General features: G+C 56.1%; 96 protein-coding genes, 1 tRNA gene and 3 rRNA genes (1 of these 100 running past the window's edge). 29 read left to right on the top strand and 71 right to left on the bottom strand.

What is annotated here, in order from left to right; genetic code table 11:
* Window positions 1-1485: the 3' portion of an exopolyphosphatase gene (ppx, locus tag L466_RS14960; protein WP_032680504.1), read on the top strand. Its footprint begins 54 nt before the window's first position; 1485 of the gene's 1539 nt are visible here — the last part of the coding sequence; the start codon falls outside the window, past its left edge; its stop codon occupies window positions 1483-1485.
* A 4-nt stretch (window positions 1486-1489) separates the two neighbouring features.
* Here the strand turns inward: ppx and L466_RS14965 are convergent, their stop codons facing one another.
* Window positions 1490-3730 carry an EAL domain-containing protein gene (locus tag L466_RS14965; protein ID WP_032680503.1) on the bottom strand — a complete coding sequence of 747 codons (2241 nt, stop codon included), beginning with the start codon at window positions 3728-3730 and terminating at the stop codon, window positions 1490-1492.
* A 370-nt stretch (window positions 3731-4100) separates the two neighbouring features.
* Here L466_RS14965 and L466_RS14970 point away from each other — a divergent pair, with 370 nt between their 5' ends.
* Window positions 4101-4271: a YfgG family protein gene (locus L466_RS14970; RefSeq protein WP_020883056.1), complete on the top strand. Its 171-nt coding sequence runs from the start codon at window positions 4101-4103 to the stop codon at window positions 4269-4271.
* On the opposite strand, the gene L466_RS14975 is transcribed toward L466_RS14970, so the two are convergent.
* A complete protein-coding gene (locus tag L466_RS14975; protein ID WP_014171137.1) occupies window positions 4268-5158 on the bottom strand; it encodes a LysR family transcriptional regulator in 891 nt (296 codons plus the stop codon). The genes L466_RS14970 and L466_RS14975 overlap by 4 nt on opposite strands.
* A gap of 97 nt (window positions 5159-5255) precedes the next feature.
* On the opposite strand from L466_RS14975, the gene L466_RS14980 reads away from it, so the two are divergent.
* The 3 genes from L466_RS14980 to L466_RS14990 all read left to right on the top strand — a co-directional run bounded on the left by L466_RS14980 (window position 5256) and on the right by L466_RS14990 (window position 7783).
* Window positions 5256-6449 (top strand): MFS transporter, encoded by a 1194-nt coding sequence (locus L466_RS14980; protein WP_032680502.1) that lies wholly within the window; start codon window positions 5256-5258, stop codon window positions 6447-6449.
* 111 nt (window positions 6450-6560) lie between these two features.
* The gene (locus L466_RS14985) at window positions 6561-7028 is read left to right on the top strand and encodes a DUF6130 family protein (protein ID WP_032680501.1); all 468 of its coding nucleotides are present in this window, start codon (window positions 6561-6563) and stop codon (window positions 7026-7028) included.
* Window positions 7029-7039: 11 nt separating this feature from the next.
* Entirely contained in the window at window positions 7040-7783 is a 744-nt protein-coding gene (locus tag L466_RS14990; protein WP_032680500.1) for an alpha/beta fold hydrolase, read from the top strand.
* A gap of 45 nt (window positions 7784-7828) precedes the next feature.
* Here L466_RS14990 and L466_RS14995 read toward each other — a convergent pair whose 3' ends face one another.
* Window positions 7829-8275 carry a winged helix-turn-helix transcriptional regulator gene (locus L466_RS14995; protein ID WP_014171141.1) on the bottom strand — a complete coding sequence of 149 codons (447 nt, stop codon included), beginning with the start codon at window positions 8273-8275 and terminating at the stop codon, window positions 7829-7831.
* Window positions 8276-8388: 113 nt separating this feature from the next.
* On the opposite strand from L466_RS14995, the gene L466_RS15000 reads away from it, so the two are divergent.
* Complete coding sequence (locus tag L466_RS15000; RefSeq protein WP_032680499.1) at window positions 8389-9606, top strand: MFS transporter; 1218 nt, start codon at window positions 8389-8391, stop codon at window positions 9604-9606.
* Between the two features lie 40 nt (window positions 9607-9646).
* On the opposite strand, the gene iolB is transcribed toward L466_RS15000, so the two are convergent.
* From iolB to L466_RS15050, 10 genes are all read right to left on the bottom strand, one after another.
* Window positions 9647-10459 (bottom strand): 5-deoxy-glucuronate isomerase, encoded by an 813-nt coding sequence (iolB, locus tag L466_RS15005; protein ID WP_032680498.1) that lies wholly within the window; start codon window positions 10457-10459, stop codon window positions 9647-9649.
* A 9-nt stretch (window positions 10460-10468) separates the two neighbouring features.
* The gene (gene iolE, locus L466_RS15010; protein ID WP_032680496.1) at window positions 10469-11359 is read right to left on the bottom strand and encodes a myo-inosose-2 dehydratase; all 891 of its coding nucleotides are present in this window, start codon (window positions 11357-11359) and stop codon (window positions 10469-10471) included.
* A 14-nt stretch (window positions 11360-11373) separates the two neighbouring features.
* Window positions 11374-13278 (bottom strand): bifunctional 5-dehydro-2-deoxygluconokinase/5-dehydro-2-deoxyphosphogluconate aldolase, encoded by a 1905-nt coding sequence (gene iolC / locus L466_RS15015; RefSeq protein WP_032680495.1) that lies wholly within the window; start codon window positions 13276-13278, stop codon window positions 11374-11376.
* A gap of 12 nt (window positions 13279-13290) precedes the next feature.
* Window positions 13291-14424, bottom strand: a complete 1134-nt coding sequence (locus tag L466_RS15020; protein WP_020883047.1) for a Gfo/Idh/MocA family protein — start codon at window positions 14422-14424, stop codon at window positions 13291-13293.
* Between the two features lie 8 nt (window positions 14425-14432).
* Window positions 14433-15461, bottom strand: coding sequence for an ABC transporter permease (locus L466_RS15025; RefSeq protein ID WP_014171147.1), 1029 nt, complete (start codon window positions 15459-15461; stop codon window positions 14433-14435).
* 11 nt (window positions 15462-15472) lie between these two features.
* A complete protein-coding gene (locus L466_RS15030; RefSeq protein ID WP_014171148.1) occupies window positions 15473-17020 on the bottom strand; it encodes a sugar ABC transporter ATP-binding protein in 1548 nt (515 codons plus the stop codon).
* A gap of 54 nt (window positions 17021-17074) precedes the next feature.
* Window positions 17075-18004, bottom strand: coding sequence for a sugar ABC transporter substrate-binding protein (locus L466_RS15035; protein ID WP_020883045.1), 930 nt, complete (start codon window positions 18002-18004; stop codon window positions 17075-17077).
* 31 nt (window positions 18005-18035) lie between these two features.
* Complete coding sequence (gene iolG, locus L466_RS15040) at window positions 18036-19022, bottom strand: inositol 2-dehydrogenase (protein ID WP_025203474.1); 987 nt, start codon at window positions 19020-19022, stop codon at window positions 18036-18038.
* Window positions 19023-19312: 290 nt separating this feature from the next.
* Window positions 19313-21238, bottom strand: coding sequence for a 3D-(3,5/4)-trihydroxycyclohexane-1,2-dione acylhydrolase (decyclizing) (gene iolD, locus L466_RS15045; RefSeq protein ID WP_032680494.1), 1926 nt, complete (start codon window positions 21236-21238; stop codon window positions 19313-19315).
* 11 nt (window positions 21239-21249) lie between these two features.
* On the bottom strand, window positions 21250-22755 hold the full coding sequence (locus L466_RS15050) for a CoA-acylating methylmalonate-semialdehyde dehydrogenase (RefSeq protein WP_014171152.1): 1506 nt from the start codon (window positions 22753-22755) through the stop codon (window positions 21250-21252).
* A 278-nt stretch (window positions 22756-23033) separates the two neighbouring features.
* Here L466_RS15050 and L466_RS15055 point away from each other — a divergent pair, with 278 nt between their 5' ends.
* A complete protein-coding gene (locus L466_RS15055) occupies window positions 23034-23864 on the top strand; it encodes a MurR/RpiR family transcriptional regulator (protein WP_032680493.1) in 831 nt (276 codons plus the stop codon).
* A 57-nt stretch (window positions 23865-23921) separates the two neighbouring features.
* On the opposite strand, the gene guaA is transcribed toward L466_RS15055, so the two are convergent.
* Both guaA and guaB read right to left on the bottom strand, forming a co-directional pair.
* Entirely contained in the window at window positions 23922-25499 is a 1578-nt protein-coding gene (gene guaA / locus L466_RS15060) for a glutamine-hydrolyzing GMP synthase (protein WP_014171154.1), read from the bottom strand.
* A 67-nt stretch (window positions 25500-25566) separates the two neighbouring features.
* Window positions 25567-27033, bottom strand: coding sequence for an IMP dehydrogenase (guaB, locus tag L466_RS15065; RefSeq protein ID WP_020883040.1), 1467 nt, complete (start codon window positions 27031-27033; stop codon window positions 25567-25569).
* A 162-nt stretch (window positions 27034-27195) separates the two neighbouring features.
* Here guaB and xseA point away from each other — a divergent pair, with 162 nt between their 5' ends.
* From xseA to L466_RS15080, 3 genes are all read left to right on the top strand, one after another.
* Window positions 27196-28569 carry an exodeoxyribonuclease VII large subunit gene (gene xseA, locus L466_RS15070; RefSeq protein WP_014171156.1) on the top strand — a complete coding sequence of 458 codons (1374 nt, stop codon included), beginning with the start codon at window positions 27196-27198 and terminating at the stop codon, window positions 28567-28569.
* A gap of 72 nt (window positions 28570-28641) precedes the next feature.
* On the top strand, window positions 28642-29661 hold the full coding sequence (locus tag L466_RS15075; RefSeq protein WP_014171157.1) for a M4 family metallopeptidase: 1020 nt from the start codon (window positions 28642-28644) through the stop codon (window positions 29659-29661).
* The gene (locus L466_RS15080) at window positions 29662-30012 is read left to right on the top strand and encodes a protealysin inhibitor emfourin (RefSeq protein WP_032678683.1); all 351 of its coding nucleotides are present in this window, start codon (window positions 29662-29664) and stop codon (window positions 30010-30012) included.
* Here the strand turns inward: L466_RS15080 and L466_RS15085 are convergent.
* The 13 genes from L466_RS15085 to L466_RS15145 all read right to left on the bottom strand — a co-directional run bounded on the left by L466_RS15085 (window position 30009) and on the right by L466_RS15145 (window position 49646).
* A complete protein-coding gene (locus L466_RS15085; RefSeq protein WP_025203470.1) occupies window positions 30009-30230 on the bottom strand; it encodes a zinc ribbon domain-containing protein in 222 nt (73 codons plus the stop codon). The genes L466_RS15080 and L466_RS15085 overlap by 4 nt on opposite strands.
* Before the next feature lie 52 nt (window positions 30231-30282).
* Window positions 30283-31317 carry a Gfo/Idh/MocA family oxidoreductase gene (locus L466_RS15090; RefSeq protein WP_032680492.1) on the bottom strand — a complete coding sequence of 345 codons (1035 nt, stop codon included), beginning with the start codon at window positions 31315-31317 and terminating at the stop codon, window positions 30283-30285.
* 65 nt (window positions 31318-31382) lie between these two features.
* Window positions 31383-32924: a peptide MFS transporter gene (locus tag L466_RS15095; RefSeq protein WP_025203468.1), complete on the bottom strand. Its 1542-nt coding sequence runs from the start codon at window positions 32922-32924 to the stop codon at window positions 31383-31385.
* Window positions 32925-33224: 300 nt separating this feature from the next.
* A complete protein-coding gene (der, locus tag L466_RS15100) occupies window positions 33225-34697 on the bottom strand; it encodes a ribosome biogenesis GTPase Der (protein ID WP_020883033.1) in 1473 nt (490 codons plus the stop codon).
* A gap of 112 nt (window positions 34698-34809) precedes the next feature.
* Entirely contained in the window at window positions 34810-35988 is a 1179-nt protein-coding gene (bamB, locus tag L466_RS15105; RefSeq protein ID WP_032680491.1) for an outer membrane protein assembly factor BamB, read from the bottom strand.
* 10 nt (window positions 35989-35998) lie between these two features.
* Entirely contained in the window at window positions 35999-36619 is a 621-nt protein-coding gene (locus tag L466_RS15110) for a YfgM family protein (protein ID WP_020883032.1), read from the bottom strand.
* A 13-nt stretch (window positions 36620-36632) separates the two neighbouring features.
* Window positions 36633-37907, bottom strand: coding sequence for a histidine--tRNA ligase (gene hisS / locus L466_RS15115; RefSeq protein ID WP_020883031.1), 1275 nt, complete (start codon window positions 37905-37907; stop codon window positions 36633-36635).
* 81 nt (window positions 37908-37988) lie between these two features.
* Window positions 37989-39107 carry a flavodoxin-dependent (E)-4-hydroxy-3-methylbut-2-enyl-diphosphate synthase gene (gene ispG / locus L466_RS15120; protein ID WP_014171166.1) on the bottom strand — a complete coding sequence of 373 codons (1119 nt, stop codon included), beginning with the start codon at window positions 39105-39107 and terminating at the stop codon, window positions 37989-37991.
* A gap of 26 nt (window positions 39108-39133) precedes the next feature.
* Window positions 39134-40150 (bottom strand): cytoskeleton protein RodZ, encoded by a 1017-nt coding sequence (gene rodZ / locus L466_RS15125; RefSeq protein ID WP_014171167.1) that lies wholly within the window; start codon window positions 40148-40150, stop codon window positions 39134-39136.
* Window positions 40151-40443: 293 nt separating this feature from the next.
* Window positions 40444-41610, bottom strand: a complete 1167-nt coding sequence (locus L466_RS15130) for a dual-specificity RNA methyltransferase RlmN (protein WP_014171168.1) — start codon at window positions 41608-41610, stop codon at window positions 40444-40446.
* 169 nt (window positions 41611-41779) lie between these two features.
* A complete protein-coding gene (ndk, locus tag L466_RS15135) occupies window positions 41780-42211 on the bottom strand; it encodes a nucleoside-diphosphate kinase (RefSeq protein ID WP_003860625.1) in 432 nt (143 codons plus the stop codon).
* 156 nt (window positions 42212-42367) lie between these two features.
* A complete protein-coding gene (gene pbpC, locus L466_RS15140; RefSeq protein ID WP_032680489.1) occupies window positions 42368-44692 on the bottom strand; it encodes a peptidoglycan glycosyltransferase PbpC in 2325 nt (774 codons plus the stop codon).
* A 1-nt stretch (window position 44693) separates the two neighbouring features.
* A complete protein-coding gene (locus L466_RS15145; protein ID WP_032680488.1) occupies window positions 44694-49646 on the bottom strand; it encodes an alpha-2-macroglobulin family protein in 4953 nt (1650 codons plus the stop codon).
* A 285-nt stretch (window positions 49647-49931) separates the two neighbouring features.
* Between L466_RS15145 and L466_RS15150 the strand changes: the two genes are divergently transcribed.
* From L466_RS15150 to L466_RS15165, 4 genes are all read left to right on the top strand, one after another.
* Window positions 49932-51476 (top strand): PTS transporter subunit EIIC, encoded by a 1545-nt coding sequence (locus tag L466_RS15150; RefSeq protein WP_032680487.1) that lies wholly within the window; start codon window positions 49932-49934, stop codon window positions 51474-51476.
* A 12-nt stretch (window positions 51477-51488) separates the two neighbouring features.
* Window positions 51489-52856 (top strand): 6-phospho-alpha-glucosidase, encoded by a 1368-nt coding sequence (locus L466_RS15155; protein WP_032680486.1) that lies wholly within the window; start codon window positions 51489-51491, stop codon window positions 52854-52856.
* Between the two features lie 90 nt (window positions 52857-52946).
* Window positions 52947-53795, top strand: a complete 849-nt coding sequence (gene sseA / locus L466_RS15160; protein WP_032678689.1) for a 3-mercaptopyruvate sulfurtransferase — start codon at window positions 52947-52949, stop codon at window positions 53793-53795.
* The gene (locus L466_RS15165; protein WP_014171175.1) at window positions 53795-54565 is read left to right on the top strand and encodes a MurR/RpiR family transcriptional regulator; all 771 of its coding nucleotides are present in this window, start codon (window positions 53795-53797) and stop codon (window positions 54563-54565) included. Before sseA ends, L466_RS15165 begins: the two co-directional genes overlap by 1 nt.
* A gap of 17 nt (window positions 54566-54582) precedes the next feature.
* On the opposite strand, the gene sseB is transcribed toward L466_RS15165, so the two are convergent.
* The 11 genes from sseB to trmJ form a co-directional block, all read right to left on the bottom strand.
* Entirely contained in the window at window positions 54583-55359 is a 777-nt protein-coding gene (gene sseB, locus L466_RS15170; RefSeq protein ID WP_025203462.1) for an enhanced serine sensitivity protein SseB, read from the bottom strand.
* A 96-nt stretch (window positions 55360-55455) separates the two neighbouring features.
* A complete protein-coding gene (gene pepB, locus L466_RS15175; protein ID WP_020883024.1) occupies window positions 55456-56742 on the bottom strand; it encodes an aminopeptidase PepB in 1287 nt (428 codons plus the stop codon).
* Window positions 56743-56795: 53 nt separating this feature from the next.
* On the bottom strand, window positions 56796-56996 hold the full coding sequence (gene iscX, locus L466_RS15180) for a Fe-S cluster assembly protein IscX (protein ID WP_014171178.1): 201 nt from the start codon (window positions 56994-56996) through the stop codon (window positions 56796-56798).
* A gap of 1 nt (window position 56997) precedes the next feature.
* Window positions 56998-57333 carry an ISC system 2Fe-2S type ferredoxin gene (gene fdx / locus L466_RS15185; protein ID WP_014171179.1) on the bottom strand — a complete coding sequence of 112 codons (336 nt, stop codon included), beginning with the start codon at window positions 57331-57333 and terminating at the stop codon, window positions 56998-57000.
* Between the two features lies 1 nt (window position 57334).
* On the bottom strand, window positions 57335-59185 hold the full coding sequence (gene hscA / locus L466_RS15190; RefSeq protein ID WP_032680485.1) for a Fe-S protein assembly chaperone HscA: 1851 nt from the start codon (window positions 59183-59185) through the stop codon (window positions 57335-57337).
* 14 nt (window positions 59186-59199) lie between these two features.
* Window positions 59200-59715 carry a co-chaperone HscB gene (gene hscB, locus L466_RS15195; RefSeq protein WP_014171181.1) on the bottom strand — a complete coding sequence of 172 codons (516 nt, stop codon included), beginning with the start codon at window positions 59713-59715 and terminating at the stop codon, window positions 59200-59202.
* Between the two features lie 76 nt (window positions 59716-59791).
* Window positions 59792-60115 (bottom strand): iron-sulfur cluster assembly protein IscA, encoded by a 324-nt coding sequence (gene iscA / locus L466_RS15200; RefSeq protein WP_003860659.1) that lies wholly within the window; start codon window positions 60113-60115, stop codon window positions 59792-59794.
* Between the two features lie 13 nt (window positions 60116-60128).
* The gene (gene iscU / locus L466_RS15205) at window positions 60129-60515 is read right to left on the bottom strand and encodes a Fe-S cluster assembly scaffold IscU (RefSeq protein ID WP_003860661.1); all 387 of its coding nucleotides are present in this window, start codon (window positions 60513-60515) and stop codon (window positions 60129-60131) included.
* Window positions 60516-60538: 23 nt separating this feature from the next.
* Window positions 60539-61753: a cysteine desulfurase gene (iscS, locus tag L466_RS15210; RefSeq protein WP_020883022.1), complete on the bottom strand. Its 1215-nt coding sequence runs from the start codon at window positions 61751-61753 to the stop codon at window positions 60539-60541.
* A gap of 119 nt (window positions 61754-61872) precedes the next feature.
* Window positions 61873-62364: a Fe-S cluster assembly transcriptional regulator IscR gene (gene iscR / locus L466_RS15215; protein ID WP_020883021.1), complete on the bottom strand. Its 492-nt coding sequence runs from the start codon at window positions 62362-62364 to the stop codon at window positions 61873-61875.
* A gap of 165 nt (window positions 62365-62529) precedes the next feature.
* Window positions 62530-63258, bottom strand: a complete 729-nt coding sequence (gene trmJ / locus L466_RS15220) for a tRNA (cytosine(32)/uridine(32)-2'-O)-methyltransferase TrmJ (RefSeq protein WP_025203460.1) — start codon at window positions 63256-63258, stop codon at window positions 62530-62532.
* 130 nt (window positions 63259-63388) lie between these two features.
* Between trmJ and suhB the strand changes: the two genes are divergently transcribed.
* The gene (gene suhB, locus L466_RS15225; protein ID WP_020883019.1) at window positions 63389-64192 is read left to right on the top strand and encodes an inositol-1-monophosphatase; all 804 of its coding nucleotides are present in this window, start codon (window positions 63389-63391) and stop codon (window positions 64190-64192) included.
* Window positions 64193-64244: 52 nt separating this feature from the next.
* On the opposite strand, the gene L466_RS15230 is transcribed toward suhB, so the two are convergent.
* Window positions 64245-65225 (bottom strand): nickel/cobalt transporter, encoded by a 981-nt coding sequence (locus L466_RS15230; protein WP_020883018.1) that lies wholly within the window; start codon window positions 65223-65225, stop codon window positions 64245-64247.
* Entirely contained in the window at window positions 65216-65854 is a 639-nt protein-coding gene (locus L466_RS15235; RefSeq protein WP_020883017.1) for a DUF1007 family protein, read from the bottom strand. The genes L466_RS15230 and L466_RS15235 overlap by 10 nt, the downstream gene beginning before the upstream one ends.
* Window positions 65855-65979: 125 nt before the next feature.
* Between L466_RS15235 and csiE the strand changes: the two genes are divergently transcribed.
* A complete protein-coding gene (csiE, locus tag L466_RS15240) occupies window positions 65980-67257 on the top strand; it encodes a stationary phase inducible protein CsiE (protein ID WP_014171189.1) in 1278 nt (425 codons plus the stop codon).
* Here csiE and L466_RS15245 read toward each other — a convergent pair whose 3' ends face one another.
* On the bottom strand, window positions 67258-68397 hold the full coding sequence (locus tag L466_RS15245; RefSeq protein ID WP_020883016.1) for a 3-phenylpropionate MFS transporter: 1140 nt from the start codon (window positions 68395-68397) through the stop codon (window positions 67258-67260).
* 173 nt (window positions 68398-68570) lie between these two features.
* Here L466_RS15245 and L466_RS15250 point away from each other — a divergent pair, with 173 nt between their 5' ends.
* Window positions 68571-68993 carry a DoxX family protein gene (locus tag L466_RS15250; protein WP_020883015.1) on the top strand — a complete coding sequence of 141 codons (423 nt, stop codon included), beginning with the start codon at window positions 68571-68573 and terminating at the stop codon, window positions 68991-68993.
* A 54-nt stretch (window positions 68994-69047) separates the two neighbouring features.
* Here L466_RS15250 and glyA read toward each other — a convergent pair whose 3' ends face one another.
* The gene (gene glyA / locus L466_RS15255; RefSeq protein WP_020883014.1) at window positions 69048-70301 is read right to left on the bottom strand and encodes a serine hydroxymethyltransferase; all 1254 of its coding nucleotides are present in this window, start codon (window positions 70299-70301) and stop codon (window positions 69048-69050) included.
* Window positions 70302-70605: 304 nt separating this feature from the next.
* Here glyA and hmpA point away from each other — a divergent pair, with 304 nt between their 5' ends.
* Entirely contained in the window at window positions 70606-71796 is a 1191-nt protein-coding gene (gene hmpA, locus L466_RS15260) for an NO-inducible flavohemoprotein (RefSeq protein ID WP_032680484.1), read from the top strand.
* Window positions 71797-71890: 94 nt separating this feature from the next.
* On the opposite strand, the gene glnB is transcribed toward hmpA, so the two are convergent.
* The 5 genes from glnB to purL form a co-directional block, all read right to left on the bottom strand.
* Window positions 71891-72229, bottom strand: coding sequence for a nitrogen regulatory protein P-II (gene glnB, locus L466_RS15265; RefSeq protein ID WP_003860685.1), 339 nt, complete (start codon window positions 72227-72229; stop codon window positions 71891-71893).
* 80 nt (window positions 72230-72309) lie between these two features.
* A complete protein-coding gene (gene glrR / locus L466_RS15270; RefSeq protein ID WP_032678699.1) occupies window positions 72310-73647 on the bottom strand; it encodes a two-component system response regulator GlrR in 1338 nt (445 codons plus the stop codon).
* On the bottom strand, window positions 73644-74393 hold the full coding sequence (gene qseG / locus L466_RS15275) for a two-component system QseEF-associated lipoprotein QseG (protein WP_025203454.1): 750 nt from the start codon (window positions 74391-74393) through the stop codon (window positions 73644-73646). Before qseG ends, glrR begins: the two co-directional genes overlap by 4 nt.
* Window position 74394: 1 nt before the next feature.
* Window positions 74395-75822, bottom strand: a complete 1428-nt coding sequence (qseE, locus tag L466_RS15280; protein WP_014171198.1) for a two component system sensor histidine kinase QseE/GlrK — start codon at window positions 75820-75822, stop codon at window positions 74395-74397.
* 534 nt (window positions 75823-76356) lie between these two features.
* Complete coding sequence (purL, locus tag L466_RS15285) at window positions 76357-80244, bottom strand: phosphoribosylformylglycinamidine synthase (protein WP_032680482.1); 3888 nt, start codon at window positions 80242-80244, stop codon at window positions 76357-76359.
* Between the two features lie 267 nt (window positions 80245-80511).
* On the opposite strand from purL, the gene mltF reads away from it, so the two are divergent.
* Window positions 80512-82062 carry a membrane-bound lytic murein transglycosylase MltF gene (gene mltF, locus L466_RS15290; protein ID WP_014171200.1) on the top strand — a complete coding sequence of 517 codons (1551 nt, stop codon included), beginning with the start codon at window positions 80512-80514 and terminating at the stop codon, window positions 82060-82062.
* Here mltF and tadA read toward each other — a convergent pair.
* The 4 genes from tadA to murQ are packed head-to-tail and all read right to left on the bottom strand — an operon-like array spanning window position 81950 to window position 85419.
* Window positions 81950-82489, bottom strand: a complete 540-nt coding sequence (gene tadA, locus L466_RS15295; protein WP_020883010.1) for a tRNA adenosine(34) deaminase TadA — start codon at window positions 82487-82489, stop codon at window positions 81950-81952. The two genes, mltF and tadA, sit on opposite strands and share 113 nt — an antisense overlap.
* A 24-nt stretch (window positions 82490-82513) precedes the next feature.
* The gene (gene yfhb / locus L466_RS15300) at window positions 82514-83149 is read right to left on the bottom strand and encodes a phosphatidylglycerophosphatase C (RefSeq protein ID WP_020883009.1); all 636 of its coding nucleotides are present in this window, start codon (window positions 83147-83149) and stop codon (window positions 82514-82516) included.
* Window positions 83150-83152: 3 nt separating this feature from the next.
* Window positions 83153-84514: a PTS transporter subunit EIIC gene (locus L466_RS15305; RefSeq protein WP_014171204.1), complete on the bottom strand. Its 1362-nt coding sequence runs from the start codon at window positions 84512-84514 to the stop codon at window positions 83153-83155.
* A gap of 11 nt (window positions 84515-84525) precedes the next feature.
* A complete protein-coding gene (murQ, locus tag L466_RS15310) occupies window positions 84526-85419 on the bottom strand; it encodes an N-acetylmuramic acid 6-phosphate etherase (protein ID WP_014171205.1) in 894 nt (297 codons plus the stop codon).
* A 118-nt stretch (window positions 85420-85537) separates the two neighbouring features.
* Here murQ and L466_RS15315 point away from each other — a divergent pair, with 118 nt between their 5' ends.
* Window positions 85538-86386, top strand: coding sequence for a MurR/RpiR family transcriptional regulator (locus L466_RS15315; protein ID WP_014171207.1), 849 nt, complete (start codon window positions 85538-85540; stop codon window positions 86384-86386).
* Between the two features lie 56 nt (window positions 86387-86442).
* Window positions 86443-86703 carry a YfhL family 4Fe-4S dicluster ferredoxin gene (locus L466_RS15320; RefSeq protein WP_020883006.1) on the top strand — a complete coding sequence of 87 codons (261 nt, stop codon included), beginning with the start codon at window positions 86443-86445 and terminating at the stop codon, window positions 86701-86703.
* On the opposite strand, the gene acpS is transcribed toward L466_RS15320, so the two are convergent.
* From acpS to rpoE, 11 genes are all read right to left on the bottom strand, one after another.
* Window positions 86700-87080 carry a holo-ACP synthase gene (acpS, locus tag L466_RS15325; RefSeq protein ID WP_014171209.1) on the bottom strand — a complete coding sequence of 127 codons (381 nt, stop codon included), beginning with the start codon at window positions 87078-87080 and terminating at the stop codon, window positions 86700-86702. The genes L466_RS15320 and acpS overlap by 4 nt on opposite strands.
* Window positions 87080-87811, bottom strand: coding sequence for a pyridoxine 5'-phosphate synthase (gene pdxJ, locus L466_RS15330; RefSeq protein ID WP_014171210.1), 732 nt, complete (start codon window positions 87809-87811; stop codon window positions 87080-87082). Before pdxJ ends, acpS begins: the two co-directional genes overlap by 1 nt.
* Window positions 87812-87888: 77 nt before the next feature.
* On the bottom strand, window positions 87889-88596 hold the full coding sequence (gene recO / locus L466_RS15335; RefSeq protein ID WP_014171211.1) for a DNA repair protein RecO: 708 nt from the start codon (window positions 88594-88596) through the stop codon (window positions 87889-87891).
* An 11-nt stretch (window positions 88597-88607) separates the two neighbouring features.
* On the bottom strand, window positions 88608-89513 hold the full coding sequence (era, locus tag L466_RS15340) for a GTPase Era (RefSeq protein WP_032680480.1): 906 nt from the start codon (window positions 89511-89513) through the stop codon (window positions 88608-88610).
* Window positions 89510-90190, bottom strand: a complete 681-nt coding sequence (gene rnc / locus L466_RS15345) for a ribonuclease III (protein WP_003860711.1) — start codon at window positions 90188-90190, stop codon at window positions 89510-89512. Before rnc ends, era begins: the two co-directional genes overlap by 4 nt.
* 222 nt (window positions 90191-90412) lie before the next feature.
* The gene (gene lepB / locus L466_RS15350) at window positions 90413-91387 is read right to left on the bottom strand and encodes a signal peptidase I (protein ID WP_014171215.1); all 975 of its coding nucleotides are present in this window, start codon (window positions 91385-91387) and stop codon (window positions 90413-90415) included.
* A 15-nt stretch (window positions 91388-91402) separates the two neighbouring features.
* Window positions 91403-93202, bottom strand: coding sequence for a translation elongation factor 4 (gene lepA / locus L466_RS15355; RefSeq protein ID WP_014171216.1), 1800 nt, complete (start codon window positions 93200-93202; stop codon window positions 91403-91405).
* Between the two features lie 185 nt (window positions 93203-93387).
* Window positions 93388-93864, bottom strand: coding sequence for a SoxR-reducing system protein RseC (gene rseC / locus L466_RS15360; RefSeq protein WP_014171217.1), 477 nt, complete (start codon window positions 93862-93864; stop codon window positions 93388-93390).
* A complete protein-coding gene (gene rseB / locus L466_RS15365) occupies window positions 93861-94814 on the bottom strand; it encodes a sigma-E factor regulatory protein RseB (RefSeq protein ID WP_032680479.1) in 954 nt (317 codons plus the stop codon). The genes rseC and rseB overlap by 4 nt, the downstream gene beginning before the upstream one ends.
* The gene (gene rseA, locus L466_RS15370; protein WP_025203448.1) at window positions 94814-95464 is read right to left on the bottom strand and encodes an anti-sigma-E factor RseA; all 651 of its coding nucleotides are present in this window, start codon (window positions 95462-95464) and stop codon (window positions 94814-94816) included. The genes rseB and rseA overlap by 1 nt, the downstream gene beginning before the upstream one ends.
* 31 nt (window positions 95465-95495) lie before the next feature.
* A complete protein-coding gene (gene rpoE, locus L466_RS15375; RefSeq protein WP_006176728.1) occupies window positions 95496-96071 on the bottom strand; it encodes an RNA polymerase sigma factor RpoE in 576 nt (191 codons plus the stop codon).
* Between the two features lie 424 nt (window positions 96072-96495).
* On the opposite strand from rpoE, the gene nadB reads away from it, so the two are divergent.
* Window positions 96496-98115, top strand: a complete 1620-nt coding sequence (nadB, locus tag L466_RS15380) for an L-aspartate oxidase (RefSeq protein ID WP_020883000.1) — start codon at window positions 96496-96498, stop codon at window positions 98113-98115.
* Here nadB and L466_RS15385 read toward each other — a convergent pair.
* A complete protein-coding gene (locus L466_RS15385) occupies window positions 98100-98837 on the bottom strand; it encodes a tRNA(1)(Val) (adenine(37)-N(6))-methyltransferase TrmN (protein WP_032680478.1) in 738 nt (245 codons plus the stop codon). The two genes, nadB and L466_RS15385, sit on opposite strands and share 16 nt — an antisense overlap.
* 132 nt (window positions 98838-98969) lie before the next feature.
* Here L466_RS15385 and srmB point away from each other — a divergent pair, with 132 nt between their 5' ends.
* Complete coding sequence (gene srmB / locus L466_RS15390; protein WP_020882998.1) at window positions 98970-100298, top strand: ATP-dependent RNA helicase SrmB; 1329 nt, start codon at window positions 98970-98972, stop codon at window positions 100296-100298.
* A gap of 53 nt (window positions 100299-100351) precedes the next feature.
* Here srmB and grcA read toward each other — a convergent pair whose 3' ends face one another.
* Window positions 100352-100735 carry an autonomous glycyl radical cofactor GrcA gene (gene grcA / locus L466_RS15395; RefSeq protein ID WP_013098327.1) on the bottom strand — a complete coding sequence of 128 codons (384 nt, stop codon included), beginning with the start codon at window positions 100733-100735 and terminating at the stop codon, window positions 100352-100354.
* A gap of 314 nt (window positions 100736-101049) precedes the next feature.
* Here grcA and ung point away from each other — a divergent pair, with 314 nt between their 5' ends.
* Window positions 101050-101739, top strand: a complete 690-nt coding sequence (gene ung / locus L466_RS15400) for a uracil-DNA glycosylase (protein ID WP_025203444.1) — start codon at window positions 101050-101052, stop codon at window positions 101737-101739.
* 46 nt (window positions 101740-101785) lie between these two features.
* On the opposite strand, the gene L466_RS15405 is transcribed toward ung, so the two are convergent.
* The gene (locus tag L466_RS15405; RefSeq protein WP_025203443.1) at window positions 101786-102871 is read right to left on the bottom strand and encodes a tRNA/rRNA methyltransferase; all 1086 of its coding nucleotides are present in this window, start codon (window positions 102869-102871) and stop codon (window positions 101786-101788) included.
* 204 nt (window positions 102872-103075) lie between these two features.
* Between L466_RS15405 and trxC the strand changes: the two genes are divergently transcribed.
* The 5 genes from trxC (at window position 103076) to L466_RS15430 (ending at window position 108797) form a co-directional block, all read left to right on the top strand.
* The gene (trxC, locus tag L466_RS15410) at window positions 103076-103495 is read left to right on the top strand and encodes a thioredoxin TrxC (protein WP_014171226.1); all 420 of its coding nucleotides are present in this window, start codon (window positions 103076-103078) and stop codon (window positions 103493-103495) included.
* Between the two features lie 69 nt (window positions 103496-103564).
* A complete protein-coding gene (gene tapT / locus L466_RS15415) occupies window positions 103565-104263 on the top strand; it encodes a tRNA-uridine aminocarboxypropyltransferase (protein ID WP_032680476.1) in 699 nt (232 codons plus the stop codon).
* 35 nt (window positions 104264-104298) lie between these two features.
* Window positions 104299-106962 carry a bifunctional acetate--CoA ligase family protein/GNAT family N-acetyltransferase gene (gene pat / locus L466_RS15420; RefSeq protein WP_025203442.1) on the top strand — a complete coding sequence of 888 codons (2664 nt, stop codon included), beginning with the start codon at window positions 104299-104301 and terminating at the stop codon, window positions 106960-106962.
* A gap of 110 nt (window positions 106963-107072) precedes the next feature.
* Window positions 107073-108428 (top strand): CDP-diacylglycerol--serine O-phosphatidyltransferase, encoded by a 1356-nt coding sequence (gene pssA, locus L466_RS15425; protein WP_032680475.1) that lies wholly within the window; start codon window positions 107073-107075, stop codon window positions 108426-108428.
* A 45-nt stretch (window positions 108429-108473) separates the two neighbouring features.
* Window positions 108474-108797, top strand: a complete 324-nt coding sequence (locus L466_RS15430; protein ID WP_014171230.1) for a YfiM family lipoprotein — start codon at window positions 108474-108476, stop codon at window positions 108795-108797.
* Here the strand turns inward: L466_RS15430 and L466_RS15435 are convergent.
* From L466_RS15435 to L466_RS15455, 5 genes are all read right to left on the bottom strand, one after another.
* Window positions 108794-110089 carry an MFS transporter gene (locus tag L466_RS15435; RefSeq protein ID WP_025203439.1) on the bottom strand — a complete coding sequence of 432 codons (1296 nt, stop codon included), beginning with the start codon at window positions 110087-110089 and terminating at the stop codon, window positions 108794-108796. The genes L466_RS15430 and L466_RS15435 overlap by 4 nt on opposite strands.
* Before the next feature lie 255 nt (window positions 110090-110344).
* Window positions 110345-110460, bottom strand: a 5S ribosomal RNA gene (gene rrf, locus L466_RS15440).
* A gap of 62 nt (window positions 110461-110522) precedes the next feature.
* Window positions 110523-113428: ribosomal RNA gene (locus L466_RS15445) — 23S ribosomal RNA — on the bottom strand.
* 192 nt (window positions 113429-113620) lie between these two features.
* A tRNA-Glu gene (locus L466_RS15450) sits at window positions 113621-113696 on the bottom strand.
* A gap of 85 nt (window positions 113697-113781) precedes the next feature.
* A 16S ribosomal RNA gene (locus L466_RS15455) occupies window positions 113782-115321 on the bottom strand.
* The 16S, 23S and 5S rRNA genes sit together here with 1 tRNA gene alongside, the layout of an rRNA operon.
* Window positions 115322-115343 lie beyond the last annotated feature (22 nt).

Raw genomic sequence — 115343 nt, 5'->3', positions numbered from 1 at the left:
GGTTCTAACAGTTTCCACATGGTCATCGCCCGTGAGGTGGATGGCGCGTTGCAGATCATCGGTCGTCTGAAGCAGCGTGTACACCTGGCGGATGGTCTTGATGAGCGCAGCATGCTCAGCGAAGAGGCAATGGAGCGAGGCTTAAACTGCCTGTCGCTATTTGCTGAACGCCTGCAGGGCTTCTCGCCCTCCAGCGTATGCATTGTAGGCACCCACACGTTGCGCCAGGCGCTGAACGCGCCTGAATTCCTCAAGCGGGCCGAAAAAGTGATCCCCTACCCCATTGAGATCATCTCCGGTAACGAGGAAGCCCGTCTGATTTTCATGGGTGTTGAACACACACAGCCGGAAAAAGGACGCAAGCTGGTCATCGACATCGGCGGCGGCTCTACAGAACTGGTGATCGGCGAAGATTTTGAGCCGCGTCTGGTCGAAAGCCGTCGTATGGGCTGCGTCAGCTTTGCGCAGATGTATTTCCCGGGTGGCGCAATCAGCCGCGAAAACTTCCAGCGCGCGCGCATGGCCGCTATCCAGAAACTGGAGAACCTGGCCTGGCAGTACCGTATTCAGGGCTGGAACGTAGCGCTGGGCGCATCGGGCACCATCAAAGCGGCACATGAAGTGCTGTTGGCGATGGGTGAAAAAGATGGGTTTATCACCCCTGAGCGCCTGGCCTTGCTGACCGAAGAGGTGCTGAAACATAAAAGCTTTGACGCCTTAAGCCTGCCGGGTCTTTCCGACGAGCGCAAAGCGGTATTCGTACCGGGGCTGGCTATCCTGTGCGGCGTATTTGATGCGCTGGCAATTAAAGAGCTGCGTCTTTCCGACGGCGCGCTGCGTGAAGGTGTGCTGTATGAAATGGAAGGCCGTTTCCGCCATCAGGATATTCGTAGCCGCACCGCACAAAGCCTGGCAAACCAGTACAATATCGACCGCGAACAGGCGAAGCGCGTGCTGGAAACAACCGTTCAGATATACGACCAGTGGCAGGAGCAGAACCCTAAGCTGGCGCATCCGCAGCTTGCCGCCCTGCTGAAATGGGCAGCAATGCTGCACGAAGTGGGACTGAATATTAACCACAGCGGAATGCACCGCCACTCAGCCTATATCCTGCAAAACAGCGATCTGCCTGGCTTCAACCAGGAGCAGCAAACCATGATGGCGACCCTGGTGCGCTACCATCGTAAAGCCATCAAGCTTGACGATCTGCCGCGCTTCACGCTGTTTAAGAAGAAGCAATTCCTGCCGCTTATTCAGCTGCTGCGTCTCGGCGTGCTGCTCAATAACCAGCGTCAGGCCACCACCACCCCGCCCACGCTGAAGCTCAAAACGGATGACAACCACTGGACCCTGAGCTTCCCGCCAGACTGGTTTAGCCAGAATGCGCTGGTGCTGCTGGATCTGGAAAAAGAGCAGCAGTACTGGGAAGCGGTCACCGGCTGGCTACTCAAAATCGAAGAAGAGAGCTCAGACGTCGCGGCGTAACGGCTCAGGTCTCGACCGGCGACGCCTCTGCTTCCAGCAGTGACTCAAGCGCCACCGGTCTGCCAATCAGATAACCCTGCACATAATCGATACCTAGCGCGTGAACCGCGCTACGTATCTCTTCTGTTTCGACATACTCCGCGACCACCAGCATTTTCTTCATTCGCGCCAGATGGCAAATCGAGGCCACTATCTGATAGTCCAGACTGTTGTTGACGATATTACGGATAAAGCTTCCGTCTATCTTAAGGATATCGGCGTCCACGCTTTTCAGCCGCGCGTAGCTCGCATAGCCGGTACCGAAATCATCAATCGCAATGCGTACCCCCATTTTTTGCAACTGCCTGAGGGTATGTAACGCCTGCTCACCACTGCCGAAGGTGCTGCACTCGGTCACTTCAAATATCAGCTGCCAGGGTTCCACGGCGTATTTCGCCAGCAGACGACTCACCTCAGCCGGGAACTGCGCACGGCACACGGTGGAAGGGCCCAGATTAATGGCAAAACGCTGGCCGGGCAGATGTACCCGATGCTCTGCCAGGAAGCGTAGCGTGTTCTCCAGTACCCACAAATCAACCCGCGACGACAGGCCAAACTCCTGGGCGACGGGCAGGAATTGCAAGGGAGAGAGCAACGCCCCGTTTGCATCCGACATCCGCAGCAACACTTCGTGGTAGCAATCGCCCCGCACGCCGCAAACCGGCTGGACCAGCAGAGTAAACGCGTTACTGTCGAGCGCACTTTGCAGACGGCTCATCATCGCAACCTTGTCCTTCAGGCTACGCTGGAGATGGACAGCACCGCGCTGCTGCAGATTTTCCGGATGGTTGGTCGAAATCGACAGATCGGCAATCACCCCCAGTTCACCGAGGACCAGATAGAGGTGGGTCACCGGTGAGCGCACATAGCAGTAGCTCACGCCCACCTGAGGCTGCAGCGGCATCCCATCCCAGACAAAGCGGAACTGTTTAATATGCTCGTCCAGCGCCTCGATGCGTTGCTGGTGCGATTCCGCGTTAAGGCGAACCGCCAGGTCACAGCCGGTGAGCTGATAGACCCGCTCACTGGACTGCAAGGTGCCATTGACCCATTGCGCCAGCTGCTGTTTATACAGGATCCGCAACAACACCCCGTAATTTCGGCCCAGCACCTCCAGCTCCGGAATGCGCAGCAAACAGAGCGCCGACCACGGGTTTTTGGCAAGATCGCGCGACAAGGCCCGCAGGTTCGGCATATGGACAACCGGGTCGAGTAGCGCCAGCCTGCGGGAACGTTTATTCGCGGCGCGCTGGCAGGTAGCCAGCATCGACATGTAAATCACCACAAACGAAAAGACCAGATAGCTGGAAGAGGTAATTGCCAGCTGAATGTCATATCCGGACTGTTGAGGGATATAACGGTAAAAATAGTGGATAGACACCAGCAGCACCGGGGTCCAGATAAGCGACATCAGTTTATAGCCAAACCGCATCGCTCCCCAGAGCATCACCGGCATCAGCAACGACAGGGTGTAGTTGGTGGTGAAAATCGAGCTGTTTTCATTCATCGGGAGCAGCAGCAGGGTAAGCAGCCCGCCAAGCGCAATGGCCCACAGCAGAAATTCAATGACCGTCACCTTTTTGTCTATCTGCATTCGCACCTGCGAGACAAGACTTCTGATATACCGCGGATGGCGAATCAGACGGATCAGTAAATAGCTTAACGGCACGCCCGTCAGCCCACTGACCAGCAGCGCCTGATAGTTAATCAACGTGCGAATATTAAGCGGGGTCAACCCCTCCAGGCTCTGACGGCTCTCATACACACCCAGATAGAGGGCAAACTGGAATAGCACCAGAAACAGCGTCGCGGGGCAAAAGGCCTGCCAGAAGATACGCTGCGCCATCAGTCTGACATCCCCGTAAGCCGTCATGCTGCGTCTGGGCGCAAACACCCGATAACCCCCCCAGCTGAGCACAACAGGGACAATAAAATGAAAAATGCCGGCGATGGTTTCGAACAACCCAACCGACGGGTAGTAGCGGATGAACAGTGACAATACGATGCCGGGCAGCGCTTCCAGACCAAAAAACATCATCACTGAAAGCAGAAAGGAGAGAGGTAAATAATAGAGTGCCACCAGACCATCGCCCAATCGGGTAAAGGTATTGGCAACGCTTAATACAGGCAGTAAACCCACCGGTAAAATAAGCGGTAAAGCCCACCAGCGGTCTTTATTGTTTTTCAGGAAAGAAATAATGTTCATAGATGCCCGTTTAAACCCCTTTCGCTCCAGAGGGAAATGAAGACAGGCATCCAACCTGACGTACCTGCCGCCCGACAACGTGCGGGGCGAACAGCATGGAGGTGGGATTTTAAATACCAGGCCAGGGAAACCGTTGACTTAAATCAAACTAATTTACTCAAACGATCCTTTCTTACATTTTTTTTGAAATAGTTTTCTTCATATTATCAATATGGTAAATGCAATTATTAATTTCAATAACATTAATTAATGTAACTATTGACGGTTATTTACACATTTGCGAATTGACCCTCTCTTCCCGCTGTGCCTTAATATCCCTGTCGCCCAAAAGGGCATGCCCAGGAAAAACACAGTGAGTCAGGCCACGCGTATGCGAAAACGACATCAGTTCAACACCCGGATGACCCGCATCATACTGCTTATCAGCTTCCTGTTTTTCTTCGGCCGCTTCGTTTACTCCTCTATTGGCGCCTGGTATCACCATCAGGACAAGGCCCAGTCACAGCAATCCAGCCTGACCGTTGATTCAGCCGATCGCTAACGCGTCGAAGGATTTTGTAATATCCGAATTATCCCTGCTATTCCTTTGCTCAGGATTTTATCCTGGCGCATCACCACAGCCAGCTGTCGCTGCAGCACGGGCGTGAGCGACATCACGCATAGCCCTTCGCGGTCAGCCGCCAGGTCTACGGCCATACGCGGCACGATACTGTAGCCAAGCCCCGCACGTACCATCCGCTTGATCGCCTCGATGCTGCCCAGCTGCATCACCGGCGTGAGGATTCGCCCCTCGGCAGCAAACCAGCCGTCGATCAGCGCCCGGGTGCCGCTGCCTGATTCAAAAGCAATGAATGGCTGCGCGTGCAACGCAGCCGGCGTCAACGACTGAAAACCGTCCTGCTGGTCCAGCGACGCGATAAAAACAAACTCTTCGTCCATCACCGGCGTAACGTCGAGCGCTCTTCCGCTCACCGGTAACGTCACCAGCCCCATATCAAGTCGGTTTTCTTCAATTGCCCGGACGATGTCGAGCGTATTGCCGGTCGTCACGCCCACTCTGAGAAGCGGATAGTCACGCCCGAGCTGCTGCAACAGCGGCGGCAGAAGATGAATGCAGGCCGTTGCGCCCGTGCCAAGCGTAATGGTGCCACTCACGTCGTGGCTGAACTCACTCACGGACCGAATGGCTTCATCCACCGCCTGCTGAATACGCTCCCCGTGCACCAGCAACGCCTGCCCGGCAGCCGTGGGTTTGATACCCCGCCCGGTACGCTCTACCAGCCGGGTTTGCAGAAACTGCTCCAGCTGGCGGATTTGCAGGCTGACGGCCGGCTGGGAAATGCCCAGCAGGTCCGCCGCCGCGGAAAAACTGCCGCGCTGGATAACCAGACGGAACGTCGCGAGATAGCCCAGGTTGAGCGTTGTCATTCAAAGTTTCTCTTATCCAGCGCATAAGGTGGCTGACCTGCCAGCACAATAGCGCGCTCGCTATGCTCAGGACAACTGCATAACGGAATGAAAAACAATGAAAACACCTGCCCTTCCCCGTCACCTCGCCCTCCGGGCAGGTTGTCATCAGCTTATCAACTGGGGGATCTCGTTTTATATGCCCGGGACCTTTGCCCAGGCGATTGTGGCCGACCGGGGGTGGTCATCACCGCAGCTCTACCTCGGCCTGACGCTGGCGATGCTGGTAATGGCGATGGTCTCCCCTTTTGTCGCCCGACTGCTGGCGTACGCTGGCGGGCAGAACGTGGTGATGAGCGGAACGTTACTGATTGCCGCAAGCTGCGCGGGCATGGCATATACGCAGACGCTGTTCGGCTGGTACGGTGCCTGGCTGGTTGCCGGTATCGGGATGCGGCTGTCGCTGTATGATGCGCTGTTCGCCGCGCTGGTGAACCTGTACGGCCAGCAGGCACGCAGAACGATCTCGCGCATCACGCTCGCTGGCGGTCTGGCATCAGCGGTTTTTTGGCCGCTGGGTGATGGGCTGCTGAAAGTGATGAGCTGGCAACACGCATTGCAGATCTACGCCCTCTTTGGCCTGCTGAGCGCGGTGCTGATTCGCACGCTTCCCCACCAGCGGCTGGCGGCCCCCCCGCACGTTACCGCGCCGCCCGTGCGCGAGGAACGGCGTAACGGCTGGCGGTATGCCACGTTTATTGCCCTCATGACCTTTGTCTCTAACGGCACGTCCACCCATCTGCCAGAGTTTATTGCCAGTTTTGGCCTGCCGGTCGCCATCGGCATGCTGTGGGGCGTTGGCCAGACGGGCGCACGTGCCACGGAGGTGCTGGCGGGTGCACGCTTAACCCCGCTCAACCTGACGCTCCTGACCGCCCTCGCCATGCCGCTTTGCTTTGTTATCGGGTTAAGCAGCTCGCTGTTTGTCGGGTGTGCCGCCGGTTTTGTGCTGGGCTACGGCGCCATCAACGGGCTGATGACGATAGTAAAAGCCACCCTGCCGCTGACGCTTTTCAGCGCTGAAAGCTATGCCCGCCGCACCGGCATGCTGCTCATTCCCGCACAGCTTATGGCCGCGGCATCGCCGTTTGCCTATGCGTGGCTAAACAAAACGCTGGGGATCGCCGGCGCAATGTGGGTTTCCACCGCGCTGACGCTGGTGATTGCCGGGCTGGCGATAGCGATTGTGCGCAGTGCCGACCCCGCGCGGAATGATGAAATGTATCCCACTGTATCCGGAGCGCCACGCTGACAAGCCGGTACAAAACGCCGTTCCCCGCAAACATCCCGGATACATAAAAATGGTTTTCTGTGTCTGTCATTGTTTGAAACCGAATTTGAAACCGATTGAGGAGAGACTCAGATGATCCGTCGTTATTTACTGCTCCCTGCACTTGTTATGGCGTCAGCAACCTGCTCCTGGGCCGCACCGCTGGATAACCTCAGCGCTGCCGACGTCAACGGCCCTGCCGCGGTTGCCCCGCTGGAACGTCCACAGCCGGCCGCTAAGCTGATTGTCGATCCACCGCTTGCCGGCCCGCTGAGCAAGGGGGCGGTCTTTATTCAATACCGGGCTGAAAACCTGCGCATCGAGCCGGTATTCGGGCCCGATGCGCTGAAGGTCACGCCACGTATCGGCCATATCCATGTCGTGGTGGATGACGCCCCCTGGCACTGGGCCGATACCAGCGGAGAGCCAATCATTCTGGTTGGGTTACCCGCCGGGAAGCATAAAGTGACCATAATTCTGGCCGACCCCACGCATAAACCCATCGACCATAAAACCATTGAATTCACCGTACCGCCTCACGCAACGGTCCATCATTTTTAAGGAGCCAGACAATGAAAGCACGCTTTGTACTGACGGCGGGTCTGCTGGCGCTTTCGGCCAGCGCCTTTGCTGAGAGCAAAACCAGTGTGGTGCTGGTCCATGGCGCGTTTGCCGATGGCAGCAGCTGGAACAAGGTCATTACCCGGCTGCAAAAACAGCATACCGAGGTGATTGCCGTCCAGCTGCCGCTCACGTCGCTTAAAGATGACGTTGCCGCCACCCGGCGCGCCATTGCACGAGCGCAGGGCGATGTGGTGCTGGTAGGTCATTCCTGGGGCGGAACGGTGATCAGCGAAGCGGGCAACGATGCACGGGTAAAATCCCTGGTGTACGTAGCGGCCTTTGCGCCTGATTCCGGCCAGTCGACGGCGGACCTGGCGGGAAGTTACCCACCGCCAGCGGGGAGTGCGGATATCGCAAAAACGGCAGACGGGTATTTGTATCTCCCGCCAGAAGCCGTGATGAAAGACTTCGCACCGGATGCAGGCGCCGTTGAACAGCAGACCATTGCAGCCACTCAGGGGCCGATCAAGGCCGACGCGTTTGCGGAAAAAGTGAGCCATGCAGCCTGGCATGAAAAGCCAAGCTGGTTTGTGGTCAGCAAAAATGACCGGATGATTAACCCGGAACTTGAACGTGCGATGGCAAAAACGATCCACGCGAAAACCACGGAAGTGGCAGCAAGCCACGTGTCGATGGTGAGTCAGCCGGATGATATTGCCCGCACGATTGAGCAGGCAATCACAAACCATTAAGAATGACACAACAGCCCGCGTATCGCGGGCTTGCAGAGCGTCGGGTTACTTCACTTTCTGCACGTCAGTATCTTGCGCCTTCAGCGCCGTTCCATCCTGCGCTGCTGGCGCCATCAGGGGAACCGGCTTGCCGGTACGCCTGTCGATCAACAGCGAGTGGCGCTCCCCGCGTTCAAACAGATGCTGCTCTCCCCACTGGCGAAGCGCAACGACGATGGGAAACAGGCTTTCGCCTTTGTCCGTCAGGACATATTCCTGATACGACGTACCGTCCGACGCCCCCTGCATCGCGAGAATGCCCGCGTCGACCAGCTTGCGCAGTCGGTCAGCCAGAATGTTACGCGCAACCCCGAGATCCCGCTGAAAATCCCCGAAACGGCGCATGCCGTCAAAAGCATTACGCACAATCAGAAGCGACCAGCGATCGCCAATCAGATCGACGCTGCGGGCAACGGGACAAAATTCCTGTTCAATCGGTTTACGAGACGGCACAGCGTTACCCCGGCGGGTCAGTCAACAATAACTGGTTGCATTTTAAAACCGCATAGCCTAGCCTTCAACTGGTTTCTTTTTAAAACCACTTTACCCAGGGCGAGGATTTGAACATGTCACACGCGTCACCACTACCGTCAGATCGAAAAACCGGGCACGTCCGCTCAGGCGACATGCCGCGTAGCCTGGTGTGGCTGTTCGCCCTCGCCAGCGGCTTAAGCGTGGCCAACGTCTATTACGCACAGCCGTTGCTTGACGCGTTGTCCAGAGACGTTGGCATCAGCCATGGTGCCATTGGCGGCGTGGTCACCGCCACGCAGATTGGCTGTGCTCTGGCTCTGCTGTTCGTGGTTCCTCTGGGGGATAAAGTGGATCGCCGGCGCCTGATGGCGCTACAGCTTGTCGTACTGGTCGCCGCTCTGGTCGCGGTCGGCATGGCACAGACGTCAACGATGCTGCTGGCGGGTATGCTCGCCACCGGCTTGGCAGGAACGGCCATGACGCAAGGGCTAATCGCCTATGCGGCCAACGCCGCGTCGCCGCATGAGCAAGGCCGCGTTATTGGTGCGGCACAAGGCGGGGTATTTATGGGCCTGTTAGTGGCCCGCGTCGTCTCCGGAGGCATCAGCGATATCGCGGGCTGGCGTGGCGTGTATCTCTCTGCCGCCGGGCTGATGGTCATTATTGCGTTTCCGCTGTGGTGGAGGCTGCCTCGTTTGCCTGCGGTGCCTGAAACAATAAGTTACCCGCGCCTGATTCACTCAATGCTGACCCTGCTGCGGGAAGAAAAAGTCCTGCAGGTGCGCGGCGTACTGGCTTTACTGATGTTCGCTGCGTTCAATATTTTCTGGAGCGCTCTGGTGCTGCCGTTAAGTGCCCCACCCTATAACTTATCGCATACCGCCATTGGTGCTTTTGGCCTGGCCGGAATGGCAGGCGCGTTAGCGGCAACCCGGGCCGGAGAGTGGGCCGATCGAGGATATGCCCGGCGCACCAGCGCGGCTGCGCTGGTCTTGTTACTCCTGGCCTGGTGGCCGATTTCACTGATGGATCGTTCGCTCGGCATTTTGCTCATTGGCATCGTGCTGCTCGATTTGGGTGGGCAGGCGCTGCATGTCACCAACCAGAGCCTGATCTTTCGCGCCCGCCCCGAGGCACATAGCCGGCTGGTCGGGCTTTACATGCTGTTTTATGCCGTCGGCAGCGGTCTGGGCGCGCTGAGCACCACGATGACGTATGCCATCGCGGGCTGGCAGGGCGTCTGCCTGACTGGCGCAGCGGTGAGCCTGGTGGCGCTGGTGTTCTGGTGGGTAACGCGCAAGACAGGATAAGGGTGATAAAAAAGCCCGCGGGGTGCGGGCTTCTGCAACGTCAACGTGGATAGTCGCGGTTGATCCACGCGTGATCGTCTTCCCAGGTGAACATCCATTTTCGCACCGGACCGGCCATCACGTTGAGATAGTAGCTGTCATAACCAGCCAGCGTCGCCACCGGATGGTACCCCTTCGGCACCATCACCACGTCGCGGTTATAAACGGCCATACACTCATCCAGCGACTTGTCGTCGGTATAGACCCGCTGCATGCAGAACCCCTGCCCGGGATTGAGGCGATGATAGTAGGTCTCCTCCAGGTAGGTTTCCTGCGGTGGATTATCCGTATCGTGCTTATGGCTCGGGTATGAACTGGTGCAGCCTTCGTGGGTCCAGACCTCAACCACCAGCAGGCTGTCGGCGGGTTGATCTTCCGGCAGAATGTTGTGCACGTAGCGCTGGTTATGGCCTTTACCACGCGCCTGCGCGTCGATATCCTGCGGAGCGATAAGCCGTGTCGGGAAGGTCCCTTTGCCGGGTGCAGCGCAGACCGCCAGCTCCAGCGTCGTCAGCGCCTTAATCTGCACCGTCTCCTGCGGCGTGACGTAGACCGCCCAGGGCTTTATGCGCTCAAACGGGCTCATCCGCTCGCCGATGTCAGTAAACTGCGCGGTAGGTGTGCTGACAGAGGCCCGTCCGGCCACCAGCACCAGACAGCGCTCTTCGCTGACGGCGGGCAGCGTCAGCGTCTGCCCTTCCTGCAGTTCATACGCTTCAAAGCCAACGTATCCCCAGCCCGCGCGTTCCGGCGTGACGGACTGGGTACGGCCCTCCGCACTCGGCGGTTGCCAGCGTGATAACAGACGTGACATGTCACCTCCTCAGATAAGCCCGGCGTCGCGCGCCAGACGGCTCAGGTTGTTATACCCCAGACGGGCGTAGGTCAGCGGGTGAGCGATAGCAGGATCCTGCTCCGCCTCCACCACCAGCCAGCCGTGATAATCCTGCGCCTTCAGCAGCCGCATGATGGGCGGATAGTCCACGCAGCCGTCACCCGGTACGGTGAAGACCCCACTCAGCACCGCATCAAGGAAGCTGGTTTTGCGGTTTTTGACGTCCGCCAGCACGTCGGCGCGCACGTCTTTGCAGTGAACATGGTTAATGCGCGATGCCCAGCGCTGGGCCACCGCCAGCGGATCAGCCCCGGCAAAGGTCAGATGGCCCGTGTCCAGCAGCAGGCCCACCTCTTCACCGGTATGGGTCATCAGGTTATCGACATCTTCAGCGGACTCAATGACCGTTCCCATATGGTGATGGTAGGCAATCTGCACCCCCTGCTGCTGCGTGTAGCGGGCGAAAGCGGTCAGCTTCTCACCGTACTCTTGCCAGCGCGCGTGCGGGAAGCGCGGGCGAAGATGAACCGGCGTCTGTTGCTCGCCGTGAATACAGCCGCTCACTTCGGCGAATACCAGCACCTTTGCCCCCAGTTCGCGCAGCAGCGTCAGGTGGGACTGCACGGCGGCAATCTCCTCCTCCACGCTACGCTCCAGCAGACGCCCTGAATACCAGCCGGAGACCAGCTGCAGATCGTGGCGCTGCAAAATGGGGCCAAGCAGACGCGCCTCACGCGGGAATTTATTGCCCAGTTCGAAACCGGCAAAACCGGCCTCTTTCCCTTCGCTCAGACAGGTATCCAGCGGCGTCTCCGCGCCGAGTGAAGGCAGATCGTCGTTCGTCCATGTCAGCGGGTTAATGCCTAATTGCACACTCATTGTCGTCTCCTGAATTATGCGTGTCCGCGCTCGCGCCACCAGGCGATAAGCTGCAGGTAATTGTCCCGGATGCGTGCCACCAGCTGCGCATCGTCAATATCGTGTTTCAGCCATGCACGGGACGCATCGCCAAACAGCGTGCGTCCTACGGCAAAGCCCTTCACCAGCGCGTGTCCCGAGGCGGCTTTAAAATCAGCACGAAGCTGCTCAGCCGGGGCGTCCAGCCCGAGGATCACCACGCCACGACAGTGTGGATCCCGACGTTCAATAATCTCGCTCAGCGCCGTCCAGCCATCGGCAGAGAGCGGCGGCAGTTTCCACCAGTCGGGATAAATCCCCAGGTTGTAAAAACGCGAGATGGCGCGCAGGTAAAGCTCATCGCTGCGCGGCATGCTGGCAGGCAGGATCACCTCCAGCAGCAGTTCATGACCGGACTGGCAGCAGGCGTGGTAGACCTCTGCGATTTTCTGCTCCTGCTCCAGACGCAGGCCGTGCGCATCTTCCGGATGGAAAAAGACCAGGCATTTCACCACATGTTCCTGCGGCCAGCTGATGAGTTGCGTGCCGATGTTACCGTGCTCCATCTCCAGCGGCCGGGAGCCCGGCAGCTCAATAGGGCGGCCTATCCACCACCCTTCGCCGGTAATCGCGTTCAGGGCGTCCTGACCAAAAGTGCCGTCACACAGCAGGCCGGCTTTGCCCTCAAGCCCTGCGCTGCTGGCCGCCTCACGGCTGGCCTGCAGAATAAGCTGCTTGAGCGCCGGGATGCGCTTCAGGGATGCCCCGCACTGCAACGCCATATCTTCCAGCTGGCTGCGATGATCGAAGGCCATCACGCACAGCTCCGGCCACTCGCGGCGGCGGGTAGTGACGCGGTGCAGATGGTTCAGGCGCGCATCAAGATCGGGACGCGGCACCGACGCCGCACGCGACAGGTAGTCGTCCAGCTCAGCCTTGCTCGGCATCGCCGGGGCACAGCCGTGGCGGGAAACCACCAGCGCGCCACACGCGTTGGCATAGCGGCAGGCCTGCTCCCAGCCTTCGTCGTTAAGGTAGCCGCGCAGCAGGCCGGACATAAACGCGTCGCCCGCACCGAGCACGTTCAGCACCTCAACGCGCACGCCGGTCACCGTCAGCCCCTCATCCAGCCGGGGCGGTATAGCGTCGGTATACACCGAACAGCCAAGCGCTCCACGCTTGCAAACCAGCGTAGCGTTACTCACGGCGCGCACGCGACCCAGCGCCTGCAGGGTATCGGTACTGCCACCTGCAATGTGGAACTCTTCTTCGGTGCCGACAATGACGTCGAAAAGGTGCAGCACCTCCTGCAGTTCACGGGTCACGTTTTCCGCGGCAATAAAGCGCGTCTCCCCGTCCCCTAACGAGGTCAGCCCCCACAGCACCGGCCGGTAGTCGATATCCAGCACCGTGCGAACACCGTGACGGCGGGCATAGTTAAGCGCCGTCAGCACCGCGTCACGGGTCTGAGGGTGCGAGAGATGGGTCCCGGTGATGGCAAGGCACCGTGCGGAGGCAATGTAGCGTTCGTCCACATCGCTGGCCGTGATGGCCATATCCGCGCAGTTATCGCGATAAAAAATCAGTGGAAAGGTGTCCCGGTCTTTAATGCCGAGGAGCACCAGCGCCGTCAGGCGTTCTTTGTCGGTGATCAGATGGCTGGTATCGCAGCCCACCTGGTGTAATTCTTCTCGCAGGAAGCGTCCCATATGTTCATCACCGACGCGTGCCAGCATCGATGAGCGCAGCCCCTGACGCGCCGTCCCGTAGGCTACGTTGCCGGACGAGCCGCCGAGATATTTCGCGAAGCTCGACACATCTTCAAGACGGGCACCAATTTGCTGACTGTAGAGGTCTACCGCCACGCGGCCCATGCATATCACATCAAACTGCTTTTCCACGTTGATACCTCATCAGACAATGTCGTTCACGTTCAGCCAGCGGCCTTCCTGGTGCGAGAGTGCGATGGCGTCCAGCACCCGCGAAACCTTCCAGCCCTCTTCAAAGTCCGGCCACATCGGCACATCAGCGGCAATACCGTCGACCAGGTCGCGTACTTCCACCGTTTTTTGATCGTTAAAGCCGATACCATGGCCCGCCCCCATGCAAAACGCACCATAGTCCGGATGTGACGGACCCACGAGCAGCGTGCGGAATCCCTGGCGGTTTACCGGGTCGTCATGCAGATAGAGCTTCAGTTCCGCCATCCGCTCCTGGGTAAAACTGATGGCCCCTTTGGTGCCGGTTATCACATACGACAGTCCCATCTTGCGCCCGCAGGCGACGCGGGACGTTTCAATCACCCCTTGTGCTCCGCCGGCGAAACGGACCATCGCGTGCGCCTGATCTTCGTTTTCAACCGCAACGTTTTGCGACGAACCGGCCTGCGCCGGGCGTTCAGGCACAACAATTTTTAAATCACCGCAGACCTGCTGAATGTCCCCGACCAGATACTGCGCCATGTTGACGATATGCGCCGCCAGGTCCCCCAGTGCACCCAGCCCGGCGGTCTCTTTAAAACAGTGCCAGTGAATGGGAGAAAGCGGGTCGGCCATATAATCTTCGTTGTGGGTACCGTAGAAGTGGATCACCTCGCCAATCTCGCCGCGGGCGATGATCTCTTTCGCCAGCTGTGCCGTCGGGTTTTTCATGTAGTTAAAACCCACCAGCGTTTTCACCCCTGCCCGCTTCGCGGCGTCCACCATTTCACGTGCGTCATGGGCATTCAGCGCCAGCGGCTTTTCCGAGTAGACATGCTTACCGTGGCGAATGGCCTCCAGCGCCATCTCTTTATGCAGATGGTTGGGCGAGCATATATCCACGACATCAATCGCCGGGTCAGCCACCAGTGCCCGCCAGTCGCCGGTTGAGCGGTTGAAGCCAAAGGCCTGCGCCCGCTCTGCCGCCAGCGCGGGCGTCACTTCCGCCACCATCTCGCGCACCAGTTTGCCGCGCAGGGTAAATACCGTCGGCGCCTGGGCATAGGCGATGGCATGTGCCTTGCCGATATACCCGGTGCCAATCAATCCAATACGAACCTCTTTCATCCTGATCCTCACAATGCGCCGCGACGGCTCTTGGCATAGGTGTCGAATGCCACCGCCAGAACGATAATTAATCCGGTGATTATTTGCTGGTAATAGGCCGAGACGTTCATCAGCACCAGACCGTTAATCAGGATCCCCATAATGATGGAACCAATGATGGTGCCGCCGATGCGTCCATAGCCGCCCATCAGCGAAGTGCCGCCGATGACCACCGAGGCGATAACGCGCAGTTCAAAGGAGATCCCGGCGACCGCTTCCGCACTGCCAAGACGTGCGCTGAGAATGAAGCCCGCCAGTCCCGCCAGACAACCAATCAGCACATAGACACTCACCAGCACGCGCTTCACGTTGACCCCCGCCAGGCGCGCTGCCTCCGGGTTACCGCCGATGGCATAGACGAAGCGTCCCCAGCGGGTTTTATGCAGCGCCAGATACCCGCCAAGCGCCACGATGGCGAAAATCCAGATTGGAATGGAGATGCCAAGCAGCTCCCCGCGTCCCCACCAGCGGTAACCCGGGTCGAAACCTGCAATGGGCGCGCCGTCGTTGATCACCAGCGTCAGGCCACGCCAGATGGTCATCCCGCCGAGCGTGACGATAAACGGCGGCAGGCGCAGGCGGGTTACGCCCAGGCCGTGCAGGAAGCCAATCGCCGTGCCCATCGCCAGACAAATCCCCAGCCCAATCAGCCAGCTCATGCCGCCCCAGGCGTTCGGATCAACGGTGGTGAAGTTGTCGCCCTTAATCACGTATGCGGCGGTCATGGCGCAGACCGCCAGGATGGAGCCGACTGAAAGATCGATACCGGCAGTCAGAATGACGAAGGTCATCCCCACGGCCATGATCCCGTAGATGGACACCTCGGTCAGGATGTTGAAAATATTGCGTTCAGAGAAAAAATTGCTGTTCTGCGACTGAAAGAAAATCAGCAGCAGGATCATGAAAATCAGTACCCCGAAGCGCTCGAAGAAGGCGATGGGATCGAGGCGTCCGCTGCGTTTCACCGGAACCTGCGTTTTAGAAATCATCTGCGTCATGGAAAACTCCGTTATGCCGCGTTGAGGGCGTTGTGGTTGATGGCCATCATCGTCATCAGCCGCTCTTCGTTAGCGTCGTCGCCGTGGATCTCACCGGTCACCCGGCCTTCACTGAGCGTGATGATCCGATCGGATACCGCCATCACTTCAGGCAGATCGGAGGAGATCACGATCACCGCCACGCCCTGTTTGGCCATATCAAACAGCACCTGGTGCACTTCCGACTTGGTGCCCACGTCAATACCGCGCGTCGGCTCATCGACAATCAGCACCCGAGGGTTCAGCGCCATGCAGCGCGCCAGGATAACTTTCTGCTGGTTACCGCCGGAGAGCTTGCGCACCTCCTGCGCGCTGTTGACCATTTTGATCTGCAGCGCCTTGCGGTAGGACTCAATCAGATCGTCCTCTTTGCGGGTATTCACAAACCAGCGCCACTGCATCAGAGAAGAGAGACTGGAGAGCGACAGGTTGTCGCGAATCGATAACCCCAGCACCGCCCCCTCTTTCTTGCGATCTTCCGGGACCAGCGCGATGCCCTGCTCAAGGGCGTACATTGGGTCGCGCGGTTGATACGGGACGCCGTCCAGTTCAAAGCTGCCCGAGGTAAAGGCATCCGCCCCGAACAGGCAGCGCGCCACTTCGGTGCGCCCTGCCCCCACCAGGCCGGCAATGCCCAGTACTTCTCCGGCGTGGACATGGAAGCTGATGTCATGCAGGGCAATGCCGTGCGGATCCAGCGGCGGTTTTTCGCGGCTTAGCCCTTTTACTGCCAGACGGACCGGCTTGTTTTCATGATGGGTTTCGCTGGCGGGACGACGATTAAAGGCCACGTCACGCCCCACCATCAGACGGATCAGCTGCTCGACATTGGTTTGCGCCACGGCGCCACTGCCGGTGAAACGGCCGTCCTGGAAAACGGTAAAGCGATCGCAAAGCTGGAAAACTTCGTGCAGTCGGTGGGTAACGTAAATAATGCTCACCCCCCGGTTTTTCAGCTCGCGCACCACGCGGTGCAGGCTTTCCACCTCGCTGTCGCTCAGCGCCGCGGAGGGTTCATCCATGATGATCAGCCTGGCGTTCAGCGTCAGCGCCCGGGCAATCTCGACCATCTGCTGCTGGGCTACGCTCAGACGGGCGACAGGCGTGGTTGGCGCAACGTTCAACTGCAGATAATCGAGTATCACCTGCGCCTCCTGGTTCACCGCTTTTTCGTCGACAATCAGGTTACGTTTACGCGGCTCGCGCCCGAGAAACATGTTTTCCGCGACGGTCATATTGGGCAGCAGGTTAAATTCCTGATAGATAGTGATAATGCCCTTGTTCTGCCGCTCAACCGGTGAATCGTCCACCGGCAGCGTGTCGCCGTTGAACCAGATATCCCCGCGCGTTTGCGGCTGTGCGCCCGCCAGGGCTTTCAGCAGCGTGGATTTCCCCGCTCCGTTCTCACCCAGCAGCGCGTGGATCTCCCCGGCACCGACGGTGAGCTGTGCGCTGCTCAGCGCCCAGACGCCAGAAAAGCTTTTTGCCAGGTCGGTCACTTTCAGTAAGGGTTGCGACATCGGTCTGCTCCTCCTTAATAGTGAGCCGCCACCTGCGCGGCGGCTCCGGATAAATCAGTTACCGGCCTCACTGATGCGCTCAGCCTGCTGCAGATTTTCTTTGGTGATAAGCGTTGGCGGGTAGTCCGCGCCGGTGATGGCTTTCTTCTCACGCACGTTGGCCACCAGCTGGCTCATCGCCGTTTGTACCGCGAAGCCCGGGCGCTGATCCGCCGTGACCGCCAGCCAGCCGTCGCGCACGCGCGCCAGCGCCTCAGGGACCGCGTCAAATCCGGTCACCAGAATTTCGCCTGGCTTCACGCCCTGGCCCTGCAGCGCTTCAATTGCGCCCAGTGCCATGTCGTCATTGGCGGAGAGGATCACCTGTGGGCGTTTCGGCAGTGACGGCAGAACGCTTTCCACAATGCGCATCCCTTCAGAACGCATCCAGTTGCCGGTCTGATCGGCAACGATCTTGTACTTGTCCCCGCCCGCCTTCAGGCTGTCGCGGATCCCTTTGGTACGTTCAATGTTGGAGGAGGAACCTGGCTGGCCGGTGAGCAGAATAATGTCTGCCCCGTTGGGGAATTTGCTTTTAACGAAGTCGCCAATCGCCTGGCCGCCTTTGTAGTTGTTGGCACCAAAATGCGGCACCTTCTTCTGGCTGTCGACGGAGCGGTCAAGCGTCACAACGGGCAGATTCGCATCCTGAATTTCATCCACCGCGCTGGAGACGGCATTGACGTCATTCGGGGAGACGATGAACCCCTGCGCACCACGGGTGATGGCGTTTTCCAGGTCAGCGACCTGTTTCGGCGAGCTGCCCTGCCCGTCCAGTACCTGAAGCTTTACGCCCATCTCTTTTGCGGCTTTTACCGCGGTACGCTGCATGTGAACTTCAAACGGCATCGCCAGGTTTGGTGTACTGAAAACTATTTGCTCGTTTTCGGCCATTGCTGCCCCGGCGGTCATGGCGATGAGGGCGGCTAAGATCAGTTTTTTCATTATTATGTCTCTCTGTGTAGGGTGGTTGTGTTTAGAGGACGATCTCACGCTGGCTACGCAGGGATTCCAGCGCTTTATCCGCCAGGTACAGCGCACGTTCACCATCATCGCCGCTACAGTCAGGCGTCGCTTCGCCGCGCAGCACCGCAACAAAGTGTTCCCATTCCGCGGCGTAAGCGGATTTGTAGCGCTGCAGGAAGAAGTGTTCCGGCAGCGCGCCGGTGCAGCCCTGTTTGCCGTAGTGCTGCACCTGATTTTCAAGAATATTGCCCGCACACAGCAGGCCTTCTGAGCCGTGCAGCTCCAGGCGCTGGTCGTAGCCGTAAGAAGAGCGGCGGCTGTTGACGATGGTCGCCATCGCGCCGGAGGCATACTTCAGTACGATAAACGCGGTATCGATATCCCCCGCCTCGCCAATCGCCGGATCCACCAGATTGCTGCCCTGGGCATACACCGACACCGGCTCTTCGCCCATGATGAAGCGCGCCATATCAAAATCGTGAATGGTCATGTCGCGGAACATACCGCCGGAAACGCGCACATATTGCGCCGGTGGCGGGGACGGGTCGCGGGAGATAATCAGCAGCGATTCGGGCTTGCCGATCCGCCCGGCCTGCACCTCGGTTTTGACCCGGCGAAACTGCGGGTCAAAGCGGCGGTTAAAACCGATAAACAGCGGTACGTTGTACTCGTTAACCACTTTCAGGCAGTCGCGCACGCGGGCAAGATCCAGGTGTACCGGCTTTTCACAGAAGATCGCTTTGCCGTGGCGGGCGGCCATCTCAATCAGATCCGCGTGGGTATCCGTCGCAGACGCGATCAGCACGGCATGAACGTTTGGGTCGCTCATCGCGTCCTCCAGGCTCTGCAGACGAGCCTGATATTGCGTGGCGAGGCGGGTGGCAAATTCCTGATTCGGGTCGACCACAGACCAGAGCGTGGTCTCACTGTGGCTGGCGATGTTAGCTGCATGTACCTGGCCAATTCGGCCAGCGCCCAGTAAAGCAATGTTAAACATAACGGCTCCCGGTGTTGGTGAATGCTGTGAACTAACGACCCCTTAAATAAAACATTTATTTCATTTTTATAAATAGTGAAAATTATATTTTTGAGTGCAGGTTAACACTTTTGAGATGATTGAGATAAATTTTGTTATCAATATCACAACATTGCAGCCGCTCCGTGATGCACTTGCCACAGGAACACAGGAGACAAAATGGCGACAGGTGTGCCCTCTCCCGTGGCGGGAGAGGGTGAGAATGAAGGCAGTGAAAAATGAAATGAAAATTTCGTTATGGCGGGAAATACTTAATACTGGCGTGCTTTTTTCAGCTGCGCCTGGGTTTGCTCGGCGGCTTTGCGCACCGCAGACGATCCCGCGACCTGCGCATCACCGGTTCGCCACCATGACGCGTAATCATGGGTCATGGTTTTTGGCAGCACTTTGATATCCAGCAGCGTTGGGCCAGGATGCGCCCGCGACGCCTCCAGCGCCGCCAGCAGACTCTGCTCGTCGTGGACCCGCCACGCGCGACAGCCGTAGCTTTCCGCGTTCTGGGCGAAATCGACTTTTACCAGCGGCCCGTCAAGCCGGCCTGAATCTGGGTTTCGATGACGGTTTTCCGTACCGAAGCTCCCCATCCCGTGCCCCATCTGCAGGTTATTAATGCAGCCGAAGCTGGCGTTATCAAACAGCAAAACGGTGACGTTGATCCCCTCCTGCACCGCGGTTTGTAGCTCGGAGTGCAGCATCATGTAGGAGCCATCCCCCACCATGGCGTAAACCGGCTGATGCGGGCTGGCAAGCTTCGCGCCTATCGCCGCGGCAATCTCATACCCCATGCAGGAGTAGCCGTACTCCAGGTGGTAACTGTCCGGCGTCTTCACCTGCCAGAGGCGCTGTAAATCTCCGGGCAGCGATCCGGCCGCGCCCACGACGATGGCGTTATCTTCGATATGTTGATTGATAAGCCCCAGCACCCGCGTCTGGGTCAGACGGGTGTTGAGCGCCTCACCGTATTCCGCCAACTGCGCATCAAGGTGCCCTGCCACTTCAGGCGCATCGTCGGGATGCCACTGACGGCCCCATAAGCGCTGGCACTCCGCATGCCAGGCAGATTTCACCTGAGCAATCTCCTCTCCCCAGTGGCTTCGGTACGCCGGGAGCGCCTGCGTTAAAGCATGCAGCCCGGTTTGCGCATCGGCAATCAGCGCCGTGGCATCCAGTTTCAGGGCATCAAATTCGGCGACGTTCAAAAGCAGGAACTCGACGTCCGGATGGGAAAAGAGCGCTTTGGAGCCGGTGGTAAAGTCCGTCAGGCGCGTGCCGATGCCAATCACCAAATCCGCCCTGGGTGCAAGCTGGTTAGCGGCCATTCCGCCCGTCACACCGATCCCCCCCAGATTAAGGGGGTGATCGCTTACCAGCGCCCCCTTTCCGGCCTGGGTTTCGGCAAACGGCAGTTGCAGCGTCTCGACAAATTCCCGAAATGCCTCATGCGCGCCGGAATAACGCACGCCCCCGCCACACACCACCAGCGGACGGTGTTTACGGGCAATCAACGCCTGTGCCTGGGCCAGACGCTGGGGGTCAGGCGGACGGCGTTCAATGTGATGCACGCGACGCGCAAAGAAGCTCAGGGGATAATCCCAGGCTTCGCCCTGTACGTCCTGCGGCAGGCAAATGGTCACTGCCCCCGTCGCTGCGGGGTCAGTAAGCGTTCGCATCGCATTTAACATCGCGCTCATTAACTGTTCCGGACGGTTAATGCGGTCCCAGTAGCGTGAAACGGGACGGAAGCAGTCGTTGGTGCTGATACTGAGATCGTGGTACTGCTCGATTTGCTGCAAAACCGGATCGGGCTGGCGGCTGGCATAGATATCCCCTGGTAACAGCAGGAGCGGAATGCGGTTCGCGGTGGCGGTCGCCGCGGCCGTCACCATATTAGCCGCGCCGGGCCCGACGGATGAGGTGACGGCAAAAATGCGCCGACGGCGATGCTGTTTGGCGAATCCGGTCGCCATATGGGCGATGCCCTGTTCGTTACACCCCTGCATCACCTGCAGGTGGCCAGGATCCTGCTCCAGTGCCTGGCCGATACCCAGCACGTTGCCGTGACCAAAAATGGTCGCCACGCCCTCCACGAAGGGCGTTTCGTGTCCATCAATGGAGACATACTGTTGATTAAGGAATCTGACCAGGGCCTGAGCCATGGTCATACGTTCGGTTTGCATAAAACCTCCTGTCAGCCCAGCGTCGGCATGGAGAACGCAGCGCCAGTCTCCTGCTGCATTTCCGGCCAGCGTGCGGTGATGGTTTTCATTCGGGTGTAGAAACGCACGCCGTCGTTGCCGTGGACATTCAGCGCACCAAAGATCGAACGCTTCCAGCCACCAAAACTGTGGAACGCCATCGGCACCGGGATCGGCACGTTCACCCCAACCATCCCTGCCTGCACCTCTTCGCAGAAGCGGCGCGCGCAGCCACCGTCACGGGTAAATATTGCCGAGCCATTACCATATTCATGCCGGTTAATCAGGTCCACCGCGCTGCTGTAATCTGCAACACGCACCACAGAAAGTACCGGCCCGAAAATCTCTTCTTTATAAATGGTCATCTCCGGCGTGACGTTATCGAACAGCGTTGGTCCAACAAAATAGCCCTGCTCGTGGCCTTTCACGCTGAACCCACGGCCATCCACGCGCAGGCGGGCTCCCTGAGTTTCCCCGCTGTCGATATAGCCCAGCACTTTGTTACGGTGTGCCGAGGAGATAAGCGGCCCCATTTCGTTCTCTGGCGTCTGGTCCAGACCCGGTCCGACGCGCAGCGCGGCAATCTGTTTTTCCAGCCGGGAACAGAGTTCATCAGCGGTGTTATCCCCCACCGCCAGCACCACCGACAGCGCCATGCAACGTTCTCCCGCCGCGCCGAAGGCTGCGCCCATAATCGCGTTCGTCGCCATATCCATATCGGCATCCGGCATTAAGATGCAGTGGTTTTTTGCCCCGCCCAGCGCCTGACAGCGTTTACCGTGGGCGGAGGCGGTCTCGTAAATGTATTGGGCGATCGGCGTTGAACCGACAAAGCTCACAGCCTGCACGCGCGGGTCAGTCAGCAGCACGTCAACCGACTCTTTATCGCCCTGCACCACGTTAAACACGCCGTCAGGCAGGCCGGCGTCTTTCAGCAGTTTTGCCAGCGCGAGCGCCAGAGAGGGATCTTTTTCCGACGGTTTCAGCACGAACGTGTTGCCGGTGGCCAGCGCAATCGGGAACATCCACATCGGCACCATTGCAGGGAAATTAAACGGCGTAATCCCGGCACATACGCCGAGCGGCTGCATCAACGAGTGGCTGTCGACACCGGTGCCGACGTTAGCGGAGTGCTCACCTTTTTGCAGATGCGGGATGCCACAGGCAAACTCCACCACTTCCAGGCCGCGGGTCAGCTCGCCCACCGCGTCGGAGAAGACTTTGCCATGCTCTTCGCTGATGATGCGGGCCAGGCGCTCCATGTTCTCTTCCAGCAGCGCTTTGAAGCGGAACATCACGCGTGCGCGTTTAAGTGGAGAATGGCGCGCCCAGCCAGGAAAAGCCTGCTGTGCTGCGGCAATCGCCTGTTCGGTTTCCTGTGCCGTACTCATCACCACCTGGCGGATCTGCTCTCCGGTGGCCGGGTTGAAGATTGCCTGAACGCGCTGGCCTGAACCGGTGACACACTCGCCGTGAATAAAATTCGCTACCGTCTCCATCCTTAACCTCTCGCTGTTGATACGTGACTGTTACCTGAACACTATATATGAAACAAATATTCCATTTTAAGTTGAAATAAAATAAATGATGATTATTGTGATCAAGGATGGATTTTTATGTTAACAGCCACCATCACCGGTGCAGCCTGCGCTATTAAGGCATTTCAGGCGTTGAAATGCGTGAAGCTTCTGTTTCATTTTTGAGGCCAGATGGACGGCCGGCATTTAAAAGACGCGGTTTTGCGTTTAGAATCATAAAACTATGCATAGGGGGTAAAATGACCACAGCAACCAGCCTGAATGAGCTGCAGCAGCAAATCCGCGATCGCTACGATAGCCTGAGCAAGAGGCTGCAGCAGGTCTCCCGCTATGTGCTGGATAATACCAACAGCGTGGCCTTTGATACGGTCGCCGTCATTGCCGAGCGTGCCGATGTGCCGCCGTCAACGCTGATCCGTTTTGCCAATGCTTTTGACTTCACCGGTTTCAACGAGATGAAACAGCTGTTTCGCATGAACCTGGTGGAAGAGACCGCCAGCTACAGTGACCGCGCCCGGCTGTTTCGCGAAATGGAAAGTCAGGCCGTCCCGGAAACCCCGCTCGATATTCTGCAGGAGTTCGCCCGTTCAAATGCGCAGGCCCTCCAGCAGCTGGCCGCCCGCGCCGAGCCGGAGATGCTGGAACGCGCCGTGCAGTTGCTGGCCGAAGCCGACACAATCTATATCGCCGGGTTACGCCGCTCGTTTAGCGTCGCCGCCTATCTGACCTACGCCCTGAGCCACCTGGAGTGCCGCCCTATTCTGCTCGACGGAATGGGGGGGATGCTGCGTGAGCAGATCAACCGCATCAAGGCGCAGGACATCGTGGTATCGATCAGCTTCTCGCCGTATGCGGAAGAGACGGTGATGGTCAGCGAAACCGCCGCCAGCGTCGGCGCGCGGCAGATTGTGATCACCGACAGCCAGATAAGCCCGCTGGCCACCTTCAGCGATCTCTGTTTTGTGGTGAAAGAGGCGCAGGTTGACGCGTTTCGCTCGCAGTCGGCGACGCTGTGCCTCGTGCAGTCGCTGGTGGTAGCGCTGGCATATCGGCTGGGAAGTGGGAAGTAACGGAGAATAAAAAACCCCCTGCGCAAGCAGAGGGTTTGGGGTGATATCAGGGGAAAATCATTCCCACTCAATCGTAGCCGGTGGCTTACCGCTGATGTCATACACCACGCGGGAGATACCGTTCACTTCGTTGATAATGCGGTTAGAGACGCGACCCAGGAAGTCGTACGGCAGGTGCGCCCAGTGCGCGGTCATGAAGTCGATGGTTTCTACCGCACGCAGGGAAACAACCCAGTCGTACTTACGGCCATCGCCCATCACGCCGACAGAGCGCACCGGCAGGAACACGGTGAACGCCTGGCTCACTTTGTTGTACAGGTCAGCTTTGTGCAGCTCTTCAATGAAGATAGCGTCCGCACGACGCAGCAGGTCGCAGTACTCTTTCTTCACTTCGCCCAGCACACGCACGCCCAGACCAGGACCCGGGAACGGGTGACGGTAGAGCATGTCGTATGGCAGACCCAGTTCCAGGCCGATCTTACGTACTTCATCTTTGAACAGCTCACGCAGCGGTTCAACCAGGCCCATCTTCATCTCTTTCGGCAGGCCGCCCACGTTGTGGTGAGATTTGATAACGTGTGCTTTACCGGTTGCGGAAGCCGCAGATTCAATCACGTCAGGGTAGATGGTGCCCTGCGCCAGCCATTTAACGTCTTCCAGCTTCAGCGCTTCTTCATCGAACACTTCAACGAAGACGCGACCGATGATTTTACGTTTCGCTTCCGGATCGTTCTCGCCGGCCAGCGCGTCGAGGAAGCGCTTCTCGCCTTCCACGTGAATGATGTTCAGACCGAAGTGGTCGCCGAACATATCCATAACCTGCTGCGCTTCGTTCAGACGCAGCAGACCGTTGTCCACGAATACACAGGTCAGGTTTTTGCCAATTGCGCGGTGCAGCAGCATCGCGGTGACAGAGGAGTCAACACCGCCGGACAGGCCGAGGATCACTTTGTCATTGCCAACCTGCTGGCGGATACGCTCAACGGCGTCGTCGATGATTTTTGCTGGCGTCCACAGTGCTTCACACTGGCAGATATCACGCACGAAGCGTTCCAGCATGCGCATACCCTGACGGGTGTGGGTCACTTCCGGGTGGAACTGCACACCGTAGAAGCGTTTTTCTTCGTTCGCCATAATCGCAAACGGGCAGTTATCGGTGCTGGCAACGGTCACAAAGTCAGACGGGATGGCGGTGACTTTGTCGCCGTGGCTCATCCACACGTCCAGCAGCGGTTTGCCGTCTGCGGTCAGGGAGTCTTCGATACCGCGAACCAGCGCGCTGTCGGTGACGACTTCAACCTGCGCGTAGCCAAACTCACGCTCGTTAGACCCTTCTACGTGGCCGCCCAGCTGCATGGCCATGGTCTGCATACCGTAGCAAACGCCGAATACCGGCACGCCCGCTTCAAACACGTACTGCGGTGCGCGTGGGCTGTTCTCTTCGGTAGTGCTTTCCGGGCCGCCGGACAGGATGATGCCGCTTGGATTGAATTCGCGAATCTGTGCTTCCGTGACATCCCATGCCCACAGTTCACAGTAAACGCCCAGTTCACGCACGCGACGTGCCACCAGTTGAGTGTACTGAGAACCAAAGTCCAGGATGAGAATGCGATGTTTATGAATGTTTTCCGTCATTGACGCTAATTCCGAGGCAAGTGAAACAAATACAGAGCGCCCGGCATGAGCCGGGCGCGGAAATTTATCAGGAGCCCAGACGGTAGTTCGGGGACTCTTTGGTGATCGTCACGTCGTGAACGTGGCTCTCCTGGATACCCGCACCGCTGATGCGTACGAATTCCGCTTTAGTACGCAGCAGGTCGATGGTACCACAGCCGGTCAGACCCATACAGGAGCGCAGGCCGCCCATCTGCTGGTGAATGATCTCTTTCAGGCGGCCTTTATAGGCAACGCGGCCTTCGATACCTTCCGGTACCAGTTTGTCAGCGGCGTTATCGCTCTGGAAGTAACGGTCGGAAGAGCCTTTAGACATCGCGCCCAGGGAGCCCATACCACGGTATGATTTGTAAGAACGGCCCTGGTAGAGTTCGATTTCGCCCGGGGATTCTTCAGTACCGGCCAGCATGGAGCCAACCATGACGGCTGCAGCACCTGCAGCGATCGCTTTCGCGATGTCGCCAGAGAAGCGGATACCGCCGTCAGCGATAACCGGAATACCGGTGCCTTCCAGCGCTTCAACCGCGTCGGATACCGCGGTGATCTGCGGAACGCCTACGCCAGTCACGATACGGGTGGTACAAATAGAGCCAGGACCGATACCGACTTTCACCGCGCTGCAGCCTGCTTCAGCCAGTGCGCGAGCGCCTGCGCCCGTTGCAACGTTACCGCCGATGATCTGCAGGTCCGGGTATTTCGCACGGGTTTCACGAATACGTTGCAGAACGCCTTCGGAGTGGCCGTGAGAGGAGTCAATCAGCAGTACGTCAACGCCCGCAGCCACCAGCGCGTCAACACGCTCTTCGTTACCTGCACCCGCGCCAACGGCAGCACCTACGCGCAGACGGCCATGCTCGTCTTTACAGGCGTTAGGTTTACGTTCTGCTTTCTGGAAATCTTTAACGGTGATCATGCCCAGCAGGTGGAAGTTCGCGTCTACAACCAGTGCTTTCTCAACGCGCTTCTCGTGCATTTTAGCCAGCACGACGTCACGGGTTTCGCCTTCACGGACGGTTACCAGACGCTCTTTCGGGGTCATGTATACGCTGACAGGCTGGTTCAGGTCAGTCACGAAACGCACGTCACGGCCGGTGATGATGCCCACCAGTTCGTTATCTTCGGTGACAACCGGGTAACCGGCGAAACCGTTACGTTCGGTCAGGGCTTTCACTTCGTGCAGGGTGGTGGTTGGCAGAACGGTCTGTGGGTCAGACACGATGCCGGATTCATGTTTCTTCACGCGGCGAACTTCTTCAGCCTGACGCTCGATAGACATGTTTTTATGAATAAAGCCGATGCCACCTTCCTGTGCCAGGGCGATAGCCAGGCGCGCTTCAGTCACGGTGTCCATTGCCGCAGAGAGCATAGGAATGTTCAGGCGAATCGTTTTCGTCAACTGCGTGCTGAGATCGGCAGTATTCGGCAGAACGGTGGAATGAGCGGGAACGAGGAGGACGTCGTCAAACGTCAGTGCTTCTTTAGCGATACGTAGCATGGGCAATATCTCTGACCTGGTGGGTGGTTAAATATTGCCGTGGCATTATACAGAGCGTAACCGATTGCATCCACACTTTTTTATAAAAAAACCTTGCACTCCCCTCTCAGCAGGTTACTATCGACTGAATAACTTGCTGATTTAGAATTTGATCCCGCTCACATGTTATCCACTCAATCCCCCTCAATTTTTACTGTCAGCCGCCTTAATCAGACGGTTCGTTTGCTGCTTGAGCAGGAAATGGGGCAGGTCTGGATCAGCGGTGAAATCTCTAACTTCACGCAGCCTTCATCTGGTCACTGGTACTTCACATTAAAAGACGACACCGCTCAGGTGCGCTGTGCAATGTTCCGCAACAGCAACCGCCGCGTGACGTTTCGCCCTCAGCATGGTCAGCAGGTTCTGGTTCGTGCCAATATCACCCTGTATGAGCCGCGCGGCGATTACCAAATCATCGTCGAAAGTATGCAGCCTGCGGGCGAAGGTGTATTGCAGCAGAAGTACGAGCAGCTAAAAGACAAACTCTCGCAAGAGGGTCTGTTCGATCAGCAGTTCAAAAAACCGCTCCCCTCACCTGCCCACTGCGTTGGGGTGATTACGTCAAAAACCGGGGCGGCACTGCACGATATTCTTCATGTCCTCAAACGCCGCGACCCGTCCCTGCCCGTTATCATCTACCCGACCGCTGTTCAGGGTGATGACGCACCGGGTCAGATTGTCCGCGCCATTGAACTTGCAAACGCACGTCAGGAGTGCGACGTGCTGATTGTCGGGCGTGGCGGCGGTTCGCTGGAAGACCTGTGGAGCTTTAACGACGAACGTGTGGCACGGGCCATTTTCGCAAGCCAGATCCCGGTCGTCAGCGCCGTCGGCCACGAAACGGACGTAACGATAGCTGATTTTGTGGCGGATTTACGCGCGCCAACGCCCTCCGCAGCCGCGGAAGTGGTGAGCCGCAATCAACTGGAGCTGCTGCGTCAGCTGCAGAATGGTCAGCAGCGTCTGGAAATGGCGATGGACTATTTCCTGGCCAATCGGACGCGCCGGTTTACCCAGCTTCATCATCGCCTGCAACAGCAGCATCCGCAATTGCGGCTGGCCCGTCAGCAAACCGTGCTGGAGCGTCTGCGTCAGCGAATGAACGTCGCACTGGATATTCAGCTCAAGCGCGCGGTCTCGCGCCAGCAGCGTATTACTCAGCGCCTGAACCAGCAGAACCCACAGCCAAAGATTTATCGCGCGCAAACGCGTATCCAACAGCTTGAGTATCGACTGGCAGACACTATCCGCGCACGTCTTAGCACCACACGTGAACGCTTTGGCAACGCCGTGACCCACCTCGAGGCGGTCAGCCCGCTCTCGACGCTGGCACGAGGCTATAGCGTAACGACCGCCACCGACGGTAAAGTGCTGAAGCAAACGAAGCAGGTGAAAGCCGGAGATGTTCTCACCACCCGTCTGTCAGACGGCTGGGTGGAGAGCGAAGTGAAAGAGATTAAACCGGTGAAAAAAACGCGCCAGCGAAAAACCGGATAATTCTTCGTCGGTTACAAACTATACTGCTGCTATTCCCTTTTATCTGGCCTTGCCCGAACTAAGGAGAGCAGCATGTCTTATCTTCACAGCGTCATTCCCCCCTATATTCTTCGTCGCATTATCGAAAGTGGCTCTGAGCCGCAGCAGCGCTGCGCCCGTCAGACATTAACGCATGTGCAAACGCTCATGGCGCATATGCCGGGCAAACCCGCCGCGCCGCACGTCAATAAAGCCGGTCAACTGGAGCGTGATATTTACGATGCCAGACAGACGCAGGAGCTGCCGGGTACCCAGGTGCGTTATGAGGGCCAGCCGTCAAATGGCGATGTGGCCGTTGATGAAGCCTACAATTATTTGGGGGTCACCCATGATTTCTTCTGGAAAATGTATCAGCGCGATTCGCTTGATAATAAAGGCCTGATCCTGACCGGTACCGTGCACTATGGCCGGGAATATCAGAACGCCTTCTGGAATGGTCAGCAGATGGTCTTTGGTGATGGCGACGGCGAAATATTTAACCGCTTTACTATTGCCATTGACGTCGTGGCCCACGAGCTAAGCCACGGTGTCACCGAGACCGAAGCCGGGCTTATCTATTTTGAGCAGTCTGGCGCGCTAAATGAATCATTGTCAGATGTATTTGGCTCGCTGGTCAAACAGTACCACCTCAAACAGACCGCCGATGAAGCCGACTGGCTGATTGGTGAGGGGCTGCTGGCAGACGGTATTAACGGCAAAGGGCTGCGCTCCATGTCAGCGCCCGGCACCGCCTATGACGATCCTCTGCTCGGTAAAGACCCGCAGCCTGGGCACATGAAAGACTTTATCAAAACGCGCGAAGACAACGGCGGCGTACACCTGAATTCAGGTATTCCCAACCGGGCGTTTTATCTGGCCGCGAAGGCGATTGGGGGTCATGCCTGGGAAAAAGCGGGATATGCCTGGTACGACACAGTTTGCGACCGTCACCTGGCGCAAGATGCCGATTTTGAGGCCTTCGCAAAACTGACGGTTGCCCACGGCGAGAAACGGTCCGGTGGCGACGTGGCGGCTGCGATAAAACAAGCCTGGGAACAGGTGGGAGTGCTGTAAATGCAGGTTCCGGAACTCACAGATGACGCCGTCGTTGAGCTGGCCCGGGAAGGCGGCGTCGCTTTTATTCCTAAGCTAAGCGGCCAACGCACCATTACGCTTTCGTCACTCAACGAGGCCCAGCGTCAGCGCGTGGTAAACATCCTGGAGCAGGCATTTCCACGCGGCCAGCCGCCGGGTGAACCCACCTCGCCGGGGAGTGGCGATCAGCGTTATTTTCGCATCCAGATAATCTGGACTCAGCACAATCAGGCCCAGTACACCGATATGATTGTGCTGGTGCCTGAGCAGGAAGCCCCTGAGTCGCTGGTCGAGCTGTGGCAGAAAGGCGAAGGCTGCGTGTGTGATTAAGCCTCAGCCGGGACAAACTCCACGCGCTTTTTCGAAATCAGGCCGTGGCCGTTCTGGCAGAAATAATCCACCGCACCGCAGGCTTTTAAGACCTGGAGTGGCTGATGACACTCCGGGCAGCGGGCTTCGAGCGCGATATCCTTATCGCAGTGCTCACAGTGGGCGACGCCATTTTGCACTTCAAGCTCTGCGTGGCAATCCGGGCAGGTAATCGACATGATGACTCCTTTGCTGGGCATTCTGTAATACGTTGATATTAACACGCAGCACTCAGTGCGGGCCACGCAGCTGTTGCTGTAAGGTCAGCAGCAGTTCTACTTCCGCCATTCGACGGCGTGTCGTCCGGCTCACTTCTTCCGGGTCACATTCGAACAGACTTTTCTGCCCCAGAATGCGCTCTGCCAGGCAGTGCATATAAATCGTGCCTGGAATATGCCAGCGCTGAACCCGATCGCCGTCCGTCAGCACGAGCACATCTTCTGCTCCGTGACGATCGTGGCTTATGACGCGCCCGTCATGCAGATACAGCCGTAACCCTTTTTGCCCGCCTGACGGTCCCGCATATTTGTTGAGCCAAATCTCCACCGGAATGCCACTAAGCTGCCCGCGAAGATGAGCGCTGCCCTCTGCCGTGGTGAGATCGCCCTGTTTGATCTCACGCCCAAGCCGGTCAGTAGCGGCAACCACCTGCAGCGTCATATCATCCCCGCCCCCCAGATAACGCACCGTTTCACGCAGCATCGCCAGCACATGCGTGCCGATGTCCAGGATAACGCCGTCAGGATGGCGAAGCGTGCGGGTGTCCACTTCACCCGTGGCGAAGTTAAGCGCGACAGGTTCTCCTTTTGCGTTAAACCCGCTCGGTTCCTGCAAAAAACCGTCAATTCTGGCGATATCAGCAAAAGTCCCGATCAGCCCAAGCTGAACCGTTGCGAGGCGCGCCATCCAGTGGTCAAGTGCGAGCACACGGGACGCCGCACCGGGCAACGCCAGCAGCCTGTTCAGTTTTTCGAGCTGCGCGAGCGTAGCGACGATGGGTTTTTCAACCACGATCCGCGCCACAGGAGACGCCAGGGCGTGCTCCAGCACCTCAAGATGCTGCAGAGAAGCCGTGGTAATAAACAGGGTATCAAGAGGATGTGAGAGAAGTTCGGTGAGAGAGGCGCAGCGCGTTACGCCTTCAGGGTGTCTGCCAGGCTGAACATCAAACCCCAGGCAGTGCAGTGAATCGCCATACAGATTGTGTAATGCGGGTAAGTACGCGGTTTCCACCACCGCGCCAAGACCAACAAACCCTAACAGCATCTTCTACCTCGTCGAGTAAATTACCGGGGCAAACGCCTGCCCCGGTATTGACGAGCAAGGCGTTATCAGGCGTTAGCGGCCGGTTTAGTCTGCGCATTTTCCAGCATGCGACGTACCGGAACAATGAGGACGATCAGCACCGCGGCACAAATCAGCAGCGCGATGGAGCAACGTGCGAAGAGATCCGGCAGCATATCCAGCTGGTCGGCCTTCACGTGACCGCCAATCAGACCTGCCGCCAGGTTGCCCAGCGCACTTGCGCAGAACCACAGGCCCATCATCTGCCCACGCATTCTTTCCGGTGCCAGCAGCGTCATGGTCGCCAGACCAATCGGGCTCAGGCACAGTTCCCCCAGCGTCAGCATCAAAATGCTGCCCACCAGCCAGAATGGCGACACGCCCGCGCCACCGTTATTCAGTACGTTCTGCGCAGCCAGCATCATCAGACCAAAGCCTGCGGCGGCACACAAAATACCAATAACAAACTTGGTGATACTGCTCGGACGAATGTTCATGCTGGCAAGTTTCGGCCATGCCCAGCTGAATACCGGTGCCAGCAGGATGATGAACAGGGCGTTAATCGACTGGAACCATACCGCCGGGATTTCGAAATCACCGATCATGCGGTTAGTGTAGTCGTTGGCAAAGAGGTTGAATGACGTTGGCTTCTGCTCGAAGGCGGACCAGAAGAACGCGGCGGAGACCAGCAGAATAAAACAGACCAGAAGTCTGGCACGCTCTTTACGATTCAGGCCCGCAAAAAGGAACAGGTAGATAAAGTAGAGGGCAACGGACGCCGCAATCACGTAAACCAGCACGCTGGCTACCGCAACCGGGTTAATCACAATCACACCCTGCGCAATCAGCGTAACGATAACAGCTACACCCACAGCCAGCGCCAGCAACCATGCGCCTACGCCGTTTCTTTTCACCACCGGGCTGTTCCAGGTCGAGTCCAGCCCCACTTCGCTGTCATAGCGTTTCATTGCCGGAACGGCAAACACGCGGAAGATGATCAGGGCAACCAGCATCCCGATGCCACCAATGCCGAAGCCCCAGTGCCAGCCGTGAGATTTAATCAGCCAGCCGGAAATCAACGGCGCGATAAACGAGCCCATGTTGATGCCCATGTAGAACAGCGAGAAACCACCGTCACGACGCGCATCGCCTTTTTTGTACAGCGTCCCCACCATGACCGAGATACAGGTCTTAAACAGACCAGAACCGAGCACGATGAACATCAGGCCGATAAAGAACAGGTTATCGCCCATGATGGCCGAAAGCGCAATCGACAGGTGGCCGAGCGCAATCAGGATGGATCCGTACCAGACGGCTTTCTGCTGGCCGAGCCAGTTATCCGCCAGCCAGCCCCCCGGCAGTGCGGCCAGGTACATGGTGCCGGCAAAGATGCCCACAATTGCCGACGCGTTTTCACGTGCCAGCCCCATCCCGCCGTCATACACGGTGGCGGCCATAAACAGGATCAGTAATGGGCGAATGCCGTAAAACGAGAAACGTTCCCACATCTCGGTAAAGAACAGCGAACCGAGCGGATAAGGATGGCCGAAGAACGTTCGGCTTTCTTTTTGATTAACAGAGGATTGCATAATTCTCCCAGGAAGGTATGTGTCGTGCTTGTAAACACCAGCATGTACGCCGGCCAGTTACGTATCTGACCGATTTTTTACATGCGGCGAAAAGTTAGTTAACCATTTGATAACCAGTCGCTAGTTTTGTCTAGTACCGGACCCTGGACTTTAAGATGAAAATTCGATGATTGTCTACTTTCTTAGATTTAAACTTGGTTAAAAGTGAATAGTGATTGACATCACACAGAGAGGACTGGCGGTATGAGTGGGCGAAAAAAAGCCCGCGATCAACGCGGGCTTCAGAAAGAACGGCAACGCTTATTTGCTTTTCTTAATGTGCTTAATCAAACGCTTACGCTTACGCATCTGGTTTGGCGTCAGAGTATTGCGCTTGTTGGCGAACGGGTTCTCCCCTTCCTTGAACTGGATGCGGATTGGCGTGCCCATTACGTCCAGTGATTTACGGAAGTAGTTCATCAGATAGCGCTTGTAGGAATCCGGCAGGTCTTTAACCTGGTTGCCGTGAATCACCACGATTGGTGGGTTATAACCACCGGCGTGAGCATATTTCAGCTTCACGCGACGACCACGCACCAGCGGCGGCTGATGGTCTTCTGCTGCCATGTTCATGATACGGGTCAGCATGGCGGTGCTCTGACGACGGGTGGAGCTGTCGTACGCTTCACGCACGGACTCAAACAGATTACCTACACCACTGCCGTGTAACGCAGAGATAAAGTGCACGCGGGCAAAGTCGATAAAGCCCAGACGGAAGTCGAGCGTCTCTTTCACCTGCTCTCTCACCTCATTACTCAGGCCATCCCATTTGTTGACCACGATAACGAGTGAGCGCCCACTATTCAGAATGAAGCCGAGCAGAGAAAGGTCCTGATCGGAGATACCTTCACGCGCATCGATGACCAGCATGACCACGTTGGCATCTTCAATCGCCTGCAGGGTTTTGATAACGGAGAATTTTTCCACCACATCGGTGATTTTCCCGCGCTTACGTACGCCTGCGGTATCAATGAGCACATACTCACGCTCATCGCGCTGCATCGGGATATAAATACTGTCGCGGGTGGTGCCCGGCATGTCGTAAACGACCACACGCTCTTCGCCGAGGATACGGTTAGTAAGTGTAGACTTACCTACGTTTGGACGGCCCACGATAGCCAGTTTGATCGGCAGGTCCTGCGGGTTGAAGTCGTCTTCAGGCTCTTCCTCGCCCGCTTCGCCGTCTTCGAACTGCGCCCAATATTCGGCGTCTTCATCGATCTCTTCCGGCGGGTTAACTTCATCAACCCACGGCAGCAGAACGGTTTCCAGCAGGCTGGTCACGCCACGGCCATGAGATGCCGCGATCGGGTAGATTTCGCCCAGACCTAAGGACCAGAAATCCGCAACCGCCTGGTCTGCATCAATACCGTCAGTTTTGTTCGCCACCAGGAAAGTGGGTTTTTCACGCGAGCGCAGATGTTTCGCAATAGCGGAGTCCGCCGGCATCAGGCCTGCGCGAGCGTCCACCATAAACAGAACCACGTCAGCTTCTTCAATCGCCAGCAGCGACTGTTCCGCCATACGGGTTTCAACACCATCTTCTGTCCCGTCAATACCACCGGTATCAATACAGATGAACTCGCGTCCTTCTACTTCTGCACGACCGTACTTACGGTCACGCGTCAGCCCCGGGAAATCCGCAACCAGCGCATCACGGGTGCGTGTTAAACGGTTAAAAAGAGTGGATTTTCCAACGTTAGGGCGCCCGACAAGCGCGACCACAGGTACCATGTTTGAAGCCTCATAAAATTCAAATAAACGTCGCATTTGCGGCGTTTTTAAAAATGTCAAAACGGCTCCTGAGTGAACAGGAGCCGTTTAGTATACTACAACCGCTGGGTAATTAATGCGTGATCGCGTACAGCGTGCCGTCTTTTGCCTGAATCAGCAGTTTGCCGTCAGCCACGACCGGTTCCGTCAGGAAACCTGAGCTGTCGACTTTTTGCTGAGCAACAAAACGACCGTTGTCCGGGTCAATCCAGTGCATATACCCTTCGCTATCACCCACCACCAGGCTACCGTTATACAGTGCTGGTGCGGTCAGCAGGCGGTGCAGCAGATCGCTTTGCGTCCACAGCGTAACACCACCTTCGGTGCTGAGCGCCAGCAGACGGTCGTTCTGATCGACCATATAGATACGGTTGCCATCAACCACGAAATCATTTACTGAGCCCAGTTCACGTTTCCACATGACCTGGCCGCTGCGCAGATCCAGCGCGGTCAGGTTACCGTTATAGGCCAGTGCGTAAACCACACCGTCAACGATAACCGGGGTCGTGTCGACATCGCTCAGACGATCGATTTCCGTTGAGCCTGTCGCCTGAGAAATACGCTGCTGCCAGATCATCTGGCCTTGCTGCATCAGTACCGCGCTTACACGACCGTTGTCACCGCCAACAATGGCAGCACCAAAGGCGGTAGCCGGCGCAGATTCACCGCGCAGGGACAAGGAAGGCATATCCAGGTTCACGGTCCATTTCACCAGACCATCGGCTTCGTTCAGCGCCTGCAGCTGGCCGTTGCTGGTGTGGATCAGTACCATGCCGTCGCTCACGACCGGACGAGACAGAGACTCACCGGCCACGGAGGTTTGCCATGCAACAGAACCATCGCTGGTGTTGAGAGCATAGACCTGGGCTTTCTCGCTACCCACGTACACATGCCCACCGGCAACGGTCAGACCGCCAGAAAGCAGTGCCGGTTTACGAGAGAACCAGCCGTCTTTTTCCGCCAGGTTAACCGACCACACTTCTTTCCCGTCATCGGCGTTAACCGCCTTCACGGTACCTTTGCGGTCAGCCGCATAGATAACGCTGTCGGCAAAAGCCGGGTGCAGGTTGGAATAAAAATCACCAATACCATCGCCCACGGAGGTGCTCCACGCGGTGGACGGGGTAAACTGGTTTTCAACAGTCGGCAGTGGGGACATTTTCACAACGTCTTCTTCGCCACTGAACAGTGAACAGCCACTCAATAACGTAACAGAAAGCAGTCCTGGCAGAAGTAATTTACGCAATTGCATCGGGTCCCTCTCAGACGGACAAATTATTTATTTTCATCTGCATCATTTCGCTCAGCGCAGGTGAAGCTTTGCTCTCTACGCCAGCTTGCCACGCTTTACGCGCGCCCGCTTTGTCACCTTTGCTCAGCAGTGCTTCACCGCGCAGATCGGCAACAATGGCAGCAAAACCTTCGCCTTTGATGGTATCGAGCGTTTTCAGCGCATCGTCAGCTTTTTTCTGCTGAACCTGAATACGAGCCAGGCGCAGATTGATCACCGCTTTCAGATTTTCATCACTGGCGGCGGTTAGCCCTTGTGACAGCAGGCTAGCGGCTTTATCCAGTTCGTTCTTATCAACGTACTGCTGCGCCACTTCCAGTGCGGCCAGCGCACCGTAGGTGTTTTTGTTGTCAGCGGCAAATTTCTCTGCCGCCGTCAGCGTTTGCGGCTGATCGGCACGGATTGCGCTAACGGTATTTTCATACGACAGCGACGCGTCACGCGCGGAGTCCGCCTGATGACTGTTCCAGTAACGCCAGCCTACCAGCGCACCGACACCTAAAATAACCCCAACAACCAGCGCCTTGCCGTTTTCGACAAAGAAGCGTTTAATCGCGTCGACCTGATCGTGTTCGTTCTCGTAAATTTCCACGCAGTCCTTCTCCTTAGCCCAATAGAGTGCGCAAGTGCGCCGCAACGCCGTCCTGCGTTACCGTTGTCTGCTCACCAGAGCGCAGGTCTTTCACAACCACTTCGCCGTTAGCCACTTCGGACTCGCCCAGCACCAGTGCAATACTTGCGCCCCATTTATCGGCACGAGCAAACTGTTTTTTGAAGTTGCCGCCGCCATGGTTGGTCATCAGCTTCACGTCCGGCAGTGCATCACGCACGCGTTCCGCAAGCTGCATTGCCGCAGGCTGCGTTTCCGCGCCTGAGGCTACCAGGTATATATCGACAACGGAATCTGCTTTAAATTCCGGATTAACTGCCTGAACCAGCAAAACAAGTCGCTCAAGACCCATGGCGAAGCCTACGCCAGGGGCTGGACGGCCACCAAGCTGCTCAACCAGACCGTCATAACGACCGCCGGCACACACGGTGCCCTGGGAACCGAGGCTGGATGTCACCCACTCGAACACGGTGCGGTTGTAGTAGTCCAGACCGCGCACCAGACGCTGGTTCACGGTATAAGCAATGCCCGCAGCTTCCAGCAATTTGCACAGACCCGCAAAGTGCTCACGTGACGCTTCGTCCAGGTAGTCGCCCAATGCAGGTGCATCGTTCAACAGCGCCTGTACGTCAGGATTTTTGGAATCCAGCACGCGCAGTGGGTTGCTGTACATACGACGTTTGCAGTCTTCGTCCAGCTTCTCTTTGTGCTGCTCCAGGAACGCAACCAGTGCGTCACGGTAGTTCGCGCGTGCTTCCAGAGAACCGATGGAGTTCAGTTCCAGTGAGACATGCTCAGCAATGCCGAGCGCACGCCACCAGCGGGCAGTCAACATAATCAGTTCGGCGTCAATGTCCGGGCCCTGCAGGCCAAAGACTTCCACACCCAACTGGTTGAACTGGCGATAACGACCTTTCTGTGGACGTTCGTGGCGGAACATCGGGCCGATATACCACAGGCGCTGCTCCTGATTGTACAGGAGACCATGTTCGATGCCGGCGCGTACGCAGCCCGCCGTGCCTTCCGGACGCAGTGTCAGGCTGTCGCCGTTGCGGTCCTCGAAGGTGTACATCTCTTTTTCAACCACGTCGGTCACTTCGCCGATCGCGCGTTTGAATAACGGGGTCTGCTCTACAATCGGCAAACGGATTTCGCTGTAACCGTAGCTGCCGAGCACCTGTTTGAGTGTGCCTTCAATGCGCTGCCAGATGGCGGTTTCGCCAGGCAGATAATCGTTCATGCCGCGGATGGCTTGAATGTTTTTTGCCACGTTTATTCTCTTTCTATATACAAAAAAGAACCCAAAGAATGGGTTCAATCATACATGGGAAGCGCCACGCTTCCCATCACGTTATTTTTCAACCTGCTGAATGCTGATGCGCTGCGCTTCATCCATCATTGTTGCTTTGGCACGGATGCGGGCTTCAAGCTGGTCGATCATATCACTATTATCCAGACGATCTTTACGCACGCCATCTTCATAGAGACCACTTTTCTTGTTACCGCCGGTGACGCCGAGCGTTGACACCAGGGCTTCACCCGGACCGTTCACCACGCACCCGATGATGGAGACGTCCATCGGGGTGATGATATCTTCCAGACGTTGCTCAAGCGCATTCACCGTGCCAATCACGTCAAATTCCTGACGTGAACAGGTTGGGCAGGCAATGAAGTTGATCCCACGTGCTCGAATACGCAGTGATTTGAGGATATCGAAACCGACTTTGATCTCTTCTACCGGATCGGCCGCCAGCGAAACGCGCAGGGTGTCACCGATCCCTTCCGAGAGCAGCAGCCCCAGACCGATCGCCGATTTAACGGAACCGCTACGAAGGCCACCGGCTTCCGTAATCCCAAGGTGCAAAGGCTGATCGATCTGTTTTGCCAGCAGGCGATAAGACTCTACTGCCAGGAACACATCTGAGGCTTTTACGCTGACTTTGAACTGATCGAAGTTCAGACGATCAAGATGATCAACGTGACGCATCGCGGATTCAAGCAGCGCCTGCGGTGTTGGCTCACCGTACTTTTCCTGCAGATCTTTTTCCAGGGAACCGGCGTTGACGCCGATACGGATAGGAATATTTTTATCGCGGGCGCAATCCACCACCATGCGGATACGCTCTTCGTTACCGATGTTGCCCGGGTTAATACGCAGGCAGTCGACGCCATATTCAGCAACTTTCAGCGCAATGCGGTAATCGAAGTGGATATCAGCAACCAGCGGAACGCTGACCTGCTGTTTGATCAGTTTGAACGCCTCTGCGGCATCCATTGTCGGCACGGAGACGCGAACAATGTCCGCGCCTACACGTTCTAACGCTTTGATCTGGTTGACCGTTGCTTCCACGTCTGTGGTGCGCGTGTTGGTCATCGACTGGACGGCGATAGGAGCCCCATCGCCGATTGGCACATTACCAACGTAAATCCGTTTCGATTTTCTACGTTGAATCGGAGCCTGGTTATGCATGAAAAATCTCCCGCGTTGCCCGTCTGTTACTGTGCTGCTGATTGTTCGGCATTAACGGTAAGACGCGCAACCTGGTTAGTTCTGATAAAGCGGCTCAGGTCGACAGGTTTTCCTTGATACTGGATCTGTACTGCTGCCGGAGCGCCGATTTTAAGTTTATACGGTGCCTGGCCGGTTAGGTTTAACGTGCCATCTTTACGCTGCAGACCGCTGAACAGTTTTTTACCTGTTGCATCGGTCACTTCCAGCCAGCAGTCAGCAGAGAAGTTCATCACCAGCGCATTTGGGTCCGCCGCCGGCGCAGCCGTTCCGGCCGGGTTGGTTGGCAGTGACGCAGCACCGTTGTCCGCAGGCTGAGTGGCCGCTGGCGCGTTGGTCGCGGTATCCACGTTTGCCTGAGAAGGGGCAACCACCGCGTTTGGATCCTGAGCCTGAGGCGCAGGGGTATTAGCCGTTGCGGCGGGTGCCTGCCCGGCATCGGTTGCAGGCGCATCGGTCGCGGCAGTCTGCGGCTCGCTGGAGGTGGCAGCACCTTCGGTATTCAGCGGCACGCTCTGAGCGTTGTCATTGCCGGACTGATTGAGCTCGGCGGAGGATTGATCGGCCATGGTGGTGATCTCTTCCTGTTGCGCCTTGTGGTTTTGCCACCACCATGCGCCCGTCAGGCCGATCACCACAAACAGAACCAGCCAGGTAAAGCTCATCAGCCAGCCATCACGTTTTTTACGACGTTTTCCCAGGGAGAAGGTCTGCATCGGCGCAACTTTTGCTGCGCGGACCGGTGCCTGCTTCTCCATCATTGGCAGTAATTCTTCTTCAGGGATATGCACCAGTTTTGCATAAGAGCGGATGTAACCACGCAGAAATGTTGAAGCCAGATCGGCCGGAGCCTTATCTTCTTCAATATCGCGAACCGTGGAAACCTTCAGACATAAGCGTTCTGCAACGGCTTGCTGGCTGAGTCCGAGTTGTTCACGGGCGTTGCGAAGACGAACGCCAGTGGAGAGTGCTTCATGTTGGTCGTGAGTGGCTTCAGTATTCATTCGCTACAACTACTGGTACGTGAAAAAAAAGGGTTCAGGTGCCGGTAAGTCACAATGCCACCCGCACCGCGAAAGTTCTGATCAGTTAACCTTGAACAGACAGTATAAGACTGTCAGCCCGGAGATGACAGCACAGCCCTGCCCGTCAGGATAAACTGTTGTTACGTCGTTACATACTGCCCGAAAGTCGGATGAAACGCACCGTAATTATTGATCAGTCATCACGAATCTGACTGATTATTCAGTAAGATTATGCTTCACGGCGCAAATAATGCGCCGTGAGTGCATAAGAATCAAACAGCTTTGACCGCAATCGTCTCGCCCTGCATACGTTTACGCAGGGTACGTTTGGTACGGTCAATCACATCACCTGCCAGCTGTCCGCATGCAGCATCGATATCATCACCACGGGTTTTACGCACGATAGTGGTGAAACCATACTCCATCAGCACCTTGGAGAAACGGTCGATACGGCTGTTCGAGCTACGGCCATAAGGCGCGCCCGGGAACGGGTTCCATGGAATCAGGTTGATTTTGCACGGCGTATCTTTCAGCAGTTCAGCCAGCTGATGCGCATGCTCGGTACCGTCGTTTACGTGATCGAGCATGACATACTCGATCGTCACGCGGCCCTGGTTCGCGTTGGATTTCTCCAGGTAGCGACGCACGGCGGCGAGGAAAGTTTCGATATTGTACTTTTTGTTGATGGGTACAATTTCGTCACGGATTTCGTCGTTCGGTGCATGCAGGGAGATCGCCAGCGCAACGTCAATCATGTCGCCCAGCTTGTCCAGTGCAGGCACTACGCCTGACGTCGACAGCGTTACGCGACGCTTGGACAGACCAAAGCCGAAGTCATCCAGCATGATTTCCATCGCCGGAACGACGTTGGTCAGGTTCAGCAGTGGCTCGCCCATGCCCATCATCACTACGTTGGTGATTGGACGGGTCCCGGTCACTTTCGCCGCACCGACGATTTTCGCCGCACGCCACACCTGGCCGATAATTTCAGACACGCGCAGGTTACGGTTGAATCCTTGCTGAGCGGTTGAGCAGAACTTGCACTCCAGCGCACAGCCCACCTGAGAGGAGACGCACAGCGTGGCGCGGTCTTCTTCCGGGATGTAGACGGTTTCAACGCGCTGATCGCCAACGGCAATCGCCCACTTGATGGTGCCATCGGCAGAGCGCTGCTCCTCCACCACTTCTGGTGCACGGATTTCAGCCACTTCTTTGAGCTTATTGCGCAGCACTTTGTTGATGTCAGTCATGTCATCAAAGTTGTCGCTGCAATAGTGGTACATCCATTTCATGACCTGATCGGCACGAAACGGCTTCTCGCCCATCTCTTTAAAGAACTCGCGCATCTGCTGACGGTTCAGATCCAGCAGGTTAATTTTTCCATTTTTATTTGGAACCGCAGGAATGGCGACTTCGGAGGTATTCACTAATTCAGACATAATTTTTTCCGGCCTCGTTGTTACACGTTATGGCCCATGGAGGGTTGAAAAGAAACGCCCCGGAAAGCAGTCTGCTCGTCCGGGGCGTTGCATTGTACAAAGTCTGGCGCAGGGATGCCACGTCTGCACGCGGCATTTACGAAAATAATGTGTAAACGAAACCGTTAAATTAACGGGTACGTGGACACACTTCGCCTTCAGCGAAGAAGAACGCGATTTCACGAGCGGCAGATTCAACAGAATCGGAACCGTGGGTGCCGTTCTCGGTGAAGCTGTCTGCATAGTCAGCGCGCAGGGTACCAGCCAGTGCGTTATCCGGGTTGGTCGCACCCAGCAGGTCACGGTGACGCTGTACTGCGTTTTCGCCTTCCAGTACGGATACAACGATCGGGCCAGAAGTCATGAACTCAACCAGACCGTCGAAGAATGGACGACCTTCGTGCTCAGCGTAGAAACCGCGAGCCTGCTCAACGGTCAGGTGCAGCATTTTGGTGCCAACGATTTTGAACCCTGCTGATTCAAAGCGAGCAAAGATGCTGCCAATAACGTTTTTTGCCACCGCGTTTGGTTTGATGATGGAAAAAGTACGTTCAATAGCCATGGTAACCTCTGTAAATGTTCTGTTGTTTTTCATACCTGAGTATGGTGTGGCGCGGATTATAATGAGCAATAGCGCCATTGCCTATGGATTCAGGTAACATTTTTTTAAAATGAGACGAAGATTAGCAACAGCTCACAGCAGAAGAGACGTTTAACGCTACTGCAGCGTGAAATTCACCGTCGCCACCTGCCCCGCTTCATCCATCACCAGCACCTGATAATCGCCTGATTTATCAAGCTGCAAGGTGTAAACCCGGCTCTTCACCGCCAGCGGTTCGCCATTCAAAAACCACCAGCGTTCACCGCTATTGCCGGTGGCCTGTAGCGGTAACGAGACGCGGGATTCCCCCGGCAGACGCTTGATAACCGCGCCTTCACGCACGCCAGTCAACATCAGCGGTGCAGGTGAGTCCTGCGACAAGGGCGGACAGGTAGCCGATGGCGAAGGGATCCGTGCTGAGCGCCGCTCGGCTGCAGGCAGCCAGGGTTCCAGCGGCAGCGGCCAGACATCCAGAACTTTCTCGGTCGCATCCGGGCAGTCTGCCGCCACGCGTTTGCCCTCTTTATCCAGCCAGACCAGGAAACGGATCCCGCGAATACCTTCCTGTTCCGGTAGGAGCAATGTCGGCGGCTCGCTGCCGTCCAGCAGCCAGGTCGCCAGGCGACGACGGCAATTTTCGCTCCCTTCCGGCAGCGACTGGCCGCCCGGCCAACAGATGACGCCGCGTCCCACACCGTCAGGACGCGGGTCGCGTGGCAGACGCGCCTGATCGAGCGTTGAACCAGACTGCAGAACATTATTCACCTGGTTAAGCAGAGGTACCGCGCTCGCAAACCCAAACTGACCCGCCACAGGCGTGCCGTCCGGTCGTCCGGTCCAGATCCCAATAACGTAACGGGCATTCAGCCCTACCGCCCATGCGTCACGGTAGCCATAGCTGGTTCCCGTTTTCCATGCCAGAGGTACCACCTGAGGCAGCGCATTGTCCGGCAGCGGCTGCGCCTCATTGGCCAGAATACGGCGAATGATCCACGCCGCCCCCTGGGATAACAACGGCCGCTCTGACAGGGGATCGCCTGGCTGTAAGCGCAGCCGGCCCGCTTTACCGTGTCGGGCGAACGCGCTATAGGCCGCGGTGATATCGGCCAACCGCGCCCCTGCCCCGCCCAGGATCAGCGATAAATTCGGCTGTGCGCCAGCAGGTAAAATCAGCGGCAAACCTGCATTACTCAACATCGCAGCAAAACGTTTTGGTCCGTATGCCTCGAGCACCTGCACGGCGGGCAGATTAAGGGAACGTACCAGCGCTTCACTCATACTCACCGGCCCATGGAATCCACTGTCGAAATTACCCGGGCGATAATCCCCCGTTTTTCTTGGAACATCCTGGAGCAGCGATGCCGGGTGGATCAAACCGTCGTCCAGTGCCATACCGTAGATAAAGGGCTTGAGCACCGATCCCGGCGATCGGATCGCATTCACCATATCCACATGGCTAAACCGGGTGTCATCGTTAATGTCGACCGATCCCACCCAGCCACGCACTTTCATATCCGTGTGATCGACGACGATCATTGCCAGCGAACTGCGTGCTGGCAGGCGGGATTTCCAGTTCATCGCCAGTTCTTCAAGCTGCCGCTGCAGGGACGCATCCAGGGTAGTCACAATTTTAGTATCGCGACTTTTACTGAGCATCATGCGCGAAAAGAGCGGTGCCAGCTGCGGCATTTGCCGGGGCGCCAGCCATACCGCTTCTTCACGGGACTCCTTAACCTGGCTTGCCGACCAGACGCCCTGCGTCACCATCCGATCGAGCACTTTGTTGCGTGCCGCTTCTGCACGTTCCGGCCAGCGGTCTGGACGCAACCGGCTTGGCGCCTGCGGCAATACGGCGAGCAGCGCCGCTTCGGAATAGCTGAGCTGCGAAGGTGGTTTGCCGAGGTAGGTCCAGCTTGCCGCACCAATCCCCTGCAGCGTACCGCCAAACGGGGCGCGGTTAAGATAAAGCGTGAGGATGTCGCGCTTAGAGAGGTGCCACTCAAGCTGCATGGCTCGCCAGAGCTGACGAATTTTGCCACCAAAAGTACGCGGATGCGGATCCAGCAGGCGCGCCACCTGCATGGTGAGCGTGCTGCCGCCTGAGACAACCCTCCCGGAGGTAAGATCCTGCCAGGCGGCGCGCAGCACAGAGAACGGATTCACGCCTGGATGGTCCCAGAACCAGCGATCTTCATACTGGATCAAGGCTTCAAGATAGCGGGGAGAAACCTCTTCGAGAGTGACCGGATAGCGCCAGATCCCTTCGCTGTCGGCAAAACGCCAGAGCGGTGTGCCTTTTTCGTCCACCACCACCCGTGCGGGGTTGACCTCTTTCAGAGGCAACGGCCACAGGCGATCAGCGGCCAGGATCAGCCCCCATAAAACGAGAAGCGCTCCCGCCAGCCACAGCCAGCGGGAGCGTATCAGACGTACAAGCCGCATATTACGGTACAACAATCAGCGGGCCACTGGCCGCACCTGTTGCCCGCCACTGCGGAACATACATGGACTCCACCATCGGGACCGGCACCTCATAGGTTCCCGGCGTCACGGCGCGCGCCAGATAAACCAGCGTGACCGGCTGCCCTTCGTTAACCGGCACCGCCGCCACAAAGCGATCGTCGCGGAATTCCATATGCTGAATATCCGCCTGCTGCATCTGACTGAGCAGGTTCTGCACTTCACTGCCGCTATCCTGCAGGCTGGCGCTGCTGCTCGCCAGGTTCTGGTTTTCCAGTTCCAGTCCCGCCGGGAGGAGATCGACAACCAGCGCATCCGGCACGTTCTGGCTGGCCTTCACTTCAAGCCATACCAGCACCAGCTCGCCACTCTTCAGGGACGTGAGCGACTTTGTGCTGCCGTCGGTTGCCAGAATATGGCGCTCAATCTGCAGCACGTTAGACGATGGCTGAGGTGCAGACGCCGGATAACCGGTGCTATCAAGGCGTACCCACAGCGGTGTGCTACCGGTATTGGCCACCTGCAGCGCGCCAAGCTGGTCGCCGTTCACGTTCTGTACCAGAGCTTTATCACCGCCTGATGCGGTATTCGCCAGAGACGTTTGCGCCTGCCATGCGCCGGATAAAGTTTGCAGCGAGCGTCCGGCCAGGAACAGGGCGTTACTCTCCTGGGTCGAGAGCCAGCGCTGGCTGAAAGCTTGTTCCGACAAGGCGTTCAGCAGCGTATTTTGCGCATCCGGCAGAAGCTTGTACTCCTCAAGCAGAGAGAGCATCAGCGCATTATCACGAAGCGCACTGCCATAATCGGCCATCCAGTTTTTGCTGTCGTTACGCGGCGTTTTGATGGCCAGACCCAGTGCCTGCTGGCTGCGCGGTGCGTCACCCATCAATTTTAGCGCCATCCCCAGCTGCATCAGCGGCAGCCCGGAAGCGGCCTGTCCGTGACGTTCCCAGATTTCACGCAACGCACCAAGCGGGGCCTTTTGCTGGCGAGCCAGCACCAGCGCGGCATAGGCCTGCACCGCAAATTTACTGGCCTGGGTATCATCGCTGTAGCGGATGGACATCATGCCCGGGTCCTGCAGGTAACGCAGCAAGCGGCTGTTGGCGTTGTTAACCGCCTCAGCAGGCACGCTGTAGCCCTGCTCGCCTGCACGAACCAGGAAGTCAGTGACATAGGCGGTGAGCCAGTACTCCTCCGGACCGTTTTTATCCCAAAGCGCGAAACCTCCGTCATCACGCTGCATCTGCAGCAGACGGGAGATTCCGATATCAATGGCCGCACGGCGCTTGTCATCCGTATCCCCTTTGATGCCAAGCGCGGTCAACTGCGCCGCGTTGGTGTAGAGCGACGGGAACAGACCACTGGTGGTTTGCTCCAGACAGCCATACGGGTATGCCTGCAGCTCACGAATATAGCGCGCCAGATTCAGAGGCGGTTTCCCGCTCAGCAGCAATTGTCCCTGTAGCGTGGCAGGAGAGAAGCCATTAAGGTGCTGCGCCGGTGCACTCCACGACTCACCAGGATTCAGCATGGCACCGGTGTTAACGGTCTGCGCCGGGAATGCCGGACGAACGCCGATTTTCCAGCTCTTCTGTTGTGCAGCGAAAGTCTCGCCCGGCAGCTGCAGGCCGGTCACCTGAGCGGTCACTTCACCATCACCGTAGCCATCCAGCGCACGTACTGGGATAAACAGGGTGCTGCGCGCGCCTGGCGGTAACTTCACGGGCTGCGGCTGTGCGCCCTCAAGCGACAGCTTGCCGGTAGCGGTAAAGGCAACGTTCAGCGTTTGCGGCTGGTCCGTCAGGTTGGTCACATCCAGCGTCAGGCGTGAGGTATCTCCACTTGCCAGGAAGCGCGGCGTGTTCAGTTCGGTAATGATTGGTGCGGCGACAATCACTTTACCTTCGCTGCTGCCGAAATCATCTTCCGTCCAGGCCTGCGCCATCAGACGCAGCTCGCCGTTGAAGTCTCCAATGGGCAGCGTCACGGTCCCTTCACCGTTAGCATCGAGCTCGACCGGCTGCGCCTGCTGGGCAATGATAGTCACGTGGTTCACCGGTGGTTTACCGCCGCGCTTAAGCTCATCGCCGTCACCACCAAAGCGCAGTGCAGCCATGCGGCCCTGCCCTTCAATGACCTGACCGTAAATATCGTAGATATCCGCGCCGTAGCGCTTCTGACCGAAGAACGCTTCCCACGGATCCGGGGTAACGTAATCGGTGATGTTCAACACGCCGCTGTCCACTGCCGAGATCAGCACATTCACTTTCTGCGGAACGGCGCCTTCTTTGACGCTGGCCTTCACCTTCACGGACAGCGTCTGGTTTGGCCGCATTTTCTGCGGATTTTCCAGCGCGACATTCAGGCGGCGATTCTCATCGCCCATCGGCAGATGCAGTAACCCGACGGCACGTTTCGGCGTCGCTGATTTGGATTTATCGCCAGGGCGTACCACCAGCGTGCTGAGATAGAGATCGTGACGTTTCCAGGCCTTATCCACCGGGATTGAGAGATCGAGTCCGTTGGCCGGTACGTCGATCTCTTTCCACCACAGCGGCCCTTCGCTGGACTCGATCATCGCATAGCCTTTACCCGCCGCCGGAGCAGCGATATGCAGCTGGATGGTATCTCCCGGCTGATAGGAAGGCTTGTCCAGTTTCATGGTCACACGGTCAGGGCGAGCGGCACCGGTGCCGTCGCTATTATCCTGCCAGCTGTAGCCGGCCCAGAAGCGCACGCTGCTGACCATGTCGTCCGGCGCTTTGACCTCCAGACGGTACGAACCCCACTCCACCGGGAAGGTCACTTTACCGGTTTCATCGGCCTTGAGGGTCAGCTCCTGTTCGCCCTCCACCAGGTCTTTCTGATCAAACTGTGACTGCCAGCCATCGCTCTCTGACCAGTTCCAGTAGTAGTCACGGCGCTCACGGATCAGGCGAACCTGTAACCCGGAAACCGCCTTTTTTGCCCCGCTGGCATCGGCATAGACGATATCAAAGCTGGCATTGCCGTTTTCATCCACGATCGGCTGGTTGACGGTGGTGTCAGTGCGGTAGTCATAAACGGCCTTACTGGCAAACTGAGGACGGATACCCGGCAGCTCGGCCGCCGGCCAGATGGCCTGCTCAGCACGGCGCGTCACCGGGCGACCGCCCGATTCCAGAAGGCTGGCCTGCAGGATCAGCTGCAGCGGTGAATGCGCCTCTTTCCACTGGCTTTCGGTCGAGACCTGTCCGCGCCCCTGTTCATCAAGGGTTAGCTGAACTTCATCCAGGCTGCGGCTCAGGTTCTCTTCGGCGATATCACCGAACTGGAAGCCCGGCAGTGCAGCGACGGCTTCGCGCAGCGGTCGCAGGAAAAGCTGGCCTTGCAGGGAATTTCCGTTGGCAGGCGCGCCATACAGGTAATAACCCGCAATGTTAAAGTCGACGTTATCCTCGGTGGAAACCGGCGCTTTTTGTCCCGTCAGATTAAGCGCCATACGCTCCGGCATAAAATCTTCAACGTGGAAATCCCACAGGCGCTGTTGGTTATCGCCGGTATTGGCGCGGATATGCCACATACCGGTCTGCGCCCCGCCGTCCAGGGAATAATTGAAGCGATAGAGGCCGTTCTCAGGCTGGACGACAACCGTGCGCGCCACCTGTCCGTCCGGGCGCAGTACGTCGAGTTTAACCGGCTGGGCAGGAAGCGGTTTACCGTCGCTGTCGCGCAGCAAACCATTGAGGATCACCGTTTCGCCAGGGCGATAGAGATCGCGCGGGCCAAACATAAAGAATTGCTTGCTGTAGCCAGGGCTACCTGCGATATCAAACTCCGCCAGATCGAGGGCCGGAAGCTTGAGGTCAAGCAGCGTGGTCTGTCCGTCTTTGCTGGCCAGAATCAGCGCGGCTTCTTTGTCAGTCTCAAGCTTTGCGTGGCCGTCAGCATCGCTGTTCGCTTCGGCAAGCGTCTGCCCTTTATCATTCAACAGGGTGACGGTAACGCCGGATTGCGCCGCGCCATCTTCCAGGCTCTGGGTGAAAATATCCAGACGGTTATGATAACGGTGAGCGGACAACCCAATATCACTTAAGGTAAAGAGGGTTGCGGCATTGCTGTAGTTATAGTGCCCGGCCTGATTCATGACCGCAATGTACACGCCTGACTGCTGGAGCGGCTTAATATCCCGCAGCGGCAACAGCAGTTTTTCACGGGTGTTGCGTGCCGGATTGAGGTCAAACCGGCCGGTATACACCAGGTCCGCCATTTTGAGCAGATTATCGGACTCCCAGTTGGTCAGGGAGTTACGGTACTCCCACTGGCTGACAAAGGAGGCCAGGGATTCAGGCTTCACGCGGTAGAAATTCACGTCAACATTGTTGACGTTAAGCGCCATTACCGGCAGACCTTCCACCACCTTGCCCGGCAGCAGCGAGCCACGGCTGGCAAAACCGACCGTCGGTTCAACATCCCGGGTAGTCAGGGCTTTTTCGTAATCGATACCAAATGTCGCTTTGTTCAGCGCCTGCAGATCACGTTCAACGGTGACAACCAGATTGCGGTTGGGTTCCAGATGGCGCAGGCGTAGCTCTTTCAGGTTAGGTGCGAGTTCCCACGCCCCGTCAACCTTGCCGCTTTTTTTATCCACCACATGCACTGTTTTGGCGAAATCCTGATCGGGATTAAGCGGAACAGAGAAGGTCAGGACCAGCGTGGCCGCGCCATCAAGCTGCACCTCTGAAGTATCCAGCAGGGTGAGCGCTTTGCCCTGACTCTGTGCGGCCAGCGTTGCCAGCTTTTCAGCGTCCGGCTTTTCCGGTGCTTTCGGTGTCGTTGCAGTGGATGCTGCGGGAGCCGCAGCCTGAGAGTTATCGTCGCTGTTATCACAGCCGACAAGCGAAAATGTGGTAAGCAGCGCGAGAGAAATCGCGGCTAAGCGAAACGGTGTCATCCTTTGTCCCTGGCCCATGGAGCCTGTTGGTCGTCTTCCGGATAAGTATTATCCGCAAGTTTCATTAATACAAAAAGTCTAATTTTAGAATCTGGAAAGCACCTCGCAGAGCGACGACGCCTTTACTCAGGCACTGCTATGCCGATCACAGTCGCAAACGTCACATGTTACCTTTTACGTCATTTGTTTTTAAAACAAGAAGATAGCTGGATTACCTCGCCTTTAGCCTGCTAGCTTTAAGCTCAAGACGCACCCCGAGTGCGCGGTTCACTAAGAGAGACAGTCATGAAACGAGCCGTGAACGCCCTACAAAATTTCGGAAAATCGTTGTACGGACCGGTACTTATCTTACCGATCGTCGGTCTGTTTATCGCATTCGGTAACGTCCTGGGGAACGGTAACCTCGCAGAGTATGTGCCGTTTCTCGGCCATCCGCTGATTCAGCATGTTGGTCAGCTTATCGCGAAATCGGCCGTGTCAGTACTGGTTAACCTGGCACTGGTGTTTGCCGTCGGGATACCGATTGGCCTGGCCACGCGTGATAAAGGCTATGCGGCCCTGATTGGCCTGGTGACCTTTGTTGTTTTCATTAACGCGATGAACGTTACGCTGCAGCTCCAGGGCGAACTGGCCCCCGCTGACCAGATGAAAGCCGCCGGGCAAAGTATGGTGCTGGGCGTGCAGGTGCTGGAGATGGGCGTTTTCGCCGGGATCCTGACCGGGGCGCTGTCCGGATACTTGTACAACAAGTACTCCGGCGTACAGTTTAACGGCACGATGGCCATCTATTCCGGCCACTGTTTCGTCGCCATCGTCATGCTTCCTGTCTCAATGCTGCTCGGCGTCGTGATGAGCGAACTGTGGCCATTTGCCCAGCATGGCATCAGCGCACTGGCGCTGGCGATCAAAGGTTCCGGGCCTTTTGGGGTGGCCATTTACGGCTTCCTGGAACGCATTCTGGTGCCGACCGGCCTGCATCATCTGGTCTATACCCCCTTCCTGTATACCGAACTTGGGGGGACGCAAGAGGTATGCGGCACGGTTTATCAGGGCGCACGCAATATCTATTTCGCTGAAATGGCTTGTCCGGAAGTGAAGCAGTTGAGCAGCACGGTAGTGTGGGACGCGCGCGGCATCAGCAAAATGTTTGGCCTGCCCGCGGCGGCGCTGGCGATGTACATGACCGCCAGGCCGGAGCGCAAAGCGGCAGCCAAAGCCATCCTGATCCCGGCAGCGTTAACCTCTTTGCTGGTGGGCGTTACCGAGCCGATTGAGTTTTCGTTCCTGTTCGTCGCTCCGCTGCTGTTTGTGGTACATGCGGTGCTGACCGGCATCGGCATGATGCTTTTCTCCCTGTTCGGTGTTCATGCCATCGGCGCTAACGGAATTATCGATTTTATTCTTTATAACCTGCCGCTCGGCACGGAGAAGTCCAACTGGCCGATGTACATCGTGGTCGGGCTCATCATGTTCGCGCTCTATTTTGTGGTGTTCCGCTTCCTGATCCTGCGCTTCAACATGAAGACGCCGGGACGCGAGGATGACGATCAGGAGACGCGCCTGTACAGCAAACAGGAGTATCAGGCGAAGGGGAACAATGACGGGCTGGGTGAATCCATCGTGGTGGGACTGGGAGGCCGGGAAAACATTGAGGTAGTGGATAACTGCTACACCCGCTTACGCGTCACGGTGAAGGATGTCTCCATCATCGACGAGCCGCGCCTGAAAGCGACCGGCGCGAAAGGGATTATCAAACAAGGTAACAACGTTCAGGTGGTCTACGGGCTGCATGTCAAAAAAATGCGAGAAGCCGTTGAGACGTTTCTCTGAGAGGAGCTAAAGATGTTTACACCCCCTTTTATTCTGTCAATTGCCGGTGGCGGCAGCACCTATACGCCAGGTATCGTGAAAAGCCTGATGGTACGCCTGCAGGACTTCCCGCTGGCCGAGATTCGCCTCTACGATATCGACGAAGCACGCCAGAACACCATTGCACCGGTGGTGGAGAAGGTCATTCGCGACCATAGCCAGAGCATTACCTTCACCGTGACCACAGACCCGGAAGTCGCGTTCAGCGGGGCGCACTTTGTCTTCGCCCAGATGCGTGTCGGCCAGTACAGGATGCGTGAGCAGGATGAGAAGATCCCGCTGCGCCACGGCGTGGTGGGCCAGGAAACCTGCGGTCCTGGCGGGCTGGCATACGGCCTGCGCACGATCCTGCCGATGGTCGAGCTGATCGATCTGGTGGATCGCTACGCGCATGAAAAAGCCTGGATCGTGAACTATTCCAACCCGGCAGCGATCGTTGCGGAAGGGGTGCGCCGCCTGCGACCGGACGCCCGCGTGCTTAATATCTGCGATATGCCAGTGGCGGCGATGCGTAACATGGGGGCCATTTTGGGTGTGGACCGCCACAAGCTGGAGGTGGACTACTTTGGTCTGAACCACTTCGGCTGGTTTACCCACGTGCGGGTGGACGGCGAGGACAAGCTGCCGGAACTGCGTCGGCATATCGCGAGGTTCGGCCTGCTGACGGAAGATGCGGCCAAAACCGACCCGCAGCACTCGGATCCGTCGTGGGTGAAAACCTGGCGCAACATCAAGCCCATCATGGATAACTTCCCGGAATATCTGCCAAACCCCTATCTGCAGTACTACCTGATGCCAAACCAGATTGTGGAGCATCAGAACCCGGACTATACCCGCGCGAACGAAGTGATGAACGGGCGTGAGAAAAAGCTGTTTGCCGCCGCAGAAGAGTATAAGCGTACCGGGATTTTACCGGATGCCTTCCACGTGGGCGTCCACGGCGAGTTTATTGTCGATGTCGCCTGCTCGCTGGCATTTAACCTGCGTCAGCGCCATCTGGTAATGGTGGAAAACCGCGGGGCGATAACCAATCTGCCGTACGACGCGGTGGTGGAAGTCCCGGCCTACATCACCTCTGAAGGGCCAGAGCCTATCCGCGTGGGTCGGGTCCCGCTGTTCCATCAGACGCTGCTACAGCAGCAGCTCGCCTCTGAACAGTTGCTGGTGGAAGCGACCATTGAAGGCAGCTACGAAAAAGCACTGCAGGCGTTCACCCTGAACCGCACCGTGCCCACCATGGAGCACGCAAAAGCGATTCTCGATGACATGATTGACGCCAACCGTGACTACTGGCCTGCGCTGCAAAAAGCCTGGCAGAACGGTGAAGCGGCGAAAAAATAGGGTCGTGCTCGCGAGTTGAACGTGGTTTGCTTGTCGGTGTCAGAAAAAACACCGACAATCCTTTTTTACGGAAAAGAATGGAGGCAACCCATGTCCACCTCATATTTTGTCGCCGCCGACTGGCTGATTGAGCACGGTGACGATCCGGAAGTACAGATTATTGACGCGCGTATGGCACCTGCCGGGCAGGAACACCTTCGCGATATGGTCGCAGAATACCGCGCAGGGCATTTGCCGGGCGCGGTATTTTTTGATATTGAAGCCCTGTCCGACCATAACTCCCCTCTCCCGCATATGCTGCCGCGCCCGGAAGCGTTCTCCGTGGCGATGCGCGAACTTGGCGTTAATCGTGACAAACACCTCGTGGTTTATGATGAAGGTAATCTCTTCTCCGCACCGCGCGCCTGGTGGATGCTGAAAAACTTTGGCGTGGAGAAAGTCTCAATTCTTGCAGGCGGCCTCGCGGGCTGGAAGCGTGATGAACTGCCATTACAGCAGGGCGACGTGACGCTGCCGGAAGGCGAGTTCGACGCGACGTTTGATGCGCATCAGGTAAAACGTCTGACCGACGTGCTGGTGGTCAGCCATGAAAAAACGGCGCAAATTGTCGATGCCCGCCCTGCAGCGCGCTTTAACGCCCAGGCGGATGAACCGCGTCCGGGGCTGAAGCGCGGCCATATTCCCGGCGCGTTGAATGTGCCGTGGGGCGATCTGGTGTTTGAAGGTGAATTAAAAACGACCGATGAGCTGCGCGCTATTTTTGATCGTCAGGGCGTGGATTTGCATCGTCCCGTTATTGCCAGCTGCGGGTCCGGCGTCACGGCCTGCGTGGTGATTCTGGCGCTCGCCACACTCGGTGTAAACGACGTGACGCTCTATGATGGCGCCTGGAGTGAATGGGGTGCACGAGACGATTTGCCCGTTGAACCGGCCAAATAATGGATAACCGTCTGGCCACGCTGTTAACGCGCGGGGCGTCACTGACCCGCGCGGAATATCGCGTGCTGGCCCACCTCACAGAGCATCCTCTGCTGGTGGGCAATATTACGGTGCGCGAACTGGCGCAGGCGACGTTCGTCTCAACCGCTACCATTATGCGTTTGTGTCAGAAATTAGGCTTCAGCGGTTTCAGTGAATTTATCTGGCACTGCAAACAGCTGTTAACCGAGACGCCGTATATCGCCGCGCAGGCACAACAGCGCCCGGAACTGCCGGCGCTTTTCAGTCAATTTATCGCGAACTATCAACAAACCTTTCAGTGGGTAACGCAGGAGAAGCGCGCGCAATTTTCGACGTTACTGCGCCAGAAAGAGAGTTTCTTTCTTTATGGCGCCGGCTTCTCTTATCTCTTCGCCGAGTACCTCACCAAGAAATTGCAGGTGTTGGGCAAAACGGCGTTTATTTCCGGGCCGGGGGATAGCCGGAACATTTTCCTCAGCAACGCTGCGCGGTATCAGGTGTTTATCGCCGTCTCACGCAGCGGTGAAACCGAACAGGTGCTGGATAAAGCGCGGATCGCGAAAAACGTGGGGATGACGGTCGTGGCTTTTACGCGCGCTTCGGCCAATACGCTGGCGGGAATGGCAGATTTGCACTTTGCCTTATATGACGAGGCGGTACATTACGCCGCAGAAGCCGCTGGCGTGACGTCGTTTGAGTCGAATCTGGTCCTGCTGATGGATTTACTGCTACTGGAAGCGACGGGGTGAAAAATCACCCCGCGTAATCAGATAATGCGGGTGGTTTTGAGATCGCGCAGGAATCCGCCCCAGCGACGCTCGTAAAACGGCGTGATGTGCTCGGTAATAAAGTGGCTGATGCCCTTCTCATCCTTCTTCACCTGACAGATATCGATCGGCTCATCACCCGGCAGCGTATCGGTGGCAACACTGCCCGCAGCCTGAATAATCTCCTCGATATCGCCGTCTGCTTCAATGCCAATCAGCAGTACCGGCTGTTCATCCGTGCTCTCTTTAACAGAGCAGAGGAACGCGCGCCTCACGGGTTTGAGGGTTTTGAACAGCGTGGTCAGCGAATCAATCATCTGCGCAGGGGGGTCGGCTACTTCAGACAACAGCAACGTTTCGCCCCCTTCCAGCACTTCCTGCGTACTGAGCGGGTTGCCCTCCTCGCCAATCAGATGATTGATTTCACGCGGGGTGAACTCTTTCCCGGTTGGCAGTTTGGCATTGAGGAACAAGGTCTGGCCCAGCGTCATTTCGAAGAGAGTGCGCACCGGCATCACCACGAACGCCTGCTCGTCTTCAACGGCCTGCTGCAGCGCTTCCAGCGAGGTGAAGAACGGGATCACCGACGTGCCGTCGTCTTTCTCCCAGTGGAGCAGGTCCAGCGCGCTGTCTTCAACAACCTGTTCGCCTTCCGCTGCGGTACCCGGAACCCAGACGGTGGACTCCAGCAACGTGCGGAAAAATGCCGGACGGTGGGCGGGCTCGGTCGCCGCCTGTTCCAGCAGAGTTTCTAATTCGTTTTTCGTTTCAGACATAGTTTGGTTACTTCAACATAATGTCGGCTGGCGCAAGGCTAACAGGCCTACAAAACCGTAGGCCCGGACAAGCACAGCGCCGCCGGACAAAGACAATTACTCGGCAGTCAGCAGGTTCGCGATAGTACGCACGCCCAGTCCCGTTGCCCCTGCAGACCACTGCTCAACGGCCGCTTTACGGTAGGTTGCGGAGCAGTCGATGTGCAGCCAGCCCTCGTGATAGTTCTCAACGAAGTGAGACAGGAAGCCGGCCGCCGTGCTCGCACCCGCCGGATAGGCTGCGCTCGCGGTGTTGTTCAGTTCGGCGAAGTTAGACGGCAGCTGGCTGCGGTGGAATTCGGCCAGCGGCAGACGCCAGAACGGTTCGTTCTCCGCGGCCGCACTTGCCAGCAGGCGGGCTGCCAGTTTGTCGTCAAAGCTAAACAGCGCATGGTAGTCGTTGCCCAGCGCGGTTTTCGCCGCACCGGTCAGGGTCGCCATGTCGATAATCAGCTCTGGCTTCTGCGCAGACGCGTCGATGAGACCATCGGCCAGCACCAGACGACCTTCCGCATCGGTGTTCATCACTTCCACGTTTTTACCGTTACGGTAGCGAATGATGTCGCCGAGCTTAAAGGCATTACCGCTCACCATGTTGTCCGCACAGCACAGGTAAAGCTTCACGCGCTTGTTCAGACCGCGCGTAATGGCAAACGCCAGCGCGCCGGTGATGGTTGCCGCGCCGCCCATATCGGACTTCATGGAGTCCATGAACGCGCTCTGCTTCAGGCTGTAACCGCCGGTATCGAACGTGATGCCTTTCCCGACCAGGCAGGCAAATACCGGTGCTGCTTTATCACCGGTTGGGTTGTAATCCAGCGCCAGCAATACCGGAGGACGCTCGGAACCGCGACCCACGGTGTGGATCCCCATATAGTTCTGCTCGCGCAGGTCTTCACCTTTGGTGATGCGGTAAGACATTTTGTCGCCCGCCACGCCGCATAGCAGGTCAACGGCGCGCTGCGCAAGTTGTTCAGGACCCAGCTCTTCTGCCGGGGCGTTAATGGTATCGCGCACCCAGTCGATAATGGTCAGACGGCTTTCCAGCTCTTTCTGACCCGCTTCGTCGAGCGTCGCCCACTCGATTTTACGGCTGCCTTTCGGTCCTTTGTAACCCGCCCAGAATGCCCAGCTGCGGTCGATATCCCAGCCTTCGCCGTCCAGGGTGACATGTTTAATGCCCAGACCATCAATTTTGCGCGCCGCGCGCTGGATCAGACCTAAATCATCGTTGCCAGTCAGGTGCAGGGTAATACCGTCGTTGTTGATACTGTAGGTGGCTTTCTCGCCCCAGCGCGCGTCAGCAGGCTGATTCGAGATCGTAATCTTCATCGCTTCGGTCATTTTATTTATCCTTATTAGCAAACGGGCCGCCTGAAGGCAGCCCGTAAGGTGATTTATTCTGCTTCATCTAACCAGACTAACAGAATCGCCTCCAGAATTTTTTCATTGGATGCGTTTGGATCGTCGTCAAAATCGTCTAAATCGCAGATCCACTGATGCATATCGGTGAAGCGTACGGTTTTAGGATCGAGATCCGGGTTAGCGTCGTAGAGCGCTTCGCCGATTTCACGGCTGTCAGTCCACTTCAGTCCCATATCAGTGCTCGCGTGCATGGTTGATGGTGTAGCGTGGGAATTCCACGACCAGATCTTCATCGGTCACCAGAGCCTGGCAGCTCAAACGGCTGTCTGGCTCCAGACCCCATGCTTTATCCAGCATGTCGTCTTCATCTTCGGTGCTCTCGGCCAGAGAGTCAAAACCTTCACGCACGATGCAGTGGCAGGTTGTGCAGGCACAGGATTTTTCACAGGCGTGTTCCACTTCGATACCGTTACGCAGGGCAACATCGAGAATGGTCTCACCGGTCTTCGCTTCCAGAACAGCACCATCCGGACAGAGGTCCGCATGAGGCAAAATAACAATCTTTGGCATATTAAACCTCGTCCACGGACTGGCCTTTCAGCGCGACGCGGACAGATTTGTCCATGCGGCGAGCAGCAAAGTCCTGGGTTTGTTTATCAACGTTTTTAATGGCTTCTTCTATTGCATCAGCATCATTGCCTTCGGCCACTGCGCTTAAGCGCGCGGCAGCCTCGTCAATCACCTGACGCTCAGCGGCGCTTAACAGCGCGGCGTCGGCAGCGAGCGCACCGTTCAGACTTTCCAGCACGCGTGCGGCTTCAACTTTCTGTTCTGCCAGCATACGCGCCTTCACATCCTGTTCGGCGTAGCTCATTGAATCCTGAATCATGGAGGCGATCTCACCATCGGTCAGGCCGTAGGACGGCTTCACCTGGATAGACGACTCAACGCCGGTGGATTTCTCCATCGCCGTGACGCTCAGCAGGCCGTCCGCATCCACCTGGAAGGTAACGCGAATATGCGCACCGCCCGCAGGCAGCGCAGGAATACCGCGCAGCGCAAAGCGCGCCAGTGAACGACAGTCCTGCACCAGCTCGCGCTCGCCCTGCATCACATGGATGGACATCGCGGTCTGGCCGTCTTTGAAGGTGGTGAATTCCTGTGCACGCGCCACCGGAATGGTGGTGTTACGCGGAATGACTTTCTCCACCAGTCCCCCCATGGTTTCTAAACCCAGGGAGAGCGGAATAACATCCAGCAGCAACATCTCGCTGTCCGGCTTGTTGCCGACCAGAATATCCGCCTGGATAGCCGCGCCCACGGCAACCACTTTATCCGGGTCGATGGACGTCAGCGGCGTGCGGCCAAAGAATTCACCCACCCGTTCACGCACCAGCGGTACGCGCGTGGAGCCGCCAACCATGACCACTTCCAGCACCTCGTCAGCCTCAACGCTCGCATCTTTCAGTGCGCGACGGCAGGCCAGCAGAGTGCGTTTCACCAAAGGCGCGATCAGGTCGTTAAACTGTTCCCGGGTGATTTCCCCCTGCCAGCCCGCCACGTTGACGGTGACAGACTGCGCATCGCTCAGCGCGATTTTCGCGTCGATGGCCACGTCCAGCAGTTCACGCTGCACGCGTGCATCGCTGCGATCGGGAATACCCGCCTGCTCGCGAATGAAATCGGCCAGCAGATGGTCGAAGTCATCGCCACCCAGCGCAGAATCACCGCCGGTAGCCAGCACTTCAAACACCCCACGGCTTAAGCGCAGGATAGAAATATCAAAGGTCCCGCCACCCAGATCGTAAACCGCAATCACCCCTTCCTGACCGGAGTCCAGGCCGTAGGCAATGGCGGCCGCCGTCGGTTCGTTCAGCAGGCGCAGAACGTGCAGTCCCGCCAGACGCGCCGCGTCTTTGGTGCCCTGACGCTGTGCATCATCAAAGTAGGCCGGAACGGTAATGACCACGCCATCGAGATCGCCGCCGAGCGTTGCCGTAGCACGCGCCGCCAGCGCTTTGAGGATATCAGCAGAAACGCGGATCGGGTTCAGCAGCCCCGCTGCCGTGGCAATCATTGGCAGGCCGTTTTCACTGGCCTGCAGCTGATACGGCAAATGCGGATAACGGGTCTGAATATCGGCGAGGGAGCGGCCCATCATGCGTTTTACGGAACTGATGGTGTTCGCCGGATCGCGCGCGGCGTTCGCGCGTGCGTCGTAGCCAACCGCGTGGCCCTGCTGTTGGTAGTGGACCACGGAAGGCAGCAGATGACGGCCCTGCTCGTCAGCCAGCGTTTCCGCCTGGCCGCTTCGCACGGTCGCCACGAGAGAATTGGTGGTGCCCAGATCAATACCTACTGCCAGACGACGCTGGTGCGGTGCGGCACTTAAGCCAGGCTCACTAATTTGTAATAAGGCCATAATTGCTTCCGAAATTAAAAATCGAGCAGCTTTTCTTCGAGTTGTTCAGCACTGCTTCGCAGTTTATCGAGAAAACGGAGTTTGCGCACAGTGTCTGCCGCCACATCCCAGGTCTCGTTGTTCAGTTGCTCCACCATCAGTTGATGGCGGGTATCGAACATGCCTTTTACGCGCTTGATGAAGCTTTCCAGACGCGCTTCATCTTTCGCCTGTTCAATCTCATCCAGCTCTTCACGCAGTTCCAGCTGTTCCATCAAAAACGCCGTATCACGTACGGTGTGCTGTTCACTCGCCAGATCAAAGCCATGAAGCGAGAGCAGATACTCAGCGCGAGACAGTGGATGGCGCAGCGTCTGCCAGGCCTGATTTATGGTCGCAGATTGCGATACCGCAGCCAATTGCTCTGACTGAGTACCACTGGCGAATTTATCCGGATGATACTGACGCTGCAGATCCTGGAAGCGGATCGTCAGCGCCTGGAGATCAATCGGGTATTGAGCGGGTAGTCCGAAGAGAGTGAAGTAATCCATAACAATCTCAGGGGTAGCCTGTTAGAACAAACCCCACGCACAGGAGTCCTGCGGTGGGGTTTCGGATGACGCGCGGTTAAACGTGGAAGCTTTCGCCGCAACCACACTCGTCTTTGACGTTCGGGTTCGTGAATTTGAACCCTTCGTTCAGGCCTTCTTTTACAAAGTCCAGCTGAGTGCCATTGAGGAATTGCAGGCTTTTGCCATCGACCACCACCTTCACGCCCTTGTCTTCAAACACGGTGTCATCAGACGCCGGTTCGTCAACAAACTCCAGTACGTAAGCCATACCAGAACAGCCGGAGGTACGTACGCCCAGTCGCAGGCCAAAGCCTTTACCACGGTTCGCCAGAAAAGAGCTTACTCGCGCGGCAGCGCTGTCGCTAAGGGTAATCGACATACTCAAACCTCAATTATTTTGCTTCACGTTTGCTTTTGTAATCCGCAATGGCGGCTTTGATCGCGTCTTCTGCCAGGATAGAACAGTGAATTTTCACGGGTGGCAGTTCGAGTTCTTCAGCAATATCCGTGTTCTTGATTGCCTGTGCTTCGTCCAGAGACTTGCCCTTCACCCATTCGGTGACCAGGGAGCTGGAGGCGATAGCAGAACCGCAGCCGTAGGTCTTGAAGCGCGCGTCTTCAATGATACCTTCATTGTTGACTTTAATCTGCAGCTTCATCACGTCGCCACACGCTGGCGCACCGACCATACCGCTACCTACGCTTTCGTCGCTGTTGTCAAAAGAGCCGACGTTGCGCGGGTTCTCGTAATGATCAATAACTTTTTCGCTGTATGCCATGTTGAATTCTCCTTATGTACCGATTAGTGATGTGACCATTCAATGCTGTTCAGATCCACGCCCTGCTTGAACATTTCCCACAGTGGAGAAAGGTCACGCAGACGACCGATGGAGTTGCGAACCAGCTTGATGGTGTAGTCAATCTCTTCTTCGGTAGTGAAACGACCTAAAGAGAAACGGATAGAGCTGTGTGCCAGCTCGTCAGTCATGCCCAGTGCGCGCAGCACATAGGATGGCTCCAGGCTTGCAGACGTACAGGCAGAACCGGAAGAAACCGCCAGGTCTTTCAGCGCCATAATCAGCGATTCACCTTCAACATAGTTGAAGCTGACGTTGAGAATGTTTGGTGCGCCCTGTTCGAGATCGCCGTTCAGATACACTTCTTCCATATCTTTCACGCCATCCCACAGACGGTTACGCAGCGTGCGCAGGCGCGCCATCTCGGTTTCCATCTCTTCTTTCGCAATACGGTAAGCTTCGCCCATACCCACGATCTGGTGAACAGGCAGCGTACCGGAACGCATACCGCGCTCATGACCGCCACCGTGCATCTGTGCTTCGATGCGGATACGCGGTTTACGACGAACGTACAGTGCACCAATACCTTTCGGGCCATAGATTTTGTGGCCGGAGAAGGACATCAGGTCCACTTTCAGCTGGCTCAGATCGATAGGCAGTTTGCCCACGCTCTGGGTGGCGTCTACGTGGTAGATGATGCCGCGCGCACGGCACATTTCGCCGATGGTCGCGATATCTTGCACAACGCCGATTTCGTTGTTTACGTGCATGATGGAGACCAGGATGGTGTCATCACGCATGGCCGCTTCGAGCTCTTTCAGGTCGATGATACCGTTGCTCTGTGGTGCCAGGTAAGTCACGTCGAAACCTTCACGCTCGAGCTGACGGCAGGTGTCCAGCACGGCTTTGTGTTCGGTTTTGCTGGTGATGATGTGCTTGCCTTTTTTCTGATAAAAGTTGGCCGCACCTTTGATCGCCAGGTTATCGGATTCGGTCGCACCGGAGGTGAATACAATCTCACGCGGGTCGGCACCCACCAGGTCAGCAATCTGATTACGGGCGATATCTACCGCCTCTTCAGCATGCCAGCCAAAACGGTGTGAACGGGAAGCTGGGTTACCAAAGTTTCCGTCCAGGGTCAGACACTGCATCATTTTCTCGGCAACACGCGGGTCCACCGGCGTGGTTGCGGAGTAGTCGAGATAAATCGGTAATTTCATTGCTCTATAAACTCCGTACATCGCTTCAATGCAAGGAATCAGGCAACCGGCTGGATGTACGACCGAGTACACGGAGCGAGCGAACGCTCCGGCCTGATTCTGAAATACTTATCTTTTTATTACGCGCGTAATTTGACGTCGATCGCGTCCTGCCCGCGGGTGCTGCGTTGGGAGTCCTGGCTGTGCTGACGGCCTGAGACATCCAGAACTTCCTGGTTATTTACCAGTTCACCTAAGGTGATGTTGTTCAGGAAGCCGGTCAGACGATCGCTCAGGTCGCGCCACAGCGCGTGGGTCAGGCACTTATCGCCGCCCTGGCAGCCGCCTTTACCCTGGCAACGGGTCGCATCAACGGATTCGTCAACGGCACTGATCACTTCGCCAACTGCAATACTGCCCGCGTCTTTACCCAGCAGATAACCGCCGCCTGGGCCACGAACGCTGGAAACCAGTCCATTTTTACGCAGTCTGGAGAACAGCTGCTCCAGATAGGAGAGGGAGATCCCTTGTCGTTCAGAAATATCAGCCAACGGAACCGGGCCCGCTTCGGAGTTGAGCGCAACGTCCAGCATCGCGGTCACGGCATAACGCCCTTTAGATGTCAGTCTCATGTCTTACTTAACCTCAAACTCGCCCCTGCCCGGGGTTTTTTATAGTAAAATGGGGGTATTGCATAGCAGGGCCAAGTCTGACATTCCTGACTAAAATGGTCAACTATTTACTTGACTGTTTTAGTCAGGTATTTAACCTTCCGTGCCGTATCACCAGGATGGGCACTACTCTTTATTCTTTTGCTCAATCGACGCCAGAATCCCGCGCAGAATGTTCAGTTCCTGGCTTTCCGGACGTGCACGGGTAAACAGGCGGCGCAGCTTGTTCATTACCTGCCCCGGGTGACCTTCACGGATGAAACCGGTAGAGAGCAGGGTCTGCTCCAGGTGACCATAGAAGCGCTCCAGATCGTCCACCAGCGGGTAGACGGCCTCTTCCTGCGACTCTGCCGTTGCTTTTTCCTGCGTCGCCAGCCACGCCATACGCACTTCATAGGCAATCACCTGAACGGCCATTGCCAGGTTCAGGGAGCTGTATTCCGGGTTAGCAGCAATGGCCACGTGGTAATGGCACTTCTGCAGTTCATCGTTGGTCAGGCCCACGCGTTCACGGCCAAACACCAGCGCTACAGGAGCCTGTTCGGCTTCAGAGACGCTTTTCAGACCGCATTCACGCGGATCCAGCATCGGCCACGGCAGTGTACGGGAGCGGGCGCTGGTCCCGACCACCAGACTGCACCCTGCCAGGGCTTCGTCCAGGGTATCCACGATCTGCGCGTTACCAATGACATCGCTGGCGCCCGCAGCCAGAGCGATAGCCTGTGAGTCGGGTTTCACCAGTGGGTTAACCAGCCACAGGTTCGTTAAGCCCATGGTTTTCATAGCGCGGGCTACGGAGCCCATATTGCCAGTGTGCGATGTTTCGACCAGCACGATTCGAATGTTTTGCAGCATAGTTTTAATGTCTGGATTCTGTGTCTGAAGAATATTCGGCCATATTATCATAAACGAGAGACATATTCCGATCTCGCTGCTATACTCTGCGCCGATTTTCCCGTTCTTTAACATCCAGTGAGAGAGACCGATGCATCCGATGCTGACCATCGCCGTGCGCGCAGCGCGCAAGGCGGGTAATGTAATTGCCAAACACTACGAAACGCCAGATTCTGTTGAAACCAGCCAGAAAGGCAGCAATGATTTCGTAACCAACGTCGATAAAGCCGCTGAAGCGATTATTATCGATACCATCCGCAAATCTTACCCGCAGCACACCATCATCACCGAAGAAAGCGGTGAACTTGAAGGTACCGATCAGGATGTTCAATGGGTTATCGATCCGCTGGATGGCACCACCAACTTCGTCAAACGTCTGCCACACTTCTCCGTGTCTATCGCAGTACGCATTAAAGGCCGTACTGAAGTCGCCGTGGTTTACGATCCAATGCGTAACGAACTGTTCACCGCGACCCGCGGTCAGGGCGCGCAGCTGAACGGCTACCGTCTGCGCTGCAGCAATGCACGCGACCTCGACGGTACCATTCTGGCAACAGGCTTCCCGTTCAAGGCGAAGCAGCACGCAACCACTTACATGAATATCCTGGGCAAACTGTTCACCGAATGCGCGGACTTCCGTCGCACCGGTTCTGCCGCGCTGGACCTGGCCTATGTGGCTACCGGTCGCGTTGACGGTTACTTTGAGTTGTCACTGAAGCCATGGGATTTTGCAGCGGGCGAGCTGATCGCGCGTGAATCAGGCGCCATCGTTTGCGATTTCACCGGCGGCCACAACCATCTGACGACTGGCAACATCGTTGCAGGTAACCCACGTGTTGTTAAAGCCATGCTGGCAAACATGCGTGATGAGCTGAGCGACGCGCTGAAGCGTTAATCCAGCCTGCGGTGCCCTCTCCCGCCGGGAAAGGGCACCATGCTGTACCTGACTAAAACGGCCTTAATCCCCTTCCCACCGGCACCGCGCTCATCCACATCGTTACCGCAGCCACCAGCAGAATCATCCCGCCCGCCAGCGCGAGCGTTGTCCATCCGACCTGCCGCCACAGCACCGGCGTTTTATTGCCGCTGAGTTTGACCGCCAGTTGACGGAAACTGTGCACCAGCAGTGCCAGTGACGAAATCGTGAGTGACGTCCCGGCCGCCATGGCCAATGCCGAGAGCATTCCCCAGCCAAATACACCCATCACCTTACTGAACAACAGCACCATGATTGCCCCTGAACACGGACGCATGCCCATTGAGAGCACAACCATCAGCCGCGCTCGCCAGTCATCACCGTTCTTCAGCTGCGCCTGCGTCGGCAGATGCTGATGCCCACAGCCGCAGTACGCAGTGTGTTCATGGTGCGGCGTAAAAGCTCTGAACTGGGGTTTGTGCAGCAAAGTCCGCAGTTTTTTCAGTGCCCGCCAGCACAGGAGCAAGCCCAGCACACCGACCAGCGCGTAACTCCCCTTCTCCAGCCAGAAACTGCTGATATGCAGCTGACGAGCAGGAAGGCGTAATAACGACAGGACGACCACCACCAGCGCAATCGCCACGCCGCCCTGAAGCAGCGAAGATGCGAGGGTCAACCCAATGCTTGATTTGAGCCTGGAGGGATGGGTCGCAAGCCAGGTCGCGATCACGATTTTGCCGTGTCCCGGCCCCAGCGCATGCAGGACACCGTAGAGAAAGCTGAAGGCCAGAAGAGAACCGCCTGCCTTCGTCGGGTTCTCCGCCACCGCCTTCAGTAAGCCACTCATCTGCTGGTTGACCTCGCGCTGCCAGACAATGCTTTTCATCATCACCTGCGGCCAGGCGTGCCATAGCCACAACGCGCCGCACACGGCCAGCAGCAAAAAGAGCGCCAGCGGCCAGAGATGAAGCCAGCGGCGTGATTTTCGTACCGGAGATGCGATCACTGACATTGCAACGTCACCTGCTGTGCGAACTGTTTACCCAACTCCATGTCTTCGGGTGGTGCATCTTCTTTATCGAGAGAGACCGCAAAATTGAGCGTCTCTTCGCTCGGTTTTGGCGTGTGCATTGCCATCGTGCAGGTTTTTTGCAGGGCTGCCGGTAGCGTCACATCACTCTCCTCTGCGTAATGCATATCGACATAGTAAGTGGGATCAAAGGTGGAAAACGTATAGGTCTGCCCAGCCAGCGGCTGCGGATGCGCCAGCGGCAGGACAAACGTCAGTACCGCCTGATGTCCGTCGCGGGTCATGCCATATTCCGTCGGCCGATTCATAAATTTCACTTTTTGTCCGTTATGCCAGAACTCGGTGAAATAGTGCTGACCAAGCACGTTGGCCATCACTTCCGCCGCCAGCTTTTTCCAGATTTCATCCCCGGGTTTTGCATTCCCGGCATCGTACAGCAGGTCAGCCGAGGTGATTTCATCCATCGTCCAGCGCATTTTCAGGCCACTGAGCTGCGTTCCGTCCGTTACCAGCTCGGTTTTCAGGCTGATAAAACTGTGAGGATGCGCGACGACAGCAAAGGGGATCACCGTCAAAAATAACGCCATTGCGCTTTGTTTAACTGTTTGCATCAATTCCTCACGTCATAAATTCTGTGATGTTCGCCAGCAATCCTGAGTGAAAGGCCTGCCGGCGCGCTTTTCAGCGCCCATCCTTTAGCTATTCTTATCAAACATTCCCACTGGATACCCGACAGATGATGACGACGCTTGAAATTCCATCTGTGCTTTCCAGTTCGCAGCGCCGCTGCCAGGTGCTTTTAATGCTTTACCTGCCCGATGCTGCCGTTACCGCACAGAGCATTATCGCTGCCAATGGCGTGGACGACGCTATGGCACGGCAAGATATAGCCGAGACGCGCGATGAAATCCAGCGCTATCACCGGCTCGACATCGTCACGTACCATGACGGCAGCTACCGGATTGAAGGCTCAGCCCTGAATCAACGTTTATGCCTGTTGCACTGGCTGCGCAGGGCTATGCGGCTGTGTCCGCAATTCGTTTCGCATCAGTTTACCCCCGCGCTGAAAACCGCGCTTAAACAGCAGGGCATTGCCCGGCCTCTCTATGACGATACCAACCTGCGGGCGTTGATCAGCTTCTGCTCGCGCAAGCTTCAGCGCCCGTTTGATTGCCGGGACGTACAGTTTTTACAGCTCTATCTGCAGTATTGCCTGATGCAGCATCATCTGGGGAATACCCCGCAGTTTTCATCGGTGCAGCGTAACTGGACGCAATCAAGAGGGGAATATTTCACCGCTCAGGAGATTGTTCGTCACTGGAAACGCCGTGTGCCACAAGGGACCCACAGCGATGAACAACTTTTTCTCGCGCTGCTGTTTATGATGCTGCGCACTCCTGACCCTGTGCTTGATAAGCATCAGCAGGATCAGCGTCTGCGCCGGGCAATTGTGCGCATGGTCGCCCGTTTTCGGGCGCAAACCGGGATGAACTTCAGCGATGAACAGGGGCTGACCGATCAGCTTTATATTCATCTGGCCCAGGCGCTGGACCGTTCGCTGTTTGAGATAGGCATCGACAATAGCCTGCCGGAAGAGATCCATCGTCTCTACCCCCGCCTGTTACGCACCACCAAAGAGGCGTTGTTTGAGCTGGAAGCGGAATTCGGGCTGCGTTTTTCTGATGAAGAGATGAGCCTGGTGGCGGTCATTTTCGGCGCCTGGCTGATGCAGGAGACCGATCTGCATGAGAAGCAGGTGGTGTTATTGACGGGAGAGGATAAATCCTGTGAGGACGTGATAGAGCAGCAACTGCGCGAATTGACGTTGCTGCCGCTCAACATTCGATATCAGACGCTGCAGGCCTATCAGAAAGAGGGGGCACCGCGCGAAGCGGCGCTGGTCATCACCCCTTATCCGACCGCCCTGCCCCTGTTCTCACCACCGCTGATCCACGCCGTTGAGACGCTGAACACGCAGCAGCAAGAACATATTCGCGCCATGCTGGAATCGTAGCTAGGCGCGCGCGGCGACTTTAGGACGAACGAACATCGCCGGTAGGGCGACAAGCGCCATGACCCAGAAGACCCCGTGTCCCAGATGCTGGTAAAGGAAGCCCGCAAAGACCGTCATCACCGCAATGCTGCCGCCCATCGCCACCGCCGAATAAACCGACTGCAACCGAATGACATCCCCGCCTTCACGCGCGGCGATATAGCGCATGGCCGCCAGGTGACATACCGTGAAGGTGCCGCAGTGCAGAATTTGCGCCACGATCAGCCACGGCAGTTCCGTCGTCCAGCCCATAATGCCCCACCGTATAACACCACAGACTGCAGAAAGCAGGAGCAGATCGCGCGCGCCGAAGCGCCGGAACAGCTTTTTGCTCAGCGCGAAGATAATCACTTCAGCGACCACACCGAGCGACCACAGGTAACCCACTGCAGATGCGGAGTATCCTGCCCCCTGCCAGTAGATGGCGCTGAAACCATAGTACGCCGCGTGCGCGCCCTGCAGCAGACAGACGCAGGCCAGGAAACGCCAGCTTTGTGCCACCAGGCTTCGCCAGGCCGGCCAGCCGGCGCTTTCCTGATGACGGCTCTCACCTTGCGGCATTACCGATGGACGCAACAGCATCCCCAGCAGCATGGAGGCAATGCCGATACTCAGCAGCGCAAGGATCGCACGGTAATCGTAAAGGCTAACCAGTTTACCCACCAGTGCAGAGCCGATGACAAAGGCAATTGAGCCCCACAGCCGCACGCGGCCATAATCCATCGTTATCTGTTTTTGCCAGGTGTTTGCCAGGGCATCCGTCAGCGGAACCAGCGGCGAGAAAAAGAGGTTAAAACCGACCATCACCACCATCAGCCATGCAAACTGGTGGCTCACCCAGAAACAGGCGACAAAGACCAGCGTCAACAGCGCCAGAATGCGTACCGCCTTAATCAGCAAGGAGGGATCGCTGACGCGCGGTGCGATCAGCAGGCTTCCCAGGAAACGTGCCACCAGACCAGCGCCAAGCAGGATACCTATGGTCTCGGGCGTCAGGCCGATCCCCTTGAGCCAGACGCTCCAGAAAGGCAGAAAAATACCGTAGCTAAAGAAATAGGTGAAATAACTGAGCGCCAGCCAGCGCGTGGAATGCAAGACCATGAATCCCTCCCGAAATGGAGGCCATAGTCTGGCGAGAATACAAAAATTAAGCAAGTCGATAGCCTGCTATAAATTAACGAAAATTTAACATATTGTGCAGTCATCTGACTTATGGCAGGGAATGAAAATGTGTATTACGTTTAAATTACTCCACTTGCAGAGGTATTTCTGCCATGAACTCACTTCGCTATTTAGATTTCGGCCAGGCACGTCACCTGTTGCTGTTAATAGGTCGTATCGCGCTTGTCGTACTGTTTATTATCTTCGGCTATCCAAAACTGACGGGGTTTAGCGGGACCGTACAATATATGACGTCGCTGGGTACACCCATGCCCATGCTGGCGGCCATTATTGCGGTGGTAATGGAGGTGCCTGCCGCCATCCTGATCGTGCTGGGCTTTTTCACCCGCCCTGTTGCCGTACTCTTTGTATTTTACACGCTGGGTACCGCGATTATCGGCCACCACTACTGGGATATGACCGGTGATACCGTCATGCCGAATATGATTAACTTCTACAAGAATATCAGTATTGCCGGAGCGTTTATTTTACTGGCGATAGTGGGACCGGGAGCCCTCTCCCTTGACCGGCGTTAACCCATAAAAAAAGGCCGCAATCGCGGCCTTTTTTATTTCTGCAAAACAGAAAGATTATGCGTATACCGGGAAGCGTGCGCAGATTTCCAGAACTTTACCTTTAACGCGCTCGATAACCGCTTCGTCATTGATATTGTCCAGAACGTCACACATCCAGCCTGCCAGCTCTTTCACTTCCGCTTCTTTAAAGCCGCGGCGAGTAACAGCCGGAGAACCGATACGGATACCGGAGGTCACGAACGGGCTCTTCGGATCGTTTGGCACGCTGTTTTTGTTCACGGTGATGTTGGCGCGGCCAAGGGCAGCGTCAGCTTCTTTACCGGTCAGGTTTTTATCAACCAGGTCCAGCAGGAACAGGTGGTTCTCAGTACCACCGGAAACCACTTTGTAACCGCGGTTCAGGAAGACTTCCACCATCGCTTTGGCGTTTTTAGCAACCTGCTGCTGGTAAACTTTAAACTCTGGCTCCATCGCTTCTTTCAGCGCCACCGCTTTCGCCGCGATAACGTGCATCAGTGGGCCGCCCTGCGCGCTTGGGAATACGGCAGAGTTCAGCTTTTTGTACAGCTCTTCGTCGCCACCTTTCGCCAGGATCAAGCCACCGCGTGGGCCCGCCAGGGTTTTGTGCGTGGTGGTGGTCACAACGTGAGCATGCGGAACCGGGTTCGGATAAACGCCTGCAGCAATCAGGCCGGCAACGTGCGCCATGTCAACGAACAGGTAAGCACCGATGCTGTCTGCAATTTCACGCATTTTTGCCCAGTCAACGATACCGGAGTAAGCAGAGAAACCGCCGATAATCATCTTCGGTTTGTGGGTCTGCGCCTGCTTCGCCATGTCTTCGTAGTCAATTTTACCGGACTCATCAATGCCGTAAGGAATGATGTTGTACAGTTTGCCAGAGAAGTTAACCGGAGAGCCGTGAGTCAGGTGGCCGCCTTGCGCCAGGTTCATACCCAGAACGGTATCGCCCGGTTGCAGCAGCGCGGTGTAGACCGCGAAGTTAGCCTGAGAGCCAGAGTGTGGCTGTACGTTAGCGTAGTCGGCGCCAAACAGTTCTTTAGCGCGATCGATGGCCAGTTGCTCAACGATATCAACGTACTCGCAACCGCCGTAGTAGCGTTTGCCCGGGTAACCTTCAGCGTATTTGTTGGTCAGCTGAGAACCCTGCGCCTGCATTACGCGCGGGCTGGTGTAGTTTTCGGAGGCGATCAGTTCGATGTGCTCTTCCTGACGTACTTTTTCCTGCTCCATAGCCTGCCACAGTTCGGCATCATAATCGGCAATGTTCATTTCACGCTTTAACATCCGCATCTCCTGACTCAGCTAACAATAAAATTTTGGCCTGAAAAGGCAGTCCTGTTGGACGACGGGCAACAGTATAACTGATTAGTTCTGTGATAACAGGTCTTGACAAACGATTTTACGCAAACGTTTTCCTACCCGCCACGCAAGGGTTTGAGGAATAAAGCCCTCATCATTTTCAACGGATTTCTTTTCAGGTTTGTGATGCATATTTTTCACGTTGCAAAGAACCATTTACAACGCAGGGGTATTTTTTATAAGATGCATTTAAAATACATCATTAAAAACACCACTGAAGGACGCTGCTATGCTCGACGCTCAAACCATCGCCACAGTTAAAGCCACTATTCCCCTGCTGGTCGAAACCGGCCCGAAACTCACCGCCCATTTCTACGATCGTATGTTTACGCATAACCCGGAGTTGAAAGAGATTTTCAACATGAGCAACCAGCGTAACGGCGATCAGCGCGAAGCCCTGTTCAACGCCATCGCAGCCTACGCCAGCAATATCGAAAACCTGGCGGCGTTGCTGCCTGCCGTGGAAAAAATTGCGCAGAAGCACACCAGCTTCCAGATCAAACCAGAGCAGTACAATATCGTCGGCGGCCATCTGCTGGCCACACTGGATGAGATGTTTAGCCCGGGCCAGGAGGTGCTGGATGCGTGGGGGAAAGCCTACGGCGTGCTGGCAAATGTGTTCATTAACCGTGAAGCACAGATCTACAGCGAAAACGCCAGTAAGGCAGGCGGCTGGGAAGGTACCCGCGCTTTCCGCATCGTCGAGAAAACGCCGCGCAGCCAGCTCATCACCAGTTTTGAGTTCGAGCCGGTGGATGGCAAGCCGGTCGCTGATTATCAGCCGGGGCAGTATCTGGGCGTGTGGCTGAAGCCTGAAGGTTTCCCGCACCAGGAGATTCGCCAGTACTCCCTGACCCGCAAACCAGACGGTAAACGTTATCGCATTGCCGTAAAACGCGAAGATGGTGGCCAGGTATCAAACTGGCTGCATAACGAGGCTAACGTGGGTGATGTGGTTCATCTGGCCGCGCCTGCGGGCGATTTCTTTATGGCGGTTGAGGCGAATACGCCGGTCACCTTGATCTCAGCCGGGGTGGGCCAGACGCCAATGCTGGCGATGCTCGATACCCTCGCTAAATCAAACCACAGCGCGCAGATAAACTGGTTCCACGCCGCCGAGAACGGTGAAGTGCACGCGTTTGCCGATGAAGTGAATGCGCTGGCTTCCGGTCTGCCACGCTTTACCGCCCATACCTGGTATCGCCTGCCAACGGATGCCGACCGTGCAGCCGCACGCTTTGACAGCGAAGGTCTCATGAATTTGAGTCAGCACGAAGGGGCATTCAGCGCGCCGGAGATGCAGTTTTACGTCTGCGGACCGGTAGCGTTTATGCAGTATGCCACGAAGCAGCTGGTGGAGTTGGGTGTGAATAAAGACAACATTCATTACGAATGTTTCGGGCCGCATAAAGTACTGTAATCGCCCGATGGCGCTACACTTTCCCGGCCGGTGAGTTTTGCAGGCCGGGTAAGCATAGCGCCACCCGGCTGAATCAGGAATCAGGTACTGACGATTAAATCGCGGCGTCGTCTTCTTCACCGGTACGGATACGGATCACGCGTGCCACATCAAAGACGAAGATTTTACCGTCGCCAATTTTGCCGGTCTGCGCCGTACGGATAATGGTATCCACACAGGTATCCACGATATCGTCGCTCACCACGATTTCAATTTTCACTTTTGGCAGAAAGTCCACCATGTACTCTGCGCCACGGTAAAGTTCGGTGTGGCCCTTCTGGCGACCAAAACCTTTCACTTCCGTCACTGTCATCCCGGTGATGCCCACTTCCGCCAGCGCTTCACGCACATCATCCAGTTTGAAAGGTTTAATAATCGCATCAATCTTTTTCATGGTGGGTCCTTAAACTCTTGCCTGTAAGCTGCTTCGTAATCGGTTGCTCACAGTATCATACTCATTCAGATTTTGCGGTACTACTCTTTAAAATCGTTTGCTTCCAGCTCATGGCGGGAGAGCAGCTTGTAGAACTCAGTACGGTTGCGCCCGGCCATACGCGCCGCATGGGTTACGTTGCCTTTGGTTATCTGCAGGAGCTTGCGCAGATAGTTCATTTCGAACTGATTACGCGCTTCTGCAAACGTCGGCAGCGCGGTGTTTTCCCCTTCCAGCGCCTGCTCCACCAGCGCGTCGCTAATGACGGGTGACGAGGTCAGCGCCACGCACTGTTCAATAACGTTCACCAGCTGGCGCACGTTGCCCGGCCAGCTTGCAGCCATCAGCCGTTTCATCGCATCGGTGGAAAACGCCCGGACAAAAGGCTTATGCCGATCGGCCGCCTGGCGCAAAAGATGGTTTGCCAGCAGCGGAATATCTTCCGCCCGCTCGGCCAGTGCCGGAATTTTCAGGTTCACCACGTTCAGACGGTAGTAGAGATCTTCACGAAACTCGTTGCGCGCCATGACTTTTGGTAAATCGCGGTGCGTGGCCGAAATGATACGCACGTTAATATCGATATCGCGGTTACTGCCGAGGGGGCGCACTTTTCGCTCCTGCAAAACACGCAGCAATTTGACCTGCAGCGGTGCCGGCATATCGCCAATCTCGTCCAGAAAAAGTGTGCCGCCTTCTGCCGCCTGGAAAAGCCCTTCCCGGCTGCTCACCGCCCCGGTGAACGCCCCGCGGGCATGACCAAACAGTTCAGACTCAAGCAGTTGTTCAGGGAGCGCACCACAGTTAATCGCGATAAAGGCGTTTTTGCTGCGCGGGCTGGCGTTATGGATAGCCTGGGCAAGGATCTCTTTCCCGGTACCGCTCTGGCCGTTAATCAGCACGCTAACGTCTGACTGTGCCACCATCCGGGCCTGTTCGAGCAGACGCAGCATAATCGGGCTGCGGGTGACGATAGACTCCCGCCACGCTTCATCATTCGACGGAGCCGCGTGCTCAAGCGCGCTGTCGATAGCCTTATAGAGGGCATCTTTATCTACCGGCTTGGTGAGGAAGCTGAATACCCCCTGCTGCGTCGCGGCAACGGCATCCGGAATCGATCCGTGCGCCGTCAGGATGATCACCGGCATGCCAGGCTGCTGCTTCTGGATCTCCGCGAACAGCTGCAGGCCATCCATTTCATCCATTCGCAGGTCGCTAATCACCAGATCAACCTTCTCGCGGCTCAGGACTTTCAGCCCCTCCTGCCCGCTTTCCGCCGTCACCACGCTGTAGCCTTCACTGACCAGACGCATCCCCAGCAGCTTTAACAGCCCCGGATCGTCATCCACCAGTAAGAGATGGGCAGGTTTTCGGCTTGTCATGGCTTCACATCCTCTTGTTTCTGCGCATCACCGTCTGGCGTCGCGGCTGACCCTTTTGGCGCGTCAGGCAGATAATTTCCGGCCGGTTTACGCGTCGAGAGCTGCCTTTCGATGTCGGTCAGGTTTTCAAGCTTGCGCGTCGTGGTATCCAGTTGAGCACGCAAGTGCTGCTCCTGCTGGCGCAGCGTATCAAGCTCGCTGTCGGTGGATTGCTGTAATTTGCTGTAGCGAAAACGCTCTTCAGACAACTGCAGTTGTAACGCCTGACCATCACGCCAGAGCTGATACACCGGGCGCACCTGCGCCGGAAGATTTCCGACAAACGTGTCCAGCCGCGTGACGTTGGTGCGACGCTCGACGGGGGTGATTTTCGCATCCGCGAGTAAAATTCCACGCTTGAACGCGTCCTGCCAGGTATCGTCATTGAGCATCGCCGCTTGCGAGCGCGCCTCGACCGGCGCCAGACGCTGAGCGCAATCTATTCCACGTAGCCAGAACAGCGGATTGCTCTCGACGTCATGCCCCGACAGATTCCAGATGTCGTCACAGCGGGTCGACAGAAAATCTGCCAGCTGATTATCTGGCCATTTATCTTGTTGTTTATCGCTAATCGCACTTTGCGGCACATGGGAAACACAGCCCGCCAGAAATAAACAGGGCAGGCTCAGGCGAAACATATTGCTGGAAAACACCGCGCGCACGGCGCGGGAAAAGACGTGTGACATACTCACCAGGCATAGATTCATTTCATTGATTTTTCCGGCTCAGGGGCAGTTCAATACGGAAGCAAACATCTGACCGTTCGTCCGTGGCAATTTTCAGCTCACCCTGCATGCGTCGTATGCAGTCCCGGGCAATACTCAGGCCCAGCCCACTTCCTTTTACCGCCCCTTTCCGCTGATGACTTCCCTGGAAAAAGGGTTCAAAGATCATGGTTTTTTCGTCATCAGGGATTGGAGTGCCGGTGTTAGCGACGTCAATAAACACCCGTGAACCATTCGTATAACTTCGGATATAAATGTTACCGGATTCAGTACCATAGTGCACCGCATTGGAGTAAAGATTATCCAGAACGCTCATCAACAGCATCGGTTCCGCGAGGCAGGTTGGCTCACTGAGCTCCACCCCGGTATGCATCATTTTAGCTCTTGCTGGCAAGCTATGGGCGGAGATCACCATATCCACCAGCGGCTCGATATCAACGTTTTCCAGCACCACCGCGCCATCCGCCAGCTTGCGGTTGTAGTCCAGCAGTTGCTCAATCAGCTTTTGCAGATTACGGCTGCTGGCATCCAGGATGTCGACAATCTCTTTCTGTTCGGGCGTAAGCGGCCCCGCCACTTCATCTGCCAGCAGTTCCGTTCCTTCGCGCATGCTGGCAAGCGGCGTTTTAAGCTCATGGGAAATATGGCGCAAGAACTGATGGCGCTGGGATTCCAGCCATGCCAGACGTTCAGAAAGCCAGATAATGCGCTGGCCAACGGAGCGCAACTCGCGCGGGCCTTTAAAGGCGACCGTATCCCCGAGAGACTTCCCCTCGCCCAGGCGGTTAATCATGCGCTGGATACCCTTCACCGGGCCGATGATCATGCGGGTAAAGAGCAGAACCAGACCGAGGCTGACGAGGAACAGCACCAGCGCCTGCCAGCCAAAGAACTGGCCACGTTCCGCAATCTCCTGCTGCAGCTGTTGCCCGCGAGAGAAGATAACCGTGCGGGTAGACTGCACCATCTCGGTATTGGCATTCGCAAAGGCTTCCAGACGGGCAGCCGCTGCGGCATCCGGGCCACTGTTCTTACACTGCAGTTGCGCCAGATCGTTCAAATCCTGACGTAACGCCTGATAAAGCTTATCGTCCGGCAGCACCCCTGCATGGGCGTCCAGCATTTCACTGTAGCGTTTACGTTGATTCTGATAGACCTTTTCCAGAGTAGGATCGTCGAGCACGCAGTACTGGCGATAGCTGCGTTCCATCTCCAGCGCGGCGTTAGTCATCGCTTCACTGCGTCGGGCGTCGATCAGCGTCGTGCGGTTAGTCAGTGCCGCCTGCGCACTGAGCGCGTTGAGACTCTGCCACGCCTGCCATGCCAGGATCAGCAAAGGCAGCAGGATCAGCAGAAAGGCCATCATGACAAGCTGTCGCAGGGAACGAGGAAAAACGGGCCAGCGTTTCAACGCATTACTCTCTTTATCGGGGTTTAAGGAGAGCGTAACTGAGTCTGCCCTTCAGATACAACAAAGCCGGGTAAAAACCCGGCTTTGTCATGGAATGAGGCGGTGCCTAACTCGACGTTTCGCCCTGGCCTGATAAAGCAACGCTATGATCAGTAGTTGGACGGCAGGCACCTTTTTGTGCGTCATTCGAAGTTTATGTAGCACGTCCCGAAGGGGCTGACATAAGAAGGTGAATGAGCCACTGATTAATATTATGCAACACTCGTGCCATAATGCAAAACAATAAATTATCTTGTTGATATTTATGTATTTTATGCAATTATGCCGTTAATTGCCCGCTGAATGATTTCCAGGCTAAGTGTCGCTAAAAAGCAACACCTTAACGACAACCCACCACACCCTATACAATTCAATGAGTTAAATGTCTCCTTTTGGAGACACCACGAATAGCGGATTGTCGCGGTTTTGCGACAGGTACAAAAAAGCCCGGTGGCGTTTTCGCGCACCGGGCCTGCTGTGGGAGTAGCGGTACGCTTAACCTAGCTGTTTACGCGCATTTCGGAAGATACGCATCCACGGGCTGTCCTCGCCCCAGTTTTCCGGGTGCCAGGAGTTGCTCACGGTACGGAACACTCGTTCCGGGTGCGGCATCATAATGGTCGCACGACCGCTTTCGCTGGTCACCGCAGTGATACCGTTCACCGAACCGTTCGGGTTAGCCGGGTAGGATTCTGTCACCTTGCCGAAGTTATCGACAAAGCGCAGCGCCACCAGACCTTTGCTTTCAAGCTGAGCCAGATGAGCTGCATCGCGCACTTCAACCTGGCCTTCGCCATGGGAAACGGCGATTGGCATCTGCGACCCTACCATGCCCTGCAGCAGCAGAGACGGGCTTTGGGTCACTTCCACGAGGCTGAAACGCGCTTCAAAGCGGTCAGACTGGTTACGCACAAAGCGCGGCCAGGCTTCGCTACCGGGGATCAGCTCGCGCAGGTTGGACATCATCTGGCAACCATTACATACGCCCAGCGCCAGCGTTTGCGGACGGTGGAAGAAGGTTTCAAACTCGTCGCGGACACGGCTGTTGAAGAGGATGGACTTCGCCCAACCCTCACCTGCCCCCAGCACATCGCCGTAAGAGAAACCACCGCAGGCCACCAGCGCCTGGAAATCTTCCAGACCGGTACGCCCGGCCAGCAGGTCGCTCATGTGAACGTCGATGGCATCAAAGCCCGCACGGTAGAAGGCAGCAGCCATCTCAACGTGGGAGTTGACGCCCTGCTCACGCAGTACGGCCACTTTCGGACGCGCGCCGGTCGCAATGTACGGCGCGGCGATATCTTCGTTGAGGTCGAAGGAGAGCTTCACGTTCAGGCCAGGATCGTTGTCGTTAGCCTTCGCGTTGTGTTCCTGATCGGCACACTCCGGGTTGTCACGCAGGCGCTGCATCTGCCAGGTAGTTTCAGCCCACCACATACGCAGGGTAGAACGGCTCTCGCTGAACACCGCGTGGCCATCCGCTTCAATGACAAAGCGGTCGCCCTGCACGGCTTTACCCAGATAATGCACGCAGTCTGCCAGGCCGTGCTGAGCCAGTACGCTTTCAACCGCGTCACGATCTGCGGCACGCACCTGAATCACCGCGCCCAGCTCTTCGTTAAACAGCGCCGCCAGACGATCCTCGCCCAGCGTCGCGATGTTCGCTTCGACGCCGCAGTGGCCGGTGAAGGCCATCTCAGCCAGAGTAACCAGCAGGCCGCCGTCGGAACGGTCGTGGTAGGCCAGCAGTTTACGCTGTGCCACCAGGGCCTGGATGGCGTCGTAGAAACCTTTTAACTGCGCCACATCACGTACATCTGCCGGCTTATCACCCAGCTGACGATAAACCTGCGCCAGCGCGGTCGCTCCCAGTGCGTTATGGCCTTTACCCAGGTCAATCAGCAGCAGGGCGTTATCTTCAGTCACCAGCTGTGGCGTCACGGTATGGCGCACGTCTTCTACGCGGGCAAACGCGGAGATGATCAGCGACAGCGGAGAGGTCATCTCGCGCTGCTCGTTACCCTCCTGCCAGCGGGTCTTCATCGACATGGAGTCTTTACCCACCGGAATGGTCAGGCCAAGTGCCGGGCAGAGCTCTTCACCCACCGCCTTCACGGCTTCATACAGGCCCGCATCTTCGCCCGGGTGGCCCGCTGCGGCCATCCAGTTCGCGGAAAGTTTGATACGTTTAATGTCGCCAATCTGCGTTGCGGCAATGTTGGTCAGCGCTTCACCAACGGCAAGGCGAGCAGACGCGGCGAAGTCCAGCAGAGCGACCGGGGTACGTTCGCCCAGCGCCATCGCTTCACCGTAGTAGCTGTCGAGACTCGCGGTGGTGACGGCACAGTTAGCCACCGGGATCTGCCACGGGCCAACCATCTGATCGCGCGACACCATACCGGTCACGGTACGGTCGCCAATGGTGACCAGGAAGGTTTTCTCCGCCACGGCAGGCAGGTGCAGAACGCGATTGACCGCGTCAGCCACGGTAATGCCCTGACGATCCAGCGCTTTGCCAGCTGCTTTACGGGTCTCAACGTCGCGGGTCATCTTCGGCGTTTTGCCGAGCAGCACGTCCAGCGGCAGATCGATCGGCTGGTTGTCGAAATGGGTGTCGCTCAGGGACAGGTGCAGCGCTTCGGTCGCTTCACCGATGACGGCATACGGGGCACGCTCGCGGCGGCACAGCTCGTCAAACAGCGGCAGCTGATCGGCAGCGATGGCCAGAACATAACGTTCCTGGGATTCGTTACACCAGATTTCCAGCGGGCTCATGCCTGGCTCATCACTCAGGATGTCGCGCAGGTTGAAACGACCGCCACGACCACCGTCACTGACCAGCTCCGGCATGGCGTTGGACAGACCGCCCGCGCCTACGTCGTGAATAAAGAGGATGGGGTTGGCATCACCCAGCTGCCAGCAGCGGTCAATGACCTCCTGGCAACGGCGTTCCATCTCCGGGTTATCACGCTGTACGGATGCAAAATCGAGATCCGCATCAGACTGACCGGAGGTCATAGAGGAGGCAGCCCCGCCGCCCAGGCCGATGTTCATTGCCGGGCCACCCAGAACGATCAGCTTCGCACCAACTACGATCTCGCCTTTTTGCACGTGATCGGCGCGAATGTTACCGATCCCGCCAGCCAGCATGATCGGTTTGTGATAGCCGCGCAGCTCTTCGCCGTTGTGGCTCTCCACTTTCTCTTCGTAGGTACGGAAGTAACCGTTCAGCGCAGGACGTCCAAATTCATTGTTGAACGCCGCCCCGCCCAGTGGGCCTTCGGTCATGATATCCAGCGCGGTCACAATACGTTCCGGCTTGCCGAAATCCTCTTCCCACGGCTGTTCAAAGCCCGGGATGCGCAGGTTGGAGACGGAGAAACCGACCAGACCGGCTTTTGGTTTAGCACCCCGTCCGGTTGCGCCTTCGTCGCGGATTTCCCCGCCAGACCCGGTCGCCGCACCCGGCCACGGCGAGATCGCCGTCGGGTGGTTATGCGTTTCGACTTTCATCAGAATATGCGCCGGCTCCTGATGGAAATCATAGCGCCCTGCTTCGCGATCGGCGAAGAAGCGGCCCACGTCAGAACCTTCCATCACCGCGGCGTTGTCTTTGTAGGCAGACAGCACGTGGTCAGGCGTTTTTTCCATGGTGTTTTTGATCATTTTGAACAGCGACTTCGGCTGCTCTTCACCGTCGATAATCCAGTCGGCGTTGAAAATCTTGTGACGGCAGTGCTCAGAGTTTGCCTGAGCGAACATGTAAAGTTCGATGTCGTTCGGGTTGCGGTTCAGCTTAACAAACGCATCCTGCAGGTAGTCAATTTCGTCTTCTGCCAGTGCCAGACCGAGACGCAGGTTGGCGTCAATCAGTGCCTGACGGCCCTGCCCCAGCAAATCGACGCTCTGTACCGGCGCAGGCTGATGGTGGGAGAAGAGTTTCTGCGCATCGTCCAGAGAGGCAAAGACACTCTCCATCATGCGGTCGTGCAGCTCAGCGGCAACGGTTTGCCACTGCGCATCGGTCAGGGTAGAGGCTTCAACGTAGTACGCCACGCCGCGCTCCAGACGGTTAATCTGGTTCAGACCACAGTTGTGGGCGATGTCGGTGGCTTTGGAAGACCAGGGGGAGATGGTGCCTGGACGAGGCGTCGCAAGGATCAGTTTGCCGGTTGGCGTATGGCTGCTCAGGCTTGGACCATATTTGAGCAGGCGTTCCAGCTGTACTCGCTCCTCTGCATTCAGGGGTGCATTCAGGTCAGCAAAATGGACATACTCAGCGTAAATATTGCTTACCGGAAGGTCGGCTGCCTGAAAACGTGCCAGCAGTTTATTGATACGGAAGGCAGACAGTGCAGGCGAACCACGCAGAATTTCCATCATAAGTCTCTCGTCTTCGAAGCGCCGGGGCGCTTACAGTGTGCGCAAGGGGGGAAAACGGGCGTCATTATAGAGAATCCTGAGCGTCGACGAAACCGTTTGCGTCGAAATAAAATCAACGTTTACGTTTAACAATAGATGTGACCTCTCTCTCTAATTTGTTGCCAAGTGGCGTAACTTTACGCAAAATGCCGCTCATTCAATGGCAAACCTTATTCTTAACATGGCTACAGCATACTGAGGCACCCGGCGTCGCAGAGAATTAACTAATTGAAAAAATTAAAGATTAATTATCTGCTCATCGGCATTGTAACGTTGCTGCTGGCAGTGGCCCTCTGGCCTTCCATCCCCTGGTTCGGTAAAGCCGAAAACCGTATCGCCGCCATACAGGAGCGGGGGGAATTGCGCGTCAGTACTCTCAACTCGCCGCTGATTTACAGCGACATTAACGGCAAAACGATTGGCCTGGATTATGAACTGGCGCAACAGTTTGCCGACTATCTTGGCGTGAAGCTCAAAATTACCGTCCGTCAGAATATCAGCCAGCTGTTTGATGACCTGGATAACAACGATGCCGATATCCTTGCGGCCGGGCTGGTGTACAACAGCGAGCGCAGCAAGAACTATCAGCCAGGCCCAACCTACTACTCCGTTTCGCAACAGCTGGTCTACCGGGTCGGGAGCCTGCGCCCGCGAACGCTGGCCGCGATTAATGCACAACAGTTGACCATCGCCCCGGGTCACGTCGTGATTGACGATCTGCGTGAGCTCAAGGAGAAGAAATTCCCGGACCTGAGCTGGACGGTTGATCCTAAGCTCGGCACGACTGAGCTGCTGGACCAGGTAAAAGATAAAAAACTGCCCTACACCATCGCTGATTCGGTCGCGATCAGCCTTTTCCAGCGCGTGCACCCCGAAATCGCAGTGGCGCTGGACGTGACAGACGAACAGCCGGTGACCTGGTTTAGCCAGCTTGATGACGATCAGACCCTCTCTGCGGCGATGCTTGATTTCTTCAACACCATCAATGAAGACGGTACGCTGGCGCGTCTGGAAGAGAAATACCTCGGCCACGGTGACGATTTTGATTACGTCGACACCCGAAGCTTCTTGCGCGCGGTCGATAGCGTGCTACCAGACCTGCAGCCGTTATTTGAAAAGTATGCCCAGGAGATCGACTGGCGATTACTGGCAGCGATCTCTTATCAGGAATCCCACTGGGATACTCAGGCCACCTCGCCCACTGGCGTTCGCGGCTTAATGATGCTCACTAAAAATACCGCTCAGAGCCTTGGGCTGACCGACCGCACCGATGCAGAACAGAGCATCAGCGGCGGCGCACGGTATCTGCAGGATATGATGGGCAAAGTACCGGAGACGGTGCCTGAAGAGGAACGGATCTGGTTTGCGCTGGCAGCCTACAACATGGGTTACGCGCACATGCTTGACGCGCGCGCGCTGACGGCGAAAACGAAAGGTAACCCGGACAGCTGGTCAGACGTAAAACAGCGCCTGCCGCTGCTGAGCCAGAAGCCGTGGTACAACAAGCTGACTTACGGTTACGCGCGCGGGCATGAAGCCTACGCCTACGTGGAAAATATCCGTAAATATCAGATTAGCCTGGTGGGTTATCTGCTGGAGAAGGAAAAAGAGGCGGCAGAGGCAAATCAGCTGGCCCAGAGTTATCCGGTGGTGGCACCGGACGAACTTACTCGCCCGACAACTTCAATTCTGCCTTTTGTTGCTTTTTCTGCTGACGGCGCATTCGAAAGAAATCACTTAATAGCCCCGCACACTCTGGTGCAAGTACCCCACCGATAGTCTGCACCTGGTGGTTCATTCCCGGGTGTCCCAGTACGTCCATCAGCGAACCGGCCGCTCCGGTTTTTTCATCCCGCGCGCCAAAGACCAGCGTGCCGATACGGCTATGCACCATCGCGCCGGAACACATAACGCACGGCTCAAGCGTGACATACAGCGTGGTATCAAGCAGACGATAGTTTTGCAGCACCATCCCGCCCTGACGAAGGGCCATGATTTCAGCGTGCGCAGTCGGATCGTGACGGCCAATCGGGCGGTTCCACCCTTCCCCTATCACCTGGTTATTGTGGACAAGCACAGCACCCACGGGCACTTCCCCCTCGTCCCAGGCACGCTGGGCAAGCGTAAGCGCATGGCGCATCCAGTATTCATGATCGCGTTCAGGGTTGCACAACGGTTGATACTCCAGTCTAAAAGCGGGCGGCATTATACACACCCGCTATAGATAAGACTATTCGAGTTGCTGAAGTTCGCCTGCGGGCGTGACGCGCCAGCGATGCTGGCAAAAATAGAGCAGCGGGTTGTCCTGCTTGCTGTCGCTGTAGCCGCTGTAAAGACGCAGTGGCGTACCGATTCGCTTCTCCAGTTGCACCACCTTTTCATGCCCCAGGCAGCGCATGGTCAGTACCCATCCACCGTACCCGCGAGTAATTTGCGTGGCGATAAGATTCACCCGCGGCAGCCACGGGGTATCATAATAGACCTGTTCCACCAGCGCTTGCGGGGATCCGGTAATCAACCAGATGTCGGCATCGTTCGCGTCGAGATAGCTGGTGAGCCTTGCCTGAACAACCGGAAACGCGGTCACATGCCCGCGAAACCAGTGCACAAAGTCCTGCTGAAGCTGTTTAAGCCGCGCTTCGCTGCGTCCAAAGGTACAGCCCCAGAGCAACAGGCTCATTGGCCAGCGCGCTGCCCGACCTTTTAGCAGCAACGCAATGCCAATTACGGGTAAGAGAGGTAATACGAGCAGCGCATTCAAAGGCTGACGCCGCAGCAGGTAGCGCATAAACGTACCAAACATATCCTGCTGATGCAGCGTACCGTCCAGGTCGAAAAAAACAACGCGACGCTCGTGATTTGCCAAACCTTACTCCTCTGGATCGTTGAATCCTAACAGCCAGGTAAACAGGAACCCGGCGATCACCGCTACCAGATAGCCTAACAGATAGAGCATAACTTTTCCGGTCACGATGGTGAGCGCCAGCGGCAGCCCGGAGATCCCGAAGGTGATCACCGTTGCCACTTTCCAGTAGCTGATCAGCGCTCCGCCTACCGCCCCTCCCAGGCAGGCACCGAGGAACGGTTTCCCCAGCGGCAGCGTGACGCCGAAAATCAGCGGCTCGCCAATTCCGAGTAATCCGACCGGCAGCGCACCTTTGATCACTTTTTTCAGCCGCGCGTTGCGGGTTTTCATCAGTACGGCAATCGCCGCCCCGACCTGCCCCACGCCAGCCATCGACAGGATGGGCAGCAGCGCGTTGTAACCGTGCGCCTGTACCAGCTCGACGTGGATCGGCACCAGCCCCTGATGCAGACCGGTCAGTACCAGCGGCAAGAAGGTGCCTGACAGCACGGCACCCACTAACAGACCGCCGCGATCGATAGCCAGCGATGCGCCATGGGCGATGGCCTCAGAGATCCAGCCCCCCAGCGGTTGCAACGCCACAATAGCCACGCTGCCGGTGATTAACGTCGTTAACAGTGGATTGAGGATCAGCTCAATTGATCCAGGCAGGAGGGTGCGCAGTTTCTTCTCGATCCAGCACATCAGAATGACCACCAGCAGCACGGCAATCACCCCGCCGCGGCCAGGCTGGAGCGCCTCACCAAACAGGGTTATCTGCGCCAGTTGTGGGCTGGACAGAATACCTGCCATCACCCCGCCCATGGCCAGCGAGCCGCCAAAGACCTTCGCGGTGTTGACCCCCACCAGAATGTTCATGATGGCAAACACGGCGCTGCCGAAAATACCAAGAATGCCTAATAAATTAGGATACTGGGTCGCGAAGTCCCCTACGATATCCGGACGCTTAAGAATATTGATGATCCCGGTGATTAAGCCAGAGGCAATAAACGCCGGGATCAGCGGAATAAAGACGTTGGCCAGTTGTCGCAGCGCATCGCTCATGGGGGCTTTGTATCGGGCCTTTGCCTGCGCCTTCGTACGTTCGACGTCATCGATCGCCACGCTCTCGCCGCCGACCATCAGCGCACGCATCGCATCCACAACCTGCGCCGCCTTTCCCGGCCCGACAATCAGCTGGTGCTGTTGCCCCTGTTTAACGTAACCACTCACGCCGGAAAGCTGCTTCAGACGCGGCACATCAAGCTGCTCGTCGTTATGCACCTCGACGCGCACGCGCGTCATGCAGTTTTCCAGACGCTGAATATTTTTTTCCCCACCGATCCCCTGCAGGATATCGCTGGCGAGCGCTGCTGTTTTGTCCATACACGCCTCTGTTAGTTTTCTAATGCCGCCCGTAAGAACCCGTTATGGGCATTGAGCCTTGCTCTGGCGGCCGCAGCGTCCAGTCCGCTCAGGATCATCAGAATGGCCGGTTTAACATCGTGATCGGTTTGTTTCAGTACCGCTTCCGCCTCTTCGCGGCTTGCTCCCGTCGCCTCCATGACCATACGGCAAGCTCTGTCCACCAGCTTGACGTTGGTCGCTTGCATATCCACCATCAGGTTCTGATAAACCTTGCCAAACTTCACCATCGCGCCAGTGGAGATCATGTTGAGCACCAGCTTTTGCGCGGTGCCGGATTTCAGGCGCGTAGAGCCGGTTAACGCTTCCGGGCCGACAACCGGAGAGATAGCGATAGCAGCGACCTGCGCAATCGGCGAGCCAGGATTACAGGAAATCGCCACCGTGGTGCAGCCCGTCTTGTTGGCATACTCCAGACCGCCGATAACGTACGGCGTACGCCCGGAGGCCGCCAGCCCAACAACCAGATCCTGAGCGGTCAGATTTAGCCCCTTCAGGTCATCCTCACCGAGCTGTTTGTTGTCTTCCGCCCCTTCCACGGCTTTCAGCAGCGCGCCAGGGCCGCCAGCAATCAACCCGACCACCAGACCGTGCGGCACACCAAACGTTGGCGGGCATTCAGAGGCATCCAGCACACCAAGACGCCCGCTGGTTCCGGCGCCCATGTAGATAATGCGACCACCGGCCTTCAGTGCTTCCGCTGCCGCATCGACAGCTTTCGCCACCTCGGGTAATGTCTCTTTCACTGCCTGCGCGACCAGCGTATCCTGTTGATTAAAACGGTTAACCAGCTCCAGGGTGCTGAGCGCATCCAAATCCATGGTTTGTGGGTTACGCGTTTCAGAAACAAGTGAGCCAAGATTCATCTTTTGTACCTCAAGAATTTTTAATTCATAATAATCTCACTATAATGGAATATAAAATTCATTCAGGCGAGCAAAATTCGTATTTGCGCAGACAATCACAATTTCGCCAGGAGAACCTATGAACTGTTTAATTCGCATTCGCCAGCGTTATGCAGGCTTTGCTCAAAGCGACAAAAAGCTGGCGGATTTTCTGCTCTCTCAGCCCGACCATGCCCGCCATCTCAGCTCGCAGCAGCTGGCGAGTGAGGCCGGAGTGAGTCAGTCGAGCGTGGTGAAATTTGCCCAGAAGATTGGCTTTAAAGGCTTCCCGGCTCTCAAGCTGGCAATTAGCGAAGCCCTGGTGAGTAACCCCAACCCGCAGTCGATGCCGGTGCATAATCAGATTCGTGGCGATGACCCGATGCGTCTGGTGGGAGAGAAGCTCATCAAAGAGAATGTCGCGGCCATGCATGCCACCCTTGATGTGAATACCGAAGAAAAATTACTGGAAAGCGTGGCGATGCTGCGTGCAGCGCGACGTATTATTTTGACCGGGATAGGCGCGTCCGGACTGGTGGCACGTAACTTTGGCTGGAAGCTGACAAAAATAGGTTACAACGCCATTGTCGAGCAGGATATGCACGCCCTGCTGGCGACCGTGCAGGCGATGGATGCTAACGATCTGCTGCTGGCGATCTCCTATTCCGGCGAACGCCGCGAGATCAATATGGCTACCGATGAAGCCTTACGCGTAGGCGGTAAGATTCTGGCCATCACCGGGTTTACTCCCAACGCGCTGCAGCAGCGGGCTACGCGCTGTTTATATACTATCGCGGAAGAGCAGGCCACGCGCAGCGCGGCGATCTCCTCGACAAGTGCGCAAATGATGTTGACCGACCTGCTGTTTATGGCCCTGGTGCAACAGGATCTGGAGCATGCGCCAGAGCGTATCCGGCACAGTGAAGAGCTGGTAAAAAAACTGGTTTGAACAGGTAATGAGCGTATAATGCCCGCCCTGTTTGTGTTGTTTCTGAGAATTTCCTGATGGCGCTGTTAATCACCAAAAAATGCATCAATTGCGATATGTGCGAACCGGAATGCCCGAACCAGGCGATTTCGATGGGCGAGAGCATTTATGAGATTAACAGCGACCGCTGCACTGAATGCATCGGCCACTACGAAACGCCGACCTGTCAGAAAGTGTGCCCAATCCCCAATACCATCCTGAAGGATCCGGCACACGTCGAGAGCGAAGAGCAGCTTTGGGATAAGTTTGTCCTGCTGCATCACGCGGACAAACTTTAACTTTCGATAATCACCGTCGCGCAGGCGTAGTGGCGTTCATCGGCGAGCGTCACATGCATGTGATTTACGCCGAGTTTCTCTGCCAGCGTTTGCGCCTCACCCCATAAACGCAGGCGCGGTTTACCCAGCTCATCGTTAAACACTTCAAACTGATTAAACGCCAGACCGTTACGAATACCGGTGCCGAAGGCTTTGGCTGCCGCCTCTTTGACGGCAAAGCGCTTGGCCAGAAAACGTACCGGCTGCTGATGCGTCTCCCAGATGGCCCATTCGTTATCGCTCAACACGCGTCGTGCCAGGCGATCGCCGCTACGGGCGATCACCGCTTCAATGCGGGCTATTTCAACGATATCGGTGCCTAAGCCCAGAATAGCCATTACTGACGCGCTTCCAGCATCAGGCGTTTCATTTCTGAGACCGCCTCTTTCAGGCCACTCATTACCGCACGGCCAATAATAGCGTGGCCGATATTCAGCTCATGCATTTCTGGCAGGGCTGCAATAGCCTTGACGTTATGGTAGGTCAGGCCATGCCCGGCGTTAACTTTCAGACCCAGGCTCGCGGCATAGGTGGCCGCATTGGCGATACGCTCCAGCTCTTTGGCCTGCGTAGTTTCGTCTTTCGCATCAGCGTAACAGCCGGTATGAATTTCAATATAGGGCGCGCCCACTTCGGCAGCCGCTTTGATCTGTGCTACATCGGCGTCGATGAACAGAGAGACCAGGATACCTGCCTCAGCCAGACGCTTGCAGGCATCACGCATTTTGTCGCGTTGACCCGCCACGTCCAGGCCCCCTTCGGTGGTCACTTCCTGACGTTTTTCCGGTACCAGGCAGCAGAAATGCGGCTTCGTCTCGCAGGCAATCGTCAGCATCTCTTCCGTGACCGCCATCTCCAGGTTCATGCGGGTGTCCAGCGTCTGACGCAAAATGCGCACATCGCGGTCGGTAATATGACGGCGGTCTTCACGCAGGTGAACGGTAATGCCATCGGCGCCAGCCTGCTCAGCGATGAACGCCGCCTGAACCGGATCGGGATAAGCCGTGCCGCGTGCATTACGCAGCGTGGCGATGTGATCAATGTTGACGCCTAACAGTAATTCAGCCATGACAATCCTCGGTATTTTAGTTCGTGTCCCTGCCTCCCTCTCCCTCAATGAGAGGGCTGGAGCGAGGGTCTGATACGTTAACGTTTCGGCATAAACTGCCTGAACAATTCGCGGCTCTTTAAGGGCTTGCCGCCAAGATACGGCTTGAGCGCAATCCGGGTAAAGCGTTTTGCTGCGCGAAGGGTATCCTGATCGGGAAACTCGCGCGCATACAGCGCTCTAAGCTGTCGCCCGGTAAAGGTGCTGTTATCTATCACAACGCTGGCGATAAAGCCTTTTTCTTCACGGTAGCGATAGGTCATCGCATCCTCTACCTCGTCTCCGCTCCCTGCACAATGCAAAAAATCGACCCCATAGCCCAGGTGTCCAAGCAGCGCCAGTTCAAAACGACGCAGGGCAGGTTCGGGCGTACCGGTAGCGCCGGCTAGCGCCTGGATACAGTGCAGGTAATCAAAGAAAAGTTCAGAGAATCGAGTCTCATGCTCCAGAACACGTGAGATGAGTTCGTTGACATAGAGACCACTGTACAGCGTGATACCAGAAAGGGGGAGCGCCAGAGAGACGGCTTCGGCACTGCGCAGGGTTTTGACTTCCCCACGCCCGCCGAAGCGTACCAGCAGCGGAGTGAAAGGCTGTAAGGCGCCCTTCAGGCCGGAGCGTTTGGAACGTGCGCCTTTAGCAACAAGGCGCACACGGCCCGACTCTTCCGTGAAAACGTCCAGCATAAGGCTGGTCTCGCTCCACGGACGGCTATGGAGGACAAAGGCACGCTGCCATCCATCCACGATGTTCAGTCTTAGACGTCGTCGCCGTAACCGAGGCTGCGCAATGCACGCTCATCATCGGCCCAGCCTGATTTCACCTTCACCCACAGTTCAAGGTGAACCGGGGCTTCAAACATGTCCTGCATGTCTCTGCGCGCTTCAATGCCGATGGTTTTGATCTTGGCACCTTTGTTGCCGATCACCATCTTCTTCTGCCCTTCGCGCTCAACGAGGATCAGGCCGTTGATGTCATAGCCGCCGCGTTCGTTGGTCTGAAAACGTTCAATCTCAACCGTTACGGAGTACGGCAGTTCCGCGCCAAGGAAACGCATCAGTTTTTCACGGATGATCTCAGAGGCCATAAAGCGCTGAGAACGATCGGTGATGTAATCTTCCGGGAAGTGATGAATCGCTTCCGGCAGACGTTTGCGCACGATGCCTGCGATGGTATCGACGTTCAGACCGGTCTCGGCAGACAGCGGGACGATATCAAGGAAGTTCATCTGGCTTCCCAGCCACTGCAGGTGCGGCAGCAGATCGGCTTTTTCCTGCACGTTGTCCACTTTGTTGACCGCAAGGATCACCGGCGTTTTACCGTCGCGCAGTTTGTTCAGCACCATTTCGTCGTCAGGCGTCCAGCGGGTGCCTTCCACCACGAAAATCACCAGCTCTACGTCGCCAATCGAGCTGCTCGCCGCCTTGTTCATCAGGCGGTTGATGGCGCGCTTCTCTTCCATGTGCAGGCCCGGGGTATCAACGTAGATCGCCTGATAGGCGCCTTCCGTGTGGATACCGACGATGCGGTGACGCGTGGTCTGCGCCTTACGGGAAGTAATGGAAATTTTCTGCCCAAGCAGATTATTCAACAGGGTAGATTTGCCAACGTTCGGACGTCCGACGATGGCAATAAACCCGCAATACGTTTTTTCTTCGCTCATTCCAGCTCCAGCATTTTTAACGCCTGTTCGGCGGCAGCCTGTTCAGCCTTACGACGGCTAGAACCTGTGCCGACCACCGGTTCACTCAGGCCACTGACCTGGCAATGGATGGTAAATTCCTGATCGTGCGCTTCGCCCCGCACTTGCACCACCAGATAGGATGGCAGCGGGAGGTGGCGACCCTGCAAATATTCCTGCAGACGCGTTTTCGGATCTTTTTGTTTATCGCCCGGACTGATTTCGTCCAGACGGGTTTGATACCAGTTAAGGATCAGCTTTTCTACGGTCTGAATATCGCTGTCCAGGAACACACCACCAATTAATGCTTCGACCGTGTCGGCAAGAATAGATTCACGACGGAAGCCGCCGCTTTTCAGTTCACCCGGCCCAAGTCGCAGACATTCGCCCAGTTCAAATTCACGAGCGATTTCCGCCAGGGTATTACCCCGAACCAGCGTCGCGCGCATGCGGCTCATATCACCTTCGTCCACACGTGGGAAACGATGATAAAGCGCATTCGCGATCACGAAACTTAAAATAGAGTCACCCAGGAACTCGAGGCGCTCATTATGCTTGCTGCTGGCACTGCGGTGGGTTAATGCCTGTTGCAACAACTCCTGATGATGAAAAGTGTAGCCCAGCTTCCGTTGAAGCCGATTAATTACGATGGGGTTCATGCGATACCAGTAAATGAATGCGTCAAAAATGCAGCACACGAAACCGACCTGAGAAGACCAACGCGGTTTCGTGTGCCGTGGCACCCTTGCAGGGCCAACCTTAAACTTCGGGGGAATATTCTATACACAACGACAGGGGATGTCGTTAGTCCAAAGAGATTTATCGCTGAAATAATTCACGTAGCCGCTAATTAACGCGGCTACGCGTTCATTTAATGAGAATTAATGGATCCCGCCGATACGATTCAGGCGAACGCCGGTCGGCCATTCGCCTTCCTGCTTCTCAAAACTCATCCAGATAGCGGTCGCTTTACCTACCAGATTCGCTTCCGGCACAAAGCCCCAGTAACGGCTGTCCGCGGAATTATCGCGGTTATCACCCATCATGAAGTAGTGTCCCGGTGGTACGATCCAGCTGGCAAGCTGTTGGCCAGGCTGCCGGTAGTACATCCCCACTTGATCCTGCGCGATTGGCACGGTGAGGATACGGTGGGTCACATCACCCAGCGTCTCTTTACGTTCAACCAGGCGAATACCGTCCTCTTTGGTCTCGCCTTTGGGCACCTGGAAGAAACCGCTGGTCGCTTCACCGCCGTTACGGCGAGCAAAGGTCTGCACAAAATCACTTGGCTCAACGTTTGAGTAAGTGATTGGCAGCGCGTTTTCACACGCGGTGCCGGAGCTGCAGCCAGGCTGAACGGTAACTTCTTTCGCCACCGGATCGTAGGTGACTTTATCACCCGGCAGACCCACTGCACGCTTGATGTAATCCAGACGCGGATCTTCCGGGTATTTAAACACCACGATGTCGCCACGTTTTGGATGACCGGTTTCGATCAGCGTTTTCTGGTAGATCGGATCTTTAATCCCGTAGGCAAACTTCTCAACCAGAATAAAATCGCCAATCAGCAGCGTTGGCATCATTGAACCAGACGGGATCTGGAACGGCTCGTAAATAAACGAGCGGACAACCAGCACAATCGCCAGCACCGGAAATACCGATGCCCCGGTTTCCAGCCAGCCCGGTTTCGGGCCGACTTTCTTCAGGGTTTTCGCGTCCAGCCCATCGCCAGTGGCTGCCTGTGCGGCAGCCTGACGTTCATGGCGTTTTGGGGCGAAAATAAACTTATCCAGACACCACAACAAACCTGTCACCAGGGTAGCAATGACCAGAATCAGGGCAAACATGTTCGCCATGCCATCTCCTTAGGGTTATTTGCCGTCTTTACCAACATGAAGGATGGCAAGGAATGCTTCCTGCGGCAGTTCGACGTTACCGACCTGCTTCATACGCTTCTTACCTTCTTTCTGTTTCTGCAGCAGCTTTTTCTTACGGCTGACGTCACCGCCGTAGCATTTCGCCAGAACGTTTTTACGCAGCTGTTTCACAGTAGAACGGGCAATAATGTGGTTACCGATGGCGGCCTGAATCGCGATATCAAACTGCTGACGCGGGATCAGCTCTTTCATCTTCTCAACCAGCTCACGGCCACGGTATGGCGCATTGTCGTTGTGAGTGATGAGTGCCAGCGCATCCACACGCTCGCCGTTGATCAGCACGTCCACACGCACCATGTTAGACGCCTGGAAGCGTTTGAAGTTGTAATCCAGTGACGCATAGCCACGAGAGGTAGACTTCAGACGATCGAAGAAGTCGAGGACCACTTCCGCCATAGGGATTTCGTACGTCAGCGCAACCTGATTACCGTGGTAAACCATGTTGGTCTGTACGCCACGCTTCTCAATACACAGCGTAATAACGTTACCCAGGAACTCCTGCGGCAGCAGCATATGACACTCTGCAATGGGCTCGCGCAGTTCTTCGATATTGTTCAGCGGCGGCAGCTTGGACGGGCTATCGACGTAGACGATCTCTTTGTTGGTGGTCTGCACTTCGTACACAACGGTCGGTGCCGTGGTGATCAGATCCAGATCGTATTCACGCTCCAGACGCTCCTGGATGATCTCCATGTGCAGCAGACCAAGGAAGCCGCAGCGGAAGCCGAAGCCCAGCGCCGTGGAGCTTTCTGGTTCATAGAACAGGGAAGCATCGTTGAGGCTCAGCTTGCCGAGCGCATCACGGAAGTTTTCATAGTCGTCAGAGCTGACCGGGAACAGACCCGCGTAAACCTGCGGTTTAACCTTTTTAAAACCTGGCAGCGCTTTGTCTGCCGGGTTACGTGCACCGGTCAGGGTATCGCCCACTGGCGCGCCGAGGATGTCTTTAATGGCGCAGACCAGCCAGCCTACTTCGCCACATTTCAGCTCGGTACGGTCAACCTGTTTTGGCGTGAAGATACCCAGACGGTCAGCGTTGTAAACCTGGCCAGTACTCATTACCTTGATTTTGTCGCCTTTACGCATGGTGCCGTTTTTAATACGCACCAGCGAGACAACGCCCAGGTAGTTATCAAACCAGGAGTCGATGATCAGCGCCTGCAGCGGGGCATCCGGGTCACCTTCTGGTGCCGGGATATCACGCACCAGGCGTTCCAGCACGTCGGTAACGCCCACGCCCGTTTTAGCGGAACAGCGCACCGCATCGGTCGCGTCGATGCCGACAATATCTTCAATCTCTTCCGCTACGCGCTCAGGATCGGCAGCTGGCAGGTCAATTTTGTTCAGAACCGGCACAACCTCGAGATCCATTTCCATTGCGGTGTAGCAGTTTGCCAGGGTCTGGGCTTCAACGCCCTGCCCGGCATCCACAACCAGCAGCGCGCCTTCACAGGCCGCCAGCGAGCGTGAAACTTCATAGGAGAAGTCAACGTGGCCTGGGGTGTCGATAAAGTTCAGCTGGTAGATTTCGCCATCAGCCGCTTTGTAATCAAGCGTAACGCTCTGCGCTTTAATGGTGATACCGCGTTCGCGTTCCAGGTCCATGGAGTCCAGAACCTGGGCTTCCATTTCACGATCAGACAGGCCACCGCAAATCTGGATAATACGGTCAGACAGCGTCGACTTACCGTGGTCAATGTGAGCAATGATCGAAAAGTTACGTATGTTCTTCATATAGTTAAATAATTATGCCTTACGAATTCCTGGAGGCCGCTGTTCTTAGCCTGACGTTTTTCAGTGCGAAAACGCCGCATTCTACACTACATCCCCGTTACCTGGAAATGTACTTAGCGCCAGGTATAGCGTGAAGAAATGACGTTTTCTGTTTTAGGACGTAAAAAAGGACAAAGCCCGATGAATCACCGGGCCTCAGAAGAGAGCGTCTCAACACGAAGCTGGTCGGGTGCCAGCCCAACGCTGAGAATAACAGGCTGCCACTCTTCGCGTGCGGCAAGCTTCGGGGAGAGAGCTTTGGCCAGCCAGAATCCCCCTACGCCGCCCAATGCAGCACCGCACATGGCGGCCACATCGGTACCAAACAGCATCTGGAATACGCCGCCCATAACAAACAGCCCCACCAGCGGAGAGAGATAAACCAGCATAGCGGACGTGAGCAGGCTACCTTCTGCAATTCCCAGCTCCACCTTTTGCCCCACCATCAGCGGCCGATCGCTTGGCACGGAAATGGTATGCGAGGTTTGCGGCCCGAGCTTGTTCAGCACGCGGCTACCGCAACCGGCTCTGGAAGCACAGCTATTGCATGAGGCCTTAACATCACAGCTCACCAGCGCAATGCCATTCTGCCACGATACGACCGTAGCCCACTCTTTAATCATTGTGCAGTCCTGAATTTAATGCTGTCGGAAATACGCTTCGCCGTTTGTGGCGGTAATTCACCCACAATGGTGATCTCTGCATTATCGCGAACCGTGGTGCTGACCGTCCTACGTCCGGTACGAAGCATTTGTTCAGAACTGTTTGCCGATGCGCGGTTAATGTTCACCGAGAAACTGAACAAACCATCGGAATAAAGACGCGATTCAACCGGTGTTTCAATGGTTGGCAGTTGTCGACGGCTGCTGGAGACTTCGCTAAACCCTTGCGGGATCCAGGAAGGAACCCAGTTGAAGTTGACGGAATCACCCGCCGGTACCGAAAGCAGCGGCGGCAGGCTGGCTTTCGCCAGATTCTGCATACCATTACCCACCTGATTGTTCACACTAAAGGAGATAACGCGGAACTGTTCCAGCGTTTCACCATCACGGTCAAGCAGGTCTACACGCATTGGCAGCTTGGTTTCGGCGTCAATCCAGACGATATAGCTGTAGCGCGTTCCGTCACGGGCAACAACGCGGATTACTTCGCACAGTCTGTCCGCAATGCGCGTACGCCCTACCGAAATGAAATCATAGTAAGGCGCAAGACGTTTGAAGTCGGTGTAGATAAGCGATGGCAGAGAATCGACGATATAATCGCCATTCAGCGTGAAAGGCTCCAGACCGGGTTCGAAATAACTGATCTCGTTACCACGCTGGACAACTTCCCGACGCGGGCCATCCATCTGTAAAAGCTGGGCGAGCGGCTGGTTATCAAGACGGGCATGGCGGTATCGTAACGACTCGACGCCCTGCTTATTGATACTGATAAATGCCAACTCGTAATTGAGTGACTGGCTGGCCAGATTCATTTGCTGCAACAACGCCCCGGATGAAACATCAGCCGAGGCGTTGGCAGAGAAGAACAGGCTACCCGCCATCAGAGACATGGCGAACCAAAGTTGCTTCATTACTGCGATTGCGTTCCTAAAGTTTGGTTTCCGGGCACCTGCACAGCCGCTTGCTGGGTTTGTGCCTGCTCAAACTGAAGCTGTTCAGAGTGCAGACGACGCTGCAACTCGTAATCCTGCAACATCGCATTAATGCGACGGCGTTGCTCCTGAACCTGCTGTTGCTGGCCGCCGCTGGCGGATGCATCAGCCGGAACACCCAAACTTACCGGGCTGGCTTTGCCCATCATCGGCAGTGTGTTGAACACTGGCGCTTCTGGCTGCTGATTAGTTTCAGACTGAGTATTATAGTGCTGGACGCCAACGATAACTGCAAGCGATACGCATGCAGCCACACCCATTTGGGTGAGCTGGCTGGCCCACGGACGCACCTTGTGCCAGAACGGCATTTTCTGCCACTGGTGAGGCGCAGGTTGAGCTTCAGGAATCAGCGGAGTGGTCTGACGGACAGGCTCATTTTCAATGGCCGCCATCACGCGAGCTGAGATATCGAAATGGAGAACCTCGCCGGTGTCACCGCGAAGGGTGTCACGGATGAGATGGTAACTCTCCCAGGTCTCTTGCATTTCGGGAGAATGAGACAGCTCGTTGAGCAGCTCACTATCCAGCGTTTCACCATCCATTAAAGCGGAAAGTTTTTCTTTCTGCATGCCTAATACCTTTTCCAGTATCCCGCTATCGTCAACGCCTGATAAGCGGTTGAACTTTATTATCAATTGCTTCTCGCGCACGGAAAATACGTGAACGTACCGTGCCGACCGGACAATCCATGATGGCGGCTATCTCTTCATAGCTCAGACCATCCAACTCCCGTAACGTAATTGCCATGCGTAAATCTTCCGGGAGCGACTCGATCGTGCGAAAAACGATTTGTCTCAGTTCTTCTGACAACATTAAGTTCTCAGGGTTCGAAATTTCTTTCAGCGCACCGCCACTTTCGAAGTTTTCGGCGTCGATTGCGTCCACATCACTTGAAGGCGGACGGCGGCCCTGAGCGACCAAATAATTCTTTGCCGTATTGACCGCAATACGGTACAGCCAGGTATAAAAAGCACTATCTCCCCGGAATGAATCCAGCGCGCGATAGGCCTTAATAAAAGACTCTTGTACTACATCAGGCACATCGCCTGACGGTACATAGCGGGAAACCAGGCTCGCCACCTTATGCTGGTAGCGCACCACCAGTAAGTTAAAGGCTTTCTGATCTCCCTTCTGGACCCGTTCAACCAGGACCTGGTCCGTTAACTGCTCGCTCATCCGAGGTAATGTCTCCCCAAACCTAAATTCCACGCGTTATCGAAACGCCACTCTTAAAAAACCGCACTTTGAGCAAGCACCGGATTAGAGTGTCTGATCTTCAATAAGTTCCGTAACGCCTTTGTTTTTGTTCATCGCGCCGCAGACTGTTCATTTTCTCTCATTATAAGTCTGTTCACGATACGCACCACTTTATGACAAGAAACATCTCTTTTCCCGCCAGAAGAGTAACGCAACCCAGTCTTTATTTCACCACAAAATCTGACGCTAACGATCTGCTTCGCAAAATATTTTCTTTCTTTTACGTGGTTTTAATCCTCCGCCTCGAGTTTAGCGGTTACAACTCATATCAAAAAAAACGTGCGATATCTCGCATTCGGATGCTATTCTGACCAAACACTGTTTAGTAAATTAAACAAAAATCATGAACACAACACCTGAACTGCATTGTGATGTACTGATCATCGGTAGCGGCGCTGCCGGTCTCTCCCTGGCACTGCGTCTGGCCGAACATCAGAGCGTTATCGTTCTGAGCAAAGGGCCGATAAGTGAAGGTTCTACGTTTTATGCCCAGGGCGGTATTGCCGCCGTGTTTGATGAGACAGACAGCATTGCGTCGCATGTCGACGATACGCTGATTGCCGGGGCCGGGATCGTGGATGCACATGCCGCAGAGTTTGTGGCCAGTAATGCCCGTCATTGCGTGCAGTGGTTGATCGATCAGGGCGTATTATTTGATACACAGGTGCAGCCAAACGGTGAAGAGAGTTACCACCTGACCCGCGAAGGCGGGCATAGCCACCGCCGTATCCTGCATGCCGCAGACGCTACCGGTAAAGAAGTCGAAACCACACTGGTCAGCAAAGCCCTCAGCCATCCTAACATTCGGGTCCTTGAGCGCAGCAATGCCGTTGACCTGATTATTTCCGACAAGATTGGCCTTCCGGGTACGCGTCGTGTCGTGGGTGCCTGGGTCTGGAATCGCAATAAAGAGAAGGTTGAGACCTGTCAGGCGAAGGCCGTGGTGCTGGCGACTGGCGGTGCATCCAAAGTGTATCAGTATACCACCAACCCCGATATTGCCTCCGGAGACGGGATCGCCATGGCCTGGCGCGCCGGTTGTCGCGTGGCAAACCTTGAATTCAACCAGTTTCACCCGACCGCCCTGTTCCATCCTCAGGCGCGTAATTTCCTGTTGACGGAAGCCCTGCGCGGTGAAGGCGCATACCTGAAACGTCCTGACGGCTCCCGCTTTATGCCGGACTTTGACCCCAGGGGCGAGCTGGCACCGCGCGATATCGTTGCCCGCGCCATCGACCATGAAATGAAGCGTCTTGGCGTGGACTGCATGTATCTGGACATCAGCCATAAGCCGGCAGAGTTTATCCGCCAGCATTTCCCGATGATCTACGAAAAGCTGCTGGGTCTGGGGATTGATTTAACCCGCGATTCGGTGCCTATCGTGCCTGCCGCCCACTATACCTGCGGGGGCGTAATGGTTGACGATCACGGTCGCACCGACGTGGATGGCCTGTATGCTATCGGTGAAGTAAGTTATACCGGGCTTCATGGCGCGAACCGGATGGCGTCGAACTCATTGCTGGAGTGTCTGGTTTACGGCTGGTCTGCCGCGGAAGATATCACGAAGCGCATGCCTTACGCCCGTCAGACTGAAAACCTGCCTGCCTGGGATGAAAGCCGCGTGGAGAACCCGGATGAGCTGGTCGTTATTCAGCATAACTGGCACGAACTGCGGCTGTTTATGTGGGACTACGTCGGGATTGTGCGGACCACGAAACGTCTTGAACGCGCATTACGCCGTATCACGATGCTGCAGCAGGAAATCGATGAATATTATGCCAATTTCCGCGTATCCAATAATCTGCTGGAGCTGCGCAATCTGGTTCAGGTTGCCGAATTGATTGTTCGCTGCGCGATGATGCGCAAAGAGAGCCGCGGTTTGCACTATACCCTCGACTACCCCGATCAACTGGCCGAGTCCGGCCCGTCGATCCTCTCCCCGCAGGTTCACATAAACAGATAAAACGCCTGGGTCAGAGCGGTGTAATCTTCGGAATAACGCTGGTCTGGCCCACGGATCACCATTCGGTCGTTAAAGCATTCACCTTCTTTGGGTGAGAGCGCCAGCAGCACACGGTGCGGCAATCGCCCTTCGGTATCTGCAATATCGGTGCGTAAACGTAATTTCCAGCCAATCTCTTGCGCTATGCCAATAAACGCATTGCCGGTGCTTTCTGGCAGAACCACGCAGAAAAAACCCTCTTCTGAAATAAGTTCTGCGGCACTGATCAGCAGCGCCTTATGGTCGAGGGAGCCGGTATAACGGGCCTGTTCACGCTCAGGCGTTCCGCACTCAACACCGGGCGCGTAGTAGGGAGGATTACTGACAATCAGGTCGTAACGCGCGGTTTGCTCCGGCGTCCAGTCGAGCACATCTGCACATTCTACGTTAATCCGGGCGGCCCACGGAGATTCAGCCGCATTTTCACTCGCCTGCTCCGCCGCCTGTGCATCAAGCTCCACCGCATCTATGGTGACATGCGCTTCGGTACGTTGCGCCAGCATCAGCGCCAACAGCCCGCTGCCCGTCCCAATATCCAGAATACGCTTTACACCTGCGACAGGTGCCCAGGCACCCAGTAAAATACCGTCTGTACCGACTTTCATGGCACAGCGATCGTGAGCGACAAAAAATTGTTTAAACGTAAAACCATCGCGGCGCAACTGCGCTTTGAGTTGAGACATGTCAGGGCAACCTTCTAAGTGAAACTGGAGTAGCATAGGGGAAAGCGAAGTGGCCGCAAAGCGATATCCATACAAACAGATGAAGATTACAGCCGTAACGTCTATAATCAGCGCCCCACACAGAGGTAGAACATGACTGTAACGACTTTTTCCGAACTTGAACTCGATGAAAGCCTGCTCAATGCACTTGAGAGCAAAGGCTTTACACGCCCGACCGCCATTCAGGCAGCGGCCATTCCGCCTGCGCTTGAGGGCCGCGATGTGCTCGGTTCTGCGCCAACCGGCACGGGGAAGACAGCAGCTTACTTGCTGCCTGTGTTGCAGCATCTGCTCGATTTTCCACGTAAAAAATCAGGCCCGCCGCGTATTTTGATCCTGACGCCGACGCGCGAGCTGGCGATGCAGGTTGCCGATCACGCCCGCGAGCTGGCGGCCAATACCCATCTGGATATCGCCACGATCACTGGCGGCGTTGCGTATATGAACCACGCCGAAGTGTTCAGCGAAAACCAGGACATCGTCGTTGCGACGACCGGTCGCCTGCTGCAGTATATTAAAGAAGAGAACTTCGACTGCCGCGCGGTAGAAACACTGATTCTGGATGAAGCTGACCGCATGCTGGACATGGGCTTCGCGCAGGATATCGAACATATCGCGGGTGAGACACGCTGGCGTAACCAGACGATGCTGTTCTCTGCCACCCTTGAAGGGGACGCGATCAAAGACTTCGCAGAGCGCCTGCTGGAAGATCCGGTGGAAGTTTCCGCGACGCCGTCCACGCGCGAACGCAAGAAGATCCACCAGTGGTATTACCGTGCAGATAACCTTGAACACAAGGTTGAGTTACTTAAGCACCTGCTGAAGCAGGACGATGCCACCCGTACCATCGTCTTTGTGCGTAAGCGCGAGCGTGTGCATGAACTGGCTGAAATGCTGCGTAATGCCGGAATCAATAACTGCTATCTCGAAGGCGAGATGGCGCAGGTTAAGCGTACCGAAGGAATTAAACGTCTGACTGATGGTCGCGTGAACGTGCTGGTCGCAACAGACGTTGCTGCACGCGGGATCGACATTCCGGACGTCAGTCACGTCATTAACTTCGATATGCCACGCAGCGGCGACACCTATCTGCACCGCATTGGCCGTACCGGCCGTGCCGGACGCAAAGGTATCGCGATCTCTCTGGTCGAAGCGCATGACTACCTGCTGCTGCAGAAAATTGGCCGCTACGTTGATGAGCCACTGAAAGCACGCGTTATTGATGAGCTTCGCCCGACCACACGTGCACCGAGTGAAAAAATGACGGGCAAACCGTCTAAAAAAGCGCTCGCAAAACGTGCTGAGAAAAAAGAGAAAGAAAAAGAGAAGCCGCGCGTGAAGCAGCGCCACCGCGATACCAAGAATATTGGTAAACGCCGTAAACCAAGCTCTGCCGCACCAGAGACGAAAACTGAAGAGTAAAAAAAAGCCGGGGAAAACCCCGGCTTTTTTATTCCACCCCCGAGACTGAAACCTTACAGGCTTTCAGTAAAGGTACGCGCAATAACGTCGCGCTGCTGTTCCGGGGTCAGAGAGTTAAAACGTACTGCATAACCTGATACACGAATGGTCAGCTGTGGGTATTTTTCCGGGTGCTTAACCGCATCTTCCAGCGTTTCACGACGCAGCACGTTCACGTTCAGGTGCTGACCACCTTCAACGCGCACTTCCGGTTTTACTTCCATTGGGATTTCACGGTATTCGATTTCGCCCAGTTTGTTCACCGGAACGATTTCATCTTCAGCAAAACCCGCTTTCGCTACTACACAGCGCGCTTCATTTTTCTCGCTGTCCAGCAGCCAGAAAGAGTTGAGCAGGTCGTCATTTGCAGCTTTAGTAATCTGGATACCTGTAATCATGTGTTGCCTCCCTTAGGCTACATTAACTGGTGTCGGCCTCGCGCGGCCAATTGGTAAAACCATTGTTTCTTGTGTGTATATATATCACTCGCACCCTGGTCATTTATTGATTTAAATCAACAAAAACACCAACCACACAAAGAGTGTGGTTTGATTTTATTGTTCCAGATCAATTTCATTGCTTCGCCAGCTCAACTCCTTTCGCATCTATTCAAAATAAATTGAGTGACTTACGGTGATTTTATGCCTGGGATTTTGCACCCCGGGTTTTAGCGGTTAAGCTAGGCGCAGAATGTGATTCGCAGGAGAGCGAGATGACGACACCGTTGACCTGGCACGATGTGCTGGCAGAAGAGAAACAGCAGCCCTATTTTATTAACACCCTCAGCACCGTTGCGGCAGAGCGGCAGTCTGGCCAGACGATTTATCCGCCACAAAAAGATGTTTTCAACGCGTTTCGCTATACCGAACTCAGCGATGTGAAAGTGGTTATCCTCGGCCAGGATCCTTACCACGGACCGGGACAGGCTCACGGGCTTGCTTTCTCTGTACGTCCTGGGGTTGCTATCCCCCCTTCGCTTCTGAACATGTACAAAGAACTCGAAAAGACCGTGCCCGGGTTTACCCGGCCCACTCATGGTTATCTGGAAAGCTGGGCGCGCCAGGGCGTGCTGTTACTGAATACGGTACTCACCGTACGTGCCGGTCAGGCACATTCTCACGCCAGCCTGGGCTGGGAAACCTTTACCGATAAAGTCATCAGCCTTATCAACGAGCATCGTGAAGGGGTGGTGTTTTTACTGTGGGGTTCCCACGCGCAGAAGAAAGGGGCGATTATCGACAGGCAGCGTCATCATGTCCTGAAGGCACCGCATCCATCACCGCTGTCAGCGCATCGTGGTTTCTTTGGTTGTAATCATTTTGTTCTGGCGAACGAGTGGCTGGAAAAACGTGGCGAAACGCCAATTGACTGGATGCCAGTGTTACCGGCTGAGAGTGAGTAACGCAGCGGATGTGCCCGTTTTTAGCGGGCACATCCGACGCACAGTATTATGCTTTATTCTGACGCCACCATTCCGCCAGCAGTACGCCAGTCGCAACGGAAACGTTCAGACTTTCAACATTGCCTGTACCGTCGATAGAGACGCTCAGATCCGCGCTGGAAAGCGCAGCATCCGACAGGCCATCACGCTCCTGACCCAGCACCAGCACCATTTTACGCGGCAGTGTTGCTTTAAACAGCGGCGTAGCGGCATGGCTGGAGGTCGTGACGATGGCATATCCCGCATTACGGAACTGCTCAATAGCATCCAGAACGCTGTCGCCGGTGATCGGCTGAACATGCTCTGCCCCGCCCTCTGCGGTACGGATCGCGGCACCCGATTCCAGCAGCGCGGCATCCTGTAACAGCACGCCTTTCACGCCAAAGTGCGCGCAGCTACGCATCATTGCACCCAGATTATGCGGGTTGCCCACATCTTCAAGCGCCAGCACGCAGTCATCGGCTTCCGCCTGGCTAACCCACTGCTGTACGGTAGTCCCGTTACGTTTTTTGATCAGGAAGCACACGCCACCGTGGTGTTCAGTGCCTGATGCTTTCGTCAGCTCAGCGTCATCCACCACATGGTAGGCTTTACGGTTTGCCGCCATCCAGCGCAGCGCTTCTTTAAAGCGCGGGGTTACGCTCTGGATAAACCATGCGCGAACGATGCACTCAGGACGGCTCTGGAACAGCGCCTGGCAGGCGTTCTCGCCATAGACTCGGGTCTCTTCTGCACGCTGACGGCGCAGCACTTCCGGGTCAATAAAGCTTTTCCCGCTGATACCGCCGTGATCGGCTTTTTCAGGCGCCTCATCACCAGGGGCGCGAGAAACGGTACGCCAGGGGGATGAACCCTCGCGCGAGAAATCATCGCGTTTGCGATCGTCACGCTTGCGGTCATCACGTTTGCGGTCATCACCGCGGTTATTTCTGTCATCGCGGGCGGGGCGACGGCCACCGTCTGCACGAGAAGACGCCGGACGCCCGCCACCTTTTCCGGTACGCGGATTTTGGGTGCGTTTATCAGAGTCATCATCACTGCGGACATACATCACTTTGACCTTGCCGCTTTTGTTTTTCATTTCGTCGTTCATGCTTTTCTCCACCAGCGCTGCGCGAAGCGCGCAGATTACCCGATGTGCAAGCTCATAGCCATAAATTCGTACAAAAGCCTGTGACTATTGTTCTCATTGAATAAAACGCATTGTCGTTTCAAACAGGCTGAATGATAATATGTAACATATTAGAAACATTATCGGCATTCTGCCGCTGTCCCACGGCTCTATCAGAGGTTAGTTATGAATACCGTATGTGCCAACTGTCAGGCTCTTAATCGCATTCCGGACGATCGGATTGAAGATGGTGCGAAATGCGGGCGTTGTGGCCATGAACTGTTTGATGGCGATGTTATCAACGCTACGGGTGCTACGCTGGACAAACTCCTCAAGGACGATCTTCCGGTGGTTGTCGATTTTTGGGCACCGTGGTGTGGTCCGTGCCGTAGCTTCGCGCCTGTCTTCGAGGATGTTGCCGAAGAACGCAGCGGCAAAATGCGTTTTGTTAAGGTCAATACCGAAGCAGAACGTGAGCTGAGCGCACGCTTTCGTATTCGCAGCATCCCAACCATCATGATTTTCAAAAATGGTGAAGTGATCGACATGCTTAACGGTGCTGTTCCTAAAGCACCGTTTGATAGCTGGTTAAACGAATCGCTGTAACATTAACGGGGCGCATCTTGTGCCCCGTTCCTTCCTCTGCGAAAATAGGGTTTTTCCTGCACTTCGCCCATGACTGATAACGCTGTTCTTCAACTGCGCGCCGCACGCCTGGCCCGCGCGACTCGCCCTTTTCTTGCCCGCGGCAATCGTATTCGCCGCTGTCAGCGTTGTCTGCTGCCGCTAAAAGTTTGTCTGTGCGAGACCCTTGCGCCGAGCACCGCGAAGAGTCGTTTTTGCCTGGTCATGTTCGATACCGAACCAATGAAACCCAGCAATACCGGACGCCTTATTGCCGACATTCTGCCGGATACCGCGGCATTTCAGTGGTCACGCACGGAACCGCCTCAAGCCCTGCTCGACTTAGTGGCAAACCCGGACTATCAGCCAATGGTCGTATTTCCGGCCTCGTATGCTGGCGAAGATCGCCAGGTACTTTCGGCACCGCCATCTGGTAAACCGCCGCTTTTTATTATGCTGGACGGAACCTGGACCGAAGCGCGAAAAATGTTCCGCAAAAGTCCTTATCTCGATTCATTGCCGGTGATTTCGGTCGACCTTTCCCGCGTCTCGGCCTACCGCCTGCGAGAAGCGCATGCTGACGGGCAGTACTGTACTGCTGAAGTGGCGATTGCCCTTCTGGATTTAGCGGGAGATACCGTCGCGGCAGGTGCGCTGGGGAGCCATTTCTCCCGCTTTCGTGAACGCTACCTGGCAGGAAAAACCGTTCATAAGGGCAGCGTCACAGCAACTGAGACAGAAAACGTTTAAAATCATCAGGTCGCTTGCATTCACAGGAGGCCTGCATGAGCCAGCGAGGGTTAGAAGCGCTACTTCGTCCTAAATCCATTGCCGTTATCGGCGCATCAATGAAACCGGACCGCGCAGGCTATCTGATGATGCGTAATCTGCTGGCCGGCGGATTTAATGGTCCTGTCATGCCCGTGACGCCTGCCTATAAGGCTGTTCAGGGGGTGCTGGCATGGCCGGACGTGCAGAGCCTGCCTTTCATACCGGACCTTGCCATCCTGTGTACAAATGCGAAACGTAATCCAGCCCTGCTGGAGTCGCTCGGCAGGAAAGGATGTAAAACCTGCATTATTCTCTCGTCTCCGCCCGAACAGCAGCCGGAGCTTCTGGCATGCGCCAGTCGCTACCAGATGCGCATTCTTGGGCCAAACAGTCTGGGCCTGCTCGCCCCGTGGCAGGGGCTGAATGCCAGCTTCTCCCCGGTCCCTATCCGCAAAGGCAAACTCGCTTTCATTTCGCAATCGGCTGCGGTATCGAACACGATCCTCGACTGGGCGCAACAGCGTGAGATGGGGTTTTCCTACTTCATTGCTCTGGGTGACAGCCTGGACATCGACGTTGATGAACTGCTCGATTTTCTGGCTCGCGACAGCAAAACCAGCGCCATTCTTCTTTATCTTGAGCACCTGAGCGACGCCCGTCGTTTTGTATCAGCTTCCCGTAGCGCGTCCCGTAACAAACCGATTCTGGTGATCAAAAGCGGGCGTAGCCCCGCCGCCCAGCGTCTGCTGCAGTCGCATTCCGGCATGGATCCCGCCTGGGATGCCGCGATTCAACGCGCAGGTTTGTTACGGGTTCAGGATACACACGAGCTTTTTTCCGCCGTCGAGACGTTAAGCCATATGCGTCCATTACGCGGTGAGAAGTTAATGATTGTCAGTAATGGCGCGGCCCCTGCCGCACTTGCACTGGATGAACTGTGGCTGCGCAATGGCAAGCTGGCCACCCTGGGTGAGGAGACGCTACAACGCCTGAAAGAGGCGCTGCCGGCAAGCGTTAGCCCAGGCAATCCCCTCGATTTGCGCGATGACGCAAGTAGCGATCACTATATCAGGGCGATCTCCCTTTTACTGGATAGCCAAGATTTCGACGCGCTGATGATTATTCACTCCCCCAGCGCGGTCGCTCCCGGGAGTGAAAGCGCGCGCGCACTGATTGACGCCGTCCGGAACCATCCTCGTGGTAAATATGTCACTCTGCTGACCAACTGGTGCGGTGAGTTCTCTTCCCAGGAGGCACGACGCCTGTTCAGTGAAGCCGGTCTGCCCACCTACCGCACTCCGGAAGGCACGATTACGGCGTTTATGCATATGGTGGAGTATCGCCGCAACCAGAAGCAGCTCCGTGAAACCCCGGCTTTACCGGGTAACCTGACGGCGAACACGGCCGATGTTCATCGGCTTTTACAGCAGGCTATCGAAGAGGGAGCCACCTCGCTTGATACGCACGAAGTGCAGCCGATTCTGGGCAGTTACGGGATGCAAACCCTGCCCACCTGGATTGCCGGCGACAGCGCCGAAGCCGTGCATATTGCCGAACAGATTGGCTATCCCGTTGCCCTCAAGCTTCGCTCACCGGACATCCCGCATAAGTCTGATGTCCAGGGGGTGATGTTATACCTGCGGACTGCGACCGAGGTACAGCAAGCCGCTGATGCCATATTCGACCGGGTCAAAATGGCCTGGCCTCAGGCGCGGATCCACGGGCTGCTGGTGCAAAGCATGGCTAATCGCGCTGGCGCTCAGGAGCTGCGCGTGGTGGTTGAATACGATCCTGTCTTTGGCCCGCTTATCATGCTGGGGGAAGGCGGCGTCGAGTGGCGTCCTGAGGAGCAGGCGGTCGTGGCTTTGCCACCACTGAACATGAACCTGGCGCGCTATCTGATCATTCAGGCCATCAAAAGCAAAAAAATCCGGGGCCGAAGCGCGCTGCGCCCTCTTGATATTGCCGGGTTGAGTCAGTTCCTGGTGCAGGTGTCTAATCTGATTGTTGATTGCGCGGAGATCCAGCGGCTGGACATCCACCCGCTGCTCGCCTCCGGCAGTGAGTTTACGGCCCTGGACGTCACACTGGATATCGCGCCTTTCGAGGGTGACAGAGAGAGCCGCCTTGCGATCCGCCCGTATCCTCTGCAGCTGGAGGAGTGGGTGGAGATGAAAAACGGGGAGCGCGCGTTGTTCCGCCCTATCCTGCCGGAAGATGAACCGCAGCTTCGCACGTTCATCTCTCAGGTAACGAAAGAGGATCTTTACTATCGCTATTTTAGCGAAATCAACGAATTTACCCACGATGATTTAGCCAATATGACCCAGATCGACTACGATCGAGAAATGGCATTTGTCGCCGTTCGTCGTTCCGATAAGGGCGATGAGATCCTCGGCGTTACGCGTGCTATTTCCGACCCGGATAATGTTGATGCGGAGTTTGCTGTGCTGGTGCGCTCCGATCTGAAAGGGTTGGGTCTGGGGCGACGGCTGCTGGAAAAACTCATCAGTTATACGCGAGATCACGGATTGTTACGCCTCAATGGCATTACTATGCCTAACAATCGCGGTATGGTGACCCTGGCGCGAAAACTTGGATTTGACGTTGATATTCAGCTGGACGAAGGTATTGTGGCCTTATCCCTGAGCCTGATATCAGCGGATAAAGCCGAGTAAGCTACTGGAAATGTTACCCACTTTGGACGGGACTGGTGGTATCATTGTCCGCTTATGTTGTTTGCATGGTACAGACAACCCTTCAATGAACAGAGAAGAAACGCACTGTGATGTTGTCAAAATTTAAGCGTAATAAACATCAACAACACCTTGCTCAACTACCGAAGATTTCTCAGTCAGTTGATGATGTAGAGTTCTTTTACGCTCCCGCCCATTTTCGGGAGACGCTTCTGGAAAAGATTGCCGGCGCTACGCGTCGCATTTGCATTGTGGCCCTGTATCTTGAACAAGATGAAGGTGGGCGCGCGATCTTAAATGCGCTCTATGAAGCCAAGCGTCAACGTCCGGAACTGGATGTTCGCGTGCTGGTCGACTGGCACCGCGCTCAGCGTGGCCGTATAGGCGCTGCTGCTTCAAACACCAATGCTGACTGGTATTGCCGCACGGCGCAGGAAAATCCTGGCGTCGATGTGCCCGTTTACGGCGTACCTGTAAATACCCGAGAAGCGCTCGGCGTCCTCCATTTCAAAGGGTTCATCATTGATGACAGCGTGCTGTACAGCGGCGCGAGCCTGAATGATGTTTACCTCCATCAGCTCGATAAATATCGATATGACCGTTACCATCTGGTTCGTAATCCGCAGATGGCGGATATCATGTTTAACTGGGTTGATAAGAACTTAGTGCAGGGTCGCGGCGTAAATCGTCTTGACGATCCACACCGTCCTAAAAGCCCGGAAATTAAAAATGATATCCGCGCGTTCCGCCAGGAACTGCGTGATGCGGTCTACCATTTCCAGGGCGATGCCAATAACGAAGAGCTATCCGTTACACCGCTGGTGGGGTTAGGCAAATCAAGCCTGCTGAACAAAACGATTTTCCACCTGATGCCGTGTGCGGAGCAGAAACTCATCATCTGCACCCCTTACTTCAACCTTCCCGCCGTGCTGGTGCGTAATATCATTCAGCTGCTGCGTGATGGTAAAAAAGTTGAAATTATCGTCGGTGACAAAACGGCTAACGACTTCTTTATTCCTGAAGATCAACCGTTCAAGATTATCGGTGCCCTCCCTTATCTCTATGAGATTAACCTGCGCCGTTTCCTGAGCCGTTTACAGTATTACGTTAACACTGACCAGCTGGTCGTGCGTCTGTGGAAAGATGAAGACAACAGTTATCATCTGAAAGGGATGTGGGTTGACGATGAATGGATGCTGCTTACGGGCAATAACCTCAACCCTCGCGCCTGGCGTCTGGATCTCGAAAATGCCATCCTGATCCATGACCCGAAACATGAGTTAGCGACCAGTCGTGAACGTGAGCTCGAGCTTATTCGCACGCATACCACTGTGGTTCAGCATTACCGTGCACTGCAGAGCATTGCCGATTACCCGGTGAAAGTCCGCAAGCTTATTCGTCGCCTGCGTCGAATCCGTATTGACAGACTTATCAGCCGTATTCTGTGATGTCCAGGCCCTGTCAGCGACAGGGCTTTTTTTTGGAGTCCGCTAATGCGTATTCTTCTCTTGCTGAGTGCTCTCTTTCTCAGTGGCTGTAGCCATATGGCTAACGATAGCTGGTCCGGGCAGGATAAAGCGCAACACTTTCTCGCCTCCGCGATGTTGTCCGCTGCCGGTAATGAGTATGCACAACATCAGGGGTACAGTCGGGATCGTAGTGCGGCAATCGGCCTGATGTTCTCTGTAAGCCTTGGGGCTTCAAAAGAACTGTGGGATAGCCGCCCCGCGGGGAGCGGCTGGAGCTGGAAAGACTTTGCCTGGGACGTAGCCGGTGCCACGACCGGCTATGCCGTGTGGCAGATGGCTCGCTATTAGAGACGAATACCTTTACCCTTTCGATGCAACATCAGGGAGACAATAAAGGCCAGTGCCCCCATCACCGTCACGTACCAGAAGAAAGTTGTTTCCGTTCCCCATGATTTAAGCGACAGCGCGACGTACTCCGCAGAGCCACCGAACAGCGCATTGGCGACCGCATAAGAAAGCCCTACCCCCAAAGCGCGTACCTGTGCCGGGAACATCTCAGCCTTCAGGATCCCACTGATCGATGTGTAAAAACTGACAATGACCATCGCCAGCATGACCAGACCAAAGGCGGCATACGGTGAGGAAACGTGCTGAAGCGCAGTTAAAATGGGAACAGTACATAACGCGGACATGCCGCCAAAGATCAGCATTGATGTGCGACGCCCTATTTTATCGGAGAGCGCGCCAATAAGTGGCTGAATCAGCATAAAGACGAACAACGCGGCGGTCATGATAGCGCTGGCGACGTTGGCGTGCATGCCCGTGGTGTTCACCAGATATTTTTGCATGTAGGTGGTGAAGGTGTAAAAGCTGAGAGAACCGCCCGCGGTGAACCCGAGAACCATCAGGAAAGCTTTGCGGTTACGCCACAGCCCTTTAAACGACCCCGCCTCCTTCAGCGCCCGGACCTCTTTTTGCGAGGTTTCATCCAACTGACGACGCAACCAGAGTGCGACGACCGCCAGTACAGCGCCCATCGCGAAAGGAATTCGCCATCCCCACTCATGAAGCTGGCTGTCGGTAAGGACCTGCTGCAGAATAACCACCACCAGAATGGCCAGAAGCTGGCCACCAATAAGCGTGACGTACTGGAAAGAGGCGTAAAACCCTTTCCGGCCCTCAAGGGCAATTTCACTCATGTAAGTGGCGCTGGTACCGTATTCTCCTCCAACAGAAAGCCCCTGGAACAGACGAGCCAGTAGCAAAAGAGCCGGCGCCCATGTCCCGATAGCGTCATAACCGGGGAGACAGGCGATCACCAGCGAGCCAAAGCACATCATGCAGACCGAAATCAGCATGGATGCCTTACGTCCTCGACGGTCTGCGATCCGTCCAAACAACCATCCACCAATGGGGCGCATTAAGAAGCCCGCAGCAAATACGCCCGCCGTTTGCAGAAGCTGTGTGGTGGTGTTACCGGACGGGAAGAAGATATGTGCGAAGTAAAGTGAACAGAATGAGTAGACGTAAAAGTCGAACCATTCCACCAGGTTCCCTGAAGAGGCACTGACGATTGCCCATACCCTTCTACGGGAATCACTGGCAGCCAGCGTCCCGTTCGATGTTATGCTTTCTGTCATTGTGATTATGCTCCTGCCATAAAAACGGCATGCTGAGTCCTGAGAACTCACGATCTTGTAAAGCAAATGTTATTATTTTGTTATAAATAACATTGAGAGTAAGATCACATTTTCTGTTAGCAAGGTAAGTTATAGGATAAAGACTAAGGGTCGTTGGCTGGTGTGGCGGTGTGCAGTCTGATGCCGTCTCCGGCGGCGGGAAAAACCCAAAGCAAAAAACCCCGCACCATACGGTACGGGGTTCTTTTAATTGATGCCTGGCAGTTCCCTACTCTCACATGGGGAGACCCCACACTACCATCGGCGCTACGGCGTTTCACTTCTGAGTTCGGCATGGGGTCAGGTGGGACCACCGCGCTAAAGCCGCCAGGCAAATTCTGTAATCTGTATCAGCTGAAAATCTCTCTCATCGCCAAAACATCTTCGGCGTTGTAAGGTTAAGCCTCACGGTTCATTAGTATCGGTTAGCTCAACGCATCGCTGCGCTTACACACCCGACCTATCAACGTCGTAGTCTTCAACGTTCCTTCAGGAGACTTAAAGTCTCAGGGAGAACTCATCTCGGGGCAAGTTTCGTGCTTAGATGCTTTCAGCACTTATCTCTTCCGCATTTAGCTACCGGGCAGTGCCATTGGCATGACAACCCGAACACCAGTGATGCGTCCACTCCGGTCCTCTCGTACTAGGAGCAGCCCCCCTCAATTCTCCAGCGCCCACGGCAGATAGGGACCGAACTGTCTCACGACGTTCTAAACCCAGCTCGCGTACCACTTTAAATGGCGAACAGCCATACCCTTGGGACCTACTTCAGCCCCAGGATGTGATGAGCCGACATCGAGGTGCCAAACACCGCCGTCGATATGAACTCTTGGGCGGTATCAGCCTGTTATCCCCGGAGTACCTTTTATCCGTTGAGCGATGGCCCTTCCATTCAGAACCACCGGATCACTATGACCTGCTTTCGCACCTGCTCGAGCCGTCACTCTCGCAGTCAAGCTAGCTTATGCCATTGCACTAACCTCCTGATGTCCGACCAGGATTAGCTAACCTTCGTGCTCCTCCGTTACTCTTTGGGAGGAGACCGCCCCAGTCAAACTACCCACCAGACACTGTCCGCAACCCGGATCACGGGTCTACGTTAGAACACCAGCCATTAAAGGGTGGTATTTCAAGGTTGGCTCCACGCAGACTGGCGTCCACGCTTCAAAGCCTCCCACCTATCCTACACATCAAGGACCAGTGTTCAGTGTCAAGCTATAGTAAAGGTTCACGGGGTCTTTCCGTCTTGCCGCGGGTACACTGCATCTTCACAGCGAGTTCAATTTCACTGAGTCTCGGGTGGAGACAGCCTGGCCATCATTACGCCATTCGTGCAGGTCGGAACTTACCCGACAAGGAATTTCGCTACCTTAGGACCGTTATAGTTACGGCCGCCGTTTACCGGGGCTTCGATCAAGAGCTTCGCGTTACCGCTAACCCCATCAATTAACCTTCCGGCACCGGGCAGGCGTCACACCGTATACGTCCACTTTCGTGTTTGCACAGTGCTGTGTTTTTAATAAACAGTTGCAGCCAGCTGGTATCTTCGACTGATTTCAGCTCCACCCGCAGGGGCTTCACCTACATATCAGCGTGCCTTCTCCCGAAGTTACGGCACCATTTTGCCTAGTTCCTTCACCCGAGTTCTCTCAAGCGCCTTGGTATTCTCTACCTGACCACCTGTGTCGGTTTGGGGTACGATTTCGTGTTACCTGATGCTTAGAGGCTTTTCCTGGAAGCAGGGCATTTGTTACTTCAGCACCGTAGTGCCTCGTCATCACACCTCAGCGTTAACAAGGAACCGGATTTACCTGGAACCTCCGCCTACATGCTTAAACCGGGACAACCGTCGCCCGGCTAACATAGCCTTCTCCGTCCCCCCTTCGCAGTAACACCAAGTACAGGAATATTAACCTGTTTCCCATCGACTACGCCTTTCGGCCTCGCCTTAGGGGTCGACTCACCCTGCCCCGATTAACGTTGGACAGGAACCCTTGGTCTTCCGGCGAGCGGGCTTTTCACCCGCTTTATCGTTACTTATGTCAGCATTCGCACTTCTGATACCTCCAGCACCCCTCACAGGACACCTTCAACGGCTTACAGAACGCTCCCCTACCCAACAACGCATAAGCGTCGCTGCCGCAGCTTCGGTGCATGGTTTAGCCCCGTTACATCTTCCGCGCAGGCCGACTCGACCAGTGAGCTATTACGCTTTCTTTAAATGATGGCTGCTTCTAAGCCAACATCCTGGCTGTCTGTGCCTTCCCACATCGTTTCCCACTTAACCATGACTTTGGGACCTTAGCTGGCGGTCTGGGTTGTTTCCCTCTTCACGACGGACGTTAGCACCCGCCGTGTGTCTCCCGTGATAACATTCTTCGGTATTCGTAGTTTGCATCGGGTTGGTAAGCCGGGATGGCCCCCTAGCCGAAACAGTGCTCTACCCCCGAAGATGAGTTCACGAGGCGCTACCTAAATAGCTTTCGGGGAGAACCAGCTATCTCCCGGTTTGATTGGCCTTTCACCCCCAGCCACAAGTCATCCGCTAATTTTTCAACATTAGTCGGTTCGGTCCTCCAGTTAGTGTTACCCAACCTTCAACCTGCCCATGGCTAGATCACCGGGTTTCGGGTCTATACCCTGCAACTTAACGCCCAGTTAAGACTCGGTTTCCCTTCGGCTCCCCTATACGGTTAACCTTGCTACAGAATATAAGTCGCTGACCCATTATACAAAAGGTACGCAGTCACCCCATAAAGAGGCTCCCACTGCTTGTACGTACACGGTTTCAGGTTCTTTTTCACTCCCCTCGCCGGGGTTCTTTTCGCCTTTCCCTCACGGTACTGGTTCACTATCGGTCAGTCAGGAGTATTTAGCCTTGGAGGATGGTCCCCCCATATTCAGACAGGATACCACGTGTCCCGCCCTACTCTTCGAGTTCACAGCCTGTGCATTTTCGTGTACGGGACTTTCACCCTGTACCGTGCGACTTTCCAGACGCTTCCACTAACACACAAGCTGATTCAGACTCTGGGCTGCTCCCCGTTCGCTCGCCGCTACTGGGGGAATCTCGGTTGATTTCTTTTCCTCGGGGTACTTAGATGTTTCAGTTCCCCCGGTTCGCCTCGTTAACCTATGTATTCAGTTAACGATAGTGTGTCGGAACACACTGGGTTTCCCCATTCGGACATCGCCGGGTCAAAGGTTCATATCACCTCGCCGGCGCTTTTCGCAGATTAGCACGTCCTTCATCGCCTCTGACTGCCAGGGCATCCACCGTGTACGCTTAGTCGCTTAACCTCACAACCCGAAGATGTTTCTTTCGATTCATCACCGGTTTGCGAAAATTTGAGAGACTCGAACACACATTAGCTGTGTGTCGTTTCAATTTTCAGCTTGATCCAGATTTTTAAAGAGCAAATATCTCAAACGTCACCCGAAGATGAGTTTTGAGATATGTCGGCAGGTGACTTTCACTCACGAACCAGCAAGTGGCGTCCCCTAGGGGATTCGAACCCCTGTTACCGCCGTGAAAGGGCGGTGTCCTGGGCCTCTAGACGAAGGGGACACTGAAGTCTCAATCGCAAGACGCCTTGCTATTTACTTTTCATCAGACAATCTGTGTGGACACTACAAAGGCAGGTTCTTTAAGGTAAGGAGGTGATCCAACCGCAGGTTCCCCTACGGTTACCTTGTTACGACTTCACCCCAGTCATGAATCACAAAGTGGTAAGCGCCCTCCCGAAGGTTAAGCTACCTACTTCTTTTGCAACCCACTCCCATGGTGTGACGGGCGGTGTGTACAAGGCCCGGGAACGTATTCACCGTAGCATTCTGATCTACGATTACTAGCGATTCCGACTTCATGGAGTCGAGTTGCAGACTCCAATCCGGACTACGACGCACTTTATGAGGTCCGCTTGCTCTCGCGAGTTCGCTTCTCTTTGTATGCGCCATTGTAGCACGTGTGTAGCCCTACTCGTAAGGGCCATGATGACTTGACGTCATCCCCACCTTCCTCCAGTTTATCACTGGCAGTCTCCTTTGAGTTCCCGGCCGGACCGCTGGCAACAAAGGATAAGGGTTGCGCTCGTTGCGGGACTTAACCCAACATTTCACAACACGAGCTGACGACAGCCATGCAGCACCTGTCTCAGAGTTCCCGAAGGCACCAATCCATCTCTGGAAAGTTCTCTGGATGTCAAGAGTAGGTAAGGTTCTTCGCGTTGCATCGAATTAAACCACATGCTCCACCGCTTGTGCGGGCCCCCGTCAATTCATTTGAGTTTTAACCTTGCGGCCGTACTCCCCAGGCGGTCGACTTAACGCGTTAGCTCCGGAAGCCACGCCTCAAGGGCACAACCTCCAAGTCGACATCGTTTACGGCGTGGACTACCAGGGTATCTAATCCTGTTTGCTCCCCACGCTTTCGCACCTGAGCGTCAGTCTTTGTCCAGGGGGCCGCCTTCGCCACCGGTATTCCTCCAGATCTCTACGCATTTCACCGCTACACCTGGAATTCTACCCCCCTCTACAAGACTCTAGCCTGCCAGTTTCGAATGCAGTTCCCAGGTTGAGCCCGGGGATTTCACATCCGACTTGACAGACCGCCTGCGTGCGCTTTACGCCCAGTAATTCCGATTAACGCTTGCACCCTCCGTATTACCGCGGCTGCTGGCACGGAGTTAGCCGGTGCTTCTTCTGCGGGTAACGTCAATTGCTGCGGTTATTAACCGCAACACCTTCCTCCCCGCTGAAAGTACTTTACAACCCGAAGGCCTTCTTCATACACGCGGCATGGCTGCATCAGGCTTGCGCCCATTGTGCAATATTCCCCACTGCTGCCTCCCGTAGGAGTCTGGACCGTGTCTCAGTTCCAGTGTGGCTGGTCATCCTCTCAGACCAGCTAGGGATCGTCGCCTAGGTGAGCCGTTACCCCACCTACTAGCTAATCCCATCTGGGCACATCTGATGGCAAGAGGCCCGAAGGTCCCCCTCTTTGGTCTTGCGACGTTATGCGGTATTAGCTACCGTTTCCAGTAGTTATCCCCCTCCATCAGGCAGTTTCCCAGACATTACTCACCCGTCCGCCACTCGTCACCCGAGAGCAAGCTCTCTGTGCTACCGTTCGACTTGCATGTGTTAGGCCTGCCGCCAGCGTTCAATCTGAGCCATGATCAAACTCTTCAATTTAAGTTTGATGCTCGTGAATTAA

Source organism: Enterobacter sp. BIDMC 30 (assembly GCF_000534355.1).
GTDB classification, from domain to species: domain Bacteria; phylum Pseudomonadota; class Gammaproteobacteria; order Enterobacterales; family Enterobacteriaceae; genus Enterobacter; species Enterobacter ludwigii.
Note: the sequence above shows the minus strand (reverse complement) of the source record. Positions and strands in the feature narration are given on the sequence as shown.

Bases quoted from the DNA above. Each gene is read 5' to 3' on its own strand.
- L466_RS14965 (WP_032680503.1), bottom strand. From the start codon at position 3,730: ATGAACATTATTTCTTTCCTGAAAAACAATAAAGACCGCTGGTGGGCT.
- L466_RS14970 (WP_020883056.1), top strand. From the start codon at position 4,101: ATGCGAAAACGACATCAGTTCAACACCCGGATGACCCGCATCATACTG.
- L466_RS14975 (WP_014171137.1), bottom strand. From the start codon at position 5,158: ATGACAACGCTCAACCTGGGCTATCTCGCGACGTTCCGTCTGGTTATC.
- L466_RS14980 (WP_032680502.1), top strand. From the start codon at position 5,256: ATGAAAACACCTGCCCTTCCCCGTCACCTCGCCCTCCGGGCAGGTTGT.
- L466_RS14985 (WP_032680501.1), top strand. From the start codon at position 6,561: ATGATCCGTCGTTATTTACTGCTCCCTGCACTTGTTATGGCGTCAGCA.
- L466_RS14990 (WP_032680500.1), top strand. From the start codon at position 7,040: ATGAAAGCACGCTTTGTACTGACGGCGGGTCTGCTGGCGCTTTCGGCC.
- L466_RS15000 (WP_032680499.1), top strand. From the start codon at position 8,389: ATGTCACACGCGTCACCACTACCGTCAGATCGAAAAACCGGGCACGTC.
- iolB (WP_032680498.1), bottom strand. From the start codon at position 10,459: ATGTCACGTCTGTTATCACGCTGGCAACCGCCGAGTGCGGAGGGCCGT.
- iolE (WP_032680496.1), bottom strand. From the start codon at position 11,359: ATGAGTGTGCAATTAGGCATTAACCCGCTGACATGGACGAACGACGAT.
- L466_RS15020 (WP_020883047.1), bottom strand. From the start codon at position 14,424: ATGAAAGAGGTTCGTATTGGATTGATTGGCACCGGGTATATCGGCAAG.
- L466_RS15025 (WP_014171147.1), bottom strand. From the start codon at position 15,461: ATGACGCAGATGATTTCTAAAACGCAGGTTCCGGTGAAACGCAGCGGA.
- L466_RS15030 (WP_014171148.1), bottom strand. From the start codon at position 17,020: ATGTCGCAACCCTTACTGAAAGTGACCGACCTGGCAAAAAGCTTTTCT.
- L466_RS15035 (WP_020883045.1), bottom strand. From the start codon at position 18,004: ATGAAAAAACTGATCTTAGCCGCCCTCATCGCCATGACCGCCGGGGCA.
- iolG (WP_025203474.1), bottom strand. From the start codon at position 19,022: ATGTTTAACATTGCTTTACTGGGCGCTGGCCGAATTGGCCAGGTACAT.
- iolD (WP_032680494.1), bottom strand. From the start codon at position 21,238: ATGCAAACCGAACGTATGACCATGGCTCAGGCCCTGGTCAGATTCCTT.
- L466_RS15050 (WP_014171152.1), bottom strand. From the start codon at position 22,755: ATGGAGACGGTAGCGAATTTTATTCACGGCGAGTGTGTCACCGGTTCA.
- L466_RS15055 (WP_032680493.1), top strand. From the start codon at position 23,034: ATGACCACAGCAACCAGCCTGAATGAGCTGCAGCAGCAAATCCGCGAT.
- guaA (WP_014171154.1), bottom strand. From the start codon at position 25,499: ATGACGGAAAACATTCATAAACATCGCATTCTCATCCTGGACTTTGGT.
- guaB (WP_020883040.1), bottom strand. From the start codon at position 27,033: ATGCTACGTATCGCTAAAGAAGCACTGACGTTTGACGACGTCCTCCTC.
- xseA (WP_014171156.1), top strand. From the start codon at position 27,196: ATGTTATCCACTCAATCCCCCTCAATTTTTACTGTCAGCCGCCTTAAT.
- L466_RS15075 (WP_014171157.1), top strand. From the start codon at position 28,642: ATGTCTTATCTTCACAGCGTCATTCCCCCCTATATTCTTCGTCGCATT.
- L466_RS15080 (WP_032678683.1), top strand. From the start codon at position 29,662: ATGCAGGTTCCGGAACTCACAGATGACGCCGTCGTTGAGCTGGCCCGG.
- L466_RS15085 (WP_025203470.1), bottom strand. From the start codon at position 30,230: ATGTCGATTACCTGCCCGGATTGCCACGCAGAGCTTGAAGTGCAAAAT.
- L466_RS15090 (WP_032680492.1), bottom strand. From the start codon at position 31,317: ATGCTGTTAGGGTTTGTTGGTCTTGGCGCGGTGGTGGAAACCGCGTAC.
- L466_RS15095 (WP_025203468.1), bottom strand. From the start codon at position 32,924: ATGCAATCCTCTGTTAATCAAAAAGAAAGCCGAACGTTCTTCGGCCAT.
- der (WP_020883033.1), bottom strand. From the start codon at position 34,697: ATGGTACCTGTGGTCGCGCTTGTCGGGCGCCCTAACGTTGGAAAATCC.
- bamB (WP_032680491.1), bottom strand. From the start codon at position 35,988: ATGCAATTGCGTAAATTACTTCTGCCAGGACTGCTTTCTGTTACGTTA.
- ispG (WP_014171166.1), bottom strand. From the start codon at position 39,107: ATGCATAACCAGGCTCCGATTCAACGTAGAAAATCGAAACGGATTTAC.
- rodZ (WP_014171167.1), bottom strand. From the start codon at position 40,150: ATGAATACTGAAGCCACTCACGACCAACATGAAGCACTCTCCACTGGC.
- L466_RS15130 (WP_014171168.1), bottom strand. From the start codon at position 41,610: ATGTCTGAATTAGTGAATACCTCCGAAGTCGCCATTCCTGCGGTTCCA.
- ndk (WP_003860625.1), bottom strand. From the start codon at position 42,211: ATGGCTATTGAACGTACTTTTTCCATCATCAAACCAAACGCGGTGGCA.
- pbpC (WP_032680489.1), bottom strand. From the start codon at position 44,692: ATGCGGCTTGTACGTCTGATACGCTCCCGCTGGCTGTGGCTGGCGGGA.
- L466_RS15145 (WP_032680488.1), bottom strand. From the start codon at position 49,646: ATGACACCGTTTCGCTTAGCCGCGATTTCTCTCGCGCTGCTTACCACA.
- L466_RS15150 (WP_032680487.1), top strand. From the start codon at position 49,932: ATGAAACGAGCCGTGAACGCCCTACAAAATTTCGGAAAATCGTTGTAC.
- L466_RS15155 (WP_032680486.1), top strand. From the start codon at position 51,489: ATGTTTACACCCCCTTTTATTCTGTCAATTGCCGGTGGCGGCAGCACC.
- sseA (WP_032678689.1), top strand. From the start codon at position 52,947: ATGTCCACCTCATATTTTGTCGCCGCCGACTGGCTGATTGAGCACGGT.
- L466_RS15165 (WP_014171175.1), top strand. From the start codon at position 53,795: ATGGATAACCGTCTGGCCACGCTGTTAACGCGCGGGGCGTCACTGACC.
- sseB (WP_025203462.1), bottom strand. From the start codon at position 55,359: ATGTCTGAAACGAAAAACGAATTAGAAACTCTGCTGGAACAGGCGGCG.
- pepB (WP_020883024.1), bottom strand. From the start codon at position 56,742: ATGACCGAAGCGATGAAGATTACGATCTCGAATCAGCCTGCTGACGCG.
- iscX (WP_014171178.1), bottom strand. From the start codon at position 56,996: ATGGGACTGAAGTGGACTGACAGCCGTGAAATCGGCGAAGCGCTCTAC.
- fdx (WP_014171179.1), bottom strand. From the start codon at position 57,333: ATGCCAAAGATTGTTATTTTGCCTCATGCGGACCTCTGTCCGGATGGT.
- hscA (WP_032680485.1), bottom strand. From the start codon at position 59,185: ATGGCCTTATTACAAATTAGTGAGCCTGGCTTAAGTGCCGCACCGCAC.
- hscB (WP_014171181.1), bottom strand. From the start codon at position 59,715: ATGGATTACTTCACTCTCTTCGGACTACCCGCTCAATACCCGATTGAT.
- iscA (WP_003860659.1), bottom strand. From the start codon at position 60,115: ATGTCGATTACCCTTAGCGACAGCGCTGCCGCGCGAGTAAGCTCTTTT.
- iscU (WP_003860661.1), bottom strand. From the start codon at position 60,515: ATGGCATACAGCGAAAAAGTTATTGATCATTACGAGAACCCGCGCAAC.
- iscS (WP_020883022.1), bottom strand. From the start codon at position 61,753: ATGAAATTACCGATTTATCTCGACTACTCCGCAACCACGCCGGTGGAC.
- iscR (WP_020883021.1), bottom strand. From the start codon at position 62,364: ATGAGACTGACATCTAAAGGGCGTTATGCCGTGACCGCGATGCTGGAC.
- trmJ (WP_025203460.1), bottom strand. From the start codon at position 63,258: ATGCTGCAAAACATTCGAATCGTGCTGGTCGAAACATCGCACACTGGC.
- suhB (WP_020883019.1), top strand. From the start codon at position 63,389: ATGCATCCGATGCTGACCATCGCCGTGCGCGCAGCGCGCAAGGCGGGT.
- L466_RS15230 (WP_020883018.1), bottom strand. From the start codon at position 65,225: ATGTCAGTGATCGCATCTCCGGTACGAAAATCACGCCGCTGGCTTCAT.
- L466_RS15235 (WP_020883017.1), bottom strand. From the start codon at position 65,854: ATGCAAACAGTTAAACAAAGCGCAATGGCGTTATTTTTGACGGTGATC.
- csiE (WP_014171189.1), top strand. From the start codon at position 65,980: ATGATGACGACGCTTGAAATTCCATCTGTGCTTTCCAGTTCGCAGCGC.
- L466_RS15245 (WP_020883016.1), bottom strand. From the start codon at position 68,397: ATGGTCTTGCATTCCACGCGCTGGCTGGCGCTCAGTTATTTCACCTAT.
- L466_RS15250 (WP_020883015.1), top strand. From the start codon at position 68,571: ATGAACTCACTTCGCTATTTAGATTTCGGCCAGGCACGTCACCTGTTG.
- glyA (WP_020883014.1), bottom strand. From the start codon at position 70,301: ATGTTAAAGCGTGAAATGAACATTGCCGATTATGATGCCGAACTGTGG.
- hmpA (WP_032680484.1), top strand. From the start codon at position 70,606: ATGCTCGACGCTCAAACCATCGCCACAGTTAAAGCCACTATTCCCCTG.
- glnB (WP_003860685.1), bottom strand. From the start codon at position 72,229: ATGAAAAAGATTGATGCGATTATTAAACCTTTCAAACTGGATGATGTG.
- glrR (WP_032678699.1), bottom strand. From the start codon at position 73,647: ATGACAAGCCGAAAACCTGCCCATCTCTTACTGGTGGATGACGATCCG.
- qseG (WP_025203454.1), bottom strand. From the start codon at position 74,393: ATGAATCTATGCCTGGTGAGTATGTCACACGTCTTTTCCCGCGCCGTG.
- purL (WP_032680482.1), bottom strand. From the start codon at position 80,244: ATGATGGAAATTCTGCGTGGTTCGCCTGCACTGTCTGCCTTCCGTATC.
- tadA (WP_020883010.1), bottom strand. From the start codon at position 82,489: ATGCCGCCCGCTTTTAGACTGGAGTATCAACCGTTGTGCAACCCTGAA.
- L466_RS15305 (WP_014171204.1), bottom strand. From the start codon at position 84,514: ATGGACAAAACAGCAGCGCTCGCCAGCGATATCCTGCAGGGGATCGGT.
- murQ (WP_014171205.1), bottom strand. From the start codon at position 85,419: ATGAATCTTGGCTCACTTGTTTCTGAAACGCGTAACCCACAAACCATG.
- L466_RS15315 (WP_014171207.1), top strand. From the start codon at position 85,538: ATGAACTGTTTAATTCGCATTCGCCAGCGTTATGCAGGCTTTGCTCAA.
- L466_RS15320 (WP_020883006.1), top strand. From the start codon at position 86,443: ATGGCGCTGTTAATCACCAAAAAATGCATCAATTGCGATATGTGCGAA.
- acpS (WP_014171209.1), bottom strand. From the start codon at position 87,080: ATGGCTATTCTGGGCTTAGGCACCGATATCGTTGAAATAGCCCGCATT.
- pdxJ (WP_014171210.1), bottom strand. From the start codon at position 87,811: ATGGCTGAATTACTGTTAGGCGTCAACATTGATCACATCGCCACGCTG.
- era (WP_032680480.1), bottom strand. From the start codon at position 89,513: ATGAGCGAAGAAAAAACGTATTGCGGGTTTATTGCCATCGTCGGACGT.
- rnc (WP_003860711.1), bottom strand. From the start codon at position 90,190: ATGAACCCCATCGTAATTAATCGGCTTCAACGGAAGCTGGGCTACACT.
- lepB (WP_014171215.1), bottom strand. From the start codon at position 91,387: ATGGCGAACATGTTTGCCCTGATTCTGGTCATTGCTACCCTGGTGACA.
- lepA (WP_014171216.1), bottom strand. From the start codon at position 93,202: ATGAAGAACATACGTAACTTTTCGATCATTGCTCACATTGACCACGGT.
- rseC (WP_014171217.1), bottom strand. From the start codon at position 93,864: ATGATTAAAGAGTGGGCTACGGTCGTATCGTGGCAGAATGGCATTGCG.
- rseB (WP_032680479.1), bottom strand. From the start codon at position 94,814: ATGAAGCAACTTTGGTTCGCCATGTCTCTGATGGCGGGTAGCCTGTTC.
- rseA (WP_025203448.1), bottom strand. From the start codon at position 95,464: ATGCAGAAAGAAAAACTTTCCGCTTTAATGGATGGTGAAACGCTGGAT.
- rpoE (WP_006176728.1), bottom strand. From the start codon at position 96,071: ATGAGCGAGCAGTTAACGGACCAGGTCCTGGTTGAACGGGTCCAGAAG.
- nadB (WP_020883000.1), top strand. From the start codon at position 96,496: ATGAACACAACACCTGAACTGCATTGTGATGTACTGATCATCGGTAGC.
- L466_RS15385 (WP_032680478.1), bottom strand. From the start codon at position 98,837: ATGTCTCAACTCAAAGCGCAGTTGCGCCGCGATGGTTTTACGTTTAAA.
- srmB (WP_020882998.1), top strand. From the start codon at position 98,970: ATGACTGTAACGACTTTTTCCGAACTTGAACTCGATGAAAGCCTGCTC.
- grcA (WP_013098327.1), bottom strand. From the start codon at position 100,735: ATGATTACAGGTATCCAGATTACTAAAGCTGCAAATGACGACCTGCTC.
- ung (WP_025203444.1), top strand. From the start codon at position 101,050: ATGACGACACCGTTGACCTGGCACGATGTGCTGGCAGAAGAGAAACAG.
- L466_RS15405 (WP_025203443.1), bottom strand. From the start codon at position 102,871: ATGAACGACGAAATGAAAAACAAAAGCGGCAAGGTCAAAGTGATGTAT.
- trxC (WP_014171226.1), top strand. From the start codon at position 103,076: ATGAATACCGTATGTGCCAACTGTCAGGCTCTTAATCGCATTCCGGAC.
- tapT (WP_032680476.1), top strand. From the start codon at position 103,565: ATGACTGATAACGCTGTTCTTCAACTGCGCGCCGCACGCCTGGCCCGC.
- pat (WP_025203442.1), top strand. From the start codon at position 104,299: ATGAGCCAGCGAGGGTTAGAAGCGCTACTTCGTCCTAAATCCATTGCC.
- pssA (WP_032680475.1), top strand. From the start codon at position 107,073: ATGTTGTCAAAATTTAAGCGTAATAAACATCAACAACACCTTGCTCAA.
- L466_RS15430 (WP_014171230.1), top strand. From the start codon at position 108,474: ATGCGTATTCTTCTCTTGCTGAGTGCTCTCTTTCTCAGTGGCTGTAGC.
- L466_RS15435 (WP_025203439.1), bottom strand. From the start codon at position 110,089: ATGACAGAAAGCATAACATCGAACGGGACGCTGGCTGCCAGTGATTCC.